100 protein-coding genes, 1 tRNA gene and 2 pseudogenes (1 of these 103 cut by a window edge) are annotated in these 113,925 nt (G+C 72.1%); 63 read left to right on the top strand and 40 right to left on the bottom strand.

Going from position 1 to position 113,925, the window contains the following annotated elements; genetic code table 11:
• Nucleotides 1–1,583, bottom strand: the 5' portion of a protein-coding gene (locus B6R96_RS16625; RefSeq protein ID WP_081522823.1) for a DEAD/DEAH box helicase. It extends 889 nt beyond the left edge of the window; only the first 1,583 of its 2,472 coding nucleotides appear in the window; its start codon is at nt 1,581–1,583; its stop codon lies beyond the left edge, outside the window.
• A 70-nt stretch (nt 1,584–1,653) separates the two neighbouring features.
• Here B6R96_RS16625 and bldG point away from each other — a divergent pair, with 70 nt between their 5' ends.
• The 10 genes from bldG (at nt 1,654) to B6R96_RS16570 (ending at nt 17,839) form a co-directional block, all read left to right on the top strand.
• On the top strand, nt 1,654–1,995 hold the full coding sequence (gene bldG, locus B6R96_RS16620; protein WP_008743037.1) for an anti-sigma factor antagonist BldG: 342 nt from the start codon (nt 1,654–1,656) through the stop codon (nt 1,993–1,995).
• A gap of 122 nt (nt 1,996–2,117) precedes the next feature.
• Nucleotides 2,118–2,558, top strand: coding sequence for an ATP-binding protein (locus B6R96_RS16615; protein WP_081522822.1), 441 nt, complete (start codon nt 2,118–2,120; stop codon nt 2,556–2,558).
• A 276-nt stretch (nt 2,559–2,834) separates the two neighbouring features.
• Nucleotides 2,835–5,237 (top strand): sodium-translocating pyrophosphatase, encoded by a 2,403-nt coding sequence (locus B6R96_RS16610; protein ID WP_053167080.1) that lies wholly within the window; start codon nt 2,835–2,837, stop codon nt 5,235–5,237.
• 164 nt (nt 5,238–5,401) lie between these two features.
• Nucleotides 5,402–5,965, top strand: coding sequence for a hypothetical protein (locus B6R96_RS16605; protein WP_030383634.1), 564 nt, complete (start codon nt 5,402–5,404; stop codon nt 5,963–5,965).
• Nucleotides 5,966–6,137: 172 nt separating this feature from the next.
• Complete coding sequence (locus B6R96_RS16600) at nt 6,138–7,652, top strand: DUF7059 domain-containing protein (protein WP_081522821.1); 1,515 nt, start codon at nt 6,138–6,140, stop codon at nt 7,650–7,652.
• Nucleotides 7,653–8,262: 610 nt separating this feature from the next.
• Entirely contained in the window at nt 8,263–11,091 is a 2,829-nt protein-coding gene (gene topA / locus B6R96_RS16590) for a type I DNA topoisomerase (protein WP_081522820.1), read from the top strand.
• A 174-nt stretch (nt 11,092–11,265) separates the two neighbouring features.
• Entirely contained in the window at nt 11,266–14,595 is a 3,330-nt protein-coding gene (gene tmk, locus B6R96_RS16585) for a dTMP kinase (RefSeq protein ID WP_162498487.1), read from the top strand.
• Between the two features lie 15 nt (nt 14,596–14,610).
• A complete protein-coding gene (locus tag B6R96_RS16580; protein ID WP_030383630.1) occupies nt 14,611–15,822 on the top strand; it encodes a DNA polymerase III subunit delta' in 1,212 nt (403 codons plus the stop codon).
• 205 nt (nt 15,823–16,027) lie between these two features.
• Complete coding sequence (locus B6R96_RS16575) at nt 16,028–17,596, top strand: alpha/beta hydrolase (protein WP_081522819.1); 1,569 nt, start codon at nt 16,028–16,030, stop codon at nt 17,594–17,596.
• Nucleotides 17,597–17,765: 169 nt separating this feature from the next.
• Nucleotides 17,766–17,839, top strand: a tRNA-Thr gene (locus B6R96_RS16570).
• A gap of 61 nt (nt 17,840–17,900) precedes the next feature.
• Here the strand turns inward: B6R96_RS16570 and B6R96_RS16565 are convergent.
• Both B6R96_RS16565 and B6R96_RS16560 read right to left on the bottom strand, forming a co-directional pair.
• On the bottom strand, nt 17,901–18,740 hold the full coding sequence (locus B6R96_RS16565) for a hypothetical protein (protein ID WP_081522818.1): 840 nt from the start codon (nt 18,738–18,740) through the stop codon (nt 17,901–17,903).
• A gap of 11 nt (nt 18,741–18,751) precedes the next feature.
• A complete protein-coding gene (locus tag B6R96_RS16560) occupies nt 18,752–20,311 on the bottom strand; it encodes an outer membrane protein assembly factor BamB family protein (RefSeq protein ID WP_081522817.1) in 1,560 nt (519 codons plus the stop codon).
• A gap of 165 nt (nt 20,312–20,476) precedes the next feature.
• Here B6R96_RS16560 and B6R96_RS16555 point away from each other — a divergent pair, with 165 nt between their 5' ends.
• The 4 genes from B6R96_RS16555 (at nt 20,477) to B6R96_RS16540 (ending at nt 24,478) form a co-directional block, all read left to right on the top strand.
• The gene (locus B6R96_RS16555; RefSeq protein WP_081522816.1) at nt 20,477–21,736 is read left to right on the top strand and encodes a serine hydrolase domain-containing protein; all 1,260 of its coding nucleotides are present in this window, start codon (nt 20,477–20,479) and stop codon (nt 21,734–21,736) included.
• Nucleotides 21,737–21,933: 197 nt separating this feature from the next.
• Entirely contained in the window at nt 21,934–22,497 is a 564-nt protein-coding gene (locus B6R96_RS16550; protein WP_081522815.1) for a GNAT family N-acetyltransferase, read from the top strand.
• Between the two features lie 107 nt (nt 22,498–22,604).
• Nucleotides 22,605–23,120 carry a SigE family RNA polymerase sigma factor gene (locus B6R96_RS16545; protein WP_081522814.1) on the top strand — a complete coding sequence of 172 codons (516 nt, stop codon included), beginning with the start codon at nt 22,605–22,607 and terminating at the stop codon, nt 23,118–23,120.
• 104 nt (nt 23,121–23,224) lie between these two features.
• A complete protein-coding gene (locus B6R96_RS16540; RefSeq protein WP_159396333.1) occupies nt 23,225–24,478 on the top strand; it encodes a hypothetical protein in 1,254 nt (417 codons plus the stop codon).
• Between the two features lie 40 nt (nt 24,479–24,518).
• Here the strand turns inward: B6R96_RS16540 and B6R96_RS16535 are convergent, their stop codons facing one another.
• Nucleotides 24,519–26,234, bottom strand: coding sequence for a bifunctional 3'-5' exonuclease/DNA polymerase (locus tag B6R96_RS16535; RefSeq protein WP_081522812.1), 1,716 nt, complete (start codon nt 26,232–26,234; stop codon nt 24,519–24,521).
• 411 nt (nt 26,235–26,645) lie between these two features.
• Here B6R96_RS16535 and B6R96_RS16530 point away from each other — a divergent pair, with 411 nt between their 5' ends.
• A complete protein-coding gene (locus tag B6R96_RS16530) occupies nt 26,646–27,827 on the top strand; it encodes a DUF2786 domain-containing protein (protein WP_237291438.1) in 1,182 nt (393 codons plus the stop codon).
• 68 nt (nt 27,828–27,895) lie between these two features.
• On the opposite strand, the gene tatA is transcribed toward B6R96_RS16530, so the two are convergent.
• On the bottom strand, nt 27,896–28,084 hold the full coding sequence (tatA, locus tag B6R96_RS16525; protein ID WP_081522810.1) for a Sec-independent protein translocase subunit TatA: 189 nt from the start codon (nt 28,082–28,084) through the stop codon (nt 27,896–27,898).
• Nucleotides 28,085–28,200: 116 nt separating this feature from the next.
• Here tatA and B6R96_RS16520 point away from each other — a divergent pair, with 116 nt between their 5' ends.
• Nucleotides 28,201–30,246 (top strand): FUSC family protein, encoded by a 2,046-nt coding sequence (locus B6R96_RS16520; protein ID WP_081522809.1) that lies wholly within the window; start codon nt 28,201–28,203, stop codon nt 30,244–30,246.
• Between the two features lie 119 nt (nt 30,247–30,365).
• The gene (locus B6R96_RS16515; protein ID WP_030383576.1) at nt 30,366–30,611 is read left to right on the top strand and encodes a DUF397 domain-containing protein; all 246 of its coding nucleotides are present in this window, start codon (nt 30,366–30,368) and stop codon (nt 30,609–30,611) included.
• A gap of 111 nt (nt 30,612–30,722) precedes the next feature.
• Here the strand turns inward: B6R96_RS16515 and B6R96_RS16510 are convergent, their stop codons facing one another.
• Nucleotides 30,723–31,232 (bottom strand): ATP-binding protein, encoded by a 510-nt coding sequence (locus tag B6R96_RS16510; protein ID WP_078626027.1) that lies wholly within the window; start codon nt 31,230–31,232, stop codon nt 30,723–30,725.
• A 341-nt stretch (nt 31,233–31,573) separates the two neighbouring features.
• Between B6R96_RS16510 and B6R96_RS16505 the strand changes: the two genes are divergently transcribed.
• The 9 genes and pseudogenes from B6R96_RS16505 to B6R96_RS16465 form a co-directional block, all read left to right on the top strand.
• Entirely contained in the window at nt 31,574–32,452 is an 879-nt protein-coding gene (locus B6R96_RS16505) for a helix-turn-helix domain-containing protein (RefSeq protein ID WP_051778785.1), read from the top strand.
• A gap of 89 nt (nt 32,453–32,541) precedes the next feature.
• A complete protein-coding gene (locus B6R96_RS16500) occupies nt 32,542–33,999 on the top strand; it encodes an aldehyde dehydrogenase family protein (RefSeq protein ID WP_081522808.1) in 1,458 nt (485 codons plus the stop codon).
• Between the two features lie 257 nt (nt 34,000–34,256).
• Nucleotides 34,257–36,335: pseudogene (gene mrdA, locus B6R96_RS16495) on the top strand (penicillin-binding protein 2); the annotation flags it as partial.
• Nucleotides 36,336–36,446: 111 nt separating this feature from the next.
• Nucleotides 36,447–36,959: a DinB family protein gene (locus B6R96_RS16490; protein ID WP_081522807.1), complete on the top strand. Its 513-nt coding sequence runs from the start codon at nt 36,447–36,449 to the stop codon at nt 36,957–36,959.
• A 23-nt stretch (nt 36,960–36,982) separates the two neighbouring features.
• Nucleotides 36,983–37,612, top strand: coding sequence for a PadR family transcriptional regulator (locus tag B6R96_RS16485; RefSeq protein ID WP_053175756.1), 630 nt, complete (start codon nt 36,983–36,985; stop codon nt 37,610–37,612).
• 77 nt (nt 37,613–37,689) lie between these two features.
• A complete protein-coding gene (locus tag B6R96_RS16480) occupies nt 37,690–38,625 on the top strand; it encodes an ATP-binding cassette domain-containing protein (RefSeq protein WP_053701083.1) in 936 nt (311 codons plus the stop codon).
• Nucleotides 38,622–39,440: an ABC transporter permease gene (locus tag B6R96_RS16475; protein WP_081522806.1), complete on the top strand. Its 819-nt coding sequence runs from the start codon at nt 38,622–38,624 to the stop codon at nt 39,438–39,440. The genes B6R96_RS16480 and B6R96_RS16475 overlap by 4 nt, the downstream gene beginning before the upstream one ends.
• Nucleotides 39,441–39,553: 113 nt before the next feature.
• Nucleotides 39,554–40,312, top strand: a complete 759-nt coding sequence (locus tag B6R96_RS16470; RefSeq protein ID WP_081522805.1) for a MerR family transcriptional regulator — start codon at nt 39,554–39,556, stop codon at nt 40,310–40,312.
• A 121-nt stretch (nt 40,313–40,433) separates the two neighbouring features.
• Nucleotides 40,434–41,108 (top strand): annotated as a pseudogene (locus tag B6R96_RS16465) (VTT domain-containing protein); the annotation flags it as partial.
• Nucleotides 41,109–41,284: 176 nt separating this feature from the next.
• Here the strand turns inward: B6R96_RS16465 and B6R96_RS16460 are convergent.
• Entirely contained in the window at nt 41,285–42,925 is a 1,641-nt protein-coding gene (locus B6R96_RS16460; RefSeq protein ID WP_081522803.1) for a threonine/serine ThrE exporter family protein, read from the bottom strand.
• Between the two features lie 184 nt (nt 42,926–43,109).
• Entirely contained in the window at nt 43,110–43,604 is a 495-nt protein-coding gene (locus tag B6R96_RS16455; RefSeq protein WP_008742522.1) for an inorganic diphosphatase, read from the bottom strand.
• A 133-nt stretch (nt 43,605–43,737) separates the two neighbouring features.
• Between B6R96_RS16455 and dacB the strand changes: the two genes are divergently transcribed.
• The 7 genes from dacB to B6R96_RS16420 all read left to right on the top strand — a co-directional run bounded on the left by dacB (nt 43,738) and on the right by B6R96_RS16420 (nt 51,642).
• On the top strand, nt 43,738–45,216 hold the full coding sequence (gene dacB / locus B6R96_RS16450; RefSeq protein ID WP_081522802.1) for a D-alanyl-D-alanine carboxypeptidase/D-alanyl-D-alanine endopeptidase: 1,479 nt from the start codon (nt 43,738–43,740) through the stop codon (nt 45,214–45,216).
• A 38-nt stretch (nt 45,217–45,254) separates the two neighbouring features.
• Nucleotides 45,255–46,397 carry a zinc-dependent metalloprotease gene (locus B6R96_RS16445; RefSeq protein ID WP_081522801.1) on the top strand — a complete coding sequence of 381 codons (1,143 nt, stop codon included), beginning with the start codon at nt 45,255–45,257 and terminating at the stop codon, nt 46,395–46,397.
• A gap of 223 nt (nt 46,398–46,620) precedes the next feature.
• Nucleotides 46,621–47,682 (top strand): tRNA lysidine(34) synthetase TilS, encoded by a 1,062-nt coding sequence (gene tilS / locus B6R96_RS16440; RefSeq protein ID WP_053175781.1) that lies wholly within the window; start codon nt 46,621–46,623, stop codon nt 47,680–47,682.
• Nucleotides 47,683–47,747: 65 nt separating this feature from the next.
• Nucleotides 47,748–48,308, top strand: coding sequence for a hypoxanthine phosphoribosyltransferase (hpt, locus tag B6R96_RS16435; protein ID WP_030228417.1), 561 nt, complete (start codon nt 47,748–47,750; stop codon nt 48,306–48,308).
• Nucleotides 48,309–48,512: 204 nt separating this feature from the next.
• Nucleotides 48,513–50,528 carry an ATP-dependent zinc metalloprotease FtsH gene (ftsH, locus tag B6R96_RS16430; protein WP_030383561.1) on the top strand — a complete coding sequence of 672 codons (2,016 nt, stop codon included), beginning with the start codon at nt 48,513–48,515 and terminating at the stop codon, nt 50,526–50,528.
• A gap of 123 nt (nt 50,529–50,651) precedes the next feature.
• Nucleotides 50,652–51,260 (top strand): GTP cyclohydrolase I FolE, encoded by a 609-nt coding sequence (gene folE / locus B6R96_RS16425; protein WP_053175784.1) that lies wholly within the window; start codon nt 50,652–50,654, stop codon nt 51,258–51,260.
• Between the two features lie 4 nt (nt 51,261–51,264).
• Nucleotides 51,265–51,642: a hypothetical protein gene (locus B6R96_RS16420; RefSeq protein ID WP_081522800.1), complete on the top strand. Its 378-nt coding sequence runs from the start codon at nt 51,265–51,267 to the stop codon at nt 51,640–51,642.
• Nucleotides 51,643–51,673: 31 nt separating this feature from the next.
• Here the strand turns inward: B6R96_RS16420 and B6R96_RS16415 are convergent, their stop codons facing one another.
• The 6 genes from B6R96_RS16415 to B6R96_RS16390 form a co-directional block, all read right to left on the bottom strand.
• On the bottom strand, nt 51,674–52,162 hold the full coding sequence (locus B6R96_RS16415; protein ID WP_081522799.1) for a DUF3180 domain-containing protein: 489 nt from the start codon (nt 52,160–52,162) through the stop codon (nt 51,674–51,676).
• Between the two features lie 46 nt (nt 52,163–52,208).
• Nucleotides 52,209–52,817 carry a 2-amino-4-hydroxy-6-hydroxymethyldihydropteridine diphosphokinase gene (folK, locus tag B6R96_RS16410; RefSeq protein WP_081522798.1) on the bottom strand — a complete coding sequence of 203 codons (609 nt, stop codon included), beginning with the start codon at nt 52,815–52,817 and terminating at the stop codon, nt 52,209–52,211.
• Nucleotides 52,814–53,173 carry a dihydroneopterin aldolase gene (gene folB, locus B6R96_RS16405; RefSeq protein ID WP_030010912.1) on the bottom strand — a complete coding sequence of 120 codons (360 nt, stop codon included), beginning with the start codon at nt 53,171–53,173 and terminating at the stop codon, nt 52,814–52,816. Before folB ends, folK begins: the two co-directional genes overlap by 4 nt.
• Before the next feature lie 131 nt (nt 53,174–53,304).
• Nucleotides 53,305–53,748, bottom strand: coding sequence for a nuclear transport factor 2 family protein (locus B6R96_RS16400; protein ID WP_030383557.1), 444 nt, complete (start codon nt 53,746–53,748; stop codon nt 53,305–53,307).
• A 25-nt stretch (nt 53,749–53,773) separates the two neighbouring features.
• Complete coding sequence (gene folP, locus B6R96_RS16395; RefSeq protein ID WP_030383556.1) at nt 53,774–54,637, bottom strand: dihydropteroate synthase; 864 nt, start codon at nt 54,635–54,637, stop codon at nt 53,774–53,776.
• A gap of 94 nt (nt 54,638–54,731) precedes the next feature.
• On the bottom strand, nt 54,732–56,579 hold the full coding sequence (locus tag B6R96_RS16390; RefSeq protein WP_081522797.1) for a phosphatidylglycerol lysyltransferase domain-containing protein: 1,848 nt from the start codon (nt 56,577–56,579) through the stop codon (nt 54,732–54,734).
• Between the two features lie 152 nt (nt 56,580–56,731).
• Between B6R96_RS16390 and B6R96_RS16385 the strand changes: the two genes are divergently transcribed.
• Nucleotides 56,732–57,841 carry an alpha/beta hydrolase gene (locus tag B6R96_RS16385; RefSeq protein WP_030383554.1) on the top strand — a complete coding sequence of 370 codons (1,110 nt, stop codon included), beginning with the start codon at nt 56,732–56,734 and terminating at the stop codon, nt 57,839–57,841.
• A gap of 96 nt (nt 57,842–57,937) precedes the next feature.
• Here B6R96_RS16385 and B6R96_RS16380 read toward each other — a convergent pair whose 3' ends face one another.
• Complete coding sequence (locus B6R96_RS16380) at nt 57,938–58,900, bottom strand: ABC transporter ATP-binding protein (protein ID WP_030383553.1); 963 nt, start codon at nt 58,898–58,900, stop codon at nt 57,938–57,940.
• 149 nt (nt 58,901–59,049) lie between these two features.
• Here B6R96_RS16380 and B6R96_RS16375 point away from each other — a divergent pair, with 149 nt between their 5' ends.
• From B6R96_RS16375 to B6R96_RS16360, 4 genes are all read left to right on the top strand, one after another.
• On the top strand, nt 59,050–59,808 hold the full coding sequence (locus tag B6R96_RS16375) for an ABC transporter permease (protein WP_081522796.1): 759 nt from the start codon (nt 59,050–59,052) through the stop codon (nt 59,806–59,808).
• Nucleotides 59,809–59,812: 4 nt separating this feature from the next.
• Nucleotides 59,813–60,481, top strand: coding sequence for an ABC transporter permease (locus B6R96_RS16370; RefSeq protein WP_081522795.1), 669 nt, complete (start codon nt 59,813–59,815; stop codon nt 60,479–60,481).
• 32 nt (nt 60,482–60,513) lie between these two features.
• Nucleotides 60,514–61,506, top strand: a complete 993-nt coding sequence (locus tag B6R96_RS16365) for an ABC transporter substrate-binding protein (protein ID WP_081522794.1) — start codon at nt 60,514–60,516, stop codon at nt 61,504–61,506.
• 98 nt (nt 61,507–61,604) lie between these two features.
• A complete protein-coding gene (locus B6R96_RS16360) occupies nt 61,605–62,615 on the top strand; it encodes a hypothetical protein (RefSeq protein ID WP_053701074.1) in 1,011 nt (336 codons plus the stop codon).
• Nucleotides 62,616–63,174: 559 nt separating this feature from the next.
• Here B6R96_RS16360 and B6R96_RS16355 read toward each other — a convergent pair.
• From B6R96_RS16355 to B6R96_RS16345, 3 genes are read right to left on the bottom strand one after another with little or no spacing between them, the layout of a single operon-like run.
• Nucleotides 63,175–63,390 (bottom strand): hypothetical protein, encoded by a 216-nt coding sequence (locus B6R96_RS16355; RefSeq protein WP_030389705.1) that lies wholly within the window; start codon nt 63,388–63,390, stop codon nt 63,175–63,177.
• A gap of 29 nt (nt 63,391–63,419) precedes the next feature.
• On the bottom strand, nt 63,420–64,256 hold the full coding sequence (locus tag B6R96_RS16350) for an arylamine N-acetyltransferase family protein (protein ID WP_081522793.1): 837 nt from the start codon (nt 64,254–64,256) through the stop codon (nt 63,420–63,422).
• Between the two features lie 37 nt (nt 64,257–64,293).
• Nucleotides 64,294–65,436 (bottom strand): NADH-quinone oxidoreductase subunit D, encoded by a 1,143-nt coding sequence (locus tag B6R96_RS16345; RefSeq protein WP_030389707.1) that lies wholly within the window; start codon nt 65,434–65,436, stop codon nt 64,294–64,296.
• A 31-nt stretch (nt 65,437–65,467) separates the two neighbouring features.
• Here B6R96_RS16345 and B6R96_RS16340 point away from each other — a divergent pair, with 31 nt between their 5' ends.
• Both B6R96_RS16340 and B6R96_RS16335 read left to right on the top strand, forming a co-directional pair.
• On the top strand, nt 65,468–65,959 hold the full coding sequence (locus B6R96_RS16340; protein WP_081522792.1) for a PH domain-containing protein: 492 nt from the start codon (nt 65,468–65,470) through the stop codon (nt 65,957–65,959).
• On the top strand, nt 65,956–67,347 hold the full coding sequence (locus B6R96_RS16335) for a PH domain-containing protein (protein WP_081522791.1): 1,392 nt from the start codon (nt 65,956–65,958) through the stop codon (nt 67,345–67,347). Before B6R96_RS16340 ends, B6R96_RS16335 begins: the two co-directional genes overlap by 4 nt.
• Nucleotides 67,348–67,357: 10 nt before the next feature.
• Here the strand turns inward: B6R96_RS16335 and B6R96_RS16330 are convergent, their stop codons facing one another.
• A complete protein-coding gene (locus tag B6R96_RS16330) occupies nt 67,358–68,032 on the bottom strand; it encodes a response regulator (protein ID WP_030389710.1) in 675 nt (224 codons plus the stop codon).
• Nucleotides 68,033–68,049: 17 nt separating this feature from the next.
• A complete protein-coding gene (locus tag B6R96_RS16325; protein ID WP_081522790.1) occupies nt 68,050–69,252 on the bottom strand; it encodes a sensor histidine kinase in 1,203 nt (400 codons plus the stop codon).
• Between the two features lie 154 nt (nt 69,253–69,406).
• On the opposite strand from B6R96_RS16325, the gene B6R96_RS16320 reads away from it, so the two are divergent.
• Nucleotides 69,407–70,351: an SAM-dependent methyltransferase gene (locus tag B6R96_RS16320; RefSeq protein WP_081525129.1), complete on the top strand. Its 945-nt coding sequence runs from the start codon at nt 69,407–69,409 to the stop codon at nt 70,349–70,351.
• 99 nt (nt 70,352–70,450) lie between these two features.
• On the opposite strand, the gene B6R96_RS16315 is transcribed toward B6R96_RS16320, so the two are convergent.
• On the bottom strand, nt 70,451–72,001 hold the full coding sequence (locus tag B6R96_RS16315) for a M28 family metallopeptidase (protein ID WP_081522789.1): 1,551 nt from the start codon (nt 71,999–72,001) through the stop codon (nt 70,451–70,453).
• 254 nt (nt 72,002–72,255) lie between these two features.
• A complete protein-coding gene (locus B6R96_RS16310; protein ID WP_030389714.1) occupies nt 72,256–73,383 on the bottom strand; it encodes a DUF5937 family protein in 1,128 nt (375 codons plus the stop codon).
• Between the two features lie 197 nt (nt 73,384–73,580).
• Here B6R96_RS16310 and B6R96_RS16305 point away from each other — a divergent pair, with 197 nt between their 5' ends.
• The gene (locus B6R96_RS16305) at nt 73,581–73,790 is read left to right on the top strand and encodes a hypothetical protein (RefSeq protein WP_030389715.1); all 210 of its coding nucleotides are present in this window, start codon (nt 73,581–73,583) and stop codon (nt 73,788–73,790) included.
• An 87-nt stretch (nt 73,791–73,877) separates the two neighbouring features.
• On the opposite strand, the gene B6R96_RS16300 is transcribed toward B6R96_RS16305, so the two are convergent.
• From B6R96_RS16300 to B6R96_RS16280, 5 genes are read right to left on the bottom strand one after another with little or no spacing between them, the layout of a single operon-like run.
• Complete coding sequence (locus B6R96_RS16300) at nt 73,878–74,687, bottom strand: type III pantothenate kinase (protein ID WP_030389716.1); 810 nt, start codon at nt 74,685–74,687, stop codon at nt 73,878–73,880.
• 3 nt (nt 74,688–74,690) lie between these two features.
• Nucleotides 74,691–75,659 (bottom strand): carboxylating nicotinate-nucleotide diphosphorylase, encoded by a 969-nt coding sequence (gene nadC / locus B6R96_RS16295; protein WP_081522788.1) that lies wholly within the window; start codon nt 75,657–75,659, stop codon nt 74,691–74,693.
• A 2-nt stretch (nt 75,660–75,661) separates the two neighbouring features.
• Nucleotides 75,662–77,422 (bottom strand): L-aspartate oxidase, encoded by a 1,761-nt coding sequence (locus B6R96_RS16290; protein WP_030389718.1) that lies wholly within the window; start codon nt 77,420–77,422, stop codon nt 75,662–75,664.
• The gene (gene panC, locus B6R96_RS16285) at nt 77,419–78,411 is read right to left on the bottom strand and encodes a pantoate--beta-alanine ligase (protein WP_053175653.1); all 993 of its coding nucleotides are present in this window, start codon (nt 78,409–78,411) and stop codon (nt 77,419–77,421) included. Before panC ends, B6R96_RS16290 begins: the two co-directional genes overlap by 4 nt.
• The gene (locus B6R96_RS16280; RefSeq protein WP_053704143.1) at nt 78,408–79,319 is read right to left on the bottom strand and encodes a Rossmann-like and DUF2520 domain-containing protein; all 912 of its coding nucleotides are present in this window, start codon (nt 79,317–79,319) and stop codon (nt 78,408–78,410) included. The genes panC and B6R96_RS16280 overlap by 4 nt, the downstream gene beginning before the upstream one ends.
• A 112-nt stretch (nt 79,320–79,431) precedes the next feature.
• Between B6R96_RS16280 and B6R96_RS16275 the strand changes: the two genes are divergently transcribed.
• From B6R96_RS16275 to B6R96_RS16250, 7 genes are all read left to right on the top strand, one after another.
• A complete protein-coding gene (locus B6R96_RS16275) occupies nt 79,432–80,562 on the top strand; it encodes a threonine aldolase family protein (protein ID WP_030389721.1) in 1,131 nt (376 codons plus the stop codon).
• 189 nt (nt 80,563–80,751) lie between these two features.
• On the top strand, nt 80,752–80,937 hold the full coding sequence (locus B6R96_RS16270) for a DUF397 domain-containing protein (protein ID WP_030389722.1): 186 nt from the start codon (nt 80,752–80,754) through the stop codon (nt 80,935–80,937).
• 134 nt (nt 80,938–81,071) lie between these two features.
• Nucleotides 81,072–81,680 (top strand): hypothetical protein, encoded by a 609-nt coding sequence (locus tag B6R96_RS16265; protein WP_081522787.1) that lies wholly within the window; start codon nt 81,072–81,074, stop codon nt 81,678–81,680.
• Nucleotides 81,681–81,694: 14 nt separating this feature from the next.
• Complete coding sequence (locus B6R96_RS37695; protein WP_184791606.1) at nt 81,695–81,859, top strand: hypothetical protein; 165 nt, start codon at nt 81,695–81,697, stop codon at nt 81,857–81,859.
• 102 nt (nt 81,860–81,961) lie between these two features.
• Nucleotides 81,962–82,426, top strand: coding sequence for a BlaI/MecI/CopY family transcriptional regulator (locus tag B6R96_RS16260; protein ID WP_030389725.1), 465 nt, complete (start codon nt 81,962–81,964; stop codon nt 82,424–82,426).
• Nucleotides 82,427–82,437: 11 nt separating this feature from the next.
• On the top strand, nt 82,438–82,968 hold the full coding sequence (locus B6R96_RS16255; protein ID WP_030389726.1) for an amino-acid N-acetyltransferase: 531 nt from the start codon (nt 82,438–82,440) through the stop codon (nt 82,966–82,968).
• Nucleotides 82,969–83,133: 165 nt separating this feature from the next.
• A complete protein-coding gene (locus B6R96_RS16250; RefSeq protein ID WP_030389727.1) occupies nt 83,134–83,472 on the top strand; it encodes a histone-like nucleoid-structuring protein Lsr2 in 339 nt (112 codons plus the stop codon).
• Here B6R96_RS16250 and B6R96_RS16245 read toward each other — a convergent pair.
• Complete coding sequence (locus tag B6R96_RS16245) at nt 83,451–84,044, bottom strand: SCO3374 family protein (protein WP_079405729.1); 594 nt, start codon at nt 84,042–84,044, stop codon at nt 83,451–83,453. The genes B6R96_RS16250 and B6R96_RS16245 overlap by 22 nt on opposite strands.
• Before the next feature lie 463 nt (nt 84,045–84,507).
• On the opposite strand from B6R96_RS16245, the gene B6R96_RS16235 reads away from it, so the two are divergent.
• Together B6R96_RS16235 and B6R96_RS16230 are read left to right on the top strand one after the other, a co-directional pair.
• A complete protein-coding gene (locus B6R96_RS16235) occupies nt 84,508–87,033 on the top strand; it encodes an ATP-dependent Clp protease ATP-binding subunit (RefSeq protein ID WP_030389729.1) in 2,526 nt (841 codons plus the stop codon).
• Between the two features lie 411 nt (nt 87,034–87,444).
• A complete protein-coding gene (locus B6R96_RS16230) occupies nt 87,445–88,038 on the top strand; it encodes a M23 family metallopeptidase (protein WP_030389730.1) in 594 nt (197 codons plus the stop codon).
• Between the two features lie 88 nt (nt 88,039–88,126).
• Here the strand turns inward: B6R96_RS16230 and B6R96_RS38650 are convergent, their stop codons facing one another.
• The 7 genes from B6R96_RS38650 to B6R96_RS16195 all read right to left on the bottom strand — a co-directional run bounded on the left by B6R96_RS38650 (nt 88,127) and on the right by B6R96_RS16195 (nt 94,464).
• Entirely contained in the window at nt 88,127–89,281 is a 1,155-nt protein-coding gene (locus B6R96_RS38650; RefSeq protein WP_081522786.1) for a LamG-like jellyroll fold domain-containing protein, read from the bottom strand.
• Nucleotides 89,282–89,352: 71 nt separating this feature from the next.
• Nucleotides 89,353–90,672, bottom strand: a complete 1,320-nt coding sequence (gene cseC, locus B6R96_RS16220; RefSeq protein WP_030389732.1) for a two-component system sensor histidine kinase CseC — start codon at nt 90,670–90,672, stop codon at nt 89,353–89,355.
• Nucleotides 90,669–91,382, bottom strand: a complete 714-nt coding sequence (cseB, locus tag B6R96_RS16215; RefSeq protein ID WP_053704139.1) for a two-component system response regulator CseB — start codon at nt 91,380–91,382, stop codon at nt 90,669–90,671. The genes cseC and cseB overlap by 4 nt, the downstream gene beginning before the upstream one ends.
• A 29-nt stretch (nt 91,383–91,411) precedes the next feature.
• Nucleotides 91,412–92,053, bottom strand: coding sequence for a hypothetical protein (locus B6R96_RS16210; RefSeq protein WP_081522785.1), 642 nt, complete (start codon nt 92,051–92,053; stop codon nt 91,412–91,414).
• Between the two features lie 35 nt (nt 92,054–92,088).
• The gene (locus B6R96_RS16205) at nt 92,089–92,649 is read right to left on the bottom strand and encodes a SigE family RNA polymerase sigma factor (RefSeq protein ID WP_030389735.1); all 561 of its coding nucleotides are present in this window, start codon (nt 92,647–92,649) and stop codon (nt 92,089–92,091) included.
• A gap of 211 nt (nt 92,650–92,860) precedes the next feature.
• Nucleotides 92,861–93,823, bottom strand: coding sequence for an A/G-specific adenine glycosylase (locus B6R96_RS16200; RefSeq protein ID WP_081522784.1), 963 nt, complete (start codon nt 93,821–93,823; stop codon nt 92,861–92,863).
• Nucleotides 93,824–93,846: 23 nt separating this feature from the next.
• A complete protein-coding gene (locus tag B6R96_RS16195) occupies nt 93,847–94,464 on the bottom strand; it encodes a phosphatase PAP2 family protein (protein WP_081522783.1) in 618 nt (205 codons plus the stop codon).
• Between the two features lie 223 nt (nt 94,465–94,687).
• Here B6R96_RS16195 and B6R96_RS16190 point away from each other — a divergent pair, with 223 nt between their 5' ends.
• A complete protein-coding gene (locus tag B6R96_RS16190; RefSeq protein ID WP_324603934.1) occupies nt 94,688–95,425 on the top strand; it encodes a hypothetical protein in 738 nt (245 codons plus the stop codon).
• A gap of 33 nt (nt 95,426–95,458) precedes the next feature.
• Here B6R96_RS16190 and disA read toward each other — a convergent pair whose 3' ends face one another.
• Both disA and radA read right to left on the bottom strand, forming a co-directional pair.
• Complete coding sequence (gene disA, locus B6R96_RS16185; protein ID WP_030727101.1) at nt 95,459–96,583, bottom strand: DNA integrity scanning diadenylate cyclase DisA; 1,125 nt, start codon at nt 96,581–96,583, stop codon at nt 95,459–95,461.
• A gap of 184 nt (nt 96,584–96,767) precedes the next feature.
• Entirely contained in the window at nt 96,768–98,180 is a 1,413-nt protein-coding gene (gene radA, locus B6R96_RS16180) for a DNA repair protein RadA (protein ID WP_030389740.1), read from the bottom strand.
• A gap of 192 nt (nt 98,181–98,372) precedes the next feature.
• Between radA and B6R96_RS16175 the strand changes: the two genes are divergently transcribed.
• Nucleotides 98,373–100,136 carry a BACON domain-containing protein gene (locus tag B6R96_RS16175; protein WP_107475525.1) on the top strand — a complete coding sequence of 588 codons (1,764 nt, stop codon included), beginning with the start codon at nt 98,373–98,375 and terminating at the stop codon, nt 100,134–100,136.
• Between the two features lie 78 nt (nt 100,137–100,214).
• Here the strand turns inward: B6R96_RS16175 and B6R96_RS16170 are convergent, their stop codons facing one another.
• A complete protein-coding gene (locus B6R96_RS16170; RefSeq protein WP_384512032.1) occupies nt 100,215–100,967 on the bottom strand; it encodes a hypothetical protein in 753 nt (250 codons plus the stop codon).
• 183 nt (nt 100,968–101,150) lie between these two features.
• Here B6R96_RS16170 and B6R96_RS16165 point away from each other — a divergent pair, with 183 nt between their 5' ends.
• The 5 genes from B6R96_RS16165 to ilvD all read left to right on the top strand — a co-directional run bounded on the left by B6R96_RS16165 (nt 101,151) and on the right by ilvD (nt 106,140).
• Nucleotides 101,151–102,089: a Ppx/GppA phosphatase family protein gene (locus B6R96_RS16165; protein WP_030389743.1), complete on the top strand. Its 939-nt coding sequence runs from the start codon at nt 101,151–101,153 to the stop codon at nt 102,087–102,089.
• Between the two features lie 76 nt (nt 102,090–102,165).
• Nucleotides 102,166–102,591: a DUF3592 domain-containing protein gene (locus tag B6R96_RS16160; RefSeq protein ID WP_079405735.1), complete on the top strand. Its 426-nt coding sequence runs from the start codon at nt 102,166–102,168 to the stop codon at nt 102,589–102,591.
• 62 nt (nt 102,592–102,653) lie between these two features.
• Entirely contained in the window at nt 102,654–103,541 is an 888-nt protein-coding gene (locus B6R96_RS16155; protein WP_081525128.1) for a sugar phosphate isomerase/epimerase family protein, read from the top strand.
• The gene (locus tag B6R96_RS16150; RefSeq protein ID WP_030389746.1) at nt 103,538–104,167 is read left to right on the top strand and encodes a TetR/AcrR family transcriptional regulator; all 630 of its coding nucleotides are present in this window, start codon (nt 103,538–103,540) and stop codon (nt 104,165–104,167) included. The genes B6R96_RS16155 and B6R96_RS16150 overlap by 4 nt, the downstream gene beginning before the upstream one ends.
• A 122-nt stretch (nt 104,168–104,289) precedes the next feature.
• Entirely contained in the window at nt 104,290–106,140 is a 1,851-nt protein-coding gene (gene ilvD / locus B6R96_RS16145; RefSeq protein WP_030389747.1) for a dihydroxy-acid dehydratase, read from the top strand.
• 72 nt (nt 106,141–106,212) lie between these two features.
• Here the strand turns inward: ilvD and B6R96_RS16140 are convergent, their stop codons facing one another.
• Entirely contained in the window at nt 106,213–108,384 is a 2,172-nt protein-coding gene (locus B6R96_RS16140; RefSeq protein WP_237291437.1) for a serine/threonine-protein kinase, read from the bottom strand.
• Between the two features lie 105 nt (nt 108,385–108,489).
• On the opposite strand from B6R96_RS16140, the gene B6R96_RS16135 reads away from it, so the two are divergent.
• From B6R96_RS16135 to proC, 5 genes are all read left to right on the top strand, one after another.
• Complete coding sequence (locus B6R96_RS16135) at nt 108,490–108,789, top strand: peptidase (RefSeq protein ID WP_030389749.1); 300 nt, start codon at nt 108,490–108,492, stop codon at nt 108,787–108,789.
• A 126-nt stretch (nt 108,790–108,915) separates the two neighbouring features.
• Nucleotides 108,916–109,470, top strand: a complete 555-nt coding sequence (locus B6R96_RS16130) for a hypothetical protein (protein ID WP_443069904.1) — start codon at nt 108,916–108,918, stop codon at nt 109,468–109,470.
• A gap of 57 nt (nt 109,471–109,527) precedes the next feature.
• Nucleotides 109,528–110,355 (top strand): ABC transporter ATP-binding protein, encoded by an 828-nt coding sequence (locus tag B6R96_RS16125; protein WP_081522781.1) that lies wholly within the window; start codon nt 109,528–109,530, stop codon nt 110,353–110,355.
• Nucleotides 110,352–111,116 carry an ABC transporter permease gene (locus tag B6R96_RS16120; RefSeq protein WP_081522780.1) on the top strand — a complete coding sequence of 255 codons (765 nt, stop codon included), beginning with the start codon at nt 110,352–110,354 and terminating at the stop codon, nt 111,114–111,116. Before B6R96_RS16125 ends, B6R96_RS16120 begins: the two co-directional genes overlap by 4 nt.
• Before the next feature lie 102 nt (nt 111,117–111,218).
• Nucleotides 111,219–112,028: a pyrroline-5-carboxylate reductase gene (proC, locus tag B6R96_RS16115; RefSeq protein ID WP_030389753.1), complete on the top strand. Its 810-nt coding sequence runs from the start codon at nt 111,219–111,221 to the stop codon at nt 112,026–112,028.
• 48 nt (nt 112,029–112,076) lie between these two features.
• On the opposite strand, the gene trpS is transcribed toward proC, so the two are convergent.
• The gene (trpS, locus tag B6R96_RS16110; protein ID WP_081522779.1) at nt 112,077–113,081 is read right to left on the bottom strand and encodes a tryptophan--tRNA ligase; all 1,005 of its coding nucleotides are present in this window, start codon (nt 113,079–113,081) and stop codon (nt 112,077–112,079) included.
• Nucleotides 113,082–113,925 lie beyond the last annotated feature (844 nt).

Genomic DNA, 113,925 nt, shown 5'->3' with positions numbered 1-113,925 from the left:
AGCAGCTTCGCCGCTTCGAGCTGGGGGAGGAGTTCCGCGGTCGCCGGGCCGAAGAGTTCCAGGTCCGCGTCGGTCAGCGGCAGCTCCGCCGCCGCCGCGCACAGGTGGGGGGCGAGGACGTACGGGTTGTCGGGGTCCAGGACGGTGGCTTCCACCGGTTGGCGGAACAGCGCCTCCGGATGGTGCACGAGGTAGGTGTCCAGCGGGTCGTCCCGGGCGATCAGCACGGCCAGGGCGCCCTGGCCCGAGCGCCCTGCGCGGCCGGCCTGCTGCCACAGGGAGGCCCTGGTGCCCGGGTAGCCGGTGATCAGGACGGCGTCCAGGCCCGAGACGTCCACACCCAGCTCCAGGGCCGTTGTCGCGGCCAGCCCGAGCAGCTCCCCCGAGTGCAGGGCCCGCTCCAGGGCCCGGCGCTCCTCGGGGAGGTAGCCGCCCCGGTAGGCGGCGACCCGGCGCGGCAGCGACCGGTCGACCGACGCCAGCCGTTCCTGGGTGATGACGGAGATCAGCTCGGCACCGCGCCGGGAGCGGACGAAGGCGACCGTACGGACCCCCTGGACGACCAGGTCGGTCAGCAGGTCGGCCGTCTCCGCGGTGGCCGTACGGCGTACGGGCGCGCCCTTCTCGCCGCGCAGCTCGGTGAGCAGCGGAGGCTCCCACAGGGCGAAGACCACTTCGCCGCGCGGAGAGGCGTCGTCGGTGATCTCGATCACCCGTACGCCGGTCAGCCGGGACGCGGCCGCCGCCGGGTCGCTCGCGGTGGCGGAGGCCAGCAGGAAGACCGGATTGGCGCCGTAACGGGCGCACAGCCGCCGCAGCCGGCGCAGGACCTGGGCCACGTGGGAGCCGAAGACCCCGCGGTAGGTGTGGCACTCGTCGATCACCACGTAGCGCAGGGCCCGCAGGAAGGAGGACCAGCGCGGGTGGGCCGGGAGGATCCCGCGGTGCAGCATGTCGGGGTTGGTCAGGACGTAGTTCGCGTACTGGCGGACCCATTCGCGTTCCTCGACGGGCGTGTCCCCGTCGTAGACCGCGGGGCGTACGGCGTTGCCCAGCGGGGCGGCCAGTTCCCGTACGGCGCGCCGCTGGTCGGCCGCCAGGGCCTTGGTGGGGGCCAGGTACAGGGCGGTCGCGCCCCGGCCGTTCGGGGCCTCGGCGCCGTCCGCGAGGGCGGAGAGCACGGGAGCGAGGTAGGCCAGGGACTTGCCGGAGGCGGTGCCGGTGGCCACGACCACGGACGTTCCGTCGAGGGCGAGCTCGGCCGCCGCGGCCTGGTGTTCCCACGGATGGTCGATTCCGGCCGATCGGATCGCGGCCACGACGTCTGTTCGGATGCGGTCGGGCCAGACTGCATGACGACCCGCCCGAGGGGGCAAGTGCTCCGTATGGGTGATGCGCGCAGCACGGGAAGGCCCCCGTGACAGACGGTCCAGGACCGTGTCGGGGGTGGGTCGAGGGTCCGCGGGCGCCGTGGGCCGTCCGGGACCGTGAGTGTTGGCCATCGGAACCGAGTGTGTCACCGGCGTGCGGGACAATGGTCCGAAGGCGTCGTGCGCGCCTGCCGGTAAGTGATTGAATGCCATCGCGGCAGCCAATCCCTCGCCTACCTTCGGGTGAGGGGGCGTCGCTCGATAGCAAGGTGCTGGAGGATCCGTGGACCTGTCCCTGTCGACTCGCACTGTCGGCGACCGTACGGTCGTGGAGGTCGGTGGCGAGATTGATGTGTATACCGCGCCCAAGCTGCGCGAGCAGTTGGTCGAGTTGGTGAACGACGGCAGCTACCACCTGGTTGTCGACATGGAGCGAGTGGACTTCCTCGACTCCACCGGGCTTGGTGTGCTCGTGGGAGGCCTCAAGCGCGTCCGTGCGCACGAGGGCTCGCTCCGTCTGGTGTGCAACCAGGAGCGCATCCTGAAGATCTTCCGCATCACCGGTCTGACCAAGGTGTTTCCGATCCACACCACTGTGGAAGACGCCGTCAACGCCACTGACTGACGGCTCCGAGCGGCTCCCCGCGGCCTCCGGGCGGCAGGGAGCCGACAAGGAGAGCGGGGGTGCCGGGCCATGGTTGGTCCGGGCCCCTGTCAAGGCACGCCCGTAGTCCGAGGGGGACGCGCATGGCCACCGTTGAACTGCGCTTCAGCGCCCAGCCCGAACACGTCCGTACGGCCCGCCTGGTCGCGGCCGCCGTCGCGCGCCGGGTCGGTGTGGAGGAAGCCGTCCTCGACGAGGTCCGCCTCGCCGTGGGTGAGGCCTGTTCGCGTGCCGTGGGACTCCATCGGCTCAACGGGCTGACCGCGCCCGTCCGCGTCGTGCTGACCGAGGACGAGAAGGTGTTCTCCATCGAGGTCGGTGACGAGGTCCCCCACCCGTCCGGCGGTACCTCGGACGCCGTCTCCGGCATCACCGCCGTCCTGGAGTCCGACGGCGAGGCCGAGGACGAGATGGGGCTCGCGGTGATCAGCGGGCTCGTCGACGACGTCGAGGTGACCAGTGGGGAATCGGGCGGAACGATTCGGATGAGCTGGCCCGTCGCCGGTGTCTCCGAGCTGCCCTGAGATCCACCGCGCTCCGCGCCATCCACCGCGCGCGCAATCCTTCGTATCTTCCGATCTTTATCAAGGCCCTGCTGAGCAGGGCCTTTTTGATTTCCCTAGATCATTGATCCGGCGTCAATGCCTTTGCCCCATTACTACTTTCGAGGGTAATGGAGTGACGCGATCTATTGCTGAGGAGCAGGAGCACGCCAATTACGTTTCCTGCGCACTGTTTTGATCGGGTCGCGCTCCCTACAATCCGTCCACATCTTGAGCTCATCACGTCAAGGAGGACGAATGACGGGGCTCTTCACCCCTATCGCGCCGGATCGCACCACAGATCTGGCATCCGCAGTACTCACCGATGACAATCGGCTCATCGTGATCGTCATTGCGGCCGTGGCACTTGCCGCACTCGTCGTCGCGCAGATCCTGGTCCGCCAGGTCCTCGCCGCCGACGAGGGAACCGACAGCATGAAGAAGATCGCAGCAGCCGTCCAGGAGGGCGCCAACGCCTATCTCGGCCGGCAGTTGCGCACCCTCGGCGTTTTCGCCGTCGTGGTCTTCTTCCTGCTCTTCCTGCTCCCCGCCGACGACTGGTCGCAGCGGAGCGGGCGTTCGGCCTTCTTCCTCGTGGGCGCCATCTTCTCGGCCGCCACCGGCTACATCGGCATGCGTCTGGCGGTCCGGGCCAACGTCCGCGTCGCCGCCGCCGCACGCGAGGCCACCCCGGCCGAGGGGGAGCCCGCCAAGGACCTGACCGAGGTCTCCCACAAGGCGATGAAGATCGCTTTCCGCACGGGCGGCGTCGTCGGCATGTTCACCGTCGGACTCGGCCTGCTCGGCGCCTCCTGCGTCGTGCTGGTCTACGCCGCCGACGCCCCCAAGGTCCTGGAGGGCTTCGGCCTCGGCGCCGCCCTGATCGCGATGTTCATGCGCGTGGGCGGCGGAATCTTCACCAAGGCCGCCGACGTCGGCGCCGACCTGGTCGGCAAGGTCGAGCAGGGCATTCCGGAGGACGACCCGCGCAATGCCGCGACCATCGCCGACAACGTGGGCGACAACGTCGGAGACTGCGCCGGAATGGCGGCCGACCTCTTCGAGTCGTACGCCGTCACCCTCGTGGCCGCGCTCATCCTCGGCAAGGCCGCCTTCGGTGACCTGGGCCTCGCCTTCCCGCTGATCGTCCCCGCGATCGGCGTCATCACCGCGATGATCGGCATCTTCGCGGTCTCCCCGCGGCGCTCCGACCGCAGCGGCATGACCGCCATCAACCGCGGCTTCTTCATCTCGGCCGTGATCTCCCTGGTGCTGGTCGCGATCGCCGTCTACGCCTACCTGCCGGCCACCTACAAGGAGCTGGTCGGCGTCGAGAACCCGGCGATCACCAACCACTCCGGTGACCCGCGCATCCTGGCGGTCGTCGCCGTCGCCATCGGCATCGTGCTGGCGGCCCTGATCCAGCAACTGACCGGCTACTTCACGGAGACCAACCGGCGCCCCGTCCGGGACATCGGCAAGTCCTCCCTGACCGGCGCGGCCACCGTCGTCCTCGCCGGCATCTCCGTCGGTCTGGAGTCCGCCGTCTACACGGCGCTGCTCATCGGCCTCGGCGTCTACGGCGCGTTCCTGCTCGGCGGTACGTCGATCCTGCTCGCGCTCTTCGCGGTGGCCCTGGCCGGCACCGGCCTGCTCACCACCGTCGGCGTCATCGTCGCCATGGACACCTTCGGGCCCGTCTCCGACAACGCCCAGGGCATCGCCGAGATGTCCGGCGACGTCGAGGGCGCCGGTGCGCAGGTCCTGACCGACCTCGACGCCGTGGGCAACACCACCAAGGCCATCACCAAGGGCATCGCCATCGCCACGGCCGTGCTCGCCGCGGCGGCGCTCTTCGGCTCGTACAACGACGCGATCGCCACCGCGGTCAAGGAGGTGGGAGCCAAGGCCGGGGAGATGAACCTCAGCCTCGACATCGCACAGCCCAACAACCTCGTCGGGCTGATCCTGGGCGCGGCCGTCGTGTTCCTGTTCTCCGGCCTCGCCATCAACGCCGTCTCCCGCTCCGCGGGCGCCGTCGTCTACGAGGTGCGCCGCCAGTTCCGCGAGCACCCCGGGATCATGGACTACACCGAGAAGCCCGAGTACGGGCGCGTCGTCGACATCTGCACCAAGGACGCGCTGCGCGAGCTCGCCACACCCGGCCTGCTCGCCGTGCTCACCCCCATCGCCGTGGGCTTCTCCCTCGGTGTGGGCGCCCTCGGCTCCTTCCTGGCCGGAGCCATCGGCACGGGCACCCTGATGGCGGTCTTCCTCGCCAACTCCGGCGGCGCGTGGGACAACGCGAAGAAGCTCGTCGAGGACGGCCACCACGGCGGCAAGGGCAGCGAGGCGCACGCGGCCGTCGTCATCGGCGACACCGTCGGCGACCCGTTCAAGGACACCGCCGGTCCCGCGATCAACCCGCTGCTCAAGGTCATGAACCTGGTGGCGCTGCTGATCGCTCCCGCCGTCGTGCAGTTCAGCTACGGCGCGGACAGCAGCCCGACCGTGCGGGCGATCGTCGCGGTCCTCGCGATCGGAGTGATCATCGCGGCGGTGTACATCTCCAAGCGCCGCGGCATCGCCGTCGGCGACGAGAGCGAAGGCGGAGCCGCCGAGCGGGTGGCCCAGTCGGCCGACCCCGCGACGGTCTCCTGACCCGAGGTTCGGCCAGCGGAACGGGCAGGGCCGGGCAGGGCCGGCCGGTACGCCCGAACGGCGGACGGGCGGCGCGGACTCACGCGCCGTCTGTCCGCCTTTGTGCGTCCCCGGACGGCATGCGTGTATCTTCCGGGCCGAGAGCCTTCGAAGGGACCAATCCGGTGAACAAGAAGCTTGCGGCCGCAATGTCGGGCGGTGCGGTGCTGATGCTCGTCCTGTCCGGCTGCAGCGGCGATGAGACCGACGAGAAGGCCAGTGCCTGGGCCAAAAAGGTCTGTGACCAGTGGCAACCCGAACTCAAGAAGATCGAGACCGCCAACGCCGACATCAAGCGCGTGGCCTCCGAGAGCAGTAAGCCCGAGGACGTCCAGAAGACCGACTCGGCGGCCTTCGGGATCATGTCCGAGTCCTACCGGACGATGGGGGCCGCCCTGCAGTCAGCAGGCATTCCGCCCGCCAAGAACGGCGCCGCGACCCAGGCGGCGGCGGCCAAGGGATTCGAGTCGACCTCCAAGGGCTACGCCGATCTGAAGGCGAAGATGGACGCCCTCGACCCGAAGGACCAGCCGAAGTTCGCCGACGGCCTCAAGGAGGTCGCGGGCGGCCTCCAGGAGGCCACGAAGGGCGGCCAGGACGCGCTCGCCCAGCTCAACGCGGGCGGCCTGGACAAGGCGATCAACAACCAGAAGGGCTGCCAGGTCGCGACGGCGCCGGCTCCGCAGTAGCGCGGCCGGCCCCCGCGGGCGGCTTTCGGCGCGGTACGCCGAAAAGGGCGGCCGGGATCCCGCAAGGGAGCCCGGCCGCCCTTTCGCGCCCGGCCGCCCTTTCTCACGGTCGGCCGCCGGGCCCGGGCCCGGTGTGATCGGCAGGACGGGTCCCAGCGGACACAATGGACGCGTGAGTACCACCAGCCTTCCCACGCCCGACCGCGCCGCCGAGCTCCGCGAAGCCCTGCTCGACGCCGGTTTCACCGCCGACGGGCTGCTCGACCTGCTCGGCGCCCCCGCCTACGCCGCGCTGGCCCGCAGCGAGACCGTCCCGGCCCTGCGCGCCACCCGCGGCCCCGGCGACGGGGCGCTCGCGAGCCTGGTCCGGCTGTTCCTGCTCCAGCAGCCGGAGCCGTACGTGCACGCCGCCGGGGCGCTGCCCGTCGACGCGGCCCTGGCCGACGGCTGGCTGCGGCTGGAGGGTGACGAGGTGCACGCCACCGTCGACGTACGCCCGTACGGCGGGCCGGACGGCGAGGACTGGTTCATCGTCTCCGACCTCGGCTGCGCCGTCGGCGGGGCCGGCGGGATCGGCAGCCGCGAGGAGGGCGTGGTCCTCGGTGTGGGCGGTGCGTCCACCACCCTGGCCGGGATCACCGTCCGCACCCCGGTCGGCTCCGCCCTGGACGTCGGCACCGGATCCGGAATCCAGGCGCTGCACGCCTCCCGGCACGCCACCCGGGTCACCGCCACGGACGTCAACCCCAGGGCCCTGGAATTCACCCGCCTGACGCTGGCCCTGTCCGGGGCCCCGGAGGCCGAGCTGCTCACCGGGTCGCTCTTCGAGCCGGTCGGGGAGGCCACGTACGACCTGATCGTGTCCAACCCGCCGTTCGTGATCTCCCCCGGCGCCCGGCTGACGTACCGGGACGGCGGCATGGGCGGCGACGACCTGTGCCGGACCCTGGTCCAGCAGGCCGGTGCGCGGCTCAACCCGGGCGGGTACGCGCAGTTCCTCGGCAACTGGCAGCACGTGGAGGGCGAGGACTGGCACGACCGGCTCCGCTCCTGGGTGCCGCGCGGCTGCGACGCCTGGATCGTGCAGCGTGATGTGCAGGACGTCACGCAGTACGCCGAGCTGTGGCTGCGCGACGCGGGTGACCACCGGACCGACCCGGCCGAGTACGCCCGCCGGTACGAGGACTGGCTGGACGAGTTCGAGGCGCGCGGGACCAAGTCCGTCGGCTTCGGGTGGATCACCTTGCGCCGGACGGACGCGGCCGAGCCCTCGATCGTGGTCGAGGAGTGGCCGCACACGGTCGAGCAGCCGCTCGGCGACGCCGTGCTGGCCCATTTCGCGCGCCAGGACTACCTGCGCGAGCACGATGACGCGGCCCTGCTGGAGGCTCGTTTCACGCTCGCCGAGGAAGTGGTCCAGGAGCAGGTCGGCGCGCCCGGCGCGGAGGATCCGGAACACGTCGTGCTGCGCCAGAACCGCGGAATGCGCCGCGCGACCAAGGTCGACACGGTCGGCGCCGGGTTCGCCGGAGTGTGTGACGGCTCACTGAGCGCGGGCCGGATCCTGGACGCGATCGCGCAGCTGATGCAGGAGGACCCGGTCGTGCTGCGGGACCGCACTCCGGAGGCCATCCGGCTGCTGGTCGAGCAGGGTTTCCTGGACCCCGTGGCGGGCCGCACCCCGTAGCCGCCCCTGGATGTAACCCGGGGTTCGCCCGGCGTACCCCCGGGGCTGCCAGTCTGTCGGTCAGAGGGATCCGGGGGGATCCCGAGAGCGGCCCGGGGGAGTGGGGGAGCGGCGCGGAAAACGGTCCGGCGATCTTCGCCCGGCCCGTGTTCCCGCTGCTCGGGGCGGCTCTGCAGGCCTGGACGGGGCGCGCACTCTTCCACCGTGAGCCGGTGGCGGACGGCGTGCGCCCCGTCGCGGTCGTACCGCCGCTCCGGCTCGTCGGCGCAGCGCCGGCGGCCCTCGGACCGGGGCGCCTCGCGCGGCTGCCGCAACGAGATCGCGGGTCTGGACCGGACCGGGATCACGAGGAGGCCCCGGCGCGAAAACACGACGTCGGAGCAGGCGCGGGACCGGGTGCGAAGGCGCGGCCAGACGGCCCTTCGACCACCCTGCCCGGTGATCGGGAACGCCCCGGCGCGGCATCCGGGCGGCAGAAACGGCACTTGTCGGGTTACCGTTCGAGTGGCCGTTGCGGGCTTCTGCCGTTTGACACGGGGGCGGGTTGTACCGTCACACTCCGCAGCGTCGCCGTACTGCGACCGAGTGCCGACCGGAGAGAAGAGCCAAGTTGTCCCCGACTAGCGAGACCGCAAAGGGCGGCCGCCGACTCGTCATCGTCGAGTCCCCAGCCAAGGCGAAGACGATCAAGGGCTACCTCGGCCCCGGATACGTCGTCGAGGCGAGCGTCGGGCACATCCGCGACCTCCCCAGCGGCGCGGCCGAGGTTCCCGACAAGTACACGGGCGAGGTCCGCCGCCTCGGCGTCGACGTCGAGCACGACTTCGCGCCGATCTATGTCGTCAACGCGGACAAGAAGGCCCAGGTCAGGAAGCTCAAGGAGCTGCTGGCCGAGTCCGACGAACTCTTCCTCGCCACCGATGAGGACCGCGAGGGCGAAGCCATCGCGTGGCACCTGCAGGAAGTCCTCAAGCCCAAGGTCCCCGTCCACCGGATGGTCTTCCACGAGATCACCAAGGACGCGATCCGCGACGCCGTCGCCAACCCGCGCGAGCTGAACCAGCGCATGGTCGACGCCCAGGAGACCCGCCGCATCCTCGACCGCCTCTACGGCTACGAGGTATCGCCGGTCCTGTGGAAGAAGGTCATGCCGAAGCTGTCGGCGGGCCGCGTCCAGTCGGTGGCCACCCGCCTCGTCGTCGAGCGGGAGCGCGAGCGCATCGCCTTCCGCACCGCCGAGTACTGGGACCTGACCGGCACCTTCTCCACCGGCCGGGCCGGTGACGCCTCCGACCCGTCGACGCTGGTCGCCCGCCTGAACACGGTGGACGGCAAGCGCGTCGCACAGGGCCGTGACTTCGGCTCGAACGGGCAGCTCAAGAGCGAGGTGCTGCACCTCGACGAGGCGAACGCCCGGGCGCTGGCCGCTGCGCTGGCGGACACCTCGTTCGCCGTCCGCTCGGTCGAGTCCAAGCCGTACCGCCGCTCCCCGTACGCCCCCTTCCGTACGACGACGCTCCAGCAGGAGGCCTCGCGCAAGCTGGGCTTCGGTGCGAAGGCGACGATGCAGGTGGCGCAGAAGCTGTACGAGAACGGCTTCATCACCTATATGCGTACGGACTCCACCACGCTGTCCGACACCGCGGTGTCGGCGGCGCGGGCGCAGGTCACCCAGCTCTACGGGGCCGACTACCTGCCGGAGAAGCCGCGCGTCTACGCCGGCAAGGTCAAGAACGCGCAGGAGGCGCACGAGGCGATTCGCCCCTCGGGTGATCGTTTCCGCACCCCCGCCGAGACGGGTCTGACCGGCGACCAGTTCCGCCTGTACGAGCTGATCTGGAAGCGGACCGTCGCCTCCCAGATGAAGGACGCGGTCGGCAACAGCGTCACCGTGAAGATCGGCGGCCGCGCCTCGGACGGGCGCGACGCCGAGTTCACCGCCTCCGGCAAGACGATCACCTTCCACGGCTTCATGAAGGCGTACGTCGAGGGCGCGGACGACCCGAACGCCGAGCTCGACGACCGCGAGAAGCGGCTGCCCCAGGTCGCCGAGGGCGACGCGCTGGCCGCCGAGGAGATCACGGCGGACGGGCACTCGACCAAGCCGCCGGCCCGCTACACCGAGGCCTCGCTGGTCAAGGAGCTCGAAGAGCGCGAGATCGGCCGTCCGTCGACGTACGCGTCGATCATCGGCACCATCCTCGACCGCGGATACGTCTTCAAGAAGGGCACGGCCCTGGTGCCGTCCTTCCTGTCGTTCGCCGTGGTGAACCTGCTGGAGACGCACTTCGGGCGGCTCGTCGACTACGACTTCACCGCGAAGATGGAGGACGACCTCGACCGCATCGCGCGGGGCGAGGCCCAGTCCGTGCCGTGGCTGAAGCGCTTCTACTTCGGCTCGGAGGACGCGACCGAGGTCGTGCCGGCCGACGGGGACCACCTCGGCGGTCTGAAGGAGCTGGTCACCGACCTCGGCGCGATCGACGCCCGGGAGATCTCCTCCTTCCCGGTCGGCGACGGCATCGTGCTGCGCGTCGGCCGCTACGGGCCGTACATCGAGCGCGGCGAGAAGGCCGCGGAGGGCCACCAGCGCGCCGACGTACCGGACGATATGGCTCCGGACGAGCTGACGATCGAGTACGCGGAGGAGCTGTTCGCCGCGCCGAGCGGCGAGTTCGAGCTCGGCAAGGACCCGGTCAGCGGCAACGAGATCGTCGCGAAGCTCGGCCGCTACGGCCCGTACGTGACGGAGATCCTCCCCGAGGGCACCCCGAAGACGGGCAAGAACGCGGTCAAGCCGCGGACGGCCTCGCTCTTCAAGTCCATGAGCCTGGACACGGTCACCCTCGACGAGGCGCTGAAGCTGATGTCGCTGCCGCGCGTGGTCGGCGCGGACGCCGAGGGCGTGGAGATCACGGCCCAGAACGGCCGCTACGGCCCGTACCTGAAGAAGGGCACGGACTCGCGGTCGCTGGAGACCGAGGACCAGCTCTTCTCGATCACGCTGGACGAGGCCCTCGCCATCTACGCGCAGCCCAAGCAGCGGGGCCGGGCCGCGGCCAAGCCGCCGCTGAAGGAGCTGGGCACGGACCCGGTCAGCGAGAAGCCGGTGGTGGTCAAGGACGGCCGCTTCGGTCCGTACGTGACGGACGGCGAGACGAACGCGACGCTGCGGCGGGACGACGACGTCGAGACGATCACGCCGGAGCGGGGCTACGAGCTGCTCGCGGAGAAGCGGGCGAAGGGCCCGGCCAAGAAGGTGGCGAAGAAGGCTCCCGCCAAGAAGGCCCCGGCGAAGAAGGCGACGGCGACCAAGACCGCTGCCGCGAAGAAGACGACGGCGGCCAAGAAGACGACCACCGCCAAGAAGACCACCGCGACCACCGCCAAGAAGGCGACGGCCAAGAAGACGGCCGCCGCCCCGGCCGCGGACGAGTAGGCGACCCGTCGCCGGCGGGGCTGTTTCCGGCCCCGCCGGCGTTTGCGGTCCGGGGTCCGGGGCAGGGTCCCGCAGCGGCGCCGGCCGCCCCCGGGAAAAAGGTGGGTCCTGGGTCACACCCGGCCTCGTCCACAGGCTTCCGCACCCGCACAGTGCAGCGGATAGGCTGGGCGGATGACGCGAGCCGAGCAGCCGGCGGTCGTTACCGCCCCGGCGAACCCCACCTACGACGAAGCCCTAGCCGCGGATTCCCGCGAGCGTGCGGTGCGCGCACTGCTGCGCACTCCCAGGCTGCGACGGCTGTGGAGCGCCCAGTTGGTGAGCGGCATCGGCGATGCCCTGACCCTCCTGGTGCTGGTGCTGCTGGCCCTTCAGGCCGCCGCCTCGGAAGGGGCCTTCGGCGGCGGGTACCGCGGCGCGGCCCTCGCCGTCGCCGCCGTCTTCGGGGTCCGCATCCTCGCCACCCTCCTCTTCGGCGCGGTCCTCCTCGGCCCGCTGGCCGGGCTGTTGGGCGCGGGCGGCAAGCTGGACCGCCGCTGGACCATGATCGGGGCCGACGGGGTCCGCCTCGCGCTCTTCGTCGTCGCCCCGCTGTGGCTCGACTGGATCCCGGCCCAGGCGCTCACCGCCCTGCTGGCCACCGTGTTCGTCTCCGGCGCCGCCGAGCGGCTGTGGACCCTGGCCAAGGAGAGCGCGGCGCCCGCCCTGCTGCCCGCGCCGCCGCCGGAGGGGGCCACCGTACGGCCGCTCCCGGACCACCTGGACGCGCTGCGCCGGCTGACCCTGCGCACCGCCTTCGCGGCGCTGCCCCTCGCCGCGGCCCTGCTGCTCGCCGCGACCCTGGTCGGCAAGGCGCTCGGCCTCGGCATCGACTGGTTCGCCGCGAACCAGGCCGCGCTCGGCTCGTACGTGGCCTCCGGCCTGTTCGCCGCCTCCGTCTCGCTGCTGCTGCCCCTGGTGCTGCCCGGCGGGGCGACCCCGCGTCCGCGTTCCCCGCTGGAGGGCCTGCGCGCCCCCAAGGCGGGCGACCGGCCCGACAAGGGCCGTACGGGCGCCGTCCCGCTGCTGGTCGTGAGCTGCGCCGCGGTCGCCGGAGCGGTGTCCAGCGCCGTCGCCGTCTCCGTACTGCACGCCCTCGACCTGGGTGGCGGCCCGGCCGCCTTCGCCCTGTTCGTCCTCGCGCTCGTCGGCGGCACCGCCGCCGGCATCCGCGCCACCCAGGCCGGCAAGGTGCTGCCCGCCCTGTCCCGGCGCCGGCTGCTGGCCCTCGCCATAGCGGTGACCGGGCTCGCGCTGCTGCTGACCGGGCTCGTCCCCGACATGGCGACCGTGCTGTTCCTGTCGCTGCTCGCCGGCCTCGCCGCGGGCGTCGCGGCCAACACCGGCCACACCCTGCTGGACCAGGAGACCGAGGAGTTCCGCCGGGCCCGGGTCACCGAGCACCTCCAGGCGGCCGTCCGGGTGGCCGTGGCGCTCGGCGCCGTCGTCGCCCCCGTCCTGGCCGCGGCGATCGGCCCGCACCGGCTGACCGGCGCCGAGATCGTCTTCGCGCACGGCGGCGCCGCCTTCACGCTGATGCTGGTCGGCGCCCTGCTGCTGCCCGTCGCCGTGGTGGTGCTCACCAAGGCCGACGACCGCCGGGGCGTACCCCTGCGGCGCGATCTGCGCGAGGCGCTGCGCGGCGGCGAGCCCGTCCAGGCGGCGTCCGCCACCGGCTTCTTCATCGCCCTGGAGGGCGGCGACGGGGCCGGCAAGTCCACCCAGGTCGAGGCGCTGGCCTCCTGGATACGGGGCAAGGGCCACGAGGTCGTGGTGACCCGGGAGCCCGGGGCGACCCCCGTCGGCAAGCGGCTCCGTTCGATCCTGCTCGACATCTCCTCCGCCGGTCTCTCGAACCGTGCCGAGGCCCTGCTGTACGCCGCCGACCGCGCGGAGCACGTGGACACCGTGGTGCGCCCGGCCCTCGAGCGCGGCGCGGTCGTCATCTCGGACCGCTACATCGACTCCTCGGTGGCCTACCAGGGCGCGGGCCGCGACCTGTCCCCCACCGAGATCGCCCGGATCTCGCGCTGGGCGACCGACGGGCTCGTCCCGAACCTGACCGTGCTGCTCGACGTATCGCCGGAGGCGGCGCGCGAGCGGTTCACGGAGGCGCCGGACCGGCTGGAGTCGGAGCCGGCGGAGTTCCACCAGCGGGTGCGGTCCGGGTTCCTGACCCTCGCCGCGTCCGACCCCGGCCGCTACCTCGTGGTCGACGCGGGGCAGGACCCGGATTCGGTGACCACGGTCGTACGGCACCGGTTGGACCGGATGCTGCCGCTCTCGGAGGCCGAAGTGGCCGCCCAGGCGGAGGCGCGGCGCCTCGCCGAGGAGGAGGCCCGGCGCAGGGCCGAGGAAGAGGCCGCGCGCAAGGCGGAGGAAGAGCGGCTGCGCGCCGAGGAAGAGGCCCGCAAGGCGCGCGAGGCCGAGGAAGCGCGGATCAAGGCCGAGGCGGAGGCCGCCCGCAGGGCGCAGGAGGAGCGGCTGCGCGCCGAGGAGGAGGCCCGGGCCCGGGCCGAGGCCGAGCGGCTGCGCGCGGAGGCCGAGGAGAAGGCGCGCGCGGCGGAGGCCGAGCGGCTGCGCCGGCAGGCCGAGGAGGAGGCCCGGCTGCGGGCCGAGGCCGAGGAGCGGCGGCTGGAGAAGCAGCGCAGGGCCGAGGAGGCCCTGCTGAAGGCCGAGGAGGCACGCCGGCTGGTGGAGGCCGAGGCGGCGGCGAAGGCGGCGGCCGTCGCGGCGGCTGCGGCTGCCGAGGCCGCGGCTGCGGCGCCCGCGCCTGCGCCCCAGGCGGCCCCTGCACCGGCTCAGTCCCCGTCCCCCGCCCCTGCGCCTGCCCCCGCACCGGCGTCCGCGCCCAAGGTCGGCATGACCAAGAAGCCGGAGCCGGACGCGGAACCGCACCCGGACGACGCGGTGACGGTGGAGACCCCGATGGCCGCGCCGCCGGTCAAGCGGGTCGTCCAGCCGGACGACGTCACCCAGACCGTCCCGGTGCCGAAGATCGACCCGGCGTCCGCCGAGGAGACCGCGGTGCTGCCGCCGGTCCGCGCGACGGACGAGACGGCGGTACTGCCCCCCCGTACGCCCGGACGCGCCGCAGGCCCCCCCGGACCCCGCAGGCCCCGCGGGCCGGTGGGGGCGGGCACCGCTCCGCCACCCGGCCGACGGCCCAGCGCCCCGAGGAGAACCCGGCCGACCGGGTGCCGTCGGGCATCTTCCGCGACTCCGGCAACGACCGGACCCGGGAACTGCCCGTCGTCGATGACGAGGGCCGGCCGCGCCGGGCACGCCCGGACTGGGCCGAGGAGACCCCGCTGGACGATCTGCCGACGCTCGCGGACGAACTGCTGGGCCGCCACCGGGACGACGAGGACGGCGACGAGGGCGAACGCGCACCGCGCCGCCGCCGCTGAGCCGAGCGGGACGGATTGTCAGTGCCGCCCGCCACAATGGGTGCACGGAGAGTGAAAGGTGGTGGGCGGGATGCCCGTATGGGACGACCTGGTGGGACAGGAGCGGGTCCAGAAGCAGCTGGCCGCCGCCGCCCGCGACGCCGACGCACTGGTCACGGCCATCACGGACGGGACCGCGCCGCCCCCCGCCTCCAAGATGACCCACGCCTGGCTGTTCACCGGACCGCCCGGAGCCGGGCGGTCCACCGCCGCCCGGGCCTTCGCGGCCGCCCTGCAGTGCACCAGCCCCGACCGCGCCCTCGGCGGTGAGCCGGGCTGCGGGTTCTGCGACGGCTGCCACACCACCGTCATCGGTACGCACGCCGACGTGCAGATCGTCCGCACCGACCTGCTGTCCATCGGCGTGAAGGAGACCCGCGACCTGGTCCGCCGGGCCCAGCTGTCCCCGGCCGTCGGCCGCTGGCAGGTCATCGTCCTGGAGGACGCCGACCGGCTCACCGAGGGCGCCGGCAACGTGATCCTCAAGGCCGTGGAGGAACCCGCTCCGCGGACGGTGTGGCTGCTGTGCGCGCCCTCGCTGGAGGACGTGCTGCCCACCATCCGCTCCCGCTGCCGGCACCTGAGCCTGCGCACCCCGAGCGTCGACGCCGTCGCCGATCTGCTGGTCCGGCGCGACGGCATCGAGCCCGCCGTCGCCGCGGCCGTGGCCCGGGCGACCCAGGGGCACATCGACCGGGCCCGCCGGCTCGCCACCGACGAGTCCGCCCGTACCCGCCGGGCCGCCGTGCTGAAGCTCCCGCTGCGCGTCGACGACGTGGGCGGCTGCCTCAAGGCCGCGCAGGAGCTGGTCGACGCCGCCGCCGAGGACGCCAAGCAGGTCGCGGAGGAGGTCGACACCAAGGAGACCGAGGAGCTGCGCGCCGCGCTCGGCGCCGGCGCGGGTGCCGGCAGCCGGATGCCGCGCGGTACGGCGGGCGTGATGAAGGAGCTGGAGGACCGGCAGAAGCGCCGCCGCACCCGCACCCAGCGCGACACCCTCGACCTGGCGCTGACCGATCTCACCGGCTTCTACCGGGACGTGCTGGCGCTGCAGCTCGGCTCGTCCGTGGCCATCGCCAATGAGGAGATACGGCCCGACCTGGACCGCGTCGCCCGCGCCTCAGGTCCCGAGCGGACCCTGCGCCGGATCGAGGCGATCATCGCCTGCCGGGACGCCCTCGACCGCAATGTCGCCCCGCTCCTGGCCGTCGAGGCGATGACGATGTCGCTGCGCGCGGGCTGATCGAGCGCTGATCGCAGGCCGTGCGGGGGCTGACCGGCAGGTCGGCGGTCCACACCCGGTTGACGGTTCACCCGTACGGGCGGACCGCCGTCCGGGCCCGGTGGCGCCCGGTCCGGGCCCTGCCCGGTGCGGGCCACGGAAGGCGCGCAGCCGTCCGGTCCCGGCGGGCCCGCTCACCTCCATCGGCAGGACGTAGGCTCCGTAGATGGACACCCATCGCCTGCTGCGTACCACCGGGACCGTGATCGCAGCCACCGGGCTGCTGCTCTCCGGGTGCACCTCGGGCGGGTCGGGGGAACCCCGGGCCGCCGCGTCCTCCGCGCCGGAGTCCGCCCCGCCGTCGGCGCAACCGTCCCCGACCGCGGCCGCGCTGCGCCCGTACTACGCGCAGAAGCTGACCTGGCGCGAGTGCGGTGTCCCCGGCTTCGAGTGCTCCACCATGAAAGCCCCGCTGGACTACGCGAACCCCGGCTCGGGCCAGGACGTCGACATCGCCGTGGCGCGGCGCAAGGCCACCGGTCCCGGCAAGCGTCTCGGCTCGCTGCTGGTCAACCCGGGCGGCCCGGGCGGCTCGGGCATCGGCTACCTCCAGGCGTACGCGGGCATCGGCTATCCCGCGGCGGTCCGGGCCCAGTACGACATGGTGTCCTTCGACCCGCGCGGGGTGGAACGCAGCAATCCCGTCGAGTGCCTGGACGGCCCGGCCATGGACAAGTACACGCAGGTGGACCAGACGCCGGACGACGCGGCCGAGCGGGCCGAGCTGGTGGCGGCGTTCAAGGAGTTCGCGGCCGGCTGCGAGAAGAACGCGCAGCGGGTCCTGCCGCACGTCTCGACCGTCGAAGCCGCCCGGGACATGGACCTGCTGCGTGCGGTGCTCGGCGACGAGAAGCTCAACTACGTCGGGGCCTCGTACGGCACCCTCCTCGGGGCGACGTACGCGGACCTCTTCCCGGACCGGGTCGGCCGGCTGGTCCTGGACGGGGCGATGGACCCCGCCCGTCCTGCGCTCGAACTGAACCGGGACCAGACCGAGGGCTTCGAGACGGCCTTCACGTCCTTCGCCAAGGACTGCGCGAAGCAGGCCGACTGCCCGCTCGGCAAGGGCGACCCGGACGCGGTGGCAGCGCGCCTGAAGGAGTTCTTCCGCAAGGTCGACGCGCAGCCCGTTCCGAGCGGCGATCCCAAGCGGCCGCTGGGCGAGTCCCTGGCGACGACCGGGGTGATCGCGGCGCTGTACGACGAGAGCGCCTGGCCGCAGCTGCGCGAGGCGCTCTCCTCGGCGATGAACGGTGACGGCTCGGGCCTGCTGAGCCTGGCCGACAGCTACTACGAGCGCGAGGCGGACGGCAAGTACGCCAACCTGATGTTCGCGAACGCCGCCGTCAACTGCATCGACCAGCCCCCGGCCTTCACCGGCCCGGAGGCGGTCGACTCCGCCCTGCCCTCCTTCCAGAAGGCCTCCCCGGTCTTCGGCGCGGGCCTGGCCTGGGCCTCGCTGAACTGCACCTACTGGCCCGTGAAGGCCACGGGCAAGGCGAGGGAGCTGACCGCGAAGGGCGCCTCGCCGATCGTGGTGGTGGGCACCACCCGCGACCCGGCCACCCCGTACAAGTGGGCCCAGGCCTTGGCCGGCCAGCTCGACTCGGGCACCCTCCTCACCTACGACGGCGACGGCCACACGGCGTACGGCCGCGGCAGCGACTGCATCGACACCGCGATCAACCGCTACCTCCTGGAGGGCAAGCCCCCGGAGGCGAACAAGAAGTGCTGAGCGCGCCACCCTGTGCCGTGCGCCTGCCGAAATGACGTGAACACCCCGGTATGTGACGTGCGCCTCACCCACCCGAAACCTGGTTCGGGGCACCCGTCCACACCCTGTAGACTTGGCGCCGCTGCTGATGAGCGCCCCTCTTCGAGGGAACACTTGTCTGACCAGCGGTGCCGCCTTAGCTCAGTTGGCCAGAGCAACGCACTCGTAATGCGTAGGTCTCGGGTTCGAATCCCGAAGGCGGCTCTGTGGAAGCCCCAGGACTCACTCGCCGTGACCTGGGGCTTTTGCTATTTCCGTGGGCGGGTCAGCGTTCCTTGGGGGTGCCGGCCAGGCGGACCGTGCTCAGGACGCGCATGATCAGGGCGTCCTCGACGGCTCCGGGGACGCCCGTGCGGCCGTAGAAGTCCCAGGAGACGAAGTCGCCCCGTGAGTTCTTGAAGCCGAAGACGACCGCCTGGCCGTCGCCCGCGCAGTGGTCGGTCCGGGCGGCGCCCTTGGAGCGGGCTCTGACGTAGCTGCCCCGGACCCCGGACTTCGTCGTGTACGCGACCGGCTTGTCCGTCTTGACCACGCTCTTGTCCGGCTGGGTGTAGGCGGCGTAGACCCAGGTCGGTGCCTCCTTCTCGGCGATCTCCTCGGCGGTCTTGGCGCCGGCCGCGCCCTTGGTGCCCGTGTTGGCGAGCCGGACGTCCGAGAACTGGCCGTCGCCGTCCGCGTCGATGCTGCACCACTTGGACTTGTAGAAGGCGGGAGCCGTGTGCCCGATGAGGACCTTGTCCGGGTCCTTGTCGTCCGTGTAGCCGCTGAAGACCGTGGGTTCGAGGACCTCCCACTGCGGCGGAACGTCGAAGGCGGTGCCGTGCTCGGGGTTGACCACGGTTTTCCAGCCCGCGACCTGCGGCTTCGTCGGGTCCGCCGCGGACGCCGGCGGGATGGCGCGCTCGCGCGCCCGGTTCTCGCGGACGCCGAGCACGACCCCGGTCGCGGCAGCGGCGACCGCCAGGGCGGTCAGGGCGCAGAGCCCGGCCACGATCTTCTTCCGGCTCTTCCTGCCCCCGGCGCCGCCCGGTTGCTGCTGCGGATGGAACGGCGGCGGCCGGTAGAGGTCGCCGGGCCGGTCCGGCTCCTGGTACGGGTTCTGCACGGGTGGCCCTCCTACTTGCCGAACGAGAGGATCGCGCGGCTCGCTTTGCGTGGTTCCGGGCTGTAGACCCTGCCGTTGAGCAGGAACAGCCGACCGTCCGCCCACGCGGTGCGCAGGCCGTGCGGGTAGAAGACGCCCTGGGCGCCGGCGGCCGCGGCCGGGCTCTGCAGAACGGGCTGCGCCGCACCGTCGGCCGCGGCGAGGGAGACGACCGCCCCCGCCTCGCCGCCGCCGCTGCCCGGGGAGACGTACACGACGACGCGGCCGCCCTCCACCGCGAGCGGCCACATGGTGCGCCCCTTGGGCTGCTCGGCGGTGCGCCACCGCTCCTTGCCCGTGTTCAGGTCGACGGCGACGACCTGGTTGGTGTCGTCGATGCCGAGGCTGATGCCGGGTTTGCCCGCGCCGAGGTAGAGCGTGTCGGCGTCGGCCGCGGCGGCGTAGCACTCCTGGAAGCCGCTCGCGTTGCCGAACCCGTTGCACCGGCCGCTGACCCCGAAGCCCGGGTTGGTCTGCGAGCGCACCGTGCCGTCGGCGGCGAAGGCCTTGATGTTCCAGGTCTTCTTGTCCTTGTGGTGCGCGGCGATCACCAGGGGGTCCATCGAGAGCACCCGGCCGACCGTCCAGTCCGGGTCGTACTTGTGGCTCCAGCGCGCGCTGCCGGTGGCCGGATCCAGCTCCTCGACCATCGCCTGTCCCGACGCGCGGGTGTCGTTCGGGTCGGGGCAGTGGCGGATTCCGATCAGCCGCGAGCCCCCGGCGAAGGCGGACGGGTAGCAGCCGTTGGTCTTCGAGGTGCCGAAGAGCTTGCGGCCGTCGGTGACCGAGAAGCCGCTCATGACGGCGGGGCGGGCGACGGCCACGGTGTCACCGCTGATCGCCAACTCGAATTCCACCGAGGTGTCGTGCTCGTTCTCGCGCGGTACCGGAACCTTCCAGCCCGCCTTCCCCGTGGTGAGGTCGATCTGCTGGAGGTGGGTGCACCGCGAGGTGTCCGAGGCGGTCTCCTTCACCGCGACGACGAGTACGCCGGTCGCGGACGGGGCCGGGGGGACCCCGCACAACGGCGTCTGGAGCGGAAGCTTCCACTTCTCCTGGCCGTCGGCCACCGCGTAGGCGGTGAGCCCGTTGGAGATCGCGGCGACCACGGTGGCGCCCACCCGCCACGGGCCGTACTGCGAGGTCCCGGACCCGGCCACCTCGGCCTGGTTGTCGCGCAGCCAGACCCGGGCCTCGCCCGGCCGGATGCCGGCGTTGGGGTCGTAGGCCGCGGGGGTCCCGCCGGGGCCCTTGCCGTCGCCCTGGTCGACCGAGGGAGAACCGGAGGGTCCGGCCGCGGGCGGACCGGGGACGCCGACACCGGTGCGGACCGTCAGCCCGTACGCGCCGCCGCCGATCAGGAGCAGGGCTGCGACCACAGCCGCGACGGCGGCCGCGACGGCGCCGGCGGATCGCGAACGGGGACGGGGACGCGGGCCCTGATCGGGGCCGAACGGTGCGGGCGGCGGCCCGAAGCCGACGGGCTCCTGCGCGTCGGGTTCCGGCCGTGTGCCGGGGGTGGGACCGGTCATGGGGGAAGTCTGGCCGGTTCGGGGGGCTTTCTAGAATAGATTTTTAGACTTCTTCGGCGCCTCCCACACCGCCCGCCGCCCCCTCCCGGCTCCCGGTCGCCCGTCCGGATGCACAGGTCTAGCGTGGAGTGGAGGTTGTGGGCTTGGCGGGCGAGGAGGCCGGGCATGACGACACGCTGGCGCAGTACGGCCGTGGGCGCGGCGGCGGTCGGTCTGGTGGCCGGACTCCTGGTGGGGCCCGTGGGGCCCGCTGGAGCCGCGGCGGTGTACGGGCCGGACGCGGCGGCGCACGCGCCGACCATGACGGCCGCAGCCCCCACCCCCACGCCGACGCCGACGCCGACCCCCGCCTCCGACGGGTTCGCGCAGCTCACCCCCGCCGTGACCCGGCAGTTGGACGACGCCATCCGCAAGGTCCTGGCCGAGGCGAAGATCCCCGGCGTGATCGTGGCCGTGTCGGCGCCCGGCAAGGGCGAGTACATACGGTCCTTCGGCGTCGCGGACAAGGCCACGGGCGCTCCGATGACCCCGAACCTGAACATGCGGATCGGCAGCGTGACGAAGACCTTCACCGTCACCGCCCTCCTGGAACTGGTCGACGACGGCAAGGTCGGGCTCGACGACCCGATCGGCAAGTACGTCGACGGGGTGCCGAACGGCGACCGGATCACCCTGCGCGAGCTGGCCGGCATGCGCAGCGGGCTCTTCAACTACTCGGCGGACGAGGACTTCTACAAGGCGCTGACCAGCAACCCCGAGCGGCCCTTCACCCCGCAGGAGCTGCTCGACTACTCCTTCAAGCACCCGGTGCTCTTCGAGCCGAACGCGAAGTTCTACTACTGCAACACCAACCTGATCCTCCTCGGGCTGGTGGTGGAGAAGGTCAGCGGTGTGCCCCTCGGCCGGTTCATCGAGCGGGAGGTGGTCGCACCGGCCGGGCTGAAGCACACCGTCTTCCCCACGGGCCCGGAGTTCCCCGAGCCGCACGCCCAGGGCTACACGAACCAGACGGCCTCCGGGAAGATCGAGAACTCTACCGACTGGAACCCCTCCTGGGGCTGGGCGGCCGGCGCGATGATCTCCGACCTTCCCGACCTGCGCAGCTGGGCGAAGACCCTGGCCACCGGGACCCTGCTGACCCCCGCCACCCAGGCCCAGCGGCTGGACGTGGTCGACGCGATCCCGGGCGCGGGCTACGGCCTCGGCATCTTCAACGTCCAGGGCTGGATCGGGCACAACGGCTCACTGCCGGGCTACGGCTCGCTCGTCCTCTACCTGCCGCAGGCCCGGGCCACGCTGGTCGTGCTGCTCAACACCGACATCGGGTACGAGGGCCAGGAGCCCAGCACCCTCTTCGGGGAGGCGATCACGAAGATCGTGACGCCCGAGCGGGTCTACACGCTCCCCGCCCAGCCCCCGTCGTGACCCGGGACGGCCACGGACCCCATGTGGGCGCCGGGCTCAGGGACTTCGGTCCCGGGCCCGGCGCCGTCGTGTGCGCGGCCGGTCCTTCGCGGCGGCCGACTCCGGCCGTAGCGTAGGGCGTCGAGGGCCGGGCGGCTCGCCGCCCACCCCGCACAATGATCCGCGGCGCGCGCGAAACACCCCTGAGGGAGACGCACATGAACGATCAGGCACAGGCGGCGGCACAGCAGGACGTCCCGTCCCCGGCGGAGGACTCGACACCGGCGCCCGCCTCCGGCCCCGCCTCCGCCTCCGCCCCCTCCTCCGCCCCCGCGGTCTCGGTCCGCGCGGCCGGCGAGGCGGACGTCGATGCGGCGGCCGTGCTGTTCCGCGGCTACCTCGACTTCTACGAGGTGGACATCGAGGACCCGGACGCCCCGCGGGCCTTCCTGGCGGAACGGATCGCCAAGGACGAGTCCCTGGTCCTGCTCGCCGACGTCCCGGGGGCGGGCACGGTCGGCTTCGCCCAGGTCTACCGCGGGTTCTCCTCGCTCTCCCTGCGCACCGCCTGGGTCCTCAACGACCTGTACGTGGCCCCGGCGGGCCGCCGCACCGGGGCGGGCCGCGCGCTGCTGCTCGAGGTGCTGCGCCGGGCCCGCGAGGCCGGGGTGTCCGGGGTGCAGTTGGAGACCGCGTACGACAACACCGTCGCCCAGGGGCTGTACGAGGCGGAGGGCTTCGTCCGCGAGGAGTTCCACGTGTACTTCCACGACCTGGGCTGACCGGCAGGGCTCCGCGGGAACGCTCCCGGAAGATGCTCGGCAGGGTGATGAAACATTTCCGCACTGCCGGCGCGTCAGTGGGGTGAGACGGACGCGAGGGGGAGTGGATGCGGCACGGTCGCGGGAGCGGGTTCCGTGAGTTCGCGGCGGGCCGGTCGGGGCACCTGTACCGGTCGGCGTGCCTGTTGGCGAGCGGGGACACCCACCTCGCGGAGGACCTGGTGCAGGAGACCCTGGGGCGGATGTACCTGCGCTGGGGGCGGATCTCCCGTATCGACAATCCGGCGGCGTACGCGCAGACGGTGCTGGTGCGGGCCTTCCTCACGCACCAGCGCCGCCGCTCGGCGGGGGAGCGGCCGGTCGGGACGGTGCCCGACCCGGGTGCGCCCGCGCCCGGTGGCGAGGATCCGGCGCTGCGGCTGACGCTACTGGAGGCGCTGGGGCGGCTGGCGCCCAAGGACCGGGCGGTACTGGTGCTCCGCTACTGGGAGGACCGCAGTGTCGAAGAGACCGCCGACGCGATGAACACCAGCTCGGCGGCGGTCCGTACGCGGACCTCGCGGGCGCTCGCCCGGCTGCGCGAGCAACTGGGCGGCAGCCTCTCCGCCTTCGCGGACCTCTGAGACCGGAGCGACCCGCTCGACTCCGGTTCCCGCTGGTCACTTCGGTCCCCCCCCGGTCACTCCCTCGGCCCACCCCACCCTGCAAGCGGAAGGTTTGATTCCAGATGCCTTTTGAAGACGAACTCGGCGCAGCCCTGAGGCGTACGGGGGAGGGATTCACGACCGACCGGCACGCCCTCGTGGACGCGGGCGAGCAGCGCGGCCGACGGATGGTGGCGCGCCGCCGGGCCGCCGTGGCCGGTGGCTCCGCGCTGGCCCTGGCCGTGATCGCCACGGCCGGCGCCTACACCGGAGGCCTGTTCGACGGCACGGACGCCGCACACAGGGCCGACGTCGCGGCCCCGCCGACCGGGCCGGGCCGGAACGGGGAGCAGCCCCGTACCAGTACGGGCGCGGTGACCGCCGAGCAGCTGATCGCGAACCTGAAGTCGCTCCTGCCCGGCGGAGAACTCACCGGGGCCGAGGCGCGCGGCACCAGCGACGAGCTGGGCCCCTGGGTGTCCGGCGTGTACGACGACGGGAAGGGCAGGTCCGCCGTCTCCGTCCGCCTCCAGCGGGTGGACCCGAACGGCAACCTGGCCCGGGACCAGACGGAGTGCGGGGACAAGAGCGTGCAGGGCTACGACGACTGTCGCACCGAGCAACTGGCGGACGGGTCAAGGCTGATGCTCCACAAGGGGTACGAGTACCCCGACCGCCGGGTGGACACCAAGGTCTGGTCGGCCACGCTCGTCACCCCGCAGGGGTTCATGGTCGGCGCCTCCGAGTGGAACGCCGCGGCGGAGAAGGACGCCCCCGTCTCGCGGACGGATCCGCCGCTGGCCACGGAGGAACTGAAGACCCTGGTCATCTCGACGCTCTGGCACCCGGCACTGAACGACCTGCCGACGGTCGAGCCGGAGGCCCCCCAGGAGCAGTCGCCGACCGCGCTGCGGGACCGCAACGCCGGGGCGGCCCTGGAACACCTGATCACCGGGCTCGGGGTCAAGTCCCCCATCGTCGCCAGGGGCGGCCAGGGCGGCTCCGGCTACGTCGTCCTCGACGACGGCAGCGGCAGGTCCCTGGTCCGGATCACCATCCAACAGGGCGGCGAGGGCGACGCGGGCTTCACGGCGGCCGATGCCACCGTGCGGCCCGACGGGACGAAGGTGAAGGCCATGGTGGGGCGCGCCACGAAGGGCAAGGACGTCATGCAGTGGAGCGTGGACACCCTGCGCGAGGACGGTCTGCGCGTGCTGGTCTCCTCCTTCAACGGAGCCGATCCGAACGGTACGCCCACCCGCGACTCACCCGCGCTGACGCTGGGCCAGCTGCACGAGATCGCGCTCGCCCCGGGATGGAACCGCACCCACAACTAGGCCGTCTGCACGCCTCCGTGACCGGGGCGTCCGGCGTGGTTCATTTGGCGTCCGCGTAGCACTCCACGACCGCCGTCGTGAACGGGAACCGGACCGGGGTGTCGCCGAAGGCGATCCGGCCGGCCCGGTCGCCGGCGGCGCGGATCGCCTCCACCACGGCCTCGGCCTCCTCGGCCGGACAGTGCACGATCACCTCGTCGTGCTGGAAGAACACCAGCTCGGCCCGCATGCCGGCGGTCGCCTGGCGCAGGGCCGCGAGCAGCAGCAGGGCCCAGTCGGCGGCGCTGCCCTGGACCACGAAGTTACGGGTGAACCGGCCGCGGGCCCGGGTGTTGGTGGAGGCGTAGCTCGGGGTCCAGCCGTCCTCCCGGTCCTGCGGGGCCCCGGCCTCGCCCTCGCCGTACCCCTCGCCCGGATCGACCCCGCCGTCGCCGGTCTCGTCGCGCTCGCCGGAGCCGGCGGGTGGCGGGCAGGTACGGCCCAGCCAGGTCCGTACGAGCCGGCCCTCCTCGCCGGCCTTCGCGGCGTCGTCCACGTACGCGACGGCCAGGGGGAAGCGGCGGCGGAGCGCGGCCAGGTTCTTCAGGCCGTCCCCGGAGGTCTGCCCGTAGACGGCACCGAGCACGGCGATCTTGGCCTTGTCCCGGTCGCCGGAGAAGCCCTGGCGGGAGACGGCGGTGTAGAGGTCGGTGGTCTCCCCGGCGACCTCCATGAAGGCCGGGTCGCGGGAGATGGCGGCGAGTACGCGCGGTTCCATCTGGTCGGCGTCGGCGACGACGAGCCGCCAGCCCGGGTCGGCGACCACCGCCCGGCGGATCACCTTGGGGATCTGCAGGGCCCCGCCGCCGTTCGTGACCCAGCGGCCGGTCAGGGTGCCGCCGGGGATGAACTCCGGGCGGAAGCGGCCGTCGCGGACCCAGTCCGCGAGCCAGGACCAGCCGTGGGCGGTGTAGATCCGGTACAGCTTCTTGTACTCGATCAACGGCTCGACGGCGGGATGGTCCAGCTCCTGGATCTCCCAGCGGCGGGTGGACCTGAGCTTGATCCCGGCCCCGGCGAAGGCCTTGATGACGTCGGCGGGCAGATCGGGGCGCACGCGTCTGCCGAAGGCGGCGGACACCCGGTCGGCCAGCTCGGCGAGACGCCGGGGCTCCCCGCCGCCCGCGTACCGCTCGCCGAGCAGCTCGGTCAGCAGGGCGCGGTGCACATCGGCCCGCCAGGGCAGACCGGCGCGGTTCATCTCGGCGGCGACGAGGAAGGCCGCCGACTCGGCGGCGATGAGCAGCCGCATCCGGTCGGGGCGGTCGGTGGCATCGAGCCGCTTCGCCTGGTCGGCGTGGATGGCGAGCAGGGCGTCCAGGGGGACGGGGGTGGGCTGCGGGTCGAAGAGGGAGTCCTGGGCGCGGGGCTCGGCGGCGCGCGGGCGCGGATCGGGCGGCACGGGGGTGTGGGTGAGCCGGGCCCAGGCCGCGGCCGCGGAGCGGGGTTCGCCCGAGCGGCCCTCGTGGCCGAGGAGCAGCAGCTCGGCGCCCTCGATGTCGTGGCACCGCTCGACGCGGGTGCCTGCGGCGAGCAGGCGGGGATATACGGCGGCGGTGGACCGCCAGACCCAGCGGGTGCCGGGCGGGGCGGCGCGGATCGCCTCGGCGGGGTCGCGGACGCGGAGCCGGACTCCGTCCGCGGGGGGTACGGGCGCGGCGTGCCACCACCCGTCGCCGTCCTCGGCGAGGGCCCAGCGGGGGGTGCGGTCGCTCATGGGTGCGAGTGTCCCACCGGGGTCTGACAGGGGGGGTCGGCGTGCCGGGCCGTGGTGCGGGGGCGTGCCGGGTGCGGCGCCGTTGCGGGGCTCCGCCCCGGGCCCCGCGCCTCAAACGCCGGCGGGGCTGGGACAGCGGGGCTCCGCCCCGGGCCCCGTGCCTCAAATGCCGGCGGGGCTGGGACAGCGGGGCTCCGCCCCGGGCCCCGTGCCTCAGGCGCCGGTGGGGCTGGGACAGCGGGGCTCCGCCCCGGGCCCCGTGCCTCAAATGCCGGCGGGGCTGGGACAGCGGAGCTCCGCCCCGGGCCCGCGCCTCAAATGCCGGCGGGGCTGGGACAGCGGGGCTCCGCCCCGGGCCCCGCGCCTCAAACGCCGGCGGGGCTGGATCGGGTGGGCTGGGAGACTGGGGGTGTGAGAGACCTTGCCGAGATCGTCGATCGAGCCTTCGCCGCAGCCCTCTACGCCCAGGACGACGCCGGGCTGGACACCGGGGCCTCGTTGCTCGTCGCCGATCAGGGCGGCTGGGCCGCGGTCGGGCGGGAGCTGCTCGCGCGCGGGGAGGCGTACGTGCGCCAGGGCTGGGAGCGGGGCTGGCAGCCGGCGGACGTACTGCGGCTGGTCCGGCGGGACCTCGACGAGCGGCACCTGCGCATCACCGGGGACCTCATCGCCGCCGAGGCGCGCCGCTACGCGCGGCTCCCGGCGCGCTGGGGTGCGGGCGAGGTGTGGTGGGCGGGCGACGAGGAGTACGCCGACCGGCTCGCGCAGCGGGAACGGGCCGACCGGTTCACGCTGGCCACCGCCTTCCTGGAGGTGCTGCGGCTGCTGATACGGCTGCCCTCGATCGAGCCGGTGGGTCCGCTGCCCGGTGACCCGGCCGACGCCCTCGCCGAGCACGCCCACATCGAGCCGCGCATGCTGGGCCGGATCCGGGCGCTGCTCGCCAAGGCCGAGGCGACCACCTTCCCGGAGGAGGCGGAGGCACTCAGCGCCAAGGCCCAGGAGCTGATGGCCCGGCACACCGTGGACGAGGCGCTGCTGGCCGCCCGCGGCGGCGGCCCGAAGCAGGTCCCGGGGGCCTGCCGGATCGGCGTCGAGCCGCCGTACGAGGAGGCGAAGGCGGTGCTGCTCGACGCGGTGGCCACCGCCAACCGCTGCCGGGCGGTGTGGAACAGCGGCTTCGAGTTCTCCACGGTGGTCGGTTTCGAGAGCGACCTGGAGGCGGTGGAGCTGCTTTACACCTCGCTGCTCGTGCAGGGCACGGCGGCGATGACCCGCGCGGAGGCTGCGCAGCGCTCCGGCGGGCGCAGGCGGACGAAGACCTTCAGGCAGTCCTTCCTGCTCGCCTACGCGAGCCGGCTCGGCCACCGGCTGGCCGAGACCGCCGAGCACACGGCGACGGAGGCCCCCGACAACCTGCCGGCCCTGGTGGCCCGGGACGTGGCGGTCACTTCGCGCGCGGACGAGATGTTCCCGCGGACCACGACGACCCGGCTGCGCGGCGCGACCGACCACGCGGGCTGGGAGGACGGCACGGCGGCCGCCGACCGCGCCCACATGGGCGGCCGGCGCCGACCGCTGCCGCGGGGCTAGGCCGTCTCTTCCGGATCTTGTCGGGTGAGCCCGGCGGGCCGGGCCCGACAGGATCCGGAAGAGACGGCCTAGGGGCCGTCGTGCCGTTCCGGCGTGCCCGGGGTGTCCGTGCGCAGGGCGTGTGCCTCCGACTTCAGGATGCGCATCGACCTGCCCAGTGAGCGGGCCATGTCGGGGAGCTTCTTGGAACCGAACACCAACAGGCAGACCACCAGGACCAGGAGCACGTGCCAGGGCTGGACGGCGTTGCGGAACACGGGCGTTCCACCCTTCGGACGAGTCGGATTCTTTTCGAACGACCGGCTCATGGAACACGCACACCCCGGGTCGGGACAAATCTGAAGAAGTCCTGAAAACCGTTACGCTCGGCGCCATGAGCTGGCTCCGGGCACTGAAGGGCACCGCCCGCTCGGGTCTGACCGTCGAGCGGGCCCGCCTCGAACCCCTCGCCGCCCTGCGGGCCGCTGTCGGCCTCGCCCTCGTCATCGGTGCCGGACTGGCCCTTCTGGGTCCCGGCGCGGCGGCCAGTTCCGCCTTCGGCGCGTTCATGGCCGCCATCGCCACCTTCCAGCAGAGCTGGCGCCCCCGTCCGGTCCTCGCCCTCGCCTCCGGCCTGACCCTGGCCGTGTCCACCTTCGTCGGCTACCTCGTCGGCGCTTCGCACACCGGGCTGTTCCTCGCCCTGCTCGCCGCCTGGACCCTCGTGGCGGGCCTGCTGTGGGCGGCCGGTCCCACCGCCGGGATCATCGCCTCCGGCAACGTCGCCGTCATGCTCGTCACCGTCACCCTGCCGACCTCCGTGGCGCAGGCCGCCGGGCACGCCGCGATGATCGCCGCGGGCGGGGTGGTGCAGGCCCTGCTGATCGTGTTCTTCCCCGTCCGCCGCTGGGGCGCCCAGCGCGACGCCCTCGCCGATGCGCTCGCCGCCGAGGCCGACTACGCCCGCCGGCTGCGCCAGGACCCCGTCGCGCCCTTCGACCCGGCGCCCCTGATGCGGGCGCGGGCGGCCGCCACCGTCACCGCCCGCCAGGCCCGGCGGCGCCCCGCCGAGCTGCACGGGGCGCGCGGGCTCGCGGAGCGGATCCGGCCGGTGCTGGCCTCGCTCGCCGATCCGGCCGTGGGGGGACCGGGCGAGGGGCCGGGCCGGGACCGGGTGCGCGAGCTGCTCGCCGCCGCCGGGGAGGTCCTGGACGCGGCCGCGCACGCGATCCGGAGCGGGGAACCGGTGCGGCTCCCCGCGCCCTCGCCGGCCGTCCTGAAGTCCCCCGACACCGCGGATCTCCTCGCCGGCGCGCCGCTACGGGCCGCGCGCCGCCTCGCCGCCCTGCTGGACGACGTACTGGAGACCGCCCGGCCGGGATCCGGGCGCACGGCCGCTCCCGGTGAATCGATGCTGCGGCCCACCCTGCCGGCCATGGTGCCGCTGGTGCTGACCGCCGTACGGGCCGAGCTGCGGCCCGGATCGCCGATCCTGCGGCATGCCGTGCGGGTGACGGCCGTGGCCTGCGCCGGCTACGTGATCGGCCAGGCGCTGCCGTTCGGGCACGGCTACTGGGCGCCGATGGCCTCCGTGATGATCATGCGGCCGGACTTCAGCCAGACCTACGCGCGCGCCGTCGCCCGCTTCGGTGGCACCCTCGTCGGGGTCGCGGTGGCCACCGGCATCGTCCAGGTCGCCCAGCCCGACATGTACCTGTCCGGCTTCCTCGCCGTGGTCAGCGCCTGGCTCATGTACACCCTGATGCGCACCGGGTACGCCGTCGCCCAGCTCTTCGTGTCGGCCTACGTGGTCTTCCTGCTCGGCATGGGCGGGGTCCGCTGGGACCAGACCGTGCCCGACCGGGTCGCCCTCACCCTGGTGGGCGGAGTGCTCGCGATGATCGGCTACGCCCTCTACCCGGCCTGGGAGACCCCGCGGCTGCGGACCCGCCTGGCCGACTGGATCGCCGCCGGCGGACGGTACGCGGCCGCCGTGCTCGACCAGTACGCCGATCCGGCGGGGGCCCGGCGGGCCGATGTGCGCGAGGCCCTGCTGGCGGCCCGCGACGCCCGCATCGCGTGGCAGGAGGCCCTGGACCGGGCCGCCGGGGAGCCGGTGCGCCACCGCGGGCTGTCCCACGCGGCCGCCGACGGCGCGGGGGACGCCCTCGCCGCGATGGGCCGGTGCGCCATGCTGCTGGAGGCCCATGTCCCGGACCGCGGGCAGGCTCCGGTGCCGGGCGCCGCCGACCTGGCCGAGGCGCTGCGCACTGCCACCGGGGCGGGCGCCAAGGCCGTTCGGGAGCGCCGGGTGCCGCAGTGGGACGAGGTCAGGGCCGTGCTGGCGGACTGGGGCGCGCCCGGGCAGGGGGTGCTGCGCGGGGCCGCCCCGCAGCTCCTGGACTCGCTGGACGAGGTGTCCGAGGCCCTTCACCCCTGAGGACGGACCTGTGAGTGATCAATGGACCACCCCGCGTGCACGTGCATCTGCCCATGCAGCCGCTCATGAACACAGCTATGATCCGGAGGAGTTGACATCTGCACTATCGGGGGCTTCCTGTGGACCACGCGTACAACGGGATGGCAGCTGCAGAACTCGCTACCTTGTTTGAGCTGACGTGGCAGAAGAGCAGACACAGCAACTCGCAGGGTTCCTGCGTGGAGTTCGCGCGGCTGCCGGGAGGCGACGTCGCCATGCGCAACTCGCGCTTTCCCGACGGACCGGCACTGGTCTACACGCCGGCGGAGATCGAGGCCCTGCTGCTGGGCGTCAAGGACGGCGAGTTCGATCATCTGATCGGCTGACGGAACAGCGCACCCAATCACGCCATGCACGTGCACTGGCCGGGACTGATCGCAATGATCAATCCCGGCCAGTTGTCCTGTGTGCGCCCCTGATCGGCGGCGGTCGGCCGCTCAGTCCTGGAGGAGGAAGAGCGCCCAGACGACCTTGCCGGTGAGCCGTCCCGCGAGCGGGTGCCAGCCCCAGCTGTCGCTGTACGCGTCCACCAGGAACAGCCCGCGCCCGGACTCCAGGTCGCAGTTCTCCGAGGTCCGCTCCGGTGAGAACGCCCCGCCCGGCCGGTCCTCGCTGGGGTCCCGCACCGCACACACCAGCCGCGTGCTCCACCGCATCAGGTGCAGCCGTACCGGCGGCTCCGGCTCGGCGTCCGGACCGCGCCTGTCCTCGGGCAGGGCATGGCGCAGCGCGTTCGTGACGAGTTCGGAGACGACCAGGGAGACGTCGTCGAAACGGTCGTCGAGTCCCCACTGGGACAGGGTCGACCGGGTGAAGGTGCGGGCGCCCCGCACCGCGTCGAAGCGTGCGGGAAGGGCGCATGAGGCGGACCCGGAGACAGCCGTGGGGTCAACCGGGGGAAGCCCCTGCCGTAACGGCTCGAGCATGGTCGATCCATTCGTCCCCATGCGAGGCACTCCCGGGATTCGCGGGCGGAGCGGTCAACTCCGTCCAGAAAGAACTGCGGGGTGGGTCCGGCGCCGGCGCGAACAGCACGCAGGTGCGCGGGGACCATCGTTCCGAATGCCGGAGCCGGATGCAAGGGCAGATGCACGTGCACGCGCCGGACCTGTCCACTCCCGTGACGGTTCTGACTCATTTCTTCCTACGCATACTTACGGACTTCTTTTCCTACAGACGGGATTCCGTTACAGAACGAGTACGGGCCGATGCGTTTTGGTGGCAGACTGCGGCCCCTGGGGTACGGGGGCCCCGAGACGCACGCGCACACCACGCGCACGCCAATGCGATGGGGAGGGCAGTACTAGTGACCGCAGAAGCAAGCGGTTCTGTGGTGCGCCGCATCCTCCTGGGCTCCCAGCTCAGGCGACTCCGAGAATCCCGCGGCATCACCCGTGAGGCGGCCGGCTACTCGATCCGCGCATCCGAATCGAAGATCAGCCGCTTGGAGTTGGGAAGGGTGAGCTTCAAGGCCAGAGACGTCGAGGACCTCCTCACGCTCTACGGAGTCACGGACAGCACCGAGCGCGAGTCGCTGCTCGGACTGGTCCGCGAGGCCAACGCGACCGGCTGGTGGCACAGTTACGGCGACGTGCTGCCCGGGTGGTTCCAGACGTACATCGGTCTGGAGGGCGCCGCCTCCCTCATCCGCATCTACGAAGTCCAGTTCGTCCACGGACTGCTGCAGACCGAGGCCTACGCCCACGCCGTCGTCAGCCGCGGCATGCCCGGCGCCACCGGCGCCGAGATCGACCGCCGCGTCGCGCTGCGCCTGGAGCGGCAGAAGGTCCTCGTCTCCGAGAACGCCCCGGTCTTCCACGCCGTCCTCGACGAGGCCGCGCTGCGCCGCCCGTACGGCGACCGCGAGGTCATGCGCGGCCAGCTGGAGCACCTCATCGAGGTCTCCCAGCGCCCCAACGTGCAGCTCCAGGTGATGCCCTTCTCCTTCGGCGGCCACGCGGGCGAGAGCGGAGCCTTCACCCTGCTGCGCTTCCCCGAGTCCGACCTCCAGGACATCGTCTATCTGGAACAGCTCACCAGTGCCCTCTACCTGGACAAGGACGAGGAAGTGGGGCAGTACGAGCGGGCGATGGAACGGCTCCAGGCCGACTGCCCCGATCCCGACCGGACCCGGGATCTTCTTCGCGGTCTGCTCCAACTGTCTTGATTCGCACGTAGTATGACGTCTGATCAGTGCATGATGACCGATCGGTCTCCGGTGCAGCGCACGGGTGCGCGCTCGCAGTAAGGGATGGCATGTCCATATTCAGCGACCTGGCTCACCAGTACATCGACGGCGAATGGCTGGCCGGTACCGGTTCGTGGGACATCATCGACGTCAACCCGTACAACGGGGAGAAGCTCGCGGCCATCACCGTGGCCACCGTCGAGCAGGTGGACCAGGCCTACCGCGGCGCCGAGCGCGCCCAGCGGGAGTGGGCCGCCACCAGCCCCTACATCAGACGTGCGGTCCTGGAGCGCGCCCTGCGGATCACCGAGGAGCGCGAGAAGGAGATCGTCGAGGCGATGATCGACGAGCTCGGCGGGACCCGTCCCAAGGCCGAGTACGAGGTCCACCTCGCGATGGAGTTCATCCGCGAGTCGCTCCAGCTGGCCGTCCGGCCCGAGGGCCGGATCCTGCCCTCGCCGGTCGAGGGCAAGGAGAACCGGGTCCAGCGCCTGCCCGTGGGCGTCATCACCGTGATCAGCCCCTTCAACTTCCCGTTCCTGGTGACCCTGAAGTCGGTCGCCCCGGCCCTGGCGCTGGGCAACGCGGTCGTCATCAAGCCCAACCAGAACGCCCCGGTCGTCGGCGGCGGCGTGATCGCCAAGATCTTCGAGGACGCGGGGCTGCCGGCCGGCCTGCTGAACGTCCTGGTCACCGACATCGCCGAGATAGGCGACGCCCTCCTGACCCACCCCGTGCCCAAGGTCATCTCGTTCGCGGGATCGGACCGGGTCGGCCGGCACGTCGGAGCGGTCGCCGCCCGCCACTTCAAGCGCACGGTCCTGGAGCTGAGCGGCAACAGCGCGCTCGTCGTCCTCGACGACGCCGACCTCGACTACGCGGTGGACGCGGCCGTCTTCAGCCGCTTCGTCTACCAGGGCCAGGTCTGTATGGCCGCCAACCGCATCCTCGTCGACGCCTCCGTCGCCGAGGAGTTCACGCAGAAGTTCATCGCGCGCGTGCGCAGCCTGAAGACGGGCGACCCGCACGAGGCCGACACCCACATCGGCCCGCTGATCAACTCCTTCCAGGCCGACGCCCTGACCGCACTCGTGGACCAGGCCGTGGAATCCGGAGCGCAGGCGCTCGTACGGGGTTCTACGCGCGGCAACCTGGTCGAACCCACGGTGCTCGCCGGGATCCCCGAGGACTCCCCGCTGCTGGGCCAGGAGATCTTCGGGCCGGTCGCCCTGCTGGTGGTCTTCGACGGCGAGGACGAGGCCGTCCGGCTGACCAACGCGACCCCCTACGGGCTCAGCGGCGCGGTGCACACCCGGGACGTGGAGCGGGGCGTCCGCTTCGCGCAGCGGATCGAGACGGGCATGATCCACGTCAACGACTCCACGATCGGGGACGAGCCGCTGGCCGCGTTCGGCGGCGAGAAGGCCTCGGGTCTGGGGCGGCTGAACGGCGAGGCCACGATCGAGGCGTTCACCACCCAGAAGTGGATCTCCGTCCAGCACGGCCGGACGACCTTCCCGTTCTAGGTCTTCCCCGGCATCCCCCCAGGGGGTGTCTTGCCGATCAGGCCGGGCTCGCGGGGCCCGGCGCCGCGCCTCGCCGCGTTGTCCTCGGTCGGCGATGCTCCGCATCGCCTCCCTCGTCCGCCTTGCGATCCTTCCCCTCGGCCCTGGCGGGCCCGGGGAGACCCCATGGCACCGGACCCCGCTCCCTGATCCGGCCCGATCGGCAAGACACCCCCTAGACTCGGCCGGGCGTAGGCAGCCGCCCGGGGGAGATCGAGTTGAGCAACATACCGGAGACCGGCCGGACCCCTCGGGTCCAGAACCGGCTCGTCGTCATCCAGATCGTGGTCTTCTCGCTGCTGCTCACGCTGGGCGGACGCCTCTGGTACCTCCAGATCCGCAATGGCTCGGAGTACACGGACGAGGCGAAGAACAACCACGTCCAGCAGGTGGTGCAGCCGGCCGTGCGCGGCTCGATCCTGGACTCGCGCGGGGTGCCGCTCGCCGACAACGCGACCCACCTCGTGGTCTCCGCCAGCCGTACCGAGCTGCTGACCATGAAGGACAAGGGCAGGTCCGTGCTGACCCGGCTCGCCGGGGTACTGGGCCTGGACGCCCAGGAGGTCATCGACAAGGTCCGGCTCTGCGACTCCAAGACCAAGCAGCCCTGCTGGAACGGGTCCCCCTACCAGCCGATCCCGGTCAGCGACGAGGCCACCACCGAGCAGGCCCTGCAGATCCGTGAGCACCCCGAGGACTTCCCGGGCATCACGGCCGAGGCGACGGCCCTGCGCCGCTACGCCGCCCCGGACGAGGCCAACACCTCGCAGGTGCTCGGCTACCTCTCGCCGGTCACCGACGAGGAGATCGCCAAGGCGAAGAAGTCGGACTCGCCGTACCTGCGCTCCGACCAGGTGGGCCGCTCCGGCCTGGAGCGCACCTACGACAAGGAGCTGCGCGGCAAGGCGGGCATCACCCGCTACGAGGTGGACAACCTCGGCCGGGTCATCGGGCAGGGCGAGACGGACCCGGCGCAGCCCGGCTCGAACATCGTGACCTCGATCGACTCCCGCGTGCAGGCGGTCGCCGAGCGCGAGCTGAACAACGCGATGATCGACGCCCGCAAGATCTACGACAAGAACACCCGCCGCAACTACGAGGCCGACTCCGGCTCCGTGGTGGTGATGGAGACCAAGACCGGCCGGGTCGTGGCGATGGCCTCGAACCCGACCTACGACCCCAACGCGTGGGTGGGCGGCATCTCCGCCAAGGACTACGCCGGCCTCACCGACAAGGAGTCCAACTATCCGCTGCTGAACCGGGCCATCCAGGCCCAGGCGGCGCCGGGCTCCATCTTCAAGGTGGTCACCTCGACCGCCGCGGTCAATGCCGGGTACCCGTTCAACAACCGCTACCCCTGCCCCAGCTCGTACTCGGTGGGCAGCCAGACCTTCACGAACTTCGAGTCGCAGGGCCACGGCGACATCACCATCGGCCGGGCCCTGGAGGTCTCCTGCGACACCGTCTACTACGCCCTCGCGGACCAGGAGTGGAAGAAGGACGGCGGCATCAACCCGAAGAAGAACCCGAACGACTGGTTCTTCAGGACGGCCCACGAGTTCGGGCTCGGCAAGCGCACCGGCATCGACCTGCCCAACGAGGTCCCCGGCCGCGTCCCCGACCGCAAGTGGAAGCAGGACTTCTTCGAGGCGAATAAGGTCGCCTGGTGCCGGGACGGCAAGAAGAACGGCTCCTTCGCCGAGAAGATCGCCTACGAGAACTGCCGCCAGGGCAACCAGCTGCGCGAGGGCGACGCCATCAACTACTCGATCGGCCAGGGTGACACGCTCGTCACCCCGATCCAGATGGCCTCCGTGTACTCGGCGATCGCCAACGGCGGCACGATCCACCAGCCCAGCATCGGCAAGGCGATCGTCAGCGCCGACGGGAAGTCGGTCCAGGAGATCGCCCCGAAGGAGCAGGGCAAGCTGCCGATGGACGCGAAGACCCGCAACAACATCGACCAGGCACTGGCCGGCGTGGCCACCGACGGCAGCGCCGCCTGGCGCTTCGGCGGCTGGCCGCAGAAGCAGATCCCGATGCACGCCAAGACGGGCACGGCCGAGGTCCAGGGCAAGCAGACCACCTCGTGGTTCGCCTCGTACACCGACGACTACGCGATCGTGATGACGATCTCGCAGGGCGGCACCGGCTCGGGCGCGTCGGGACCCGCGGTCCGCAAGATCTACGAGGCGATGTACGGGCTCGACCCGACGGGCAAGCAGGACCTCTCCAAGGCGCTGCTCCCGCAGCCCGCCACCGCCCTGCCGGCGATTCGCCCGGACGGGGAGATCGAGGGCAACTGACCGCGTATTGAGGACAGGACCTGACCGCAATGGTCCGTAGCGTGTGTCGTGTCGGAGGGAGCAGCCCCCGGCGGTACGGCTCCAGCAGAAGGCGGTCAGGTCATGGCTCAGATTTCCACCGAGGTCCTCGGCGACGAGCGCGGCACGCTCCTCGCCTTCGTCGAGGCCCAGCGCACGGCGATCCGCGAATCGCTCCTCGGGCTCAGTGAGGAGCAGGCCGCGAGCCGGCCCAGCGTCAGCGAGCTCACCCTGTCCGGGCTGCTCAAGCACGTGGCCGAGTGCGAACTGAGCTGGCTGCGGATGGCCCAGCAGCGGCCGAACGAGCTGGGGCGCACCGAGGAGACCTGGGCCGAGGCCTTCCGGCTGGTCGAAGGTGAGTCCGTCCCGTCGGTGCTGGCCTTCTGGGACGACGTCGCGGAGCAGACGGCGGCCTTCGTCGCCGAGGTCCCGAGCCTGGACGCCACCTTCCCACTGCCGCCGGCGCCGTGGTTCCCCGAGAACGGCAAGGTCTCGATCCGCTGGATGCTCCTGCACCTGGTGGAGGAGTTCGCCCGGCACGCGGGCCACGCCGACATCGTGCGGGAGTCCCTGGACGGCACCCGCGCCATGGGGTGAGCGGGGGTGAGTAGCCTGGCCCCATGTCAGCGATCCGGCTTCTTGTCCTCGGTGCGGTCCGCCAGCACGGGCGGGCCCACGGGTACCAGGTACGCAACGACCTGGAGTACTGGGGCGCCCACGAGTGGTCGAACACGAAGCCCGGATCGATCTACCACGCGCTGAAGCAGATGGCGAAGCAGGGCGTCCTGCACGCGCACGAGGTGGCGCCGAGCGCGGCGGGCGGCCCGCCGCGCACCGAGTACGAGGTGACGGACGCCGGCCGCGAGGAGTACTTCCGGCTGCTGCGCGAGGCCCTCGCCGCCTACGACCAGAAGACGGACGTGCTGTCGGCGGCGATCGGCTTCATGGTCGATCTGCCGCGGGCGGAGGTGCTCGCGCTGCTCCGGGAGCGGATGGCGAAGCTGGCGCTGTGGCGGTCGTCGGTGACGGAGTACTACACGCCGGAGGGCGGCCCGGAGTCGCTGGGGCACATCGGCGAGATCATGCACATGTGGGTCCACTCCGCGGATGCCGAGGCGGAGTGGACGCGGGGGCTGGTCGCCCGGATCGAGGGGGGCGCGTACTCCTTCGCGGGCGAGGGCGGTGATCCGTTCGTGGGGGTCCTCGCGGACGGCCAGGAGAATCCGTACGCCGCGCGACAGGATGCGTAATCAAGTTTGACTAGCCCAAGACCGGGCATTACCTTGGGCGGCCCAGCTACTCAAATTTGACTAATGAGGGAGCGGTTTTGGCGATCTTCGCCGAAGGTGTCCACAAGCGGTACGGCGACAAGTCCGCACTGGCGGGCCTCGACCTGGAGGTGAAGCCCGGCACGGTGCAGGCCGTGCTCGGCCCCAACGGCGCCGGAAAGACCACGGCCGTGCGCATCATGAGCACCCTGCTGCGGCACGACGAGGGCGTGGTCCGGGTCGCCGGCCACGACGTACGCACCCAGGCCCCGGCCGTCCGGGCCCGGATCGGGCTGCTCGGCCAGCACGCGGCGCTCGACGAGGGGCTGGGCGGGCGGCAGAACCTGGAGATGTTCGGCCGCCTGAACCACCTCGGCGCCCGCCGGGCCGGCCTGCGCGCCGACGAACTGCTGGACCGCTTCGGCCTCGCCGACACCGGCCGGCGGCCCGTGAAGCAGTACAGCGGCGGGATGCGGCGCCGGCTCGACCTCGCGGCCTCCCTGATCACCGAGCCGGAGGTGCTCTTCCTGGACGAGCCCACCACCGGGCTCGACCCCCGCGGCCGCACCGAGGTGTGGAGCGCGGTCCGCTCGCTGGTCGGCGGCGGCACGACCGTCCTGCTGACCACGCAGTACCTGGAGGAGGCCGACCAACTGGCCGACCGCATCACGCTGATCGACGGGGGGCGGGTGGCGGCCGAGGGCACGGCCGACGAGCTGAAGTCCCTCGTCGGGGCCGACCGGATCGTCGTCGTCCTGCGGGACGCGGCCCGGCTCGCGCAGGCGGCGCGGCTGCTGCCGGATCCGGCCGTGGACCCGGACTCCGCGACCCTGAGCTTCCCGGTGGAGGACCGGATGGCGGGCCTGGCCCTGACCCTGCGCGTGCTGGAGGAGGCGGGCATCGAGGCGGCGGACCTCGCCGTCCGCCGCCCCACGCTCGACGAGGTCTTCCTGCACCTGACCGACCGTACGGACGCCGCGGAGGTGGCCGCATGACTGCGCACACGACCATGACCGCGCGCACCGGCCCGGGCGTGCCCTGGGTGATCCAGGACTCCTGGACGATGACCCGGCGCGAGCTCGCGCACTGGGCGCGCCAGCCGGTCCAGATGCTCGTCGGCCTGGTCTTCCCGGTGATGCTGCTGCTGATGTTCGGCTTCCTGGTCGGGGGCGGGCGCGGGATCGACGGCGAGTACGTCGAGTTCCTGGTGCCCGGGATGCTCGCGCTGACCATGGCCTTCGGGCTGGAGTCGACGATGACCGCGGTCACCCAGGACCTGGGCAAGGGGGTGATCGACCGGTTCCGCGCCATGCCGATGTCCTCGGCCGCGGTGCTGGTCGGCCGCAGCGCGGCGGACATGCTCCAGTCGGCGGTGGGCCTCGCCGTCCTCGCGGGCGTCGGCCTGCTGCTGGGCTGGCGCTGGCACGGCTCCCCGGCGGCCGTGCTGCTGGCCTTCGCGCTGCTCCTGCTGCTGCGCTTCGCGATGCTGTGGATCGGCATCTGCCTGGGCATGGTCGCGGGCCGTCCGGAGCTGGTGCAGGCGGTGCAGATCCTGGTGTGGCCGGTGGGCTTCCTCTCCAACGCGTTCGCCACGCCGGAGGCGATGCCGGGCTGGCTGGGGGCGGTGGTGGAATGGAACCCGATGTCGGCGACGGCCACTGCGGTCCGCGACCTGTTCGGCAATCCGGCGGCGGCCGGGCCGTCGTGGGCCGCCGACCATGCCGCGCTGCTCGCCGTGGGCTGGCCGGTGCTGCTGCTGGCGGTCTTCTTCCCGCTGGCGGTGGCGAGGTTCCGGGCCCTGAGCAAGTAGCGGCCGCAGCACCCGTGCGACGGGACCCCGCGAAGGGGCCCGAGCGGGGACTTGCACCTCACGCCGCGTGAGGGACCACAGTGAAGGGCGTACCCAACCAGAGGGCGGAAGAGATGAGTCACTCCGTGGGCCAGGTCGCCGGATTCGCCGGAGTCACGGTGCGCACCCTGCACCACTACGACGAGATCGGCCTGCTCTCCCCGAGCGGGCGCAGCAGTGCGGGACACCGGCGGTACGACGACGCCGACCTGGACCGGCTGCAGCGGATCCTGTTCTACCGGGAGCTCGGCTTCCCCCTCGACGAGGTCGCGGTCCTGCTGGACGACCCGGAAACGGATCCGCGGGAGCATCTGCGCCGGCAGCATGCCCTGCTGACCGACCGGATCGACCGGCTCCAGCAGATGGCCAAGGCCGTTGAGCACGCCATGGAGGCGAAGAAGATGGGCATCAACCTCACGCCCGAGGAGAAGTTCGAGGTCTTCGGGGACTTCGATCCCGACCAGTACGCCGCGGAGGCCGAACAGCGCTGGGGCGGCACGGACGCCTACGCCGAGTCGCAGCGCCGGGCCGCCGCCTGCACGAAGGAGGACTGGCAGCGGATCCTGGCCGAGGCCGGCGACATCAACCGGCGGCTGGCCGCGCTGATGGACGCGGGAGCGGCCGCGGAGTCCGAGGAGGCCATGGACCTGGCCGAGGAGCACCGCGGCTGGATCGACGGGAACTGCTACACCTGCTCGTACGAGATGCACACCAGCCTGGGCGAGATGTACGTGGCGGACGAGCGGTTCACGGCCACCTACGACGCCGTCCGGCCGGGGCTGGCCGTCTTCCTGCGGGACGCGATCATGGCCAACGCCGTACGCAAGGTGTAGGCGCGAAGGTCACGCATCCGACCCCCTCCGGTCCCTGGAACCGGGTGGGGGTCGTGTGCGTTGATAATTGAAACCGCTCCTTCCGCCTTACGCCCCCCCGATCCAGGAGAGCCCGGAACCCGTGTATACGCTTGCGCTCGGCCCTGAGTGGCTGTCCCCGGACTATCTGATCTCGCACTTCGGTCTGATCGGCATCCTGGTCATCGTCTTCGCCGAGTCGGGACTCTTCGCATTCCTCCCCGGCGACTCCCTGCTCTTCACGGCGGGCCTGCTGGTCGCGGACGGGCAGTACATCAAGCAGCCGCTGTGGCTGGTCTGCACCCTGATCGTGGCCGCCGCGATCATCGGTGACCAGGTCGGTTACATGATCGGCAAGTTCTTCGGGCCGAAGCTCTTCAACCGGCCGAAGTCCAAGCTCTTCAAGCGGGAGAACCTGGACAAGGCGCACGAGTTCATGGACAAGCACGGCCCCAAGGCCATCGTGCTCGCCCGCTTCGTGCCGATCATTCGTACCTTCGCCCCGATGGTCGCGGGCGCCGGCACGATGAAGTACCGCACCTTCCTCACCTACAACATCATCGGCGGCATCGGCTGGGGAGCGGGCGTCACGATCGCCGGCTACTGGCTCGGGCAGATCGAGTTCATCAAGACCAACGTCGAGTCGATCCTGGTGGGCATCGTCCTGCTGTCGGTCGTCCCGGTGGTCTTCGAGGTGCTGAAGGCCCGCAAGGAGAGCAAGGCGAACGCCGGCGCCGAGTCGGCCGCGGCTCCCGCCGCCGACGGCTCCGGCCCGCAGGCCCCCGGCGCGCGCGGCCGGCACGCCAAGCGCTGAGCCGCCCGCGCCGCCCCGCCCCGTAAGCACCCCGCACGCCCGTACCGCCCCGGAGGCCCACGAGAGGCCCCGGGGCGTACGTGTGCCCGCGGCGGGGCCCGCGTACGGGGCCTGCGCGGGCCCGAGGTCCCGCGGGGGCCTCAGAAGCCGCGGGTCCGCTTCGCCGCACGGCGCTTGGCGGCGCTCGCGGCCCCCGGGATGCGCATGAACAGCCGGGAGGCCTCCGACCCGAGGTTCACGCCGATCGCGATGGCCAGCGCGATGGCCGCGGCGTTCACCAGCGAGCCCAGGCCCTCGTTCAGCCGGTCCTCCGCGATCAGCAGCAGCCCGTAGTACGTCGCCGAGCCGGGCAGCAGCGGGCCGATGGCGGCGGTCACGTACGGCAGGGCGGACGCGAAGCGGTAGCGGGAGAAGAGCTGCCCGAACAGGCCGACCAGCCCGGCGGCGATGGCCGTGGAGGGTACGGGCGGGATGCCCCCCGCGTAGTGCAGGGCCCCGAAGGTGACCCAGGCGACCGCGCCGTTGAGCGTCACGATCACCACCGTGGAGCGTTCCTGCTGGAGCAGGATCGCGAAGGTGAACACCAGCACCATCGAGGCGGCGATCTGGATCAGCGGCCGCTGCTGGATCTCCAGGACCTCCTCCGGCCGCGGCGAGGCGTCGAACTGCAAGCCGACGTAGAGCACCACCAGCACGCCCATGATGATGCCGATGAAGAGGTACATGACCTCCAGCAGCCGGGCCGACGCGGTGATGTAGTAGCCGGTCAGGCCGTCCTGCACGGCCGCCACCAGGGCCCGTCCCGGCAGCAGGGCGAACAGCCCACCGGTGATCACCGCGGAGGCCTTGACGTCGATGGCGGTCATGTTCAGGGCCACCCCGATCGCGGCGGGCGGCATCGCGGCGACCACGAACTGGTAGAACTCGGGCAGTCCGCGGCCGGCGCACAGCCAGGCCAGGCGGTCGCCGAGGATCGCACCGATCGCGGCGGCGAAGAAGACGAGGACCCCACCGCCGACCAGGGTGGAGGCGGCGCCGGCGAGCAGTCCGGCGGAGGCGGTGAGCATCCAGCCGGGGTACGGGTGCCGGTTGCGGCGGATCTCGGCGAGGCGCCGGTAGGCCTCCTCCAGCGACACGTCGATCTCGTGCGCGCTGATGTCGTCCACGAGCCGGAACACGGCCGCGAGCCGGTTGTAGTCGGTGCCGCGGCGGCGCACGGTGCGGCTGGCCGAGACCGGGTCGCCCACCAGCGAGGGGTGGTGGGTGATCGACAGCATGGTGAAGGTGACGGTCGGCTCGCAGCGGTCCAGCCCGTAGGAGCGGGCCACGGCGAACATCGCGGCCTCCACGTCCTCGGCGCCCTCACCGCCCGCGAGCAGCAGCTCGCCGATGCGCAGGGTCAGGTCGAGCACGCGGCCCACGGCGGGACCCGCCTCGCTCTGCCTCTGGACCAGCTCCGGCACGGGCCGGATGTCGACCGGCATGCGCAGCATCGTGCGCATCCGGTCCTGCCAGGGCGATTCCTTCATCCGTACGACGGGGAAACCCTGGCCGGGCGTGTAGGCGAGCGGGGACTGCGAGGCCCGGTAGGTGGCGGGGGTGGCGAAGGCGGACCCCTCGGGCTCCGGCTGCGCCGGTTCGGTGCCCGCCGGAAGAGCGAATTCGGAGGTGGGCTGGTCCTCCTCCGGAGCCTCCGGCTCCATCCCGGGCGGCGGCGTGAAGGCGCTGTGCGCCTCGTCGGACTGGGGCTTCCTGTCCTCTGCCCCGTCGGCCTCCGCCACGCGTCCTCCAGTCCGTGATCACCGTGGGTATCAGTATGCGGAATCGTTTCCTCCCGCCGCATACCCAGACCGGCCCCGCCCTCCCGTGCACACGACGACGGGCGGCATCCCCCGAGGGGATACCGCCCGCCATGTCATCAGGGGCGCGGGGGAGTCCCCCGGCCCGCTACCGCCGAGCGCGAGCTCAGTGGTGGCCGCCCTGCGCCTCCAGGCGCTTGTACGAGGCCTCGATCTCGGCCTCGGCCTCGGTGCGGCCGACCCAGTTCGCGCCCTCGACCGACTTGCCCGGCTCCAGGTCCTTGTAGACCTCGAAGAAGTGCTGGATCTCCAGGCGGTCGAACTCGGAGACGTGGTGGATGTCGCGCAGGTGCTCGACACGCGGGTCGGAGGCCGGCACGCAGAGCAGCTTGTCGTCGCCGCCCGCCTCGTCCGTCATGCGGAACATGCCGATGGCGCGGCACTTGATCAGGCAGCCCGGGAAGGTCGGCTCGTCAAGGATGACCAGCGCGTCCAGCGGGTCGCCGTCCTCGCCGAGGGTGTTCTCGACGAAGCCGTAGTCGGCCGGGTAGCTGGTCGAGGTGAAGAGGCGACGGTCCAGACGGATCCGGCCGGTCTCGTGGTCCACCTCGTACTTGTTCCGCGAACCCTTGGGGATCTCGATGGTGACGTCGAACTCCACGTCCTGCTCCTCCATGATCAGCTGCATTGCTTCGAGACTGCGTTGATTGCACCGCGTGCGCGTCCGGCCCAGCCCTGCCGGGTGGGGTGCCATGCTCGCGGCAAGACGCAGTGGTTAAGTGTCCCTCACGCATATGTGTGATCGCGAAAGGGGCTGGTCCGAGGTGCCATTGGACAAGACGTGGCAGCTCATCGCGGGTTCGGCCGTCGCCGGCCTGGCCCTGTCGGTGGCAGCGGTGGCCGCCGCCGGTCCTTGGGACTCCGGCCAGCGTAAGGCCGAGCGGGACAGCGCCGCCTCCTGGGGCCGTACGGGTGGCGCAGATCACGGCGACGGACCCGGTTCCGGGCGCCTGCCGCAGGCCGCGCCCAGCGCCCCCGGGGTGCTCGGCGGAATCGGCCCCGGGGTCCCGCGCGCACAGTCGGCGCCCGCCGCACCCGCCTCCGCCGGGGGCCTGGCCGCCGCGCTGAAGCCGCTGCTCGCCGATCCGGCGCTCGGCACCGTCCGTACCGCGTCCGTGGTCGACACGGCCACCGGGCAGGTCCTCTACGAGTCCGGGGCGCGGGACGCCATGACCCCCGCCTCCACCGTCAAGATCGTCACCGCCGCGGCCGTGCTGGCCGCCCTCGGGCCCGAGCACCGGATCAGGACCACGGTCGCCCCCGGCGCCGCCCCGGGGCAGATCGTCCTCGTCGGCGGCGGCGACCCCTCGCTCACCGCGAAGAAGAAGAGCCCCGCGGGATCCGGCGGCAGCCTCGTCGCCCTCGCCGCCGACACCGCGCAGGCCCTCAAGGCGGCCGGCACCGACACGGTGACCCTCGGATACGACGACAGCCTCTACACCGGCCCCGTCCGCCACCCGATCGGCGTCAACCCCAACATCGCTCCGGTGACCGCCCTGGCGGCCGACGAGGGCCGCCCCGACGACTCCACCTCCGGGCCCGTGGACCGGGCCGAGGACCCCTCCCGGGACGCCGCACGCACCTTCCGCACCCTGCTGGCCGACCGCGGCATCACGGTCACCGGCGAACCGGCCCGGGCCAAGGCCGCCACCGGCGTCCAGCCGCTGGCCGTCACCCTGTCCACCCCGATCGCCGGCCTGGTCGAGCGGATGCTCACCAACAGCGACAACGACATCGCCGAGGCCCTCGCCCGGCAGACCGCCCTCGCCTCCGGCCGCCCCGCGAGCTTCGAGGGCGCCGAGAAGGCCGTCACCGACCGGCTCACCGCCCTCGGCGTCGACACCGCCGGCTCCCGCTTCGCCGACGGCAGCGGCCTGGGCCGCGCCGACAAGGTCAGCGCCGGCCTGCTCACCGGGCTCCTCGCCAAGGCCGCCGACCCGCAGCGCCCCGAGCTGCGGCCGGTCCTCACCGGACTGCCCGTCGCCGGATTCACCGGAACCCTGAAGGCCCGCAACGCCGGCAGCTCACCGGCCGCCGGACTGCTCCGGGCCAAGACCGGCACCCTGACCGGGGTCAACTCCCTCGCCGGCACCGTGGTCGACCCCTCCGGCCGACTGCTCGCCTTCGCCTTCCTGACGGCGAACAGCCCCGGCGCCGAGGGCGCCGAGAAGGCCCTCGACAAGCTGGCCGCCGCCGTCGCGACCGCCTCCTAGGGGGTCCGCAAGAGGGCCGGTCCACGTACGGTTGACGCATGACGAGCATCGGTGGTGCGGAGATGGTCGACTGGAACCTCGCGGTGGCGACCGCGACCCGGCTGGTACGACCCGGCCCGGAGGTCACCCGGGACGAGGCGCGGGCCGTCGTGGCGGAGCTGCGCAGGCACGCCAGGACCTCGGAACGGCACGTGCGCGAGTTCACCCGGATGATCCCGGAGGGGACGGCCGTCCCCGATACGCCCGTCCTGGTGGTCGACCGGGCCGGCTGGGTCAAGGCCAACGTCGCGGGCTTCCGCGAGCTGCTCCAGCCGCTCCTCGGCAAGATGCAGGAACGCCGCGCGGGCGCCCCCGGCGGAGCCGTCCTCGGCGCGGTCGGCGGCAAGGTCACCGGCGTCGAGCTGGGCATGCTGCTCAGCTTCCTGGCCTCCCGGGTCCTGGGCCAGTACGAGACCTTCGCGCCGGTCTCCCGCGACCTGCCGGCCTCGGCCGCGGGCGGCCGGCTGCTGCTGGTCGCGCCCAACATCGTGCACGTCGAGCGCGAGCTGGAGGTGGACCCGCACGACTTCCGGCTGTGGGTGTGCCTGCACGAGGAGACGCACCGTACACAGTTCACGGCTGTCCCGTGGCTGCGCGCCCACCTCGAAGGCGAAATCCAGACGTTCCTGGGCGCCACCGACGTGGACCCCGGCACCGTCCTGGAGCGCATCCGTGAGGCCGCCCAGTCCTTCGCCGGCGCCCGCCCGGACGCCGAGAGCGGGGACGAGGGCCGCTCCTTCGTCGAGCTCGTGCAGACGCCCGAGCAGCGCGAGATCCTGGCCCGGCTCACCGCCGTCATGTCCCTGCTGGAGGGCCACGCCGACTTCGTCATGGACGGGGTCGGCCCCCAGGTGGTGCCCTCGGTCGCCGAGATCCGCGAGAAGTTCCAGCAGCGCAGGGCCAGCGGCGCCGGCCGGCTCGACTCCGCCCTGCGCAAGCTGCTGGGCCTCGACGCCAAGCTGCGCCAGTACCGCGACGGCGAGCGGTTCGTGCGCGCCGTCGTCGGCCAGGTCGGCATGGACGGCTTCAACCGGGTGTGGACCTCCCCGAACACTCTGCCGACCAAGGCGGAGATCGCCAGGCCCGCCGACTGGGTCGCCCGGGTGCACAGCAAGGGGAGCGAACAGAGCGAAGCGGAGTGACACAGGGGGCGTAAACATGTCTCACTGGGGGAAGCAGCGTCACCCGTCCGAGGGACCGTGAGCCGTGGAAGGGCGTGCGATGCTCGGGGAACGGCTCGGTTCTGTCACCATCGACGCACTCTGAGTGACATCCTCCCGTTCCGCGGGGGCAGCCGGGCAGCAGCACCCAGCACACCACCCCAACGCCTCCGAGGCATCCGAACTCCATCGAAGGGCACCGGACATGGGTCCCCATCCTGCGGTCGCGGCGATACGCCTGGCGGTCCGCCGCGTACTCCACGACGTCCTCACCGACCTCACCGATCACCCGGGCGCTCCCCCCGCCCCCCGCACCGCCGGGAGCTCCCTGCCGCTCGTCCTCGTCGCCTGCTCCGGCGGCGCCGACTCCATGGCCCTCGCCTCGGCCCTCGCCTTCGAGGCCCCCAAACTCGGCATCCGGGCCGGCGGCATCACCGTCGACCACGGCCTCCAGCCCGGCTCCGACCTGCGCGCCGCCGAGGTCGTCACCCGCATGACCGCGCTCCGCCTCGACCCGGTGGAGTCCGTCGCCGTGCGCGTCGGCCGCGACGGCGGACCCGAGGCCGCCGCCCGCGACGCCCGCTACGGGGCCCTGGACGAAGCCGCGGACCGGCTCGGCGCAGCCGCCGTACTGCTCGGCCACACCCGGGACGATCAAGCCGAAACCGTCCTGCTGGGCCTGGCCCGCGGCTCCGGCATCCGCTCGCTCTCCGGCATGCCCGAGGTCTCCGGCGGCCCCGGCGGCCCCGGCACCGCGGGCCGCACCAACCGCTACCGCCGGCCCTTCCTCCAGATCGACCGGCAGACCGCCCGCAAGGCCTGCATGGTCCAGTCCCTCCCCGTCTGGGACGACCCGCACAACATCGACCCCGCCTACACCCGCTCCCGGCTGCGCCACGAGGGACTGCCCGCCCTCGAGAAGGCGCTCGGCAAGGGAGTCGTCGAGGCACTCGCCCGCACCGCGCAGCTCTCCCGGGACGACGCCGACGCCCTGGACGCCTGGGCCGCCGAGGCGGAGACCGGCGTGCGCGACGCCGACGGGCGCCTGGAGTGCGCCAAGCTCTACGCCCTGCCCCCGGCCGTCCGGCGCCGTGTGCTGCGCAGGGCCGTGGTCGCCGCCGGGTCTCCCGCGGGCTCCCTCTTCGCCCGCCACATCGAAGAAGTCGACCGCCTCATCACCGGATGGCGCGGTCAGGGCGCCATCAACCTGCCCGGCCGGGTCGAGGCCCAGCGGCAGGGTGGCAGACTTGTCATTCGGCAGGGCTGATTGGTGCTGAAACACGGCTGAGTCCTCCGGGGTCGCCCCCGGAGCCCCGGCCGACAACGAAAGTGATGCGGGTGGACGAGAAGGACATGGGCAGCGACCTCCAGTCGGTGCTCATCACCAAGGAAGAGATCGACGCGAAGCTGGCCGAGCTGGCCGCGAAGATCGACGCGGAGTACGCGGGCAAGGACCTGCTCATCGTCGGTGTGCTCAAGGGCGCGGTGATGGTGATGGCGGACCTGGCGCGTGCCTTGTCCACCCCCCTCACCATGGACTGGATGGCGGTGTCCTCGTACGGCGCCGGGACCCAGTCCTCCGGCGTGGTGCGGATCCTCAAGGACCTGGACACCGACATCAAGGACAAGCACGTCCTGATCGTCGAGGACATCATCGACTCGGGCCTGACGCTGTCCTGGCTGCTGTCGAACCTGGGCTCGCGCCAGCCGGCCTCCCTGGAGGTCGTCACCCTGCTGCGCAAGCCCGAGGCGGCGAAGGTCGCGATCGACGTGAAGTGGGTCGGCTTCGACATCCCGAACGAGTTCGTCGTGGGCTACGGCCTCGACTACGCGGAGAAGTACCGCAACCTGCCGTTCGTCGGCACCCTCGCCCCGCACGTCTACGGCGGCTGATCCAGCTCCCGTCCCCTGGAACCCCGGCAGTCCTGCGGGGAACCTGGGGGCGATTCCCGCCGTTGGAGCAGGGGAAGGCGGGTCTGTCAGCCGTCCCATGAGGCCGCGGGTGACAATACAGGGGTACATTCCGAAGAACAGTCTTTACTCACAGCAGCATTTACCTACGGGCAGGAGGGACGGGGCGCCTGGCGCCCCGTATGGATGGACGTGAAGCGATACTTCCGTGGGCCGGTCATGTGGATCGTGCTGGCCGTCCTCGCCGTGGTCGTGTTGATGAATGTCGTCGGCTCCGGCGGCGGCTACAAGACGGTGGACACCAGCGAGGTCATCAAGGCGATCAACAGCGGCCAGGTGCAGAGCGCCGAGCTCACCACCGGCGACAGCCAGATGATCAAGGTCGAGCTGAAGAAGGACCAGAAGCTCGGCGACAACTCCGGCACCAAGTTCCAGGCCAACTACATCGGAGACCAGGGCGTTCAGCTCGCGGACAATCTCCAGAAGAAGTACGAAGCCGGCCAGATCCCCGACGGCTACAAGGTCGCGCCGGACAAGACCAGCCCGTTCCTGAGCGTGCTGCTCTCTCTCCTGCCCTTCGTCCTCATCGTCGTTGTCTTCCTGTTCCTGATGAACCAGATGCAGGGTGGCGGCTCCCGGGTCATGAACTTCGGGAAGTCCAAGGCCAAGCTCATCACCAAGGACACCCCGAAGACGACGTTCGCCGATGTCGCGGGCTCGGACGAGGCCGTCGAGGAACTCCACGAGATCAAGGAGTTCCTCCAGGAGCCGGCGAAGTTCCAGGCCGTCGGCGCCAAGATCCCCAAGGGTGTGCTGCTCTACGGCCCGCCCGGCACCGGTAAGACCCTGCTCGCGCGTGCCGTCGCGGGCGAGGCCGGTGTCCCCTTCTACTCGATCTCCGGTTCCGACTTCGTCGAGATGTTCGTCGGTGTCGGTGCCTCGCGTGTCCGCGACCTGTTCGAGCAGGCCAAGGCCAACGCGCCGGCGATCGTCTTCGTCGACGAGATCGACGCCGTCGGCCGGCACCGCGGTGCCGGCCTCGGCGGCGGTCACGACGAGCGCGAGCAGACCCTCAACCAGCTGCTCGTCGAGATGGACGGATTCGACGTGAAGGGCGGCGTCATCCTGATCGCCGCCACGAACCGCCCGGACATCCTCGACCCGGCCCTCCTGCGCCCCGGCCGCTTCGACCGTCAGATCGCGGTCGACCGTCCGGACATGCAGGGCCGTCTGGAGATCCTCAAGGTCCACCAGAAGGGCAAGCCGGTCGCCCCGGACGTCGACCTGGGCGCGGTCGCCCGTCGCACGCCCGGCTTCACCGGTGCCGATCTCTCCAACGTCCTGAACGAGGCCGCGCTGCTCACGGCCCGCTCGGACAAGAAGCTGATCGACAACCACTCGCTGGACGAGGCCATCGACCGCGTCGTGGCGGGCCCGCAGAAGCGGACCCGGATCATGTCGGACCGGGAAAAGAAGATCACCGCGTACCACGAGGGCGGACACGCCCTGGTCGCGGCGGCCTCCCCGAACTCCGACCCGGTCCACAAGATCACGATCCTGTCCCGCGGCCGGGCCCTGGGTTACACCATGGTCCTGCCCGACGAGGACAAGTACTCGACCACGCGCAACGAGATGCTCGACCAGCTGGCGTACATGCTGGGCGGGCGCGCGGCCGAGGAGCTGGTCTTCCACGACCCGACCACCGGTGCGGCGAACGACATCGAGAAGGCCACCGCCACGGCACGGGCCATGGTCACGCAGTACGGCATGACCGAGCGCCTCGGAGCGATCAAGTTCGGCGGCGACAACACCGAGCCGTTCCTGGGCCGCGAGATGTCGCACCCGCGGGACTACTCGGAAGAGGTCGCGGCGCTGGTCGACGAAGAGGTCAAGAAGCTCATCGAGACCGCGCACAACGAGGCCTGGGAGATCCTCGTCGAGAACCGTGACGTTCTCGACAACCTGGTCCTCGCGCTGCTGGAGAAGGAGACGCTGAACAAGGAGCAGATCGCCGAGATCTTCTCGACGATCGTGAAGCGTCCGGCCCGCCCCGCGTGGACCGGCTCCTCCCGCCGCACCCCCTCCACCCGCCCGCCGGTGCTCTCTCCCAAGGAGCTCCAGCTGACGAACTCGGCGAACGGCACGTCCGCCGTGTCGGTGGAGAAGGCCCCCGAGGCCTCGCCGGAGGAGCTCACGGACTAGTCCGCGAGCCCGTCCACCCGGAATGGAAGCCGCGCCCCCCAGGTTCTAGCCTGGGGGGCGCGGCACTTTCATTTTTATGTGCCCGCGAGTGCGAGTGCACAGGCACACAGGAACGAGGAATCAATGACGGACCCAGTGACCCTGACCGGCGACGAGGGCACGATCGGCGTGTTCGACGAGAAGCGCGCCGAGGCGGCGGTCCGTGAGCTGCTCATCGCGGTCGGCGAGGATCCGGACCGCGAGGGACTGCTGGAGACCCCGGCGCGCGTGGCGCGGGCGTACAAGGAGATATTCGCCGGGCTCTACCAGACGCCCGAAGAGGTCCTGACCACGACGTTCGACCTGGGTCACGACGAGATGGTCCTGGTGAAGGACATCGAGGTCATGAGTTCGTGTGAACACCATCTGGTCCCCTTCCACGGCGTGGCCCACGTCGGCTACATCCCGTCCACCGACGGCAAGATCACCGGCCTGTCGAAGCTGGCCCGCCTCGTGGACGTGTTCGCCCGCCGCCCGCAGGTGCAGGAGCGGCTGACCACGCAGATAGCGGACTCCCTGATGGAGATCCTGGAGCCGCGCGGGGCCATCGTGGTCATCGAGTGCGAGCACATGTGCATGACGATGCGCGGGGTCCGCAAGCCGGGCGCGAAGACGATCACCTCGGCCGTCCGCGGCCAGCTCCGCGACCCCGCCACCCGCAACGAGGCCATGAGCCTGATCATGGCTCGCTGAGCCCGTGCCCGGCCCGGACGACTGGGCACCCCTGAGCGAGGACGTACGGCGGACGCTCGAGCTGCTGCTGGCCGGGGAGTCCGAAGCGGCACGGGGTTTCCGGCGCCAGATCCCGCACACGGCGATGCATGCGAGCGACTGCGCATGTCCGTGCGTGTACCTGCGGGTGGACACGGAGGCCGTGGCGGCGGTGCCGACGGACACCCGCACGGCCGTCGTGGCCGGGGGCTCCCTGTGCGACGCCGGCGGCGGCTACGACGGCGAGGTCTCCCTCTTCGCGGTCGACGGGGCTCTCGCGGATCTCCAGTTCTGCGACTGGGAGGACAAGGGGCCGGGCGGCCGCAGGCTGTGGGAGTGGATCGGGCACGTCCACCCCGCGTAGGATCCGTGGCCCCGGACCGGGGCCGGGGCCGTCAGGCGTGGGCGGCCGGGGCTTCCGGGGTTTCGTCGTCCTCGGGGAGCTTGAGGACGTGCTCCAGGAAGAGGGCCGCGCCAATGACCGCCACGCCCGCCAGGACCGAGAAGCCGGCGTACCAGGCCTGGTCGCGGCGGGCCGGGACGTCGAGGGCGTCGGTCAGCAGGAAGACGCCCACGCCGCCGTACATGCCCGCGACCAGCGCCGCCACCAGGGCGCTCGCCTGGGCGAAGACCACCGCGCGGGCTGCCATCAGCGGCTCCACGCCCTTGGCGTCCGGGCGGCGCTCGCGCTGGGCCTTGAGGCGGGCCCGCAGTGACAGGGCGGTGGCCAGCAGCACCACCGCGATCACGCCCAGGACGATCGGCGCGGCCAGCGGAACGCCCGGCAGGATGCCGTAGGCGTTCCACAGGCGCGCGCCGGCCCAGGACAGGACCCCGGCGATCACGAAGATGCCTGCCAGGACCGCCGGCCTCAGTTGCTTCACTTGCCCGTTCCCCACTTTCAGCGAGTAGCCGTGAACAGGCTAACGACTACTCGGGGAGGTGGAGTTCCAGGTCGAGGCGCGGCGTCACGCCGACCAGACCGATCTCGGCCAGCAGCGCGGCGACGTCGCCGCGGCCCGGGATCCGGGCCTCGGGGTCGATGTCGTGCCAGGGGGCCAGCACGAAGGCGCGCTGGTGGGCGCGCGGGTGCGGGAGGGTGAGGACCGGGTCGTCGGAGACGCGGTCGGCGTACGCGACGATGTCCACGTCGATGGTGCGCGGGCCCCAGCGCTCCTCGCGGACGCGGTCGAAGGCCTCCTCGACGGCGTGCGCGCGCTCCAGGAGCGAGGACGGCGGCAGGGTGGTCTTCACGGCGACGACCGCATTGAGGTACGAGGGCTGCGAGCCGGGCTCGACGCCCCACGGCTCGGTCTCGTAGACGGGGGAGACGGCCTTGACCCGCATGCCCGGGGTGTCGCCGAGGGCGTCGATGGCGCCCTGGAGGGTCTCCAGCCGGTTGCCGAGGTTCGCGCCGAGCGCGATGACGGCCCATTTGGGGTTGGACAGGGTGACGTCCGCCGCGTCGACCGCCTCCACGACGGAGGCGGGGACCGGCTGGACGGTGGGGTCGCTCTGAGCGTTCAGTCCGTTGTTCATGCGCGGCTCCGGGTGATCGTGATGGTCACGTCGTCGAAGGGGACGGTGATGGGCGCGTCCGGCTTGTGGACGACGACCTCCACCTGCGCCACCGCTTCGTGCTTGAGGCACTGCTGGGCGATTCGCTCGGCCAGGGTTTCGATCAGGTCGACGGGCTCACCCTGGACCACGTCGACGACCTCTTCGGCGACGACCCCGTAGTGCACGGTCTTCGCCAGGTCGTCCCCGGCCGCTGCGGGACGGGTGTCGAGGTGCAGCACGAGGTCGACGATGAAGGTCTGGCCCTCCTCGCGCTCCCGGGGGAAGACGCCGTGGTGCCCGCGAGCCTTGAGGCCGCGCAGCGCGACACGATCCACGCGAATCACTCCTGCTTTCGTAAGTGCTTCCGGTCCCGGGGCTCCCCGGGGCCATGGGCCTGCGCCGAGTGCGGTCGGCGTCGTCCGTCTTCGAATTTACCTGCGAAATACTCCGGCTCCCGCCGGAGGGGTCAGGAGGGGTCCTCATCCTCGTCGTCGTCGGACTCCGTGAGGACGGGAGAACCGTGGTGGGACCACAGTCGCCAGCCCTCGGATGTGCGTCGGAACACATTCGTGGCGACGACCAGCTGACCGACGAGCGGGCCCAGTTCCCCGCCGTCCTCGGCGGGGCCGCCGCTGAGGATGTTCTCCGTGCAGGTGACCAGGGCGGTATCGCCTATTACGGCCACTTTGGTGTCCGTCAGGAAGAACTGGATGTAGTCGGTGTGCGACATGATGAGCGCGTACGAGCGCAGGACTTCGCCACGTCCCGAGAGCACCGGCCAGCCGGGGTGCACGCAGGAGATCTCGTCCTCCAGCCAGAGCGCCGACAGTGAGTCGAAGTCCCCCTGCTCCATTGCCTCGTAGAAGGCCGTGTTGACCTCTTCGACCGCCTCGATGTCGGTTCTGCTCACGGTGCTCCTTGTCGGTGGGTGACGATCAGAGTGCCCCTTCGACGGCCCGGGCAACCCGAACGGCGTCCGCGGTCGCCCGTACCTCGTGGACGCGTACGGCCCAGGCGCCCTGGTGGGCGGCGATCGCCGAGACGGCGGCCGTGGCGGCGTCGCGCTCGCGGGCGGGCGGCGGGGCGGCGTCGGCCGCGCCGGCCAGGACCCGGCCGAGGAAACGCTTCCTCGACGCGGCGACCAGCAGCGGGAAGCCCAGGGCGCGCAGCTCGGGGAGGTGGGCGACCAGGGCGAGGTCGTGCTCGGCGTTCTTCGCGAAGCCGAGACCGGGGTCGACCACCAGCCGCTCGGGGGCGATCCCGCCGGCCACGACCGCGTCGATCCGGGCCCGCAGCTCGGCGCTCACCTCGGCGACCACGTCCTCGTAGACGGCGAGGCTGTTCATGCCGGCGCTGAAGCCGCGCCAGTGCATCACCACGAAGGGCACCTCGGCGGCGGCGACGGCCGGGATCATCCCGGGGTCGGCCAGGCCGCCGCTGACGTCGTTGACCAGCATCGCGCCGGCCTCGACGGCCCGGGCGGCGACGGTCGCGCGCATGGTGTCGACGGAGACGGTGACGCCCTCGGAGGCCAGCCCGCGCACCACGGGGACGACCCGGCGCAGCTCCTCCTCCTCGTCGACGCGGGAGGCTCCGGGGCGGGTGGACTCGCCGCCGACGTCGACGAGGTCGGCGCCGTGCTCGACGAGGTCGAGGCCGCGCTTGACCGCGGCCGTGGTGTCGAACCAGCGACCGCCGTCGGAGAAGGAGTCGGGGGTGACGTTGACCACGCCCATGACCCCGCAGCGGTCCCAGTCCGGCAGACCTGCGACCCGGCCCCTGCCGGTGGCTCCGCGCATCGTGTTCATAGGTCCAAGGGTAGGGCTGACCTGGATACACCAGGGCCCCGGCGCCTCGCGGCCGCCGGGGCCCTGGACGGTTGCGTGCGAGGGCCTACGCCGCCTGGACCTCGCGCTCGGCCTGCTTGGGCACCGTCGTCATGTGGTTGTGCGTGCAGGTGCGCACCGGCTTGGGGCGCCGGCGGCTGGCGAACAGCCGGGGCAGGGCCAGCGTCACGAAGCCCTCGGCCTGCATCGCGGCGAAGCCGATGCGGGGCAGGTCACGGGTGGTGCGGAAGACCACGAAGCGGGGCTCCCAGCGGGGGCGGAACTTCGCGTTGAACTTGTACAGCGACTCGATCTGGAACCAGCGGGACAGGAAGACCAGCAGGCCCCGCCACATCCGCAGGACCGGTCCGGCGCCGATCTTCTCGCCGCGGGCGAGGGCCGAGCGGAACATCGCGAAGTTCAGCGAGACCTTCTCGATCTTCAGACCGGGGGCGGCCTCCAGGGAGGCGACGATCAGGAGCTCGTTCATGCCGGGGTCGGCGGCGCGGTCGCGGCGCATCAGCTCCAGCGACATGCCGTCGGTGCCCCACGGGACGAAGTGCAGGACGGCCTTCAGGTCGCCGAAGGGGCTGGTGTCGCCCTCCTCGACGCGGTGGGCGGTGGCGATGAAGCAGTCGCCGTCGCCCGGGTCGCCGACCCGGCCCAGCGCCATGGAGAAGCCGCGCTCGGTGTCGGTGCCGCGCCAGGCCTCGGCCGCGCCGCGCACCTGCTCCAGCTCCGCCTCGGTGAGCTCGCTGACCCGGCGGACCTTGGTGGTGTAGCCGTTGCGCTCGATGCGCTTCACCATCTGGCGGACATTGCGCATGGCGCGGCCCGAGAGGGAGAAGTCTTTGACATCGACAATCGCCTCGTCACCCAGCTCCAGGGCGTCGAGACCGGTCTCGCGGGTCCAGACCTCGCCGCCGGTCTCGCTGCAGCCCATGACGGCCGGGGTCCAGGAGTGGGCCTTGGCCTCCTCCATGAACCGCTCGATCGCGCCGGGCCAGGCCTCGACGTCGCCGATGGGGTCGCCGGAGGCGAGCATCACACCGGAGACGACGCGGTAGGTGACGGCGGCCTTGCCGCTGGGGGAGAAGACGACGGCCTTGTCGCGGCGGAGCGCGAAGTGGCCGAGCGAGTCGCGGCCGCCGTGCTTGGCGAGCAGCTCGCGCAGCTTGCCCTCGTCGTCGGCGGTGAGCCGGGCGGCCGGGTGCTCGGGGCGGAAGGCCAGGTACATCGTGGTGAGGGCGGTCAGCATGCCGAGCGCGCCGAGGGAGTAGCCGACGGTCCAGGAGACCTGGCCGGCGTAGTCGACGGGGCCCTCGAAGCCGAAGAGGCCGTAGACGACGTGCGTGATCTGCTCGTACAGGCCCGGGTTGCCGACGACCTTGTTCGGGTGGACGTTGACGATGAGCAGGCCGAGCCCGATCGAGCCCGCGCTCATCAGCACGAAGTTCGCGAGCGCCTTCCAGCGGCTGCGCGGGTCGGGCAGCGCCTTGAATTCACCCTGGTGGCGCAGCAGCAGCGCGAAGAGCACCGCCGCGATGACCACTCCGGGGATCGAGTGCCGGTAGAGGAACTGCGCCACGGCGCCGGCCGGCAGCAGTACGACCGCCGCCCGCCAGGCCCGGCGCTTGCGGCGCTTGAGGCCGTGCGCGAGCAGCAGGAGCAGTACGCCCGCGCTGATGGCCAGGGCCGCCGCGAACGGTCCGAAGACCGGCAGCACCTCGGCCACCGCGTGGATCCGGCTGTGCCGGAAACGCGGGAACACCCCTGCCGCGATGTCCAGAAGGCCGACGATCATGACGGCCGTACCTACCAGGCCGGGCACCGACTCCGGCTGTGGACCTCGGAGGATTCGGCGGACCCTGCTCGGAACCTGTCCCGACTTATCGCCATCTATCCTGCTAGACATCGCTTCCCGTTGCTCCGCGAGAGATCATGTGGCCGAAGGCCGCGACAGCCTCCGGTGTGTGGTGCGTCCCTTAGGACGACATCGACGAGGAGCGGGTTCACTCTTTCGTCGGAAAAAAACAGTCCTGCCACCAGAAAGTCGACTGACTGCTCATGGGTCTCACCAGTAATACGGTTCTGGCGCTGGCCATCCTCGCCGGTGTGCTGCTCTTCGCGGCCACGGTCTGGTTCTGGCCGAAGCTCTCGGGCCGCACCTGGCGCGCGTTCGCCGGCCGCATCGGGCTGCTGCTGGCGACCCAGCTGGCGCTGTTCTCGGCTGTGGGGCTCGCGGCTAACAAGTCGTTCCTCTTCTACGGTTCCTGGGCCGACCTGCTCGGTCAGGAGACGTCCATGGGCAAGGTCGTCGACCACTCGATGAGCAGCAAGGACATCAAGGTCGTCGACAAGCAGAAGCTGGACGTACCCGGCGGCGCCAAGCCCCAGGTCGGTGGTCAGATCCTGAAGGTTGCCATAACCGGGCAGAAGTCGAAGATAACGAGCCCCGGCTACGTCTGGCTCCCGCCGGAGTACTTCCAGCCGCAGCACAAGGACCAGAACTTCCCCGCGTCCATCGTGCTGACCGGCTACCCGGGCACCGCCGAGAACCTGATCAAAGGGCTCGACTACCCGATGAAGGCCTTCAGCCTGTCCAAGTCGGGCAAGATGAAGCCGATGATCCTGGTCATGCTGCGCCCGACCATCGCGCCGCCGCGTGACACCGAGTGCGTCGATATACCCGGCGGACCGCAGACCGAGACCTTCTTCGGCGAGGACCTCCCGCAGGCCATCAAGGACACCTTCCGGGTCGGCAAGAAGCCCCAGAACATGGGCTTCATCGGCAACTCCACGGGCGGTTACTGCGCCCTGAAGATCGCCGCGCACTACCCGGAGACCTTCGGTGCCGCCGCCGGTCTGTCCGCGTACTACGACGCCCCGGACGACCCGACGACCGGTGACCTGTTCCACGGGGACGAGAAGCTGAAGAAGCGCGCGGACGTGCTGCACAGCATCGAGAACAAGAAGCCGACCGGTACGTCCTTCCTCGTCACCAGCAGCGAGAAGGGCGAGCCGAACCTCGGCGACACCCGGAAGTTCATCAAGAAGGTGCAGGGCCCGGACCGGGTCTCCTCCATCATCCTCGACAGCGGTGGCCACAACTTCAACACGTGGCGACGGGAGATCCCGCCGATGCTGACGTGGATGAGCAGCCGCATCGAGGCCTGACCCGCCCCGCGCCGATCAGGCGCCGACGTACCTGTGACCGGCCCCACGAGGCCGGTCACAGCCGTTTCCGGGGCCGGTTCGGGGGCCGGTTCGGGGCTAGGCCTCCTGCAACTGGGCCCGCCGCAGTGCCCGGTGGACCCCCTCCGGGGTCAGTACGCCGACCAGCGCGCCGCCGTCCGGGTCCGTGACGCCGATCCGCCCCGAGTCCTCCTGGAGCAGGGCCGCGAGCGCCTCCCGCAGCGTCGCCCCCAGCGCCACCGACACGGCCGGTGCCCCGCCCTCCGCGGACGCCAGGTCGGCCGCCTCGACCGCGGTCACCGCGAGCCGCTTGAGCCCCCGGTCGGCGCCGACGAAGGAGGCCACGTACTCGGTGGCAGGCGCCCCGAGCACCGCCGCCGGGCTGGCGAACTGCTCGATGGTGCCCGTTCCGTAGACCGCGATGCGGTCGCCGAGCCGGATCGCCTCCTCCAGGTCGTGCGTGACCAGCAGGATCGTCTTGCGCACCGTCCGCTGCAGGGTCAGGAACTCGTTCTGCAGCCGCTCGCGCACCACCGGGTCCACCGCGCCGAACGGCTCGTCCATCAGCAGCACCGGCGGATCGGCGGCGAGCGCGCGGGCCACGCCGACGCGCTGGCGCTGCCCGCCCGACAGCTGCTCCGGGTACCGGCCCCCGTACACGGCCGGGTCCAGGCCCACCAGTTCGAGCAGTTCCGCCGCCCGGGCGCGGGCCTGCGCCTTGGGGGTGCCGATCAGCTGCGGCACGGTCGCCGTGTTCTCCAGCACCGTCTTGTGCGGGAACAGGCCGACCTGCTGGATGACGTAGCCGATCCGGCGGCGCAGCTCGACCGGATCGGCGGCCGCGATGTCCTCGCCGTTCAGCAGGATCCGGCCGGAGGTCGGGTCGATCAGCCGGTTGACCATCTTCATCGTGGTGGTCTTGCCGCAGCCGGACGGGCCCACGAGCGTGACGAGCTCGCCCTCCGCCACCTCGAAGGACAGGTCCTCGACGGCTGTCGTCCCGTCGGGGTAGCGCTTGGTCACATGCTCGAATCGGATCACAAGCTCATCTTTCCGCACGCGCGGCGCTGATTTGTGAAGGGCGTGTTGCCCGACTGCGAAGGATTCCGGCCATTGTGGGTCGTGGGGGTTAGGGTCGCTGTAACGGGTGATCGTGAAGACGTACGTTCGAATGATGGGGGGTGAGGGGCATGGCCGGGCAGAACTGCCTCGTGGCGAACGACTGGATCTGCTGGGACTACGTCACCTCCCGCTCCCAGGAACTCACCGACGCCACCCTCGAACACATCTGGATCACGGGCGTGTCCGTCCTCATCGGCATCGCCGTGTCCGTGCCGCTCGCCCTGCTGGCCCGCCGCGGCCGCCGCTGGGCGGCGCCCGTCCTGGGCCTGACCACCCTGCTCTACACGATCCCCTCGCTGGCCATGTTCTCCCTGCTGCTGCCCGTCTTCGGCCTCTCGGCCTCGCTGGTGGTCACCGGGCTGGTGCTCTACTCGCTGACGATCCTCGTCCGCAACGTGCTGGCCGGCCTGGAAGCCGTCCCCGAGGACGTACGGGAGGCCGCGCGCGGCATGGGATACGGCCCCGGGCGCCTGCTGTGGCAGGTCGAGCTGCCGCTCGCACTGCCCGCGCTGCTCGCCGGCGTACGGATCGCCACCGTCTCGACGGTCGCACTGACCACGGTCGGCTCCATCGTCGGCAAGGGCGGCCTCGGCAACCTCATCGCCCCGGCCGTGAACAGCTCCTTCAAGGCCCAGGTGCTCACCGCCTCCGTGCTGTGCGTGCTGCTCGCGCTCGTCGCCGACCTGCTGCTGCTCGGCATACAGCGACTGCTCACCCCGTGGACCCGGGCCGGTGCCGGCGGCCGATCCGCGGACCGTGCGACCGATCCGGGCCGGGCCGCGGCCCAGGATCCCGCTCCTGCTCCCGCTCCGGCGAAGGGGGCCTGAAGCCGTGGACGTCATCACAGGGGCCTGGGACTGGCTGGCCGACGGCGCGAACTGGGCCGGAGAGAGCGGCGTCTGGCACCGGCTCGGCGAGCACGCCTACGTCAGTGCGGTCGCGCTCGCGATCGCCTGCGCGGTGGCGCTGCCGATCGGCCTGTTCCTCGGCCACCTCGGCAAGGGCGGCACCCTCGCGATCAACATCTCCAACATCGGCCGGGCCGTCCCCGTCTTCGCCGTCCTGGCCCTGTTCATGGTCTCCCCGCTGCGCAACGCGGGCTACCTGCCGACCATCGCCGCACTCGTGCTGTTCGCCGTTCCGCCGCTGCTGACCAACGCCTACGTCGGCATGCGCGAGGTGGACCGCTCGGTGGTGGAGGCCGCCCGGGGCATGGGCATGTCCGGCCCCCAGCTCTTCCTGCGCGTCGAACTGCCGCTCGCCCGCGGCCTGGTGATGACCGGGCTGCGCTCGGGCGCCGTGCAGGTCATCGCCACGGCCACGATCGCCGCCATGGTCGGCCAGGGCGGCCTGGGCCGGATCATCACCGCCGGATTCAACACGTACAACACCCCGCAGGTCGTCGCGGGCGCCCTGCTGGTCGCCGCCCTCGCCCTCCTGGTGGAGGGCGCGCTGGTGGCGGCCGACCGGCTGCTGCCCGGCACCGCGGCCTCCCGCTGAACCCTGTCCACCGCCTCGAACGGAGTACCCCCATGACCAAGACCACGCGCGTCCTCGGCGCGTCCCTGGGCGCCCTGGCCCTGACGGTGTCGCTGGCCGCGTGCGGCGGCGACAGCCTGGAGAAGAGCAAGGACGGCGGCGCGGCCTCCGCCGACTCCCCCTCGTCCGCGGGCGGTGACAAGGGCAGCCTGGTGATCGGCGCGGCCGGGTTCACCGAGTCGAACGTGCTCGCCGAGCTGTACGCGCAGGTCCTGAAGGACGCCGGCTACAGCACGTCGGTCAAGACGGTCAACAACCGCGAGCTGTACGAGCCGTCGCTGGGGAAGGGCGAGATCGACGTCGTCCCGGAGTACGCGGCGACCCTCGCGGAGTTCCTCAACGCCAAGGTCAACGGTCCGAAGGCGCCCGAGGAGAAGCCGGTCGCCTCCAGCGACGTCACGGCGACGGTGGCGGCCCTGGAGAAGCTCGCGGCCCCGCTCGGCCTGAAGGCGCTGTCCGCGGGTGAGGCGGTCGACCAGAACGCATTCGCGGTGACCAAGGAATTCGCCGAGAAGAACAACCTGAAGACACTTTCCGATCTTGGTAAGTCCGGACTCAAGGTGAAGATCGCGGCGGGCGACGAATGCAGCGTCCGGCCCTTCTGCGCACCGGGGTTGACCAAGACGTACGGAATTCAGGTTTCCGGTATCGACCCGAAGGGCGTCGGCACGCCCCAGGCCAAGCAGGCGGTCAAGGACGGCGCCGACCAGCTCGTGCTCACCACGACCACCGACGCCACCCTCGACAGCTTCGGCCTGGTCCTGCTCGACGACGACAAGAAACTCCAGAACGCCGACAACGTGCTGCCCGTCGTCAACGCCAAGGACGCCGGTACGCCGGAGGTCGCGGCCGCGCTCGACAAGCTGACCAAGGCACTCACGACGGCCGATCTCGTCGACCTCAACCGGAAGGTGGACGCCGAGCGCGCCAAGCCGGCCGACGTCGCGAAGGCCTACCTGGAGTCCAAGGGCCTGCTGAAGAAGTAGCGCGCACGGGGTTGATGGAGAAATGTGGGGTAACTGCCCGGGAAGAGTTTGCCGGGCGGGTATCCCACTCGACCCCCATGCCCTGTAAATTTCGGGCCATGCCCCGTGGACGCCACCGCAATCCCGAACCCCTGCACCGGCTGCTCACGCCGACGACCGTGGCCGGCGTGTCCGTCGCCAGTGCGGGCGCGGCCTGGTTGCTGGCGGAACCGACGGCGCTGCGGCTGCTCGTGGCCGTCACGGCGGCCGCCGGGGTCGCCGGCGCCGTCGTCATGCGCGCCTGGGACCGCTCGGCGGGCCGCCGCGTCGCCGAACTCGCGCGCGAGCGGGTCAAGGACGAATGGCGGACCGACGAGCGGATAGCCGAGCTCGAATCCGACCTCGAAGAGGCCCGGGTGCTGCGGGCCAGGCTCGACGCCAAGCTGCGGGCCAAACGCGTCGAACTGGCCGGCCTGCGCGGCGAGCACGCGGCGCTGCTGCGCCGGTACGCGACCGCCGAGACCGAGCGCGCCAGCGCCCTGGAGGGCCGCCGACTGCTGGCCATCGAGGCGTCCGCGGCTCCGGCCGCCGCCCCCAAGGAACTTCCGGCCGTCACCGAGGAGCGCACCTCCGCGGGCGCACCCACCGCGGTCGGCTACGCCCGGGCCCACGCGGCGCTGGGCGCGCTGGCCCGCCGGCGGCAGACGCGGGAGCTGCCGCCGGCCCCGCCGGCCCCCTCGGACCCGGAGCCCGGCCCCGGGCGGAGCCACGCCCCCACACCGGCCGCGGCGGCCTCGGTGCCCGCGCGCCGTCCGGCGGCCGCGGTGGCCCCGTACGCGGCCCAGCGGCGCACGGCCTCCCGAGTCGAGGGCGGCTTCGACTTCTTCGGCACCAAGAACGCGGCGCAGGCCCGCGCGGTGATCGAGGCGGTCCAGAACGAGGACCTGGCGGACGTGGTCGGAGCCGAGGCACTCGCCGTGCACAAGGCGGAGTCCGCGCAGGCCGTTGCGGAGCCGGAGTTCAAGCCGGCGACCGACGAGACCCGCGCGGTGGGCCAGGTCATCGACCTGACGGCGCACGACGAGACCGAGCCGATCGACGTGGTCCGCCTCCGCACGGCGATCTCCTGACGCCCGGCCCCGTGTCCCGGGCGCTGCCGGGTGCCCTGCGGGCGGCTCGGCGGTGTGCGGCTCGCGGTGGTGTGCCGGGCGCTGCCCGGACCCGCGCCTCAATCGCCGGCGAGGCTGAGTGGTGCGGGCCCGTGCCTTCGTGAGCGGCGTTGCTGAGTGGTGCGGGCATGTCGGACTGGGTCGGTGCGCGGGGCCGGGGCGGGGTGTCTCCTCGGCTCGGCGCGCGCGGGCATGTCTCGGCCGTACCCGGTGGTCGCGCCTCGTCCTGCGGGGACACCCCGCCCCGTCCCCACTCCCCTCCGCCGACACACCCCGAGGTCAGGTCCCGGGCACGGTCGGAGCCTGCCTTGGGGCGGGGACACGCAGGAGGGTCCCCGCAGGACGAGGCGCGACCCCCGCCGTACGGCCACGACGCCGCCGCGCGCGCCGAGCCGAGGAGACCCTCGTGCGGGGCACCGACCCACCCCACGACCCCGCCGCATCAAGCCTCGCCGGCGTTTGAGGCGCGGGGGCCGGGGCGGAGCCCCGTGCAACGGCGGGGCGGGGCGGGGCGGAGCCTTCAGAACAGGGGGAGTTGGCCCGGGTGTTCGGGGAGGGTGAAGCCGTCCAGGGTGGGGGCCGAGGCGCCGAGGGCGACCCGCGCACGGGAGCCGGGGCAGGAGACCAGATCGCCGCGCCCCCGCCCCGAGGGCGGGTCGTGGCGGGCGATCCGGCCGGCGGTGACGGCGCAGTCGCGGCCGCAGGCGGGGCAGGCCCGGCGGGGGGAGTGGGACATGGCGCCCAGTCTGCCCTGCCCCACCGACATCAGTCCTGCTGGGCGGCGAGCCACACCTCGTGCGCCCGCTCGATGCGGGCCCACAGCGCGGCCCGGTCCGCCGCCGTCAGGTCGTCGAGCTCCCGCCCGAAGACCGTGGCCATGGCCTCGAAGAGCTCCTCCGGTCCGGCCAGTTCGCGCTTGTCGCGTCCGCCCGCCGGGTCGAGGGTCAGCAGGATCTTGCCGTGCAGGCGGTTCATGACCCCGGCGTTGCGCCGCAGCATGAAGAAGGACTGCAGGAAGGGGGAGTCCTCGGCGGTGGAGAGCCGCAGGTGCTCGGCCGCGAAGTCGGCCATCGTGGCCGGGGCCGAGCGGAAGTTCATCGCCGGGAAGGGCGACTCCTCGTTGAGGAAGGTCCAGCCCGCACCGTCGGCAAGCGGTCGCAGCCCGTATCCGAAGCCCCGTTCGTAGCGGCCCTCGCGCAGGGGCAGCGGCTCGGGCGGGCCGTCGCCGAGGCCGACGTCCACGAAGTGGGCCTCACCGTCGATCCGTACGGTCAGGGTGAGGTGGTCGCCGCTCACCTCCGTGGACTGCGGATCCGCGGACATGCCTCCGACGTGGCGGGTCACGTCGTAGCCGAGCTGCTCCAGCAGGGCCGCGAAGGCCCCGTTGAGGTGGAAGCAGTAGCCGCCGCGCCCGGCGCCGATGCGGCGCACGGACAGCTCCGGGTCGATGCCCGGCGGCCGGCCCAGCTGGATCTCGGTGTTCTCGAACGGGATCCGCTCCAGATGGGCCCGCGTGAGTGCGAACAGCCCTTCCACGGAGGGGGATCCGGGGTCCGTGATGCCGATCCGGGCCAGGTAGTCGGTGTATATGCCAGTGATCATGTGGACAGCCTAGATCCGGACATGTCCGCGGGACGGCCTATTTGTCGATGTCGCCGACCACGAAGAAGAGCGAGCCCAGGATCGCCACCATGTCCGCGACCAACTGCCCCGGCAGCAGCACCGCCAGCGCCTGGATGTTGTTGTACGAGGCGCTGCGCAGCTTCAGCCGGTACGGGGTCTTCTCGCCCTTGGAGACGAGGTAGTAGCCGTTGATGCCGAGCGGGTTCTCGGTCCAGGCGTAGGTGTGTCCCTCGGGCGCCTTCAGGACCTTGGGCAGCCGCTGGTTGACCGGGCCGGGCGGGAGGGCGTCCATCCGGTCCAGGCAGGCCACGGCCAGGTCGAGCGCGTTGTGGGTCTGGTCGAGCAGGCACTCGAAGCGGGCCAGGCAGTCGCCCTCGGTGCGGGTGATCACCTTCAGGACGTCCTGGAGCTCGCCGTAGGCCAGGTACGGCTCGTCGCGTCGCAGGTCGAAGTCGACGCCGGAGGCGCGGGCGATCGGGCCGGAGACCCCGTACGCGTGCACCGCCTCGGCGGACAGGACGCCGACGCCGCGCGTACGGGCGCGGAAGATCTCGTTCCCGTGGACGAGCTTGTCGTAGACGTCCATCCGGCTCCGGACGTCGGCGATCGCGGCGCGGGCCCGGCCGAGCCAGCCGGCCGGGAGGTCCTCCTTGAGGCCGCCGACGCGGTTGAACATGTAGTGCATGCGGCCGCCGGAGATCTCCTCCATCACGGCCTGGAGCTCCTCGCGCTCGCGGAACGCGTGGAAGATCGGGGTGATTCCGCCCAGTTCGAGCGGATACGAGCCGAGGAACATCAGGTGGTTCAGTACCCGGTTCAGCTCGGCCAGCAGCGTCCGCATCCATACGGCCCGCTCGGGGACCTCCATGCCGAGCATCCGCTCGACGGCCATGACCACGCCCAGCTCGTTCGAGAAGGCGGACAGCCAGTCGTGGCGGTTCGCCAGCATCACGATCTGCCGGTAGTCGCGGGCCTCGAAGAGTTTCTCGGCGCCGCGGTGCATGTAGCCGACCACCGGTTCGGCGCTGACGATCCGCTCGCCGTCCAGGACGAGGCGCAGGCGCAGCACGCCGTGCGTGGAAGGGTGCTGGGGGCCGATGTTGAGCACCATGTCGGTGCTCTCCGCCGCTCCGCCGATACCGACCGTGGTCTCCGTCATGCGGGCATTGTCTCAGCCCTAGGGTGGACGCATGGAAACGGGGACAATGGGCGAGACGGGCGGCCCCGCGTGGGTCGGGCTGCCGGGCGGGCTGCTCACTCTGCGGCGGACGCTGCTGGTGACATGGACGGTGCTGCTCGCCGTCGTGACCTCCGTCGTCACGGGGCTGACGCTCGGCCCGGTGTGGGCGGTCCTCGGGGTGTTCTGGCTGCTGGTCCTGGCCTGGGGCTGGGTGCTCCTCGGCCGGAACTGGCGCTCCTGGCGGTACGCCGAGCGCGCGGACGACCTGCTGATCAGCCGGGGCGTGCTCTGGCGGGAGGAGACCGTGGTCCCGTACGGGCGGATGCAGCTGGTCGAGGTCACCTCGGGCCCGCTGGAACGCCGCTTCGGCCTGGCCTCCGTACAGCTGCACACGGCCGCGGCCGCCAGCGACGCGAAGATCCCCGGGCTGGTGCCGGCCGAGGCGGAGCGGCTGCGCGACCGGCTGACCGCCCTCGGCGAGGCAAGGTCGGCGGGTCTGTGAGCCCCGGCCCGGAGGGCTTCGGCCCCCGCCCCGAGGGCGCTGCCGCGCCCGCCGCCGGCGGACCGGTGGAGCGCCGGCTGCACCCCTTCACCCCGCTGCGCCGCGCCTGGGTCCCGATCGCCGCGACCGTCGGCATCCTCGCCCAGCAGGGCGACCAGGCCGGGAGGTGGGTGGCCGACCTGTCCGCCCTGCTGCGGGTGGCGGCGCTGGCCGGCCTGGTCGTGGTCTTCGGCGCGTACGGCTTCCTCAGCTGGTGGTTCACCCACTACGCCATCACCGACACCGAACTGCGCATCCGCAGCGGGCTCCTCTTCCGGCGCACCGCGCACATCCGGCTCGACCGGCTCCAGGCCGTGGACGTCACCCGCCCCCTCCTGGCCCGGCTGACCGGTGTCGCGAGCCTGCGGCTCGACGTCATCGGCACCGAGGAGAAGGACCAGCTGTCCTTCCTCGGGGAGAAGGAGGCCGTTGCCCTGCGCGCCGAGCTCCTCGCCCGCGCGGCCGGTTTCGCCCCCGAGGAGGCGGTACGCCTGGGCGAGGCCCCCGAACGCGAACTGCTGCGGGTGACGCCGCGCGAGCTCGTCGTGTCGCTCCTGCTCAATCTGGGCGTGTGGGCCCTGCTGGTCCCCGGGCTGACCGTGCCGGTCGTCGTGTGGTGGCTCAGCTCCAGCCCGTGGGCCGCCCTCGTCTCCGTGCTCCCGATGCTCGGCGCGGTCTGGGCGGGTACCGTCGGCCGCTTCCTCACCGAGTACGACTGGCGGGTCGCCGAGTCCCCGGACGGGCTGCGCCTGGACCACGGCCTGCTGGACCGGGCGCACGAGACCGTGCCGCCCGGGCGCGTGCAGAACGTACGGATCGTGGAGCCGCTGCTGTGGCGGCGGCGCGGCCTGGTCCGCGTGGAGCTGAAGGTCGCGGGCTCGAACAACACGGTCCTGGTCCCGGTGGCCTCGCGGGAGGCCGCCTTCGCGGTCATCGCGCGGGTGCTGCCGGGGGTGGACCTGGCGGCCCTGTCCTTCTCCGGCTCCCCGCGGACCGGTTCCCGCTGGGTGGTCCCGGTGTGGTGGAAGGGCTACGCCCTGGCCGTGTCCCCGGAGGTGTTCGCCGCCCGGCACGGCCGCCTGTGCCGGCGTACGGAGATCGTCCCGCACGCCAAGGTGCAGAGCGTCCGCTTCACGCAGGGCCCGTGGGCCCGTGCCCGCGGCGTGGCCGACGTCCACGTGGACACCGGCGCGAACTGCACGGTCACGGCCCGGCTCCGCCCGGAGCCGGAGGCCGCGGCCCTGCTGCACGCCCAGGCCGCCCGCTCCCGGACCTCCCGGGCCTCGGCCCGCCCGGACCGCTGGATGACGCAACGGCCGTCGGCCCCGGAGCCGGGAGCGCCGGCGTGACGGGGATGTTCTAGCCGGCCCCGCCGCCCGCGCGGACCAGGCCCGTCTCGTAGGCGAGGACCACGACCTGGACCCGGTCGCGCAGCCCCAGCTTGGTCAGGATGCGGCCCACGTGGGTCTTCACCGTCGCCTCGGAGAGGACCAGCCGGGCCGCGATCTCGCCGTTCGACAGGCCCTGCGCCACGAGCAGCATGACCTCGCGCTCGCGTTCCGTCAGCCGCTCGATCTCCTTGTTCTGCGGCTCCTGCGTGGTCGTCGGCAGCATCGGGGCGAAGCGGTCCAGCAGGCGCCGCGTCGTCGACGGGGCGACCACCGCGTCCCCGCTGTGCACCGAGCGGATGGCCGCGAGCAGCTCGCCCGGCGGGACGTCCTTCAGCATGAAGCCGCTCGCGCCCGCCTTCAGGCCCGAGAAGGCGTACTCGTCCAGGTCGAAGGTGGTCAGGATGATCACCTTCGGGTGTTCCTCGGGCTCGCAGATGCGCCGGGTCGCCTCGACCCCGTCCAGCCGGGGCATGCGGACGTCCATCAGCACCACGTCCACCTTCGTGGACCGCAGCACCTCCAGCGCCTCCAGCCCGTCGCCGGCCTCTGCGACGACCTCCATGTCCGGCTGGGCGGCGAGCACCATACGGAAACCGGTGCGCAGCAGCACCTGGTCGTCGACCAGCATCACGCGGATGGACATCAGTTACCTCGTCCTCGTCATCTCTTCTTCAGGGGAAGCAGTGCGCTGATCCGGAAGCCGCCACCGGGCCGCGGCCCCGCGTCCAGGGTTCCGCCGACCATACCGATCCGCTCGCGCATGCCGATCAGCCCGTGCCCGGCGCCGTCGGCGCCGCCGTCCTGGTACAGCTCGTGGGCCGCGCCCCGCCCGTCGTCCTCGACGAGCAGGCCGAGCCCGTCGTCGAAGTAGACCAGCCGGACGCTGGCGCTGGCGTCCGGGCCGCCGTGCTTGCGGGTGTTGGTCAGGGCCTCCTGCACGATCCGGTACGCCGTCAGCTCGACCCCGCTGGGGAGCGGGCGCGGGGCGCCCTCGACCTCGAAGTCGACCGAGAGTCCTGCTGCCCGTACCTGCTCGACCAGGACCTCGATCTGCTCGACGTCGGGCTGGGGCACGTAGTCCTCGGACTCCTGCGGTTCGCCGGTGCGCAGGACGCCCAGCAGCCGCCGCATCTCGGCGAGGGCCTGGCGGCCGGTGCCGGAGATGGTCTGGAGTGCTTCCTTGGCCTGTTCGGGGGCCACGTCCATGACGTAGGCCGCCCCGTCCGCCTGGACCACCATCACCGAAACGTTGTGCGCGACGACGTCGTGCAGCTCGCGGGCGATCCGGGCCCGCTCGGCTGCCACCGCCACCTTGGCCTGGGCCTCGCGCTGGTTCTCCAGGCGCTGGTTGCGTTCGACGAGCTGGTCGTAGTAGGCCCGGCGGGTGCGCAGGGAGTCGCCGAGCACCCAGGCGAGGGCGAACGGGACGATCGCGAAGAGCACGAAGAGCAAGTTGTAGCGCAGGTTGCCCGTGTCCACCGCGAAGCGCACGGCGTACAGGGGGGAGGCGAGGAATCCGATGGCGAGCGCGGTACGGGACATCCGGCGCGAGACCTCGGAGGAGGCCCCGACCGTGTAGAGGATGATCAGCATCGCGAGGTCGGCGTAGTTCGCCTCGGTGTGGGTGATCAGCTGGTAGGCGCCGGTGCCGACGGCCAGCCAGAACATCTGCTGCGTCCACTTGCGGCGCAGGGCCACCACGACGCTCATCGCCACCACCGCGGGGACGGCGAGCAGCCGTGCGGTGGTGCTGTGGGAACTGTCGTCGGCGACCTCCAGCATCCCGATCCCGAAGAGGAGGACAGCCCAGAAGCTGTCGACGCCCGTCGGGTGTCTGCGGAGGAAGTCGTAGAGGCGCTGCACGTAACCCAGAGTAGGGAACGCAGATAGGTGCTGGAGTCAACCAGAGGTCCGAACCTGGCCCCGGGCGCGTACTCCCCAAGGTGGACGGAAGCATAGCCTTTGTCCGGTGAGCGCTCAGGGTGAAGGTGTGGATCCGGTCCGGTGGCGCACGGCGATGGACGCCGCGCTGTACGGGCCGGGGGGCTTCTACGTGCGGCCGGGGGGGCCGGGGCCCGCCGGGCACTTCCGTACCTCGGTGCACGCCTCGCCGCTGTACGCGGGGGCCGTGGCCCGTCTCCTGGAGTGGGTGGACGCCGAGCTCGGGCATCCGGCGGAGCTGGACCTGGTGGACATGGGGGCCGGGCGGGGGGAGCTGCTGGCCGGGGTGCTCGCCGCGCTGGAGCCGGGGACGGCGGCGCGGGTGCGCCCGTACGCCGTGGAACGGGCCGGGCGGCCGGCCGGGCTCGACCCGCGGATCCGCTGGGTCGCGGCCCCGCCCGACGGGGCGGTGGGGCTGCTCTTCGCCAACGAGTGGCTGGACAACGTGCCCCTGGACATCGCCGAGGACGGGCGCTACGTCCTGGTCGCGCCGGACGGTACGGAGAGCGCGGGCGGCCCGCTGGACGGCGCGGACCGGGCCTGGCTGGAGCGGTGGTGGCCGGGCGGCGGCCGTGCGGAGATCGGCCGGGCCCGTGACGAGGCCTGGGCGGCGGTCAGGGCGACCCTGGAGCGGGGCCTGGCGGTGGCGGTGGACTATGTGCACACCCGGGACGCGCGGCCCCCGTACGGCACCCTGACGGGTTTTCGCGCGGGGCGGGAGGTCCCGCCGGTCCCGGACGGCTCGTGCGATGTGACCGCGCACGTGGCCCTGGACTCCTGCGCCGGGCCGGGGTCGGTCCTGGTGACCCAGCGCGAGGCGCTGGCCGCCCTCGGTGTCTCGGGTGCCCGGCCCCCGCTGGCGCTGGCCGGGACCGACCCGGTGGCCTACGTACGGGCCCTGTCCGCGGCCGGTGAGGCGGCCGAGCTGACGGACCGCGCCGGGCTGGGGGCGTTCGGCTGGCTGGTGCAGCCGGTCGGGGTCCCGGCCCCCGAGTGGCCGGGCGCGCCGGCGGCGCGCTGACCCGCGGACAGCGCGGAGGGCCGGGATCCAGTGGCGGATCCCGGCCCTCGTCACCACGTGCGCGCGCTCACGCGCTCACACATGCTCGCGCTCGTGCGGTTACTGCGTGACCTCGTCGTGGCCCTGGTGCAGGCCGCCGCCGCTGCCCGAGCCGCCGGTGGGCTGCGAGACGACCGGCTTCGACAGCGGGGCCAGGTCGTGCGCGTAGTGGCCGACCGCGTCCGCGATGACGTCGACGTTGATGTCGAGCGCCTTCTGGTCGATGTTGGTGATGTCGTCACCCTTGCCGTGGTAGTTCACGTCGTAGGCGACGCCCGCCTGGCCGCCGAACTTCGCGGCCTGCTCAGGGGTCTTGATGCCCTCGGCGCCGGTGAAAGTACCGCCGGAGGGGATGCCGACCTCGATGAACGGGCCGTAGTCCGAGCGGCCCGAGAAGTCCGTGCCCTCGTGCGGGATCTTCTTGGAGTCGAGGAAGTCGGTGATCCCCTTCTCCAGCTGGGCGGAGCCCGCCGGGCCGGGGCCCGCGCCGGTCGCGTCCGAGTCGTCGCCGTCGTAGACGAAGTAGGCGGCGTTCGGCGAGGCGATCATGTCGAAGTTCAGGTACAGCTTGATCTGCTTCTTCTGGGCGTCCGTCAGACCGGCCACGTACGCCTCGGAGCCGAGCAGGCCGAACTCCTCCGCCGACCACCAGGCGAACTTGACCTTGTTCTTGACCTTCTTCTGCTCGCTCGCGAGCCGCTGGGCGACCTGGAGGATGCCCGCCGAGCCGGAGCCGTTGTCGTTGATGCCCGGGCCGGCCGCGACCGAGTCGAGGTGCGCGCCGAGGAAGACGGTGTTGTTCTCGTCGCCGCCCTTGGTCTCGGCGATGACGTTGAACGTCTTGCGGTTCTCGCGCAGCTCGCGGATGTCGAGGGTGACCTCGACGGGACCGGCGGCGGCCTCGGCGGCGAGCTTCTCGCCGTCCTCCTGGGTGATGCCGCCCGTCGGGACCTTGCCCGCGGCCGGGTCGCCGATGGTGCCGTTCAGGGCGCCCGCGGTGTTGTTGTAGATGATCGCGCCGACCGCGCCGGCGGTCGCCGCGTTCTGCTGCTTCACCGCGAAGGTGCAGCCGCCGCGCTTGATCAGGGCGATCTTGCCGGTGAAGGTGCCGGAGGCGAAGTCGCCGGGCTCGCAGCCGTTGGTCCCGTCCGCGTCGACCGGGGCGACGGCGACCGGGGCCGTCACACCGCCCTCCGGGGAGTTCGCCGTGTAGGTCATCAGGTGGATCGGCACGTCGCGCTCGTTCGCGCCGCCGACCGTGAGCTTCTCCTCGATGGTCTCGACGTAGACGAAGTCGAACTCGTTGCGGGTGACCTGGTATCCGGCCGCCTTCAACACGGCCTCGATGTACTTGGCCGACTGCTCGTGGCCCTTGGAACCGGCCGCACGGTTGCCGTTGTTGTAGTCGGCGAGCGACTGCAGCACCTTGAGGTGGTTGTTGGCGCCCTTGCCGGTCGCCTCCTTGACCAGCTTCTTGGCGAGCGCGTCACCCCGGGCGGCGTCGCTCTGCGGGCTCCCGGTGGCACCGGCGGGTCCGGCCAGCAGCAGGGGCGAGACGAGGGCCGCGGCTGCCAGGGCGGCGGTTGCTGCGGCTATACGGCGTGAGGGCATGAAGGTCCTTCCACGACAAAGACGAGCAGGGCAGGGCGGAACAGGGCACAGCGGGGCGGAGCATGGCGGATCCGGTGGTGCGGGTACGCAGAAGTGGTGCGCGTTACGTGGGGGATCGGTGGACGCACGTTAGACAGCAAGTGGCCACCATGGCCAGAGTTTTCGCTGATTCCGGTTTATGAATTCCGTATATCGGTGAATACGGGCCGTCTGATTCCGGCCAGCCGTCCGCCGTCCCGAACCGGCGTCCGGAGCTAGCGGAGGATGCCCTCGATGAAGTCCGAACCAATCCGGGCGACCGCCGACAGGTCCAACTGGTGCTGGACGTACCGTCCCTGACGCCGCGTGTGCATCAGGCCGGCCTTCTTCAGGACGGCCAGGTGCCGCGACACCTCCGGCGCGGTGATCCCGTACACGGTCGCCAGTTCGCTCGTCGTGTACGGGGCCCGGGCCAGGCTCCGGCACAGCAGCATCCGCATGGGATGCGCCAGCGCCTCCATCCGCAGCTGGAGCAGCTCCACCGAGCCCGGCGCGGAGGCCAGTTCGGGGGAGCCGAGCGGATAGTGGACCACCGGGCGCCAGCCCGGAGCGTGCAGCACCAGCAGATGCGGCCAGCCGAAGTTGGTCGGCACGAACACCAGGCCGGCGCCTATTCGGTGGTCGGTGGCCGTGGTGGACCCGTGGACCATCTTGTCGGCGGTGATCGTCGTGCCGCGCTCGTCGATGCTCAGGGCCGCCGAGACCTCCTTCAGCGCGGTCGGCAGCCCCTTGCGGCGCAGCACCTCGGTCTTGTGCCGGGCGTCGGCGCTCTGGCCGGGCTCGATGCGCTTCCACGTCTCGGCGAAGAACGCCTCGTCGCAGTCCTCCAGCAGGCGCCGCATCCACACCCGTACGGCGGCGGTGTCGTCGAGCAGCCGTACCGAGAAGTCCAGCTGGCGCGGGCCGCGGGCGGCGGCCGTCTCCAGCGCCTTGGCCCGCGCCGCCGGGTTCGCCAGCGGTGAGGTGGACGGGCCGCCTTCGTTGTAGAGCGCCAGCCAGCAGTGCTCCATGGCGGCATGCACGAACCGCTCGTCGTCCAGCCGGTCGAGTACGTCCAGCTCCTCGGCCAGCGTCGCGGCCGGCTGCCCGGTACCGCCGGTGATCCCGGCGAAGGCCATGAAGATGTCGGAGAAGGAACTCCGCCACATGAAGTCGGCCTCCAGCAGCCGGTCCGCGAGGCACGGATCGAGCGAGGCGGCGGTGGCGGTGGTCCAGGAGGCCAGCCCGGGGTGGTGCGCGGGCTGGGAGAGCGCGTGCAGGGACATGCAGAGCTCCGCGAGCGGGGAGGGCGCGAAAGTGATCCGCTCGGTGGGCAGGCCTGCGATGTCGATGGTGACGCTCATCTGGCCATTCTGACGGTCCGCGCAGGTCGGGGAGGTCGGCGAGGTCCGTTCGGGGCCGCCGGACGAGTGATCGTCAGGGGCCCGGCGCGGCGGCCGGACGAGTGATCATCCGCCACCCGGGGGCGCTTTCGCGCCGTGGATTGACGGGGAACGTCAACTGTCGTGCGGGATGCCGCCGACGGGGTGAGGCTGGGGTCATGACCGCCATCGAGCAGTACCTCCTCGACACCTACCGGGCCTCCCAGCAGGGCGCCCCGATGCCCCCGCCGCCCGGCCGCGACGACGTCGCCGTCCTGCGCTCGGCCCGCACCTACGCGCAGGCCCGCGCCGTCATGGACGGCAGCTCGGGCCGCCACCCCTGGCGTGCGGCCCTGCGCCGGATCCTGGTCCGCCCGCGGCCGTGCTGACCCGGCGCGGGCCGCGGGACGCGGGCGGGACGCGCACCGCCCGTGCCGCACTTCCCGCCCGCCCCGCTCGTCCTGCCCGGCGCCGGTCTACTCGAAGTTGGGCGCGTTGCGCTGGTACACCAGCCGCAGCCCGATCAGCGTCAGCCACGGCTCGTGGTCGTCGATCACCGAGGACTCGCCCAGCACCATCGGAGCCAGTCCGCCGGTGGCGATGACCCGGACGTCGTCCGGGTCGCCGTGCGGTCCGGCCAGCTCCTTCGCCATCCGGGTCACGACCCCGTCGACCTGCCCCGCGAAGCCGTAGACCACACCCGACTGCATCGCCTCGACCGTGGACTTCCCGATCACGTTCCGCGGCCGCGCCAGCTCGATCTTCCGCAGCTGGGCACCCCGTACGCCGAGCGCCTCCATGGAGATCTCGATGCCCGGGGAGATCACCCCGCCCACGTACTCGCCCTTCGCGGACACCGCGTCGAAGGTGGTCGCCGTACCGAAGTCGACCACGATCGCCGGGCCCCCGTAGAGCTCGACCGCCGCGACCGCGTTGATGATGCGGTCCGCGCCGACCTCCTTCGGGTTGTCCATCAGGATCGGCACGCCCGTCTTGATCCCGGGCTCCACCAGCACCGCCGGCACGTCGCCGTAGTAGCGCCGGGTGACCTCGCGCAGCTCGTGCAGGACCGACGGCACCGTCGAGCAGATCGCGATGCCGTGGATCCCGTCGCCCAGCTCGGTGCCGAGCATCGGGTGCATGCCCATGAGGCCCTGCATCAGCACGGCCATCTCGTCGGCCGTGCGCCGCGGGTCGGTCGAGATGCGCCAGTGCTCGACGATCTCGTCACCGTCGAACAGGCCCAGGACCGTGTGGGTGTTGCCTACGTCGATGGTGAGGAGCACGGGTTACACCGCCTCGCGCAGATCGAGCCCGATGTCCAGGATCGGCGAGGAGTGGGTCAGCGCGCCGACGGCCAGGTAGTCCACGCCGGTCTCCGCGTACGCGCGCGCCGAGTCCAGGGTGAGGCGGCCCGAGGACTCCAGCACCGCACGGCCGGCGACCAGGGCCACGGCCCGCGCGGTCTGCTCGACGGTGAAGTTGTCGAGCAGGATCAGGTCGGCGCCGGCCTCCAGGACCTCGCCGATCTGCTCCAGCGTGTCGACCTCGACCTCGATGGGGACCTCGGGGAACGCCTCGCGCACGGCCTTGAAGGCCTGCGCGACGCCGCCCGCCGCCACCACGTGGTTGTCCTTGACCAGTGCGGCGTCCGACAGCGACATCCGGTGGTTGACGCCACCGCCGCAGCGCACCGCGTACTTCTCCAGCGAGCGCAGGCCCGGCGTGGTCTTGCGGGTGTCGCGGACCTTCGCCGCGGTGCCCTCCAGCACGTCGGCCCAGCGGCGGGTGGCCGTCGCGATGCCCGACAGCCGGCACATGATGTTCAGCGCGCTGCGCTCCGCCGTGAGCAGGTCGCGGGTGCGCGAGCGCACGGACAGCAGCAGCTGGCCGGCGGTGACGGCGTCGCCGTCCTCCGCGTGCCGCTCCACCTCGAAGGCCTCGGTGCAGACCACGGAGAACACGGCCTCGGCGATGCGCAGACCGGCCACGACGCCGTCCTCGCGCGCGACGAAGTCGGCGACGGCCTCGGCCTCCTCCGGCACGGTCGCGACGGTCGTCACGTCCACGCCGCCGTCCAGGTCCTCGGACAGTGCCATGTGCGCGATGTCCTCGACCTCGATCGGGTCCAGGCCCGCGTCCGCCAGCAGCTGGGCGAGCGCCGGGTCGAGGCCGCTCTCCTCGCCGTCGCCGCAGGCGCAGTCGTCGCCGCAGCCGCCGTCGTTCTGGTCGATCAGGGGAAGTTCGGGGGTGCTCACGGTCACTGCTCCAGGCTCGGGGTGCTCAGGGGGTGCACGGACGGGAAGTCCGCGGAGTCGGTGGGTACGACGACCAGGGCGCGCTTCTCGGTCGCGGAGAGCCGGACGACGAGGTGGCGGCGCCAGTGCGCATCGTCCCGCTCGGGATGGTCCTCGCGCCAGTGGCAGCCGCGGGTCTCCACGCGCCGCTGTGCGGCGGCGACCAGGACCCGTGCCACGCACAGGAGGTTCGTGGCCTCCCAGGTGTCCACGCCCGGCTCGGCGGTCTTGCCGTGCGCCTCGAGATCGTTCAGGGCGGTGGCGTAGAGCGCTTCGAGGGCCTCGGCGGCGGTGCTCAGCGATGCGGCGGAGCGGAGCACGCCCGCGCCGTCCGTCATGATCCGCTGGACCTCGTACCGGGCGCCGGCGGGCTGGAGCGGGCCGGTCGCGGGGACCGGTATGCCCGGGCCGCTGCCGGCGGGCCGGGCGGCGACGATGTCCTCGGCGATCCGCTCGGCGAAGACCAGGCCCTCCAGCAGGGAGTTGGAGGCCAGCCGGTTCGCGCCGTGCACACCGGTGCAGGCGACCTCGCCGCAGGCGTACAGGCCGGGGACGGTGGTCCGCCCGTGCAGGTCGGTGCGGACGCCGCCGGACGCGTAGTGCGCGGCGGGCGCGACCGGGATCGGCTCGGTCACCGGGTCGATGCCGTGGGAGCGGCAGGCGGCCAGGATGGTCGGGAAGCGCTGCTCCCACATCTGCGCGCCGAAGTGCCGGGCGTCGAGGTACATGTGCTGCGCGCCCTGCTCCTGCATGCGGCGCATGATGCCCTTGGCGACGATGTCGCGGGGCGCCAGCTCGGCGAGCTCGTGCTGCCCCTGCATGAAGCGCACGCCGTCCGCGTCGACGAGGTACGCGCCCTCGCCGCGGACCGCCTCCGACACCAGCGGCTGCTGCCCCTCGGCGTCCGGGCCGAGGAAGAGCACCGTCGGGTGGAACTGCACGAACTCGAGGTCGGAGACCTCGGCGCCGGCCCGCAGCGCGAGCGCCACGCCGTCGCCGGTGGACACCGACGGGTTGGTGGTGGCGGAGAAGACCTGGCCCATGCCGCCGGTCGCGAGGATCACGGCGGGCGCGTGGACGGCGCCCACCCCGTCGTGCTGGCCCTCGCCCATGACGTGCAGGGTGACACCGGCCGTACGGCCCTGCGCGTCCTGGAGCAGGTCCAGTACGAGGGCGTTCTCCACGGTCTCGATGCCCGCGTCGTGCACGGCCTCGACGAGCGCCCGGGAGATCTCGGCGCCGGTGGCGTCGCCGCCCGCGTGCGCGATCCGGCGGCGGTGGTGGCCGCCCTCGCGGGTCAGTTCTATCTCGCCGGTCTCCGTGGAGGTGTCGAAGACGGCGCCGGTGGCCATCAGCCGCCGTACCGCGTCCGGGCCCTCGGTGACGAGGAGCCGTACGGCCTCCTCGTCGCACAGGCCCGCACCCGCGACCAGGGTGTCGTCGAGGTGCTGCTCCGGGGTGTCGCCCTCGCCGAGGGCCGCGGCGATGCCGCCCTGGGCCCAGCGGGTGGAGCCGTCGTCGAGCCGGGCCTTGGTGACCACGACGGTACGGCGGCCCCCGGCGGCGCAGCGCAGCGCCGCGGTCAGGCCCGCCACGCCGGAACCGACGACGACGACATCGGCGTCGAGGGACCAGCCGGGGGCCGGCGCGTGCAGCCGTATGCCGGTGCCCGCGGCCGTGTCTGCGCCGCCGCTGCCTGCGGGGCCTCTGCCCGGTGTGCTCACGAGTGTGCTCCGAATTCCAATGGGATGTTGTCGATCAGCCGGGTCGAGCCCACCTTCGCGGCGACGGCCAGCACGGCCTGCCCGGTGAAGTCCTGACCGGTCTCGGTGAAGTCCAGCGGGTCCACCAGCGCCAGGTAGTCCAGCACGAGCGGCGGCTCGTGGCGGCCCGCCTCCTCCAGGACGTGGAGCGCGGCGGCCCGTACGGCGTCCGGCAGTCCGGCGCCCGCCGCCGAGACGGCGTGCGCGTCGGCGGAGGCGCGGATCTCGCCGAGGCGGGCCAGGGCGGTGGCCCGCTCGTCGCTGGCCGGGGAGGCCTCGGCGCGGGCGCGCAGGGCCGCCTGCGCGGCGAGCCGGTCGCGCCCGGCGAACAGGGCGCGCGACAGGGCCAGGGCGGTGTGCCGTTCGGCGGCCGAGAGGTAGCGGTTGCGGGACGACAGCGCGAGCCCGTCCTCCTCGCGGACGGTCGGTACGCCGACCACCTCGACGGGGAAGTTCAGGTCGGTCACCATCCGCCGGATCAGGGCCAGTTGCTGCGCGTCCTTCTGGCCGAAGAGGGCCAGGTCGGGGCGGGTGAGGTGGAGCAGCTTGGCGACGACGGTCAGCATCCCGTCGAAGTGGCCGGGGCGGGTGGCCCCTTCGAGGCGCTCGCCCATCGGGCCGGCGGTGATCCGCACCTGCGGGTCGCCGCCCGGGTAGACCTCGTCGGCGGCGGGGGCGAACACCGCGTCGGCGCCCGCCCCTTCGGCGACCGCCAGGTCGGCGTCGAGGGTGCGGGGGTAGCGGTCGAGGTCCTCGCCCGCCCCGAACTGCAGCGGGTTGACGAAGACGGTGACGACGACCTGGCCGCCCGGTCCGGCCTGCTCGCGGGCCGTACGGATCAAGGTGGCGTGGCCCTCGTGGAGGGCGCCCATGGTCATCACCACGGCCCGGCGGCCGGTGCGCGGGAGCTGGTGCAGCTCCTCGGCGGTGTGCAGCAGCAGGTCGGTCACTGGTCGCCCCCGTCGGACTCCGTGTCGGCGAGCACACCGAGCAGGTCCTCGGCGAGTTCGGGCTTGAGCAGACCGTGCGCGAGGGCCCGGTCCGCGGTGGCGCGGGCCATCGCCAGGTATCCGGCGACGGCGGCGGGCGCGTGCCGGCGCAGCTCCGAGACGTGCGCGGCGACCGTCCCGGCGTCGCCGCGGGCCACCGGCCCGGTCAGGGCGGCGTCGCCGGAGCGCAGGGCGTTGTCGAGGGCGGCGCCGAGCAGCGGGCCGAGCATCCGGTCGGGGTGTTCCACCCCGGCCTCGGCCAGCAGCTCCATGGACTGGGCGACGAGGGTGACCAGGTGGTTCGCGCCGAGGGCGAGGGCCGCGTGGTAGAGCGGGCGGTTCTCCTCCGCGATCCATTCGGGTTCCCCGCCCATCTCGATGACCAGGGCCTCGGCGGCCAGGCGCAGCTCGTCGGGGGCGGTGACGCCGAAGGAGCAGCCGGCGAGCCGCTGCACGTCGACCTCGGTACCGGTGAAGGTCATCGCCGGGTGCAGGGCCAGTGGCAGGGCGCCCGCGCGGCGCGCCGGGTCGAGCACGGCGGTCCCGTACCGGCCGGAGGTGTGCACGAGGAGCTGTCCGGGCCGGATCGCACCGGTCTCGGCGAGGCCCTCCACGAGGGACGGCAGTGCGTCGTCGGGGACGGTGAGCAGCACCAGGTCGGCCAGCTCCAGCACCTGCGCGGGCGGCACGAGCGGCACGTCGGGCAGCATCCGGGCGGCGCGGCGCACGGAGGTGTCGGAGACCCCGGAGACGGCGACGGGGCGGTGTCCGGCCTGCTGGAGCGCGCGCGCCAGGGCGGGACCGACGCGGCCGGCTCCGACGACGCCTACGGCGAGCCGGGCAGGGCGTGGCGGCTGTGATGGATTCACGCGGGGAGGGCCCTTCCGTTCCAGTCCGCGGGGGGTACCGGACGATACGTCGCCATGCTAGCTCCTGGGGCTGTTGGCCGGTCGGCGGCGATGGGGGCGAGGATCTGTCCTCATGAGCGACAACAACGAGGACACGGAACGTACGAAGCGGCTGGTCGCGGCCTGGCGGGGGGCGGACCGGCGGCTGTCCCGCAGCCTGCTGGAGCCCACGGTGGGGGAGCTGCTCGGTTCCCTCGCCGAGGCCCCCTACGACCTGGACGGTCCGGCCGACGTCTACGGCGACGGGGTCGTCACCGCGCTGGAGGCCAGGGTCGCGGAGCTGCTGGGGACGCAGGACGCGGCGTTCTTCCCCAGCGGGACGATGGCGCAGCAGATCGCGCTGCGGTGCTGGGCGGCCCGGACCGGGAACCCGGTGGTGGCGCTGCACCCGATGAGCCATCCCGAGCGCTGGGAGGGGGACGCCCTGTCGGCGGTCTCCGGGCTGCGGGTGGCGCACCCGACGACGGAGGCGCGCCAGCCGTCGGCCGAGGAGGTCGCCTCGCTGCGGGAGCCCTTCGGCACGCTGATGGTGGAGCTGCCGCTGCGGGACGCGGGCTTCCTGCTGCCCACCTGGGAGGAGCTGGAGGCGCTGACCGACGCGGCGCGGGAGCGGGACGCGGTCGTCCACTTCGACGGGGCCCGGCTGTGGGAGTCCACCGTCCACTTCGGGCGCACGCTGCCGGAGATCGCCGGGCTCGCGGACTCGGTCTACGTCTCCTTCTACAAGTCGCTCGGGGGGCTGTCCGGGGCCGCGCTGGCGGGGCCCCGGGAGTTCGTGGAGGAGACCCGGGTCTGGCGCCACCGCTACGGCGGCCAGATCTTCCGGCAGTTCCCGCAGGCCCTGTCCGCGCTGGCCGGACTGGAACGGGAACTGCCGCGGCTGCCGTCGTACGTCGCCCGGGCGCGGATGGTGGCCGGGGCGCTGCGGTCGGCGTTCGCGGACTCGGGGGTCCCGTGGGCCCGGATCAACCCGGAGGAGCCGCACACGCACCAGTTCCAGGTGTGGCTGCCCTACGAGGCGGACCGGCTGACGGAGGCGGGGCTGCGGCAGGCGGAGGAGACGGGCACGGTCCTGTTCCGCCGCTGGTCCGCGGAGGGGCCGCCGGGGCTCGCGGTGACGGAGCTGGAAATCACGGAGCCGGGCCTGTCCTGGACGGAATCCGACGTCCACGAAGCGGTCTCGGCCTTCGTGGCCCGGATCTAGGGCGGCCGCTGCGCGGGCGGGGCCCGGTTTCGGGGAGGGTGGGGGAGAGCGGCTCGCGCAGTGGCACCCGCACCACCCCGGGAGGGAAGTGGTGAAACGCCGAATTCCGGGAAACTTACCGGCTCGGAACAGCCACGGCGCTACCGTCCCTTCAGGCAATTACCGGCCACCGCGCCCGGAGGAGACACCATGACCACTCAGCCCGCGTGGCGGAAGTCCTCGTTCTGCAGCGAGGGCGACGCCTGCGTGTACGTCGCCACCGCCCCCGGGGCCCTCGTCAAGGTCGCGGACCGTGCCGACCCCGCCCACCTCGTGCTCGCCACCACCCAGGCCGCCTGGGCGGACTTCCTGCGCGCGGTCAAAGAGACCGGCTGAGAGATCGGCCGGGGCACCGGCTGCGGGGCCGGCCGAGGGATCCGCCGCGCCGCGCCGTGCCCACGATCAGGGGATTTTGTCCGATTAGCGCGTATCTTCGGCCCATGCCCACGCCCTACGGATCCCGCGGCGGCATGGCGTTCAGCGCCGCTGAGCTGCACCTGCTCAGGCGTCTTCTCGCCCACGCCCTTCAGTCCTCCTCGGCCCCCCTGGCGGCCGAGGAGGTCCAGGACTGCCTGCGCCTCGCGCAGTCGGTGGACGACGCGGTCCTGGAGGCGGGCCGGCTCAGAGCGTTCCTCCTCGCGGACCTCGTGCGCTACCGCAGCGCCCTGCCCGGCAGCCTCTCCGGCTACCTGGAGCTGCTGCAGGACGCACTGGCCGCCGGGTACGAACCGGAGCCCGACGACCTCGCCGCCCTGCGCGCGCTCCGCGCCAATCCGGTCGCCGCTGCCCTGCTGGAGCGGGTCCGGACCGTCGCGGAGCGCTCCGTACGCCGGCGGCTGTCGACCGCCCCGGCGCCCCGGACCCGGCTGCTGGCGCTGGCCGGCGGCAAGGACGCCGCGGGCAAGGAGGCCGGCGGCAAGGGCGCAGGCGGCAAGGAGAAGGACGAGGAGCCGCCGCGCCCCGCGCCGCACCCCGAGGAGCAGCCGCGCCCGGAGCGGCCGATCCCCACCCCCGGCGAGGTGTTCCCGCCGCGGCGCAAGCCCGGCCCGCCCCCGGCGGCCGGGCGGGCCGCCGGGTAGCTACGCTGTGGGGCATGGACTACGTCTCCGCGCTCGTGCCCCCCTTCGTGATGGCCGCGTTCTTCATCGCTCTCGTCGTGACGATCGTGAAGAGCCAGGGCGGCGCCAACAAGGCCAAGGAGGACGCGGCGGTCGACGCCGTGCTCGCCCGGGCCGAGGCCACCCAGCAGCAGAAGTAACCCCTCAGGGCGTGCGGCCGCACCGGCCGCGCGCCCGATTTCGTGGCGCGTTGCCGAGCGAATAGTCGGGCAATTCCGTACAAGCCGCACTATCGTGCTGTTGTGCCTCGCCCACTGGGAGATCTCGAAGACGCCGTCATGACACGGGTGTGGCAGTGGAACCGCCCGGTCACCGTCCGAGAAGTACTGGAAGACCTCCAGCAGGAACGGTCCATCGCCTACACCACGGTGATGACCGTTATGGACAATCTTCATCAGAAGGGCTGGGTCCGGCGGGAAGCCGAAGGCCGCGCCTATCGATATACGGCGGTCTCCACCCGCGCCGCCTACTCGGCGGCGCTGATGAACGAAGCCTGGTCGACGAGCGACAACCCGGCGGCCGCCCTCGTCGCCTTCTTCGGCATGATGTCCGCCGAACAGCGTGAAGCCCTCCGTGACGCCGTCCGCGTCGTGCAGCACGACGGCGAGTCCGGTTCCGAGGCCGCCGCCGAACCTCCCGCCGAACCTCCCGCTCCGCCCGCGGCCGAAGGGGACTCCGCCGAGCGCCCGGAGCCGCCGGGGCGATAGCGTCCGCAGCCATGGGAGAGTTTTCCACTGCACATGCAGAAACAGTGACGATCCGCCGTGCCCGCACGCGTGATGTTCCCGCGCTGCGCCGCCTCCTCGACCAGTACGTGCAGCAGCGGATCCTGCTCGACAAAGCGCCGGTCGTCCTTTACGAGGACATCCAGGAGTTCTGGGTCGCGGAACGCGACTCCGACGGCCAGGTCGTCGGCTGCGGCGCTCTCCACGTGATGTGGGAAGACCTTGCCGAAGTACGTACTCTCGCCGTCGACCGCGACCTGAAGGGCGGCGGAGTCGGGCATCAGGTGCTGGAGCAGTTGTTGCGCACGGCCCGTACGCTCGGGGTGAGCCGGGTTTTCTGCCTGACCTTCGAAGTCGAGTTCTTCGCGAAGCACGGCTTCGTCGAGATCGGCGAGACCCCGGTCAAGACCGATGTGTACATGGAGCTCCTGCGTTCCTATGACGAGGGTGTCGCCGAGTTCCTCGGTCTCGAACGAGTGAAGCCGAACACCTTGGGCAACAGTCGGATGCTTCTGCACCTCTGATCGATGGCCTCAGCTTTTCCGGCGCTCTGCGCACCTGTGGCCTATGTCCGAATCGCGCACGTTTCCCGCCCTGTTGCGGTCTCGAACCTCTCCCTGGGGGTTTGTGTTTTCCAGGCAAAAGCGGTTTCCTTTCCGCGTACTGCTTTTCGATGAAAGGAAATCCCGGTGGCACAGAAGGTTCAGGTCCTTCTTGTCGACGACCTCGACGGTGGCGAGGCGGACGAGACGGTGACGTTCGCTCTGGATGGCAAGACCTACGAGATCGACCTCACCACCGCCAACGCTGAAAAGCTCCGCGGTCTGCTCGACCCGTACACCAAGGGCGGCCGCCGCACCGGTGGCCGTGCCAGCGCCGCCCGCGCCAAGGGCCGCGGCTCGGTGGCGACCGGTCACCCGGACACCGCGGAGATCCGCGCGTGGGCCAAGGAGAACAACTACAACGTGAATGACCGCGGTCGCGTCCCGGCCGAGATTCGCGAGGCCTACGAGAAGGCCAAGGGCTGACGGACCCCCGTCGTACGCCGTCCCAGGCGCGCCCGGTGGCATTCCGTCGCCGCCGCGGCCACCAGGCGTACGAGGTCGGGCCCGTGAGCGGGTCCGGCGGTCCGCCCGGGACCGGGCAGGGCCGGCAGCAGTGCCTCACACCCCTGCTCGGGGGGTCGCAGCCACACGGCGGCCCCCCGAGGGCTTTCTCCCGGGGGCAGCCCCGGGGGAGCCGGGGCGGTGATCCGGCCACCCGCACCCAGGGCGGTCAGATCGAGGGCGACCCCGCCCCATTCCAGCCAGTCGAGCAGCCCCTCCAGCTCCTCTGCGCTGCCCGCGGCCACCAGGAACCGCATCCGGCGCCCCATCAGCGCCACCGGGCCCGTGGCGACCGGCCTGCGCAGCAGCGCCGCTCCCGCGTCGGACGGCAGCTCCAGCACGTCGAACCGGATCCCGGTCGCGAGCAGGCCGGGCGGCCCGCCCGTGACGGTCCAGCCGAGCGTCCTCCCGTACCAGGAGGCGTACGCGTCCTCGGGCGCCGTGCGGGGTGCGGGCACGAGCGACGGGGTGAGCGGCGGGAGGGTTACGGCCATGTCCGGAGCAACTTCCGAAACGCCCCGGGGTTACGCTCAATGTGACAGACCGCACGCATCACCATGCGGAACGTAAACGTCCATGATGGCCGGAGTCCCGCATTCGGGACGCAACTGTGTTCGCCCTTAGCGGAGGGAACCGGTGCCACCGGCATGGAGTGTCAGTCCTTACGGGTAAGACATTCCTAGTGGATCGGGGCGACACGCTGATTTGACGGGCCTCCGTTCGCCGTCGGCGTACACGCATGACGGGTATCTGCCTGGCCTGCGGGAACATCGTCTCGCACCATCGAGTTGGAGCAGTTGTCGGCTCTCCGAGCCGGTTTTCCCGCTGATGCAGGGGTGAGCCGCGGACGGATGTCGGCAGTTGGAATGAGCTGTCCCGCCCCGCGGGACTAGCATGCGGAAGGACAGGGCGGGGACCGACCCCGAACTGCCCGACCGCTCTGAGGAGCGATAAACGATGTTCGAGAGGTTCACCGACCGCGCGCGGCGGGTTGTCGTCCTGGCTCAGGAAGAAGCCCGGATGCTCAACCACAACTACATCGGCACCGAGCACATCCTCCTGGGCTTGATCCACGAGGGTGAGGGTGTCGCCGCTAAGGCCCTGGAGAGCCTCGGGATTTCGCTCGAGGCTGTTCGCCAGCAGGTTGAGGAGATCATCGGTCAGGGGCAGCAGGCCCCGTCCGGCCACATCCCCTTCACCCCGCGGGCGAAGAAGGTCCTGGAGCTTTCGCTCCGAGAGGCCCTCCAGCTCGGCCACAACTACATCGGCACCGAGCACATCCTGCTCGGCCTGATCCGCGAGGGCGAGGGCGTCGCCGCCCAGGTCCTCGTGAAGCTGGGTGCCGATCTCAACCGAGTCCGGCAGCAGGTCATCCAGCTGCTCTCCGGCTACACCGGTGGAGGCAAGGAGTCGGCCACGGCCGGCGGCCCGGCCGAGGGCACGCCCTCGACCTCGCTCGTCCTGGACCAGTTCGGCCGAAACCTCACCCAGGCGGCCCGCGAATCCAAGCTCGACCCGGTCATCGGGCGCGAGAAGGAGATCGAGCGGGTCATGCAGGTGCTGTCCCGCCGTACGAAGAACAACCCGGTCCTCATCGGCGAGCCCGGCGTCGGCAAGACCGCCGTCGTCGAGGGCCTGGCCCAGGCGATCGTCAAGGGCGAGGTTCCCGAGACGCTGAAGGACAAGCACCTCTACACGCTTGACCTCGGCGCCCTGGTCGCGGGTTCCCGCTACCGCGGTGACTTCGAGGAGCGCCTGAAGAAGGTGCTCAAGGAGATCCGCACCCGCGGCGACATCATCCTGTTCATCGACGAGCTCCACACCCTCGTGGGTGCGGGTGCCGCCGAGGGCGCGATCGACGCCGCCAGCATCCTCAAGCCCATGCTGGCCCGTGGTGAGCTCCAGACCATCGGTGCCACGACGCTCGACGAGTACCGCAAGCACCTCGAGAAGGACGCGGCCCTCGAGCGCCGCTTCCAGCCGATCCAGGTGGCGGAGCCTTCCCTCCCCCACACGATCGAAATCCTCAAGGGCCTGCGCGACCGCTACGAGGCCCACCACCGCGTCTCCATCACGGACGAGGCCCTCGTCCAGGCGGCGACGCTGGCGGACCGGTACATCTCGGACCGCTTCCTCCCGGACAAGGCGATCGACCTGATCGACGAGGCCGGCTCCAGGATGCGCATCCGCCGGATGACCGCGCCGCCGGACCTCCGCGAGTTCGACGAGAAGATCGCGGGCGTGCGCCGCGACAAGGAGTCGGCCATCGACTCCCAGGACTTCGAGAAGGCAGCCTCTCTCCGCGACAAGGAGAAGCAGCTGCTGGCCGCGAAGACCAAGCGCGAGAAGGAATGGAAGGCCGGCGACATGGACGTCGTCGCCGAGGTCGACGGCGAGCTCATCGCCGAAGTCCTCGCGACCGCGACCGGCATTCCCGTCTTCAAGCTCACCGAGGAGGAGTCCTCGCGACTGCTCCGCATGGAGGACGAGCTCCACCGTCGGGTCATCGGCCAGAAGGACGCCATCAAGGCGCTCTCCCAGGCGATCCGCCGTACCCGTGCGGGTCTGAAGGACCCGAAGCGTCCGGGTGGCTCGTTCATCTTCGCCGGTCCGTCCGGTGTCGGTAAGACCGAGCTCTCCAAGACGCTCGCCGAATTCCTCTTCGGCGACGAGGACGCGCTGATCTCCCTCGACATGTCGGAGTTCAGCGAGAAGCACACGGTTTCGCGTCTCTTCGGTTCGCCCCCCGGCTACGTGGGCTACGAAGAGGGCGGCCAGCTCACCGAGAAGGTGCGCCGGAAGCCGTTCTCCGTCGTCCTCTTCGACGAGGTCGAGAAGGCCCACCCGGATATCTTCAATTCCCTTCTCCAGATCCTGGAGGACGGTCGTCTGACCGACTCCCAGGGCCGGGTCGTGGACTTCAAGAACACGGTCATCATCATGACGACCAACCTGGGTACCCGGGACATCTCGAAGGGCTTCAACCTGGGCTTCGCGGCCCAGGGCGACACCAAGACCGGATACGACCGGATGAAGGCGAAGGTCAACGAAGAGCTCAAGCAGCACTTCCGGCCCGAGTTCCTCAACCGTGTCGACGACACGGTCGTCTTCCACCAGCTCACCGAGGAAGACATCATCCAGATCGTCGACCTGATGATCGCCAAGGTGGACGAGCGCCTGAAGGACCGCGACATGGGCATCGAGCTGAGCGGCGACGCGAAGCTCCTGCTCGCCAAGCGCGGCTACGACCCGATCCTGGGTGCCCGGCCGCTGCGCCGGACCATTCAGCGCGAGATCGAGGACGTCCTGTCGGAGAAGATCCTCTTCGGCGAGCTGCGTCCCGGTCACATCGTGGTCGTCGGCAAGGAGGGTGAGGGCGAGGAAGCCAAGTTCACCTTCCGCGGCGAGGAGAAGGCGGCGCTGCCGGACCTTCCCCCGATCGAGGCCACGGGCTCCGGCCCGGACCTGTCGAAGGGCGCGTAAGCGCGACCGAGTGCCAAGGGGCGGCCCCGGAACCGAAAGGTTCCGGGGCCGCCCCTTTTGCCGTTCAGGGAGCCCTTGCCCGCCCGCGGGGCCTTGTGACCTGGGCCTCAAAGGGGCCGGGCCGCCGGCGGGGGTGCGGTGACAAGCCGCACAGGACAAATCGGATGTACTAGGTGGATTCGTAGATCAAAAGGACCCCGCGGGAGGACCTTCGTCCCTGAAAAACCCCGTCAACAGGCCGGAGAGCCCGGACTTCGCTACGAGTTCGAGTAGTAATGGGGAGGTTTGGGGAAGTACGGGGGCTCGGGTTACCAAGGATGAGCCAGCCCGGCACGCGCTTCATCGTGTCGGGTCACTTCATGCCTCTTGCAGGTGTGAACCCCCCTTGTCCCCGGCCCCGGAGGTCTGCACATGTTCGCGAAGCGCGTCATCACCCGTCGTACCCGTATCGCTGTCGGCACCACCGCTCTCGGTGCGGTGCTGGCCCTCGGGGCGGGCACGACCGCCGCGTTCGCAGACGCCCCGCAGACCGCCGTCACCGCCAAGGCGGCCGGCGCGGCCGGTGCCGCGGGCGCCTCGAAGACCGGTCTCTGGGACAAGCCGCTGGAGAAGTACACGCTGTCCGCCACCTTCGGCAAGGGCGGCAACATGTGGTCCCACAAGCACTCCGGCCAGGACTTCGCCGTTCCGGTCGGTACCCCGGTCCAGGCCGCGGCCTCCGGCGTCATCGTCAAGGCCGGCCCGAACGGCGGCGGCGACGGCCCCGCGTACGGCAACGCCATCGTGATCAAGCACGCCAACAACACGTACTCGCAGTACGCGCACCTCTCGAAGATCCAGGTCAAGATCGGCCAGAAGGTCAAGGCCTCGCAGCGGATCGCCCTGTCCGGCAACACCGGCAACTCCAGCGGCCCGCACCTGCACTTCGAGATCCGCACCACCCCGAACTACGGCTCCGCCGTCAACCCGGTGGCCTTCCTGCGCACCAACGGCGTCACCGTCTGACGCATCTCGCGCATCTCGCGCATCTCGCGCATCTCGCACAACTGACGCATCCGATGCGTCCGACCGGCCGACCCGCCCTGCTCACCGATCAGGTGAGCAGCCAGGCATGGGTCGGCTTCGGTGCAGGTGAGAGCTTGCCCTCCTTGTACCCGGCGGCCTGGTCCACCGTGAAGGCCATGTCGTAGACCTTGATGTTGTGCAGGGCGCCCTGCCACGGACCGGTCCAGATGTTGTGGTGCTTGGACCGGCCGAGCTGGAGCGGGCCGGGGGCCTGCCAGATGGGCCCCACCGGGGTCTCGCCGGCCTTCTTGCCGTCCACGTAGAGGGCGATCGCCTTCTTCTCGGCGTCGTAGGTGGCCATCAGCAGCGTGGGGGTCTTCACCATGTTGAGCCCCTCGGCGGTGACGGTCCGCGTGGTGGCCGCGGCGCCCTTGTCGCCCGTCTGCACGCGGAAGATCCAGGCCTGCTTTCCGTTCACCTCGTTCACGCCGAGCTCGAAGGAGAACGACTCCCCGTCGCCCTGGCTCATGACGATCCGCGAGCCCTTGGCCGCGGAGTTGTAGGCCCGGGCCGTGAGGGTGAAGCTCTTCGTCACGTCCACGACCGGCTCGGCGGACTGCCCCCACGACTTCGCGGTGCCCTTGCCGACGACCTGGAACCGCTTGCCCAGCGGCCCGACCTTGAGGTCGGGGCCCAGCCGTATGCCCATCTTTCCGTAGCTGTCGCGCAGCAGGGTGTCGTCGCCCGCGACGGTGGCGGTGTACGCGGCGGGCGAGGACTCGCCCGGCTCGGGTGCGGCGGCCGACGCCGAGGGCTGCGCGTCCGGCTGACCGTTGTCGTCGCCGCCGTCGCCCAACAGGAAGAACGTTCCGCCGCCGGCCAGCAGTGCCAGTACGGTCACCCCGCCGCCCAGCATCCACAGCCGCTTCTTGCGCCGCTCCGCCGCCGAGCGGTCGGCCATGGCGTCCCAGTCCGGCTGCGGTGCGCCGGGCAGGTCCGGGCCGGCGAGCCGCGTGAAGCCCGGCTGGGCCGGGGTCGGCGCCGGCTGCCACTGGCCGCCTCCCGCGTCCTGCTGCTGGTAGGGGTTCGGCTGCTGGCCGCCCTGCGGGTAGCCGTAGCTGCCGGCCGAGGACGGGTAGCCGTAGCCGCCCTGCGCGGGCGGTCCCGGCGGGAACCCGTATCCGCCGCTGCCGGGGGCGGGCTCGGGCTGCGGGTGGCTCGGGGGATTCGTACCGTCGGTCATGCCACGGATGCTAAGTCACGGACCCCGGGGCGGGTACGGCCCGGGGTCCGTCCCGCCCGACCCGCCCCGGTTCAGCCCTGTGCGGGGCCCAGGATCGGGAAGCTGCCCGTCGCCGTCGGCGCGTGCTCCGGCAGCCACAGCACCGCCACCGCACCCGCCGCCGAGCCCTGGCGCTCCACGCCGCCCCGGGCGGCCACGTTGCGGAACGTCAGCCGGGCGCCCAGCACCCGCGCCTGGCCCTCCGCGATGGTCAGCCCCAGCCCGTGTCCCACGCCCGCGCGGTCCGTCGACCCGGTGCGGAAGCGGCTCGGGCCCTCGCGCAGCAGTGCCTCCGGGAAGCCCGGCCCGTGGTCCCGGACCCGTACGACCCGGCCCTCGACGTCGACCTGGATCGGCGGCTGCCCGTAGCGCGCGGCATTGGCCAGCAGGTTGCCCAGGATCCGTTCCAGGCGCCGCGGGTCGGTGCTGACGATCTCGTCCGCGACGACCCGTACGGTCGCCTCCGGCATCAGCGACGCGACCCGACGGCCGACGAACTCGCCCAGCGCCACGTCCTGGAGCTCCGCCCGCTCCGACGCGCTGTCCAGCCGGGCCACTTCCAGTACGTCCTCGACCAGCGCGCGCAGGGCCTGGGCCCGGTCCCGCACCAGCTCGGTCGGCCGTCCCGGAGGCAGCAGTTCGGCCGCCGTGAGCAGGCCGGTGACCGGGGTCCGCAGTTCGTGCGCGATGTCCGCGGTCACCCGCCGCTCGGCCTCCAGCCGCTGCTGGAGGGCGTCGGCCATGGCGTCCACGGCCCGCGCGAGGTCGTCCGTCTCGTCCCGTACGACGCCGCCGACCGCGTCCCGGACGCGTACGTCGGGATCACCGTGGGCCACCCGCTGCGAGGCGGCCGCGGCCTTGCGCAGCCTGCGCGAGATCTGCCCGCCGATGAGCACGCCGAGAGCCGAGCCGCCGATCACGGCGGACAGGCCGCCGATGACCAGGGCCCGGTCCAGGTCCGGGAGCAGGTTGGCGCTCTCCCGGAACGGCGTGTGCAGCGAGAGCACCTGCCCGTTCCCGAGCGGTACGGCGGCCCACACCTCGGGCAGCCCCCCGTGCGGCCGCTCCTGGATGTAGGTCCCGCGCCGGCCCGACTGGGCCTTGTGCCGCAGTTCGGAGGGCAGTTCGGGGTCGTTGAGCTTGGCGCCCATGGGCGGCTTGCGCCCGGCGTCGGCATTGCGGGAGATGAACTGCACGCGCTCCAGCTGGACCTCGCGGGCGCTCTCCAGCATCGACACGCGGGCAGCACTGTGCACCACCAGACTCAGGGCGACCGTGACGAGGACGCCCACCGAGGCGATGGCGACCGTGATCTTCCACCGGATGCCCGTGCGGAACGTGAACCGTCTCATGCCTTGAGCTTGTACCCGAAGCCCCGGACCGTTTCGATCCGGTCCTGGCCGATCTTGGTGCGCAGGCGCTGGACGTGGACGTCCACGACGCGGGTGTCACCGCCCCAGTCGTAGTCCCAGACGCGCTCCAGCAGGCGGTCGCGCGACAGGACGGTGCCGGGCGCGGAGGAGAACTCCAGCAGCAGCCGCATCTCGGTCGGCGTCAGCGCCACGGCGGCGCCCGCCCGGCGGACCTCCATGCCCTCGGTGTCCACCTCCAGGTCGCCGAAGGAGAGCACCCCGCGCTCGGCGTCCGAGCCGTTGTCCGCCCCGTTCGGGCCGCCGTTCTGCGGGCCGCCCGAGTGGTCGAAGCGGCGCAGCACGGCGCGGATCCGGGCGACGAGCACGGATCCGTCGAAGGGCTTGGTGACGTAGTCGTCGGCGCCCGCCTCCAGGCCCAGCACCACGTCGATGGAGTCGGCGCGCGCGGAGAGCATGATCACCGGGACGGTGGACTCGTCGCGGATGCGGCGGCACAGGCTCACGCCGTCCATGCCCGGGACCATCACGTCCAGCAGTGCGATGTCGGGCCGGTCCGCGCGGAAGGACTCCAGGCCGGACAGGCCGTCGGGCATGGCCGTGACCACGAACCCGTCGCGCTCCAGCGCCAGGGTCGTGGCCTCTCGGATGACGTCGTCGTCCTCCACGAACAGGACATGGGTCTCGGCCATGCGGGAGCCTCGCCTCGGTTCTTCTGTGCTCAGTTCTTCTGACTCGTGACCGGGGCGGGCTGGACTCCGCCGTCGACCACGTTGCTGTACTCCGAGTGAACTCGGTCCTGCTCGGTGAACTTCTCCCCGTTCCAGCGGTAGGTGATCACGTCCTCGCCCGACGGATAGGCGAGCGCGTCGCTCTTTCCGTAGACCTGTTTCGTGACGACCAGGTCGCCCCGGTCGATCTCCGCGTAGACGGGTGGCTGTTCGTCCGAGAACACATTCTCGTACGCGCCGCCGTCCGCCCGGTACACGTAGGTTCCGCGCCCCAGGGCGTCGGCGCAGGACAGGACGTTGACGACGATGTCCGCGACGGGGCCGCCGGTGACCTTCCCGTAGCTCACGTCCACCGGGTACTCCTTGCCCGAGCACGGCTTGAGGTCGCGCTTGACCTCGCTGCTGACCTTGGGGTCCTTCATCAGCAGGGCGACGGGGTCGACCTTCTTCAGCGCCTGCCCCGACGCGGCGGGCGACGCCGCGGAGGAGTCTTCGGGGGAGGCTCCCGGGGGAGTGGTTCTGGCGACGGCCTCGGTACGGGCCGGGCCGCCGTCGCGCAGGCCGGTGCCGCCGGTGGCGCACCCGACCGCGAACACGGCTGTGCCGACGAGGACGACCGTCCCCGCCGACATCAGTACCAGAGAACCTCCGGACAAACCTTGGCCGTTCAGGCCGCGCACCGCTCACGCCCCTCGTACCGCATGGTGTGGTCACCGCGCTCCAGCGCACGCATGTCCAGGTCCCGGCTCTCCAGCTCCTGCCGGAGGCGGGCCAGCGCGCGGTGCAGAGTGCTCTTCACGGTTCCCGCCGACATCCCGAGCGCCGCGGCCGTTTCCTCGGTGCTCATCTGCTCCCAGTGTCGCAGCACGACCACGCTGCGCTGCTTGGGCGCGAGAACCTTGAGGATGTCCATGAGGAGGGCGCGGTCGGCGCGCTGGTCGGTGCCGTCCTCGACGGAGGCGTCGGGGAGCTGGTCGGTGGGGACCTCTTCCAGCTTGCGGGCACGCCACCACTCGGTACGCGTGTTGATCATGACGCGGCGCAGGTAGGCATCGGCCAGGGACTTGTCGGCGATGCCGTCCCAGCGGCCGTAGGTGCGTACGAGCGCGGTCTGCAGGAGGTCCTGGGCGTCGGTGGGGTCCGGGACCAGGCGGCGGGCGCTGCGCAGCAGTGCGTCCTGCCGGGTGCGTACGTACTCTTCGAATTCGAGTACCTCACCGTGCGCCATCTCAGACCGCCTCCGCTGCCGTCCACCCGCTCATCCGCTGCCTTACGGATTCGAAGGTACGGAGGGGTTGTCACGGGCCTGTGCGGGCCAGCCTTCGGTGGACGCACGGACACCCATAGGTTGTGTAACAGCCCCCGTGAGCTGCGAGTTCACGGCAGGAAGCGGAATCGTCGCGTCAGCTTCGGTCGGGTCCGGGGGCCGTCCGCGGGGCCTACTGCGGCGCCGACTGCGGGGCTGTCTGCGGCGCTGTCTGCGGGGCCGACTGGGGGAGCCGGTAGAGGCCTCCGTCCAGGGGTTCCACCAGCCCGTCGGAGACCAGGCCGTCCAGTGCCCGCGCCCGCTGCACCGGTTCGTCCCAGACCGTGTCGAGCACGGCCTGCGGCACGGCGCCGACCGCCTCCCGGAGCACGGCGAGGAGCTTTCCGCGCACCTGCCGGTCGGTCCCGGCGTACGTCTGCCCGCGCCGCGGCGGACCCTCGTGCGCGGGCTTCCCGGCGAGGCGCCACGCGCACAGGCCGGCCACCGGGCAGCGCGCGCAGTCGGGGCTCTTGGCGGTGCACACCAGTGCGCCGAGCTCCATCGAGGCCGCCGCCCAGCGGGCCGCCGTCTCCTCGTCCTCGGGCAGCAGGGCCCGGGCCAGGCGCCGCTCGGCGGCGGTCGTCGCGTTCGGCGGGTACTCGACGCCGGTCGCGGTGCGGGCGAAGACCCGCCGGACGTTCGTGTCGAGGACGGCGTGCCGCTGCCCGTACGCGAAGGAGGCCACGGCCGCCGCCGTGTACTCGCCGATCCCGGGCAGCGCCAGCAGCTGCGCGTGGTCCCGCGGTACGTCGCCCCCGTGCCGCTCCGTTATGGCGACGGCCGCGCCGTGCAGCCGCAGCGCGCGGCGCGGGTAGCCGAGCCGGCCCCAGGCCCGTACGGCCTCGCCGGGCGCCTCGGCGGCCAGGTCCGCGGGGCGGGGCCACCGGGCGAGCCACTGCTCGTAGACCGGCAGGACCCGGCTGACGGGCGTCTGCTGGAGCATGAACTCGCTGACCATGACCCCCCAGGGGCCGGCCTCGGGGCGGCGCCAGGGCAGGTCGCGGGCGTGCTCGTCGAACCACGCGATGACCGGGGAGTGCAGCGCGTGGGAGGAGTCGGGGGATACGGCCGTGGAGGAAGCGGGGGATGCAGTCATGGCAGACGGCATCCTGGCACGTTTCACGGGCCTCGGCGCGCCGGACCGGGGCCGGTGAACCGGACGACGGCCGGGATCGCGCCCGCCCGCGCGGCGGTGACGAGCGCAGCCGCCGGACCGGCGAGCGCGAGGACGGCGAGGGCGGCGGCCGAACCGCCGAGCAGCAGGCCGAACGCCACGTCGTGCGGGTAGTGCACGCCGACGAAGACCCGGGAGAAGGCCATCAGCAGCGCGAGCGGCACGGTCAGCAGCGCGAGCCGGCGTACGGCCAGGGCCAGTGCCACGGCGGCGGCGCCCGCGAGGACCGCGTGGTTGCTGGGGAACGACCCGTCGCCCGGCCCGGGGCAGGGCACCAGGGAGGCGGCGGCCCCGGCGACGGCGCGACAGGGCCGCTCCTCGTCCACCGTGGACTTCACGACCTCCGATGCGCCGTACGCGAGGGCGGTGGCCAGCGGCGCGAGGACGGCCAGCGCCACCGGCCGGGCCGGGCCCCGGGCGCGCGAGCGCCACCAGACGGCGCCGAAGAGCACCCCGAAGAGCAGTAGTCCGTACCGCGTCCATATCTCGAAGGACGATTGCACCCACGAGGGTGTCCCGTGGGCGAAACCGATGACGGCGCGGTAGAGGTCGGAACTGTCCATGCCTACCGAACGTACTCACAGCGGATGGATCTCCGCGTCAGCCCTTTGGCCGGTTCTCGATGCCGACGGTTGAGCCCGCAGGATGATCATCGGCAAATCGAGTGCACCGCGCGGCATGTGGGGCACTGATCGGGTCGCGAACTCTCGTAAAGTTCCGTCCGTGGGATCTCTGCGCAATCCGGTCGGGCCGCTCCCCTCCTCCATCTACTGGCGACGGAGGGCTGTGCTGGCTTCCGTTGTCGCGCTCCTCGCGCTCCTCGCCGTATGGACCGTCAGTTCCGGTGGGGGGAGGACGAGTACCAACGGAAAGGGCCGGGGCGGCCCCGACCCCGTCAGCTCGATCACCCCGGGTCCGGCCGGTACCGGCCCCGCGATCAGTGCGGCCCCCGGCGGGCGCCCGGAGTCGGGCAGTGGCGGAACCACCGGCTCCGAGGGCGGCTCCACGGGCGGCGCGGGCAAGAACGGCGAACCGGGCAGCGGCGCGGCCTCGAACGGCGGCTCCGGTTCCGGGGGCGCCGCGGGCGGCCCCGCCCAGGTCCCGGCGGACTCCCCGCTGCCCACCTGCGCGCCGGGCGCGCTGCAGTGGGAGGTCAAGAGCGTGAAGAACGAGTACGAGGCGAACGAGAAGCCCCGCCTCGAACTGGTCGCCCGCAACACGTCCGGAACCAGCTGCAAGGTCGATCTCGGCCCGAAGCAGGCCGTCCTGACGATCCTTCAGGCGAGCAGCAGCAAGGCGGTGTGGTCCTCGGCGGACTGCCCGGCGGGCGCGGGCAACGCCTTCTTCCGCCTGCCGGCGCAGGGCGAGACCAAGCAGTCGCTGGACTGGGACCGCCGGTTCAGCGCGGCCGACCAGTGCCAGACGCCTCCGGCGGGGTCCGCGGCTCCCGACACCTACGTGGTCGAGGTCAAGGCCCCGGGCATGCCGGTGGCCCGCACCTCGTTCGTCCTGAAGCAGGACTGAGCAGGACTGAGCAGGTCGACCGGGCGGCGCGGGTCAGACGTACCGCTCCAGGATGGACGACTCGGCCAGGCGGGACAGGCCCTCGCGGACGCTGCGGGCACGGGCCTCGCCCACCCCGTCCACCGCCTGGAGGTCGTCGACGCTCGCGGCGAGCAGCTTCTGCAGCCCGCCGAAGTGCTCCACGAGCCGCTCGATGATCGCCCCGGGCAGCCGCGGCACCTTCGCCAGCAGCCGGTAGCCGCGCGGCGACACCGCCGAGTCCAGGGTCTCCGGCGAACCGGTGTACCCGAGCGCCCGCGCCACGATCGCCAGTTCCAGCAGCTCCGGATGGGTCAGCGCGTCCAGCTCCGCCAGCGCCTCGTCCACCGTGCGGGAACGCTTCGCCGTCGGCTCCGGCACGTAGTCCCGGATGACCAGCTCGCGCTCCTGCTCGATCCCGACCGTCAGCTCGTCCAGCTGGAGCGACAGCAGTCGCCCGTCCGTGCCCAGTTCGACCACGTACTCGGCGATCTCGGTCGCGATTCGGCGGACCATTTCCAGCCGCTGCGCGACCGCCGTCACGTCGCGGACCGTGACCAGGTCCTCGATCTCCAGCGCCGACAGCGTGCCCGCGACCTCGTCGAGGCGCAGCTTGTACCGCTCCAGCGTGGCCAGCGCCTGGTTCGCCCGCGACAGGATCGCCCCGGACTCCTCCAGGACCCGCCGCTCCCCGTCCACGTACAGCGCGATCAGCCGCATCGACTGCGACACCGACACCACGGGGAAGCCGCACTGCTTGGAGACGCGGTCGGCCGTGCGGTGGCGGGTGCCCGTCTCCTCCGTCGGGATCGACGCGTCGGGCACCAGCTGGACACCGGCCCGCAGGATCTTGGTGATGTCCTTGTCGAGGATGAGTGCGCCGTCGAGCTTGCACAGCTCGCGCAGCCGGGTCGCGGTGAACTCCACGTCCAGGACGAAGCCACCGGTGCACATCGCCTCGACGCTCTTGTCCATACCGAGGACGATGAGCCCGCCGGTGTTGCCGCGGACGATCCGTTCCAAGCCGTCACGCAGCGGCTGACCAGGTGCGACCGCGCTCAGCGAGGCGCGCATCATGGCCTCCTGCTTGGAGCTCGCGCCCGACTTGCCGGATGCTGCTGCCCCGTCCTTGGCTGCCACTGCACTCCTCCGGTCGCGGGTTGTGCCGCCCTGCGCCGCGGGCACGAGGACGTGCGTACGGCCGGGCGGACCATCCAGAAGTCTACCGGCGTGCGCCGCGGCCCCGCCGTGGCTTGTCCGGGTACGGCGTGCGCGGGGCTCGTACGGGCCCCCGACCAGCGGATCGTTCCCCCCTGGGGGGCGGTTACTCCGCCGACCGCTCCTTGGCCGGCGTACGGGACCGGCCGCGCGGCAACACCCGCAGCGCGTCGCCCATGTCGGCCACCTCGATGACCTTCATCCCGGCCGGCACCTTGCCCGGATCCGCCGGGACCAGCGCGTGCGTGAACCCCAGCCGGTGCGCCTCCGCGAGCCGCCGCTGCACGCCGGTGACCCGGCGCACCTCGCCGGCCAGGCCGACCTCACCGATCGCCACGAGGTTCTTCGGGAGCGGGACGTCACTGGCGGCGGAGGCCAGCGCGAGCGCGATCGCCAGGTCGGCGGCCGGTTCGGTGAGCTTCACCCCGCCCACCGTGGCGCTGTAGATGTCGCGCTTGCCGAGCGCCGTGATCCGGCCGCGCTGCTCCAGCACCGCCAGCATCATCGAGACGCGCGAGGTCTCCAGACCGGAGGTGGTGCGCCGCGGGGAGGGGATCTGCGAGTCCACGGTCAGCGCCTGCACCTCGGCGACCAGCGGGCGCTTCCCCTCCAGCGTCACGGTCAGGCAGGTGCCGGGCACGGCCTCGGCCCGCCGGGTCAGGAACAGCCCGCTCGGGTCGGCGAGGCCGGTGATCCCCTCGTCGTGCAGCTCGAAGCAGCCGACCTCGTCGGTGGCCCCGTACCGGTTCTTGATGCCGCGCACCAGCCGCAGCCGGGCGTGCCGGTCGCCCTCGAAGCTCAGGACGACGTCGACGAGGTGCTCCAGCAGACGGGGACCGGCGATGGCCCCGTCCTTGGTCACGTGGCCGACGAGGAGGGTGGACATCCCGCGTTCCTTGGAGGCCCGGATCAGGGCCCCGGCCACCTCGCGCACCTGGGCCATGCCGCCGGGCGCGCCGTCGATCTCGGGGGAGGCGACGGTCTGTACGGAGTCCAGGATCAGCAGGGAGGGCTTCACGGCGTCGAGGTGCCCGAGCACGGCGGACAGGTCCGTCTCGGCGGCCAGGTAGAGGTGGTCGCTGAGAGCGTTGATCCGGTCGGCCCGCAGCCGCACCTGGCTCGCCGACTCCTCGCCGGTCACGTACAGGGTGCGGTGCTCGTCGCTGGCCGCCTTCGCCGCGACGTCCAGCAGCAGCGTCGACTTGCCGACGCCGGGCTCACCGGCGAGCAGGACGACGGCGCCGGGCACGAGCCCGCCGCCGAGGACGCGGTCCAGCTCGTCCACGCCGGTGCTGCGGGCGGTCGCCGTCCGGCCGTCGACCTGGCCGATCGGCAGGGCGGCGGTGGAGACCCGGCCGGCGGCGGTGGTCCGCACGGCGGGCGCGCCCATCTCCTCGACGGTGCCCCAGGCCTGGCACTCGGGACAGCGGCCAAGCCACTTCGCGGTCGTCCAGCCGCAGTCGGTACAGCGGTAGGACGGCCGGTCCTTGGCGGATGAACGAGCGGTGCGGGCAGCCATGGCGTTCACGGTAGCCGTCCCCACTGACAGCCCGGACCTCGGGCGGGAGGGGCCGGCCTTCCGGCGGGCGTACCGCGTCAGGGCCCGCGTCGTCAGGGCCTGCGTCAGCGACCCACCGATCTGTTCACCCGTAAGGGCTAAATGTGGTGAAGGCTTCCAGAGCGTCCCCGGCGCGCCGCCTACGGTCGCCAGGTGAACAGCAGCAACCAGGCACACTCCTCAGCGCGCACCGGCGCACACCGGGCGCACGGGCGCACGCCCCACGAGGGCGAGCAGCCGCCGCCGTTCCGGCACGAGCCCTACCTGGACGGCCTGTTCACGTACTGCCTGTCGGTCCTGTGCGACCACGACACCGCGACCGACGTGCTCGGGGACGTCCTCGCCGTCGCCGAGCGGCACCCGGGCCGCTGCCCCGACGAGGGGGACCGGCGCGCCTGGCTCTACGCACTCGCCCGCTGGGGCTGCCTGCACCGGCTGGCGGATCAGCGGCGCGCACGGCAGGGAGCGCATTCCGCCCGGCGTGCGCCGGAGCACATGGAGCGCGACCGTGCGCCGGGTGGTGACACCGGCTCCGAGCGCGGCCCGGAGGCCCATCGGCCCCTTGACGTCAGCGCCTACCGCCGTACCGAGCTGGCCCGGCTCGCCTGGCCCGAAGCCGCCGGCACCACACCCGAGCAGCGCGAGGCCCTCGAACTCGCCGTCCGCCACCGCCTCGGCGTGCCCGAACTCGCCGCCGTCCTCGGCACCCCCGCGGCCGCCGCCCGCGAGCTGCTCTCCGGCGCCGCCTGCGAGGTGGAGCGCACCCGCGCCGCCCTCGCCGTCGTGGAGACCGGCAACTGCCCGAGCGTCTCCCGGCTCACCGGTGACGACGGCGACGGCAACGTCCTGCTCTCCAGCACCCTGCGCGCCGAGCTCGTCCGCCACGTCGACGACTGCCCCCGCTGCCGCCGCGCCGCCGAACGCGTGGGCGCCGCCGGCCCCTGGCCGGGATCCGGCGGCCTCAACTCCGCCGCCCTCCCCCTCGTACCCGCCCCTCGCACCGCCGTCCACGCCGCGATGCTCCGCTCCGGCCGGGGCCGCGGCCGGAGCGGAGCCGCCCCGCGCTTCGACCGCACCGGTTTCCCCATGGATCCCAAGGACCGGGCGGCCCGCCGCGACCGGCTGCGCGCCCGGGTGGTGACCACCACCGTGGTCGCCACCGTCGTCGCCGCCCCGGTCCTCGCGCTGTGGGCCGCGTACCGGGGCGGGCCGGACTCCGGCGAGCCCGGCGGCGATGCCACCCGTATCTCCGCCAGCGAGTCCGAGCTCCCGACCGCGCGGACCGACGGCCGCCCGCTCACCGCCTACGAGAACGCCGGGAACGCCGCCACCACCACCGGCGGCCCGGGCTTCGCCCAGAGCGACACCAGCTCCGACGTCTCCGTCGAGGTGATCAGCACCGGCCCGCCGGCCACCCCCGACCACCCCGGCAGCGCCGGCCGTCTCGCCGTGGCCGCCTCCTCGCAGGGGTCCGTCACCCTGCTCACCCTCACCGCCTCCGGCGGCGCCCCGGTCGACTGGCGGCTGTGGTCCGACGCCCCCTGGCTGCGCGCGAGCCGCACCGCGGGCACGCTGGCCCCAGGAGAATCGGTCACCCTGCGTATCGTCGTGGACCCCGAGGCCCAGCCCGTCGGTGGCTGGACGGCCCGGGTCGGGATCGACCCCAGCGGCGCGGTGGTCTCCATCCAGGGCCGGGGCCGCCCGGCGTCCACACCCGCGCCCACCCAGAACCCGACGCAGCCCGCGACCCCGGCGCCCTCGCCGGACCCGACGCAGCCGGGCACACCGACCCCGTCCCCGACGGAGCCGACGATCCCGCCGCCGTCCCCGACACCCGCGCCGTCCTCGACGGAGGGCACAGGCGGAACGGTTTCCCCGGCCCCGGACCCGGCTCCGTCGGGATCCTCGGGCCCCTGAGACCGGGCCGCCGGCCGGGTCGCCCGCCGGCCGACTCGCAGGCCGGTCAGGCACCGGCCGGGTCGGCCGCCGGTCGGGTCAGGCGGGATCCGCGGGGTGCGGGGCCATCGGCAGCAGCGAGGCGAGCCGCGCCTCGCACAGCTCCACGAGCGCGTCGTACCCCTCCTTGCCCATCAGCTCCGTCAGCTCCGGCCGGTACGACACGTACACCGGCTCCCCGGCGCCGTGCGCCGAGGTGGCCGACGTGCACCACCAGTGCAGGTCGTGGCCGCCCGGACCCCAGCCGCGGCGGTCGTACTCACCGATCGTCACCTGGAGCACGCGGGTGTCGTCGGGCCGGTCGATCCAGTCGTACGTGCGGCGGATCGGCAGCTGCCAGCAGACGTCGGGCTTGGTCTCCAGCGGCTCCCGGCCCTCCTTCACGGCCAGGATGTGCAGCGAGCAGCCGGCACCGGCGGCGAAGCCCGGCCGGTTGAGGAAGATGCACGCGCCGTCCCAGCGGCGGGTCTGCTTCTCCCCGTCGTCGTCGTGCTGCGTCCACCCGCTCTCGCTGCCGACGTCGTGGAACTGCCACACCTCGGGCGTCAGCCGGGCCACGTGCTGCGCGACCCGCTTCTCGTCGTCCTCGTCGGAGAAGTGCGCGCCGAGCGTGCAGCAGCCGTCGTCCGCCCGGCCCGCCTGGATGCCCTGGCAGCCGCTGCCGAAGATGCAGGTCCAGCGGGAGGTGAGCCAGGTCAGGTCGCAGCGGAAGATCTGCTCGTCGTCGGCGGGGTCGGGGAACTCCACCCAGGCCCGAGGGAAGTCGAGCCCCTTCTCGTCGGCCACGGCCACGACCTTGTCCTTGCCGCGCTTGGCTTTCGCCCCGGCGCCGTCCTTGGTCCTGTCCTTGCCGGTGTCCTTGCCCGTGTCCTTCTGCGACCGGGTCTTGTTGGCCTTCTTCGTATTTGGCACAAACCCAAGCCTATGCGCCCCTTACTCAACCCCCGAGTCTTCCTCGCAGTAGCGTTTCCCCCTATGAGACTCGGTGTGCTGGATGTGGGTTCGAATACGGTCCATCTGCTGGTGGTGGACGCGCACCCCGGCGCGCGCCCGCAGCCGGCGCACTCGCACAAGGTGGAGATGCGGCTGGCGCAGCTGCTCGACGAGGCCGGCGCCGTCACGCCTGACGGCGTCGAGCGTCTCGTCTCGGTGATCGGTGACGCGGTGCAGGCCGCCGAGGACAAGGGGTGCGAGGACGTCCTGCCCTTCGCGACCAGCGCCGTGCGCGAGGCCACGAACGCGGACGAGGTCCTCGCCCGGGTCAAGGCCGAGACCGGTGTCGACCTGCCGGTGCTGAGCGGCGAGGACGAGGCCCGGCTCACCTTCCTCGCCGCCCGCCGCTGGTTCGGCTGGTCCGCCGGGAAACTGCTGGTCCTGGACATCGGCGGCGGCTCGCTGGAGATCGCGTACGGCATCGACGAGGACCCGGACGCGGCCGTCTCCCTCCCGCTGGGCGCGGGCCGCCTCACCTCGGGCTGGCTCCCGGGCGACCCGCCGGACGCGCTGGACATCCGGGCGCTGCGACGGCACGTGCGGGCGGAGATCGCCCGCACGGTCGGCGAGTTCCGCCGCTTCGGCGCTCCGGACCACGTGGTGGCGACCTCGAAGACCTTCAAGCAGCTGGCCCGCATCGCGGGCGCGGCGCGCTCGGCGGAGGGCCTGTACGTGCAGCGGGACCTGAGCCGCAAGTCCCTGGAGGAGTGGGTCCCGCGCCTGGCGGCGATGACCACGGCCCAGCGCGCGGCCCTCCCGGGCGTCTCGGAGGGCCGGTCGAACCAGCTCCTCGCGGGCGCCCTGGTCGCGGAGGCCACGATGGACCTTTTCGGCGTGGAGGACCTGGAGATCTGCCCGTGGGCCCTGCGGGAGGGCGTGATCCTGCGCCGCCTGGACCACATGCCGGCGCCGGGGGTGTGAGCCCGGCCCGGGGCGCAGCGCCACCCGGTCCGGGGCGCAGCGCAACCGGAGCTCCCGCGGACGCGTCGCACAGATCATGGGACGCGAATGGCTCTTCTCCCTCATACCCCTGACGCTCGGTGTCGCTTTCCTCGGCGTCGGCGGCTACGGCCTGCGCCGAGCGGGTCTGCTGCGGCGCAAGGGCGTCATCGCAGCGGGCCGGATCGTGCGCCACGAGGTGTCGAAGGGGGACGAGGGGGCGATCTACCACCACCCGGTCGCGGCCTGGACCGCGCGGGACGGGCGCGCCCACGAGTACGCGTCCAGGTTCGGCCGCGGGTCGGTCGGACACGCCTACCGGGTGGGAGCGGGCGTCAAGGTCCGGTACGACCCGGACAGGCCCAGCCGTTTCGAGGTCGTGGGCTGGGATTCCAGGGTCGTCGATCTGCTGTTCACCGTGCTGGGGTCGATCTTCACGGCGGGCACGGTGATCGTGGTGCTCGTCCGGCTGGTCACCCTGTGACGGCCCTCTCGGCGTGGCCGCCGTCACGGTCGGCCGCCGCCGTGGGCCCGTACCCTGTCTCCGTGGCAGAACCAGTCCGTGTCCCGACCGCGAAAGTCGCCCTCTCCACCGCCTCGGTCTATCCGGAGTCGACGGCGACCGCCTTCGAGATCGCCGCGCGCCTGGGGTACGACGGCGTCGAGGTCATGGTCTGGACGGACCCGGTCAGTCAGGACGTCGACGCCCTGCGCCGGCTCTCGGACCACCACGGGGTGCCGATCCTGGCCGTGCACGCGCCGTGTCTCCTGATCACCCAGCGGGTCTGGTCCACCGATCCGTGGACGAAGCTGCAGCGGGCGCAGGCGGCGGCCGAGCGGCTCGGGGCGTCCGCCGTGGTCGTGCATCCGCCGTTCCGCTGGCAGCGCCAGTACGCGCGGGACTTCGTCACCGGCATCTGGCGGATGGCCGACGAGACCGATGTCCGCTTCGCCGTGGAGAACATGTACCCGTGGCGCTACCGCGACCGCGAGATGCTCGCGTACGCCCCCGAGTGGGACGTCACCAAGGACGACTACCGGCACTTCACCGTCGACCTGTCGCACACCGCGACCGCCCGCACCGACGCCACCGCCATGATCGACCGGATGGGCGACCGGCTCGCGCACGTCCACCTCGCCGACGGGAACGGATCGGCCAAGGACGAGCACCTGGTCCCGGGCCGCGGTACGCAGCCCTGCGCCGAGCTCCTGGAGCGCCTGGCGCGGACCTCGTTCGACGGGCACGTCGTGATCGAGGTGAACACCCGCCGGGCGATGTCCTCCGCCGAGCGCGAGGCCGACCTCGCCGAGGCGCTGGCCTTCACCCGCCTGCACCTGGCCACCGCCGAAGGCGCCACCGGCACCGGCACGGCCACCGGCACCACCGGCAACACCGCTGCCGAGCCCGAGCGCGACGGGGCCCACCGCCCGTGACGGCCGCCCCCGACGCACCGAAGCCCCGCCGCCGCGGCCCCGGCCGCCCCCGGCAGGACGAGGCCGACGAGGGCCCCGGCACCCAGGAGCGCATCCGGCTCGCCGCCCGCGAGGTGTTCGCGGAGCGCGGGTACGACAAGACGTCGGTGCGCGGCATCGCGAAGGTGGCCGGCGTCGACCCGGCGCTCGTCCACCACTACTTCGGCAGCAAGGACGATCTCTTCGCCGCGGCCATCGAGGTCAGCATCGAGCCAGCCCTGGTGGTCCCCGCGATCATCGGCGAGGGGCCGGAGGGCATCGGCGAACGCCTCGCCCGCTACTTCCTGGGCGTCTGGGAGAACCCGGTCACCCGGGTCCCGCTGCTCGCCGTGATCCGCTCGGCGCTCACGCACGAGGCCGCCGCGAAGGTGCTGCGCCAGCTGGTACTGCGGCGGCTCCTGGAGCGCGTCGCCGCCGATCTCGACGTACCCGACCCGACCTTCCGCGCCGAGCTCGCCGCCTCCCACATGGTCGGCATCGCGATCCTGCGCTACGTGGTCCAGGTGGAGCCCCTGGCGTCCGCCGACCCGGAGAAGATCGTGGCTCTGGTGGCGCCCACGCTCCAGCGGTACCTGACCGAGGAATGACCCTCCCGTCCCGGCATCCGGACGCGGTGTCCGGATCGCGAGCGGTGGGCGTAGCCTCGTATCTGAGCCATATCCGCAGTCGCGGCTGACCGTACAGCCGCACTCATGGGGAGTGAAACCGCATGCCCGAGCTGAGGTCCCGCACCGTCACCCACGGCCGCAACATGGCAGGCGCGCGTGCGCTGATGCGCGCGTCGGGCGTAGCGAGCGCGGACATCGGCAAGCCGATCATCGCGGTCGCCAACTCCTTCACCGAGTTCGTCCCCGGCCACACCCACCTGGCCCCCGTCGGCCGGATCGTCTCCGACGCCATCCGCGCCGCCGGCGCCATCCCGCGCGAGTTCAACACCATCGCGGTCGACGACGGCATCGCCATGGGCCACGGCGGCATGCTGTACTCCCTCCCCTCCCGCGACCTGATCGCGGACTCGGTCGAGTACATGGTCGAGGCGCACTGCGCCGACGCGCTGATCTGCATCTCCAACTGCGACAAGATCACGCCCGGGATGCTGATGGCCGCGATGCGGCTGAACATCCCGGTCGTCTTCGTCTCCGGCGGCCCGATGGAGGCCGGTCAGGCCGTCCTCGTCGACGGCACCGTCCGCAAGCTCGACCTGATCGACGCCATGGTCGACGCCTCCAACGAGAACGTCTCGGACGAGGACGTCCTGCGGATCGAGGAGAACGCCTGTCCGACCTGCGGGTCGTGTTCGGGCATGTTCACCGCCAACTCGATGAACTGCCTCGCCGAGGCCATCGGCCTGGCCCTCCCGGGCAACGGCTCGGTCCTCGCCACGCACACCGCCCGCCGCGCCCTGTACGAGGACGCCGGCCGCACGGTCGTGGAGATCACCAAGCGCTACTACGAGGACGGCGACGAGTCCGTCCTGCCGCGCAGCATCGCCACCCGCGAGGCCTTCGAGAACGCCATGGCCCTCGACATCGCGATGGGCGGCTCCACGAACACGATCCTGCACCTGCTGGCCGCCGCCCAGGAAGCGGGCCTGGAGTACGACCTCACCGACATCGACGCCGTCTCGCGCCGCGTCCCGTGCCTGGCCAAGGTCGCGCCGAACGTGGCGCCCGGCGGCACGTACTACATGGAGGACATCCACCGGGCCGGCGGCATCCCCGCCATCCTCGGCGAGCTCCACCGCGGCGGCCTCCTCAACAAGGACGTCACCACCGTCCACTCCGACGGCCTGGAGGACTGGCTCGCGCAGTGGGACGCCCGCTCCGGGACGGCCAGCGACACGGCCATGGAGCTGTGGCACGCGGCCCCCGGCTGCGAGCGCTCCGCCACCGCCTTCTCCCAGTCCAAGCGCTGGGAGACCCTCGACCTCGACGCCGAGGGCGGCTGCATCCGCTCGGTGCAGCACGCGTACTCCAAGGACGGCGGACTGGCCGTGCTGCGCGGCAACATCGCCGTCGACGGCTGCGTCGTGAAGACCGCCGGCGTCGACGAGTCGATCTGGACCTTCGAGGGCCCGGCCGTGGTCTGCGAGTCCCAGGACGAGGCCGTCGACAAGATCCTCCGCAAGGAGATCAAGGCGGGCGACGTCGTCGTCATCCGCTACGAGGGCCCGCGCGGCGGCCCCGGCATGCAGGAGATGCTCTACCCGACCTCCTTCCTCAAGGGCCGCGGCCTCGGCAAGGTCTGCGCCCTGGTCACGGACGGCCGCTTCTCCGGCGGCACTTCGGGCCTGTCCATCGGCCACGCCTCCCCGGAGGCGGCCTCGGGCGGCACCATCGCGGTCGTCGAGGACGGCGACCGGATCCGCATCGACATCCCGAACCGGTCCATCGAGGTGCTGGTCGACGAGGCCACCCTCGCCGCCCGCCACGAGGCCCTCGGTGGCGTCTACGCGCCGAAGAACCGCGAGCGCAAGGTCTCCGCGGCCCTGCGCGCCTACGCCGCCATGGCCACCAGCGCCGACAAGGGCGCGGTCCGCGACGTCAACCTCCTCGGCTGATCGCGCACGCACGCGAACGCCCCGCCGGCGCCCCCGCACCCTCCGGTGCGGGGGCGCCCGCATGTCACCGTGTCACCAGGCGGCGGGTGCGCCCGCGGCCACCGCGAACACCGTCCCGTCGGGCGCGCTCGCGAACAGCCGCCCGTCCCCGACCACCGGCGCGGGCAGGGTGGAGGTGTAGCCGCCCGGCCCGCCCCCGATCCGGGGCTTCGTCTGGCCCAGCAGCCGCCCGCCGCCGTCCACCGCCAGCGTCCGCCCGTCGGACGCCGTCAGGTGGATCCGTCCGTCGTGGACCACCGGCCGCGAGCCCACGGCCACGCCCGTCTCCAGCCGCCACTCCTCGCGTTCCGCCCCGACCGCGACCAGGGCGCCGCCCGTCCCGAAGGCGTACACCCGCCCGTCCGGGCCGACCGCGGCCTGCGCGTCGAGCAGCGGCGCGGCCAGCGCGGTCCTGCGTACGGCACGGGTCGCAAGGTCCACCCGGATGACGGCCCTGCTGACCGCCCCGGACGCGGACCGTGAGTCGCCCTCCAGCAGGTACAGCCCGCCGGCCCCCGCGCCGACCGGCTCCAGCAGGGACGGGCTGCGGAGCTGCCAGCGCACCGTGCCGTTCGCCGGATCGACCGCGCTGACCTGCGTGGACCTCCCGTCCGCGGCCTGCGTGGACACGTACGGGAGCACGCCGCCGGACGGGTCCGGTCCGGCGGACCAGACGGAGCCGGGCCCGCCGAGCCGGTGCGTCCAGCGGGCCGCGCCGGTGGCCGCGTCGAGCATCGTGACGTTCCCGTCCGGGCCCGTGACCAGCAGCAGCTCTCCCACGGGCACCACCTGCGCGCCTTGCTGCAGGTTCCGCTTCCAGCGCTGCGCGCCGGCCGCCGGATCCAGCGCCCGGAGCGTCTTCCCGCCGTCGTCCACCGCGAGCACCAGCCCGGCGGCGTGCAGCGGGGCCGGATTCGGCGTCATCCGCGACGCGGGTGCCGTGCCGGGTACGGACCAGAGCACCGAGCCGTTCCCGGGGTCGAGGCGGGCGGCCGCCAGCCCGGGCCCCGTGCAGTAGAGGGCTCCGGCCGACCAGGAGCAGGCCGGGAAGGGGTTGCCCTGCCCCCGCGCGCCGACCGGTACCGCCCACGGGGTCACAGCGCCCGCCCCGGAGCCCGCTCCGGTGGCCGCGGCGTGCACGGCGGAGGGGTCCGACACGTCCGGCGCGCCCGCGTCGGCCCCGAGGGCCAGGTATCCGCCGAGCGCCCCGGCGGTCACCAGCAGCACGATCCCCACCGCCACGAACAGCCGCGCCCGCCGCCGGGGACGGGCAGCAGGCGCGGGTTCGGGTCCGGGTGCGGCGACGATGCGGTCCCGCCGGTGGGTGCTCTCCTCCCTCCGCTGCGGGCGCCGCGGGTTCGGGATGAAGGCCCGGGTGTCCTCCGAGGTGGGGTACGCCAGCGCCCGCAGCTCACTGATCAGCGCATCGGGGGTGGGGCGTTCGGCCGGGTCCTTCGCGAGGCAGCGCTCGACGATCGGCATCAGCTCCGCGGGCAGTCCGGTCAGGTCGGGGTCGTGGTGGACGACCTGGTACGCCACCAGGTAGGGGCTGTCGGAGTCGAAGGGCCCGCGCCCGGTCGCCGCGTGCACGAGGACGGCGCCCATCGCGAACAGGTCCGCCGCGGGCCCCACTTCGCGCGGCCGCTGGAACTGCTCGGGCGCCATGAAGGGCGGTGTCCCGATCAGTTTCCCGGTCTCGGTGCGCAGATCGCTGTCCGTCGGCCGGGAGATCCCGAAGTCGATGACCCGCACCCCGTCGGGCGCCATCAGGACGTTGCTCGGCTTCAGGTCCCGGTGCACCACGCCGGCCCGGTGGATGTCGCGCAGCGCCTCGGCCAGTCCGGCGCCGAGCCGGGCCAGTTCGGCGGGCTCCAGCACCTGCTCCCGTACCCGCTCGGAGAGGGTCGGCGCGTCGATGAACAGCGTCGCCATCCACGGCCGTTCGGCATCGGGGTCGGCGTCCACGACGGGCGCGGTGAACGCGCCGCTCACCTTGCGCGCGGCGGCGACCTCCTGCCGGAACCGGGCCCGGAACTCCGGATCCACGGCGTGCTCGGGATGCACGATCTTGACGGCGAGTTTCAGCCCCGAGGCGGAGGTGGCGAGGTGGACGACACCCATGCCGCCCGAACCCAGGACGGATTCCAGCCGGTACTGCCCGGCGTACTCCGGAAAGCCCGCCCGATCCCTGCGCAGCGACTGCACCGCTGACCACCCCCGCCGGAGCCTAGTCGATGCCCCCTGAGGATCTCCAAGGTCCTGCTACCCTGCGCGAGTTGCGAAGCGCAACGCTCAGGGGGGAGTTTTCGCATGTCCGAAACGAGTGAGTCCGGCCAGGTCCAGAGCCTCGCCGCCACGTCCGGTTTCCAGACGTTTCCGGTCGCGCCCGGCTACCGGGTGAACGTCCGCAGCGGCCCGGGCACCAGCTACTCCATCGTCAAGGTCCTGCCCTACGACTCGTACGTCTCGATCCGCTGCCAGGGTCCGGGTACGACGGTCTCCGGTCCGTACGGCACGACCGACATCTGGGACTGCATCGGCAACGGGCAGTTCGTCTCCGACGCCTACGTCAGGACGGGCAGCGACGGCTACGTCGCGACCCGCTGCTGAGTCGCCGGGTCCCGTGCCGGGCTCCGTGGGGGGACGGGGGCCGGCCGTGGCGACGACGGGTGACGGACCCGTCTGACACGTGAGACACACCCGGCCCGGCCGGCCCGGCGAGGGATAATCGCTGACGTGAGCGACGACCAGCGAGACCAGACCCCCGCCGAGCCGGCCCGCCTGGGCCGGGGCCAGGCCCCGGCCCAGGCCGAGGTGCCCGCAGGCCCGCAGCCGGAGCCGCTCCGGTTCTTCGGCACCACGTGGGTGAACCACGACGGCGGCTACGCCCTGCTCCGCGTCGGCCTCGCCATCGGCTCGCTGGCCACCGCCGTCTCCTCCGCCGTACTGCTCCGCCTCGCCTACGAGGGCCTGGAGATCGGCCACGTCGGCCCCTTCCTCAGCATCTCGGTCGTCGTCCTCTTCGCGATCGCCAGCTCCATCGCCTTCACCAAGACCTGGGCCTCCTACAGCCGTCGCCCCGCTCCGTCCTCCGACGAGGCCGCGCTCAAGGGCCTGAAGACGATCGGTTTCATCGGTTCCCTGATCGCGTACTTCCTGCGCTGCCTCGGTGAGGCCCCGGGCGAGAAGCTCCACCGCGCCGAGTACGAGAGCGCCCGCGCCGAATACGCCCGCCGCCGCAACACCCGTACGGGCAACCCGGCCGCGCGCCGCCCCAAGCGCAAGAAGTAAGCCCGCACCCCTCCCGGCGATTGACGTCCCGGCACCGCCAGGAGCATTATTCATCACATGATGAATAACCAGGCCGAGGGAGACCCGGCCGCCGTCCACGCCCGTGACCTGACCGTCCGCCGCGGCACCGGCCGCAACCTGCGCACCGTCCTCGACTCCCTCGCCTTCGACGTCCCCCGCGGCCGCATCACCGGCCTCCTCGGCCCCTCCGGCTGCGGAAAGTCCACGCTCATGCGCGCCGTCGTCGGCACCCAGGCCCACGTCACCGGCACCCTCGACGTCCTCGGCGAGCCCGCCGGCCACCCCCGGCTCCGCTCCCGCATCGGCTACGTCACCCAGGCGCCCAGCGTCTACGACGACCTCACCGTCCGGCAGAACCTCGACTACTTCGCCGCAGTCCTCGACCCCGGCCGGGCCGCCGCCGACCGCCGCGCCGCCGCCGTCAGCCGCGCCATCACCGACGTCGACCTCACCAGCCGGGCCGGCGCCCTCGCCGGGAACCTCTCCGGCGGCCAGCGCAGCCGGGTCTCCCTCGCCGTCGCCCTGCTCGGCACCCCCGAGCTCCTGGTCCTCGACGAACCCACCGTCGGCCTCGACCCGGTGCTGCGCCGCGACCTGTGGAACCTCTTCCACGACATCACCGCCACCCGCGGCGCGACGATCCTCGTCTCCTCCCACGTCATGGACGAGGCCGAGCGCTGCCACGACCTGCTCCTCATGCGCGAGGGCCGCATCCTCGCCCAGGACACCCCCGACGCACTGCGCACCCGTACCCACTCCGCCACCGTCGAAGAGGGCTTCCTGCGCCTGGTCGACGAGGCCAACGCCCACGCCAAGGCCGCCGACGTGGCCGCCGCCGCCCTCACCCCGGAGCAGAGCCGATGACCGCCATGACCGCCACGACCGCCATGAGCGGCGCCCGCACCGCCGCCACCGCCGCCCGCGTGCTGCGCCAGCTCCGCCACGACCCGCGCTCCATCGCGCTGATGCTCCTGGTCCCCGTACTGATGCTCACCCTGCTGCGCTTCGTCTTCGACGGCAGCCCCACGACCTTCGACGGTATCGGGGCGTCCCTCCTCGGGATCTTCCCGCTCATCACCATGTTCCTGGTGACCTCCATCGCCACCCTGCGCGAACGCACCTCGGGCACCCTGGAACGCCTCCTCGCGATGCCGCTCGGCAAGGGCGACCTGATCGCCGGCTACGCCCTCGCCTTCGGCGCCGTCGCCGTCCTCCAGTCCCTCCTGGCCACCGGCCTCGCCCTGTGGGCCCTCGGCCTCGACGTCATCGGATCCCCCTGGCTGCTCCTGCTCGTGGCGCTGCTCGACGCCCTCCTCGGCACCGCCCTCGGGCTCTTCGTCTCCGCCTTCGCGGCCTCCGAGTTCCAGGCCGTCCAGTTCATGCCGGCGGTGATCTTCCCCCAGCTCCTCCTGTGCGGCCTCTTCGCGGCCCGCGACACCATGCACCCGGTCCTCGAAGGCCTGTCCGACGTGCTGCCCATGTCCTATGCCGTCGACGGCATGACCCAGGTCCTCACCCATACCGACATGACCGCCGAGTTCGTCCGCGACGCAGGCATCGTCGCCGCGTGCGCCCTGCTCGTCCTCGCCCTCGGCGCGGTCACCCTCCGCCGCCGCACCCCCTGACGCCCACAGGCCGGACAGTCCCGCCCCGTTCCTTTCCCGGGTGAAAGGATGAGGACGCATACGTATCTCACGCGCAACACAGTTCGGCGAGGTGAATCGGGCATGACCCAGACAGTCGCAGTCCTCGGTACCGGCAAGATCGGCGAGGCCCTGCTCAGCGGAATGATCCGCGGCGGCTGGCCCGCCTCGAAGCTCCTCGTCACCGCCCGCCGTGCCGAGCGCGCCGAGGAGCTCCGTACCCGCTACGGGGTCGAGGCCGTCTCCAACGCCGAGGCCGCCAAGCGTGCCGACACCCTCATCCTCACCGTCAAGCCCCAGGACATGGCCAAGCTCCTCGACGAGCTCGCCCCGCACGTACCCGTCGACCGCCTCGTCATCAGCGGTGCCGCGGGCGTCCCCACCGCCTTCTTCGAGGAACGGCTCAGCCCCGGCACCCCTGTCGTCCGCGTCATGACTAACACCCCGGCCCTCGTCGACGAGGCCATGTCCGTCATCTCCGCCGGCAGCCACGCCACCGCCGCCCACCTCGCCCACACCGAGGAGATCTTCGGCAGCGTCGGCAAGACCCTGCGCGTCCCCGAGTCCCAGCAGGACGCGGCCACCGCCCTCTCCGGCTCGGGACCCGCCTACTTCTACTTCCTCGTCGAGGCGATGACCGACGCCGGCATCCTCCTCGGCCTGCCCCGCGCCCAGGCCCACGACCTGATCGTCCAGGCCGCCATCGGCGCCGCCGTGATGCTCCGGGACAGCGGCGAGCACCCGGTCAAGCTCCGCGAGGCCGTCACCTCCCCGGCCGGTACGACGATCAACGCGATCGTCGAGCTGGAGCGGCACGGTGTACGCGCCGCCCTCATCGCCGCCCTGGAAGCGGCCCGCGACCGCAGCCGCGAGCTCGCCTCCGGCAACAGCTGAGACACCCCGTACCGGTGGGGGCCCCGCGGCGCGCGGGGCCCCCACCCGTCACGGCTCCAGCAACCCGATCGCCCGGTACGCCCGGTCCACCACGGGCCGTGCCAGTTCCCTGGCCCGCCCGGCGCCCTCCCGCAGCACCTTCTCCACCTGGGCCGGGTCGCCCGCCAGTTCCGCATGCCGCTCCTGCACCGGCCGCAGCAGCTCGACCACCGCGTCGGCGACATCCCGCTTCAGCGCGCCGTAGCCGCTGTACCCGTCGGCGAGCACGGCCGGATCCCCACCGGTGCACGCCGCGAGGATGTCCAGCAGGTTCGCGACCCCCGGCCGCGTCTGCCGGTCGTGGACCACGCCGCCGTCGCCGCTGTCGGTGACCGCCCGCATCACCTTCTTGCGCACGACCCCCGGCTCGTCGAGCAGGTAGATGATCCCCGCCCCGTTGTCGTGCGACTTCCCCATCTTCGACGTCGGGTCCTGGAGATCCATGACCCGTGCGGCCACCGCCGGAAGCGTGGCCCGCGGCACGGTGAAGGTGTGCCCGTAGCGCTGGTTGAACCGCACCGCGAGATCCCGGGTCAGCTCGACGTGCTGCCGCTGGTCCTCACCGACCGGCACCTCCTGGGCCTCGTACGCCAGGATGTCGGCGGCCATCAGCACGGGATAGGTGAGGAGAGACAGCCGTACGCCCTCCCCGGAGACCTGCGCCTTCGCCGCCTTCTCCTTGTACTGGATCATCCGCCGCAGCTCGCCGTCGGTGGCGGTGCACTCCAGCAGGTAGGCCAGCCGCGTGTGCTCGTCGACATGGCTCTGTACGAAGAGGGTGCACCGCTGCGGATCCAACCCGGCGGCCAGCAGCAGTGTTGCCGCCTGCCGACTGAGCCTGCGTACGCGAGCCGGCTCGTGCTCGACGGTGAGTGCGTGCAGATCGACGACGCAGAACAGCGCGGACTCGGGTTCGTACTCGGCGGCGACCCACTGCCGGACGGCCCCCAGGTAGTTCCCCAGCGTCAGGTGTCCGGTGGGCTTGATCCCGCTGAAGATCCTTGTCGTCGCCATGTCCCTGTTCTCCCTCTGTCGTCCGTGCGTGAGTGGTGTCGGTGCCGTCGTGTCGGGCGACCGAGCCACTCCCGGGAGGGGAGAAAACAAGAGCGGCCGCCGTAGCGGCGGCCGTGAGCGCATGCGTGCTCGCGTGGAAGGTCGGCCGCCGTCAGGCGGGCCACCAGCGAAGGCTGAGCGTGAGCGCATGCGTAGTCATGGGCCCAGCGTAGACGGAGAGGGGTGAGGACGCGGTGAGTTTCGCGCACTCCGCGCGGCGGGCCGGCGGGGGTTGACACAGGTGTGCCCGGTCCGTAAGGTTCTTCGAGTTGTCCGAAGTGAGCGCCGACCCTGGTCGGTCCCCGGGCAGCTCATCCCGCACCACACATTCGAACGAACGACGCACTCCGTCGTCTTGTTTTCATGCGTATTTGCGAATGAGGAATCCGCGTTCCAGGACGCAGCCGCCGATTAGGTTCGGAGGCAAGGAATCCGCTACTGTCTCACTCGTCGAAAGGGCCCAACAGCCCAGCAGACAAACCCCGCTGACCGGGGATCAGGACCGAAAGGGTCTGATAGAGTCGGAACCGCCGGAAAGGGAAACGCGAAAGCGAAAACCTGGAAAGCGGAGCGGGACTGACTCTGATAGAGTCGGAAACGCAAGAACAGAACGAAAGCCCGGAGGAAAGCCCGCGAGGGTGAGTACAAAGGAAGCGTCCGTTCCTTGAGAACTCAACAGCGTGCCAAAAATCAACGCCAGAAGTTGATACCCCGTCCACTTCGGTGGATGAGGTTCCTTTGAAAAAGACCTGTCGGGCCTTCGGGCACTGGCAGGCGACAAACACAGCGAGGACGTTGTGGCGCG

This window comes from Streptomyces sp. Sge12 (genome assembly GCF_002080455.1).
GTDB lineage: Bacteria > Actinomycetota > Actinomycetes > Streptomycetales > Streptomycetaceae > Streptomyces.
This window is presented reverse-complemented; position numbering and strand designations above follow the sequence as displayed.

Excerpts from the sequence above, each read along its gene's own strand:
- B6R96_RS16615 (WP_081522822.1), top strand. The coding sequence starts at position 2,118 with ATGGCCACCGTTGAACTGCGCTTCAGCGCCCAGCCCGAACACGTCCGT.
- B6R96_RS16610 (WP_053167080.1), top strand. The coding sequence starts at position 2,835 with ATGACGGGGCTCTTCACCCCTATCGCGCCGGATCGCACCACAGATCTG.
- tmk (WP_162498487.1), top strand. The coding sequence starts at position 11,266 with ATGACGCGAGCCGAGCAGCCGGCGGTCGTTACCGCCCCGGCGAACCCC.
- B6R96_RS16580 (WP_030383630.1), top strand. The coding sequence starts at position 14,611 with ATGCCCGTATGGGACGACCTGGTGGGACAGGAGCGGGTCCAGAAGCAG.
- B6R96_RS16575 (WP_081522819.1), top strand. The coding sequence starts at position 16,028 with ATGGACACCCATCGCCTGCTGCGTACCACCGGGACCGTGATCGCAGCC.
- B6R96_RS16560 (WP_081522817.1), bottom strand. The coding sequence starts at position 20,311 with ATGACCGGTCCCACCCCCGGCACACGGCCGGAACCCGACGCGCAGGAG.
- B6R96_RS16555 (WP_081522816.1), top strand. The coding sequence starts at position 20,477 with ATGACGACACGCTGGCGCAGTACGGCCGTGGGCGCGGCGGCGGTCGGT.
- B6R96_RS16550 (WP_081522815.1), top strand. The coding sequence starts at position 21,934 with ATGAACGATCAGGCACAGGCGGCGGCACAGCAGGACGTCCCGTCCCCG.
- B6R96_RS16545 (WP_081522814.1), top strand. The coding sequence starts at position 22,605 with ATGCGGCACGGTCGCGGGAGCGGGTTCCGTGAGTTCGCGGCGGGCCGG.
- B6R96_RS16540 (WP_159396333.1), top strand. The coding sequence starts at position 23,225 with ATGCCTTTTGAAGACGAACTCGGCGCAGCCCTGAGGCGTACGGGGGAG.
- B6R96_RS16535 (WP_081522812.1), bottom strand. The coding sequence starts at position 26,234 with ATGAGCGACCGCACCCCCCGCTGGGCCCTCGCCGAGGACGGCGACGGG.
- B6R96_RS16520 (WP_081522809.1), top strand. The coding sequence starts at position 28,201 with ATGAGCTGGCTCCGGGCACTGAAGGGCACCGCCCGCTCGGGTCTGACC.
- B6R96_RS16510 (WP_078626027.1), bottom strand. The coding sequence starts at position 31,232 with ATGGGGACGAATGGATCGACCATGCTCGAGCCGTTACGGCAGGGGCTT.
- B6R96_RS16505 (WP_051778785.1), top strand. The coding sequence starts at position 31,574 with ATGGGGAGGGCAGTACTAGTGACCGCAGAAGCAAGCGGTTCTGTGGTG.
- B6R96_RS16500 (WP_081522808.1), top strand. The coding sequence starts at position 32,542 with ATGTCCATATTCAGCGACCTGGCTCACCAGTACATCGACGGCGAATGG.
- B6R96_RS16490 (WP_081522807.1), top strand. The coding sequence starts at position 36,447 with ATGGCTCAGATTTCCACCGAGGTCCTCGGCGACGAGCGCGGCACGCTC.
- B6R96_RS16485 (WP_053175756.1), top strand. The coding sequence starts at position 36,983 with ATGTCAGCGATCCGGCTTCTTGTCCTCGGTGCGGTCCGCCAGCACGGG.
- B6R96_RS16475 (WP_081522806.1), top strand. The coding sequence starts at position 38,622 with ATGACTGCGCACACGACCATGACCGCGCGCACCGGCCCGGGCGTGCCC.
- B6R96_RS16470 (WP_081522805.1), top strand. The coding sequence starts at position 39,554 with ATGAGTCACTCCGTGGGCCAGGTCGCCGGATTCGCCGGAGTCACGGTG.
- dacB (WP_081522802.1), top strand. The coding sequence starts at position 43,738 with ATGTGTGATCGCGAAAGGGGCTGGTCCGAGGTGCCATTGGACAAGACG.
- B6R96_RS16445 (WP_081522801.1), top strand. The coding sequence starts at position 45,255 with ATGACGAGCATCGGTGGTGCGGAGATGGTCGACTGGAACCTCGCGGTG.
- tilS (WP_053175781.1), top strand. The coding sequence starts at position 46,621 with ATGGGTCCCCATCCTGCGGTCGCGGCGATACGCCTGGCGGTCCGCCGC.
- hpt (WP_030228417.1), top strand. The coding sequence starts at position 47,748 with ATGCGGGTGGACGAGAAGGACATGGGCAGCGACCTCCAGTCGGTGCTC.
- ftsH (WP_030383561.1), top strand. The coding sequence starts at position 48,513 with ATGGACGTGAAGCGATACTTCCGTGGGCCGGTCATGTGGATCGTGCTG.
- folE (WP_053175784.1), top strand. The coding sequence starts at position 50,652 with ATGACGGACCCAGTGACCCTGACCGGCGACGAGGGCACGATCGGCGTG.
- folK (WP_081522798.1), bottom strand. The coding sequence starts at position 52,817 with ATGAACAACGGACTGAACGCTCAGAGCGACCCCACCGTCCAGCCGGTC.
- folP (WP_030383556.1), bottom strand. The coding sequence starts at position 54,637 with ATGCGCGGAGCCACCGGCAGGGGCCGGGTCGCAGGTCTGCCGGACTGG.
- B6R96_RS16390 (WP_081522797.1), bottom strand. The coding sequence starts at position 56,579 with ATGTCTAGCAGGATAGATGGCGATAAGTCGGGACAGGTTCCGAGCAGG.
- B6R96_RS16385 (WP_030383554.1), top strand. The coding sequence starts at position 56,732 with ATGGGTCTCACCAGTAATACGGTTCTGGCGCTGGCCATCCTCGCCGGT.
- B6R96_RS16375 (WP_081522796.1), top strand. The coding sequence starts at position 59,050 with ATGGCCGGGCAGAACTGCCTCGTGGCGAACGACTGGATCTGCTGGGAC.
- B6R96_RS16365 (WP_081522794.1), top strand. The coding sequence starts at position 60,514 with ATGACCAAGACCACGCGCGTCCTCGGCGCGTCCCTGGGCGCCCTGGCC.
- B6R96_RS16360 (WP_053701074.1), top strand. The coding sequence starts at position 61,605 with ATGCCCCGTGGACGCCACCGCAATCCCGAACCCCTGCACCGGCTGCTC.
- B6R96_RS16355 (WP_030389705.1), bottom strand. The coding sequence starts at position 63,390 with ATGTCCCACTCCCCCCGCCGGGCCTGCCCCGCCTGCGGCCGCGACTGC.
- B6R96_RS16350 (WP_081522793.1), bottom strand. The coding sequence starts at position 64,256 with ATGATCACTGGCATATACACCGACTACCTGGCCCGGATCGGCATCACG.
- B6R96_RS16345 (WP_030389707.1), bottom strand. The coding sequence starts at position 65,436 with ATGACGGAGACCACGGTCGGTATCGGCGGAGCGGCGGAGAGCACCGAC.
- B6R96_RS16340 (WP_081522792.1), top strand. The coding sequence starts at position 65,468 with ATGGAAACGGGGACAATGGGCGAGACGGGCGGCCCCGCGTGGGTCGGG.
- B6R96_RS16330 (WP_030389710.1), bottom strand. The coding sequence starts at position 68,032 with ATGTCCATCCGCGTGATGCTGGTCGACGACCAGGTGCTGCTGCGCACC.
- B6R96_RS16320 (WP_081525129.1), top strand. The coding sequence starts at position 69,407 with ATGGACGCCGCGCTGTACGGGCCGGGGGGCTTCTACGTGCGGCCGGGG.
- B6R96_RS16315 (WP_081522789.1), bottom strand. The coding sequence starts at position 72,001 with ATGCCCTCACGCCGTATAGCCGCAGCAACCGCCGCCCTGGCAGCCGCG.
- B6R96_RS16310 (WP_030389714.1), bottom strand. The coding sequence starts at position 73,383 with ATGAGCGTCACCATCGACATCGCAGGCCTGCCCACCGAGCGGATCACT.
- B6R96_RS16305 (WP_030389715.1), top strand. The coding sequence starts at position 73,581 with ATGACCGCCATCGAGCAGTACCTCCTCGACACCTACCGGGCCTCCCAG.
- B6R96_RS16275 (WP_030389721.1), top strand. The coding sequence starts at position 79,432 with ATGAGCGACAACAACGAGGACACGGAACGTACGAAGCGGCTGGTCGCG.
- B6R96_RS16270 (WP_030389722.1), top strand. The coding sequence starts at position 80,752 with ATGACCACTCAGCCCGCGTGGCGGAAGTCCTCGTTCTGCAGCGAGGGC.
- B6R96_RS16265 (WP_081522787.1), top strand. The coding sequence starts at position 81,072 with ATGGCGTTCAGCGCCGCTGAGCTGCACCTGCTCAGGCGTCTTCTCGCC.
- B6R96_RS37695 (WP_184791606.1), top strand. The coding sequence starts at position 81,695 with ATGGACTACGTCTCCGCGCTCGTGCCCCCCTTCGTGATGGCCGCGTTC.
- B6R96_RS16255 (WP_030389726.1), top strand. The coding sequence starts at position 82,438 with ATGGGAGAGTTTTCCACTGCACATGCAGAAACAGTGACGATCCGCCGT.
- B6R96_RS16245 (WP_079405729.1), bottom strand. The coding sequence starts at position 84,044 with ATGGCCGTAACCCTCCCGCCGCTCACCCCGTCGCTCGTGCCCGCACCC.
- B6R96_RS16235 (WP_030389729.1), top strand. The coding sequence starts at position 84,508 with ATGTTCGAGAGGTTCACCGACCGCGCGCGGCGGGTTGTCGTCCTGGCT.
- B6R96_RS16230 (WP_030389730.1), top strand. The coding sequence starts at position 87,445 with ATGTTCGCGAAGCGCGTCATCACCCGTCGTACCCGTATCGCTGTCGGC.
- B6R96_RS38650 (WP_081522786.1), bottom strand. The coding sequence starts at position 89,281 with ATGACCGACGGTACGAATCCCCCGAGCCACCCGCAGCCCGAGCCCGCC.
- cseC (WP_030389732.1), bottom strand. The coding sequence starts at position 90,672 with ATGAGACGGTTCACGTTCCGCACGGGCATCCGGTGGAAGATCACGGTC.
- cseB (WP_053704139.1), bottom strand. The coding sequence starts at position 91,382 with ATGGCCGAGACCCATGTCCTGTTCGTGGAGGACGACGACGTCATCCGA.
- B6R96_RS16210 (WP_081522785.1), bottom strand. The coding sequence starts at position 92,053 with ATGTCGGCGGGGACGGTCGTCCTCGTCGGCACAGCCGTGTTCGCGGTC.
- B6R96_RS16205 (WP_030389735.1), bottom strand. The coding sequence starts at position 92,649 with ATGGCGCACGGTGAGGTACTCGAATTCGAAGAGTACGTACGCACCCGG.
- B6R96_RS16200 (WP_081522784.1), bottom strand. The coding sequence starts at position 93,823 with ATGACTGCATCCCCCGCTTCCTCCACGGCCGTATCCCCCGACTCCTCC.
- B6R96_RS16195 (WP_081522783.1), bottom strand. The coding sequence starts at position 94,464 with ATGGACAGTTCCGACCTCTACCGCGCCGTCATCGGTTTCGCCCACGGG.
- radA (WP_030389740.1), bottom strand. The coding sequence starts at position 98,180 with ATGGCTGCCCGCACCGCTCGTTCATCCGCCAAGGACCGGCCGTCCTAC.
- B6R96_RS16165 (WP_030389743.1), top strand. The coding sequence starts at position 101,151 with ATGAGACTCGGTGTGCTGGATGTGGGTTCGAATACGGTCCATCTGCTG.
- B6R96_RS16160 (WP_079405735.1), top strand. The coding sequence starts at position 102,166 with ATGGGACGCGAATGGCTCTTCTCCCTCATACCCCTGACGCTCGGTGTC.
- ilvD (WP_030389747.1), top strand. The coding sequence starts at position 104,290 with ATGCCCGAGCTGAGGTCCCGCACCGTCACCCACGGCCGCAACATGGCA.
- B6R96_RS16135 (WP_030389749.1), top strand. The coding sequence starts at position 108,490 with ATGTCCGAAACGAGTGAGTCCGGCCAGGTCCAGAGCCTCGCCGCCACG.
- B6R96_RS16125 (WP_081522781.1), top strand. The coding sequence starts at position 109,528 with ATGATGAATAACCAGGCCGAGGGAGACCCGGCCGCCGTCCACGCCCGT.
- B6R96_RS16120 (WP_081522780.1), top strand. The coding sequence starts at position 110,352 with ATGACCGCCATGACCGCCACGACCGCCATGAGCGGCGCCCGCACCGCC.
- proC (WP_030389753.1), top strand. The coding sequence starts at position 111,219 with ATGACCCAGACAGTCGCAGTCCTCGGTACCGGCAAGATCGGCGAGGCC.
- trpS (WP_081522779.1), bottom strand. The coding sequence starts at position 113,081 with ATGGCGACGACAAGGATCTTCAGCGGGATCAAGCCCACCGGACACCTG.